This is a genomic window from Nonomuraea bangladeshensis (assembly GCF_039529455.1).
GTDB lineage: Bacteria > Actinomycetota > Actinomycetes > Streptosporangiales > Streptosporangiaceae > Nonomuraea > Nonomuraea bangladeshensis.
Genome location: NZ_BAAAMV010000011.1, coordinates 342,220 through 457,562, shown reverse-complemented (window position 1 = coordinate 457,562; position 115,343 = coordinate 342,220). Strand labels below are relative to the sequence as shown.

Here is a 115,343-nt window from a genome sequence, read left to right as displayed (position 1 = left end):
ACCGCGTAGGATCGCGTGGGCACACGTGTTCGGGGAACGGGCCGTGTGATCGGCAGGCACAGCAGTGACGGGAGTGGGCAGTGCGACCAAGGGTCGAGGAGGTCCGCATCCAGGGGCTCGGCGTCATCGACGAGGCCGTCCTAGAGCTCAGCCCGGGCTTCAACGTGGTGACCGGTGAGACCGGCGCGGGCAAGACGATGGTCGTGACCGGGCTCGGGCTGCTGTTCGGCGGCCGGGCCGACCCGTCCAGGATCCGGCCGGGGGCCGAGCGGGCCAGGGTCGAGGGCACGCTCGTCGTCGAGCCAGGCGGCCGGGTGGCCCAGCAGGTCGAGGACACCGGCGGCGATGTCGAGGGCGGCGAGCTCATCATCTCGCGCACCGTCTCGGCGGAGGGCCGCTCCAGGGCCTGGCTGGGCGGGCGCACGGTGCCCGTGGGCACTCTGACGTACCTCGCCGACGACCTCGTGGCCGTGCACGGGCAGATGGACCAGCAGCGGCTGCTCCAGCCCGCCAGGCAGCGCGCCGCGCTCGACCGCTATGCCGGTGAGGAGCTGGTCAAGCCGTTGCGGGCGTACACGCAGGCGTACAAACGGCACAAGCAGGTCGCCGTGCAGCTGGAGGAGCTGACCACCCGCGCCAGGGAGCGGACCCAAGAGGCCGACCTGCTCCGCTTCGGCCTGGAGGAGATCGAGAAGGTCGACCCCAAGCCGGGCGAGGACGTCGAGCTGCGCGAGGAGGAGGAGCGGCTCTCGCACGCCGACGCGCTGCGCAGCGCCGCCACCACGTCCCACACCGCGCTGCTCGGCGACCCCATGGAGGCCGCGGGCGGCGCCCACGACGTGATCTCCCTGCTCGGCGAGGCCCGCGCGGCCGTCGAGGCGGTACGCGACTTCGACCCCCAGCTCGCCGGGGTCGCCGACCGGCTCGCCGAGGCCGGCTACCTCATCTCCGACGTCGCCACCGACCTCGCCTCCTACGCCGAGTCGATCGAGGCCGACCCGTCCCGGCTGGCGGTCGTGCAGGAGCGCCGCTCGGTGCTGTCCGGGCTCATCCGCAAATACGGCGAGCAGAGCGCCGACAGCGCCGGCGTCCTCGCCTGGGCGCAGCGCGCCGCCGCCCGCCTCGCCGAGTTGGAGGGCGACGACGAGCGCATCGACGAGCTGACCCGCGAGCACGACGAGCTGACCGACAAGCTCACCGATCTCGCCGCCGAGCTCACCCGGGTGCGCGAGGCCGCCGCCGAGCGGTTCGGCCAGGCCGTCACCGAGGAGCTGACCGCGCTCGCCATGCCGCACGCCCGGGTCGTGGTGCAGCTCACGCGGAGCGCCGAGTTCGGGCCGGAGGGCGTCGACGAGGTCGAGCTGCGGATGGCCGCCCATCCCGCCGCGCCGCCGCTGCCGCTCACCAAGGGCGCCTCCGGCGGCGAGCTGAGCCGCGTCATGCTCGCCATCGAGGTCGTCTTCGCGGGCGCCGATCCGGTGCCGACGTTCGTCTTCGACGAGGTGGACGCGGGGGTCGGTGGCAAGGCGGCGGTCGAGATCGGGCGCCGGCTGGCCCGCCTGGCCCGCACCGCGCAGGTGATAGTCGTCACACACCTGCCGCAGGTGGCGGCCTTCGCCGACCAGCATCTGGTGGTCGAGAAGGCCAGTGACGGCAGCGTGGTGCGCAGCGGCGTCACCACGCTCGACCACGAGGGCCGCGTACGCGAACTGTCGCGCATGCTGGCGGGTCTGGAGGATTCCGAGCTCGGCCGGGCGCACGCTGAGGAGCTGCTGGGGCTCGCCGCGGCAGACAGGTGATCGTGGGTGACATAGTGGACACGCCACGTGATGCGTGGCCTCTCCGCTGTTTCGCTCTGGCAGGATGGTCATGATGAAGGTTCCGGGAAGCAGATTGCCGGGCCTCCGCGGCAGGAAGGTCGGTGACCTTCCCGGCATCACGGCAGTGGCGAGGATCGACCGGCGCACCAAGAGGCTCACCAAGCGCCTCGGGCCCGGTGAAATCGCGATCATCGACCATGTCGACGTGGACCGGGTCAGCGCGGAGGCCCTGGTCGCATGCGGTGCCGCCGCCGTGGTCAACGTCGCGGCCGGCATCAGCGGCCGCTATCCCAACCTGGGGCCGCAGATCCTGCTCGAAGCCGGCGTGCCGTTCGTCGACAACGCCAGCCCGGAGTTGTTCGAGCGCATCAAGGACGGCGACGTCGTCCGGCTCTGCGACGGCGTCGTCCACCTGGACGACGACGTCGTCGGCAAGGGCGAGGAGCAGACCCTCGAAGCGGTCGAGGCGGCCATGGCCGAGGCGCGGGCGGGGCTTTCGGTGCAGATCGAGGCGTTCGCGGTCAACACCATGGAGTACGTCCGGGGCGAGGGCAAGCTGCTCATCGACGGCGTCGGCGTGCCCGAGATCCGCACGGAGATGGAGGGCAGGCACGTCCTCATCGTGGTGCGCGGATACCACTACAAGGAGGACATCGCCACCCTCCGCCCCTACATCCGCGAATACCGGCCCGTCCTGGTCGGCGTCGACGGCGGCGCCGACGCGCTCCTGGAGGCCGGCTACCTGCCCGACGTGATCGTGGGCGACTTCGACTCGGTCTCCACCAAGGCGCTGACCTGCGGCGCCGAGCTCGTCGTCCACGCTTACCGCGACGGCCGGGCCCCCGGCTTGGAGCGCGTCCACCAGCTCGGCCGCGAAGCGGTGATCTTCCCCGCCACCGGCACCAGCGAGGACATCGCGATGCTCCTCGCCGACGACAAGGGCGCCGAGCTGATCGTCGCCGTCGGCACGCACGGCACGCTGGAGGAGTTCCTCGACAAGGGGCGCTCCGGCATGGCCAGCACCTTCCTCACCCGGCTCATCATCGGCAGCAAGCTCATCGACGCCAAGGGCGTCAGCAGGCTCTACCGCAGCCGCATCTCCACCTCACAGCTGCTGCTCCTCGTGCTCACCGCGCTGTTCACGATGGGCGTCGCGCTGGTCTTCTCGCCGCTGGGCAAGACCTGGCTGAACGGCCTGCAAGACGTCTGGAACGCGTTCATCTTCTGGCTGGTCGGACTCTTCTCGTGATCGATTTCCGCTATCACCTCGTCTCCATCGTCGCGATCTTCCTGGCGCTGGCGGTGGGCATCATCCTGGGCACCACCCTGCTCCAGGACCCCGCGCTCGACCTGGCCAAGCGCACCAGCGACGAGCTGACCAGCGCCAACAACGGCCTGCGCGCCGACCTCGACGCGCTGCGCGGGCGGCAGGCCGGCAACGACGCGTTCATCGCCGCGCGCACCCCGCAGATGGTGGCCTCCGAGCTCGCCGGGCAGCGCGTGCTGCTCATCGAGGCGCCCGGCTCCAGCACGAGCGTGCGCGAGGCCGCCCAGCAGGTGCTCGACGAGGCCGGCGCCAAGGTCAGCGGGCGGGTCACGCTGACGGAGAAGTTCCTCGACCCCGAAAGCAAGGGCGTCATCGACGGGCTGGTCGATCAGCTCAAACCGGCCAACATGGTCTTCCCCGCCACCGCCACCAGCTACGACCGGGCCGCCTCGCTGCTGGCCGGCGCCCTCGTCACCAACGACTCCGCCCAGGCCGGCACCGCCAACACCGCCACCGCCGGCGTGCTCGACGCCTTCGAGACCGGCGGCCTGCTCAACGTCGAGGACAACCCGGCCGAACGGGCCACGCTCGCCGTCATGTTCGCGCCGGAGAAGCCGTTCGAGGGCGAGACCGCCGAGACCCTGGCCGGGGCGCTGGTCTCGGTCGCCGACGGGTTCGACACGGCGGGCGGCGGCACCGTGCTCGCCGGGACCGCCGCGAACATCGCGCTGCCCGGCGACCTCATCGGCGCCGTCCGCGACGACAGCGAGGTCGCCAAGCGCGTGTCCACCGTCGACACCGCCGACATGCCCGTGGGCCGCGTCGTCATGGTCTACGCTCTGCGGGAACAACTGGCCGGGCACGCCGGCCAGTACGGCATCGGCAAGGGCGCCACCGCGCCCCTGCCGGCGGCCGTCACCCCCAGCCCGACCCCATCCGCCCAGTCAGGGAGCTGACATGGCCCGAGGACTGCTCCACGCCTTCGCCGGCGCCGCCATCGGCGCCGTCGCGGCCCGCGCCGCCTACGCCGCCTTCACCCGCAACCGGCAGCCCGACGACCTGACCGGCCGCTGGACGCGCAAGAACCACCGCGGCGAGCCCATCACCCTCCTGGAGGGCCCCGCGTTCGTCGCGGGGGCGGGCGCGGCGGCCGCGCTCACGCCCGGCCTGCCCGGACGGCTGCGCCTGGCCGCCCTCGTCGCGGGCGCGGGCAGCGGTGCCCTCGGCGCCTACGACGACCTGTACGGCACGACGTCCTCCAAAGGCTTCAAAGGCCACCTGACCGCGCTGGCCCGCGGCGAGGTCACCAGCGGCGCGGTGAAGATCCTCGGCATCGGCGCCACCGGGCTCGGCGCCGCCGCGCTCGCCGGCGGCGGCCCGCTCGACGTGGCGGTCAACGGGGCCGCCATCGCCGGCGCCGCCAACCTCGCCAATCTCTTCGACCTGCGTCCCGGCCGTGCCATCAAGGTCGCCCTGCTGACCGGCGGGCCGCTGCTGGCCGCCTCGCTGCTGCGCGGCTCGCCCGCCGCCGCGGCGCTGGCCGCCGTGCCGCTCGGCGCCGCCGCCGCGCTGCTGCCCGACGACCTCGGCGAGCGTGCCATGCTCGGCGACGCCGGCGCCAACGCCCTGGGCGCGCTGCTCGGCCTGGCCGCCGTCACCCGGCTCGGCCGGCCCGGCCGCTACGCCCTGCTCGGCACCGTGGCGGCGCTCACCGCCGCCTCGGAGAAAGTCAGCTTCACCAAGGTCATCGCCGGGAACCCGGTGCTCAACCGCATCGACATGCTCGGCCGCCGGCCCGTCGCGCCCGCCTGACCCGGCCGGTCCCGCCTTATCCACAGGTGCCCCCTCCTGACGCGCGAGTGTCGGCGCGGCCTGCCAGGATGATGTCCGCGCGGAAAACCCGCGCGGGGGCGAGGGAGGCCGGATGGGAGTCGTGACGGCGCGGGGTGTGGCCGGCGGGGCCGTGCTCATCGGGGCCATCACCGTGCTCGCGCGCGTGGCGGGCTTCGCCAAGCAGTACGCCTTCGCCCAGACGGTCGGCACCAACTGCCTGGCCTCGGCCTACATGACGGCCAACCAGATCCCCAACATCGTCTTCGAGGTGGTCGTCGGCGGGGCGCTGGCCGGGATGGTCGTGCCGGTGCTGGCCCGGCACGCGGGCGGCGGCGAGGGCGACCGTGAGCGGGTCGGTCAGATCGGCTCGGCGCTGCTGACCTGGGTGGTCGTGGTGCTGGTGCCGCTGGCGGTGCTCACCGCCGTGTTCGCCGGGCCGGTCATCGGGCTGTTCTTCGGGTCGCAGCTCAAGGGGGGGTGCGACGTCGGGGCGGTCACGGCCGTGGCGGCGCGGATGCTCGCCGTGTTCGCGCCGCAGATCCCGCTGTACGGTGTCGCCGTCGTGCTCTACGGCGTGCTGCAGGCGCACAACCGGTTCGCCGGGCCGGCGGTGGCGCCGCTCGTGTCGAGCATCGTGGTGATCGTGGCGTACCTGATGTTCGTGCCGCTCAGCGGAGGCGACAGCAATCCGGCCACCGTGCCGGGGCCGGCTGAGCTGGCGCTGTCGATAGGCACCAGCCTGGGGGTGCTGTCGCTGGTGCTCACCGTGCTCGGGCCGACGGCGCGGCTGGGGCTGCGGTGGCGGCCGGTGCTGCGCTTCCCCGACGGGGTGGCCGGGCAGGTGCGCCGGCTCGCGCTCGCGGGCGTCGCGGCGCTGCTGGCGCAGCAGGCGGCCATGATCGTGGTGGTGCTGCTGGCCAACAAAGTGGTCGGCACCGGGGCGATCGCGGTCTACAACTACGCGTGGGCGATCTATCTGGTGCCGTACGCGGTGCTGGCCGTGCCCATCGCCACCAGCGCGTTCCCTCGGCTGTCCGCGCAGGCCGGGGAGCCCGAGGCGTTCGCGGGGCTGGCGGCGCGCACCACGCGGGCCGTGGTGCTGGTGTCGGGGCTGGCGGCCGGCGTGCTGGCGGCGGCCTCCGGGCCGGGGGCGGTGGTGTTCCTCGGGATGAAGAGCGAGGTGCCGGCGGTGGATCTGGCGCGGGCGGTCGCGCTGTTCGCGCCGGGGCTGGTGGGCTACGGGCTCATCGCGCAGCTCAGCCGGGTGCTGTACGCGGCCGGGCGCGGGCGCGAGGCGGCGGCCGGCACCGTGGCGGGGTGGGTCGTGACCATGGTCGCGCAGACCGCTCTCGCGCTGGCGCTGCCCAGAGGGTGGGAGATCGGCGGGATGGCGCTCGGCATGAGCGTCGGCATGACGGCGGGCGGGGCGCTGCTGCTGGCCGCCATCGTACGGGCTCGCGGCGGTGCTGCCGCGGCCGGGCTGGGACGGGCCCTGGGGGCGGCGGCTGGTGGCGGGGTGCTGGGCTACCTCGCCGGGGACGCCGTGGCCGGGTGGCTCGGGGCCGAGGGGATCTGGGCGAACGTCGGTGCCGCGGTGCTCGCCGCCGTGGTGGCGGCGGGCGTGGGCGGTGCGGTCGTGGCGGTGGTGGACCGGGCTGACGCCGGTGCGGTGATCGCGCTGCTGCGTCGCCGCCGAGGCTGACCTGCCGTCCCGATGGTGATGGGGGCTTTCGGGATGGAGGGCCGTCGGGATGGTGACGGGGGTCTTCGGGAAGGAGGGCCGTCGGGCTGAAGGCCTGCGAAATGGGAGGCCCGTCGGAGCTGACCGGCGCTCGGGAGACCTTTAGGGCGGTCGGGATTGACGGTCATCGGACTGGCTTGCCGTTGGAGCTGGAAGGCTGTTGGCGTGGGGCCGGTGGGCTGAGGGGTTGGAGCCGGCTGGTCACGGGTGAGTGTTGGAACTGAGGGAGGGGTGGGCGTGCGGGTGGCGTTCGTGCTGGGCACCACGTCCGGCGGTACGGGTCGGCATGTGCGGATGCTGGCCGAAGGGCTGACGCGGCGGGGGCATCAGGTGCTCGTGGCGGGGCCGCGCAGCGTGGAGGAGCAGTTCACGTACGGCGAGACAGGGGCGCGTTTCGTGGAGGTGGCCGTGGCGGACCGGCCTCGTCCGGTGGCCGACGTGCGCGCGGTGCTCGCGCTGCGGCGGGTGACTCGGGACGCCGACGTCGTGCACGCCCACGGGCTGCGCGCCGGGGCGCTGGCGGCGCTCGGCACATGGGGGCGGCGCCGGTCGCCGGTGGCGGCCGGCACATCGCGGCAGCGTCGGTCATTGGTGGCGCTCGGCGCATCGGGGCGGCGTCGGTCGTTGGTGGTGACGTTGCACAACGCGTTGACCGCGGGCGGGCTCGTCGGTTTCGTCTACGGGGTGTTGGAGCGGATCGTGGCCCGGCGGGCCGACCGGGTGCTGGTGGTCTCGCCCGACCTCGGCGAGCGCATGACGCGGCTCGGGGCGCGGGACGTCCGGGCGGCCCTGGTGCCCGCGCCGCCGCTGCGCCCGGCCAAGCGCACCCCGCGCGAGGTCGCGGACGAGCTGGGCGCGGGGGAGCGGCCCATCCTGCTGACGGTTGCGCGACTCGCCCAGCAGAAGGGCCTGGAGACCCTGCTCGATGTCGCCGCCGGGCCGTGGGAAGAGGCTCCGGCTGAGCTCGGCGTCGCGACTGGGCCACGGGGGGAGGCTCCGGCCGAGCTCGGCGTCGCTGCTGAGGCACGGGAGGACGCTCCGGCCGAACCCGACGTTGCTGCAGGGCCATGGGAGGAGGCCCCGGACGACGGCAAGGGCAGGGCGGGGCTAGGGAGGCCGTTGTTCGTTGTTGCTGGTGAAGGGCCGTTGCGTGGGGAGTTGGAGCGGCGGATCGCGGCCGAGGGGCTGCCGGTGATGTTGCTCGGTAATCGTGACGACGTGCCCGATCTGCTCGGTGCGGCGACCGCCGTGGTGACCGCCACTCGCTGGGAGGGTCAGCCGCTCAGCATCAGGGAGGCTCTCATGGCCGGGAAACCGGTGATAGCCACCGCTGTCGGGGGGATCCCGGAGATCGTGGGTGATGCCGGGATTCTCGTTCCCTATGGGGACGTTCCCGCGCTGCGCGCGGCCGTACGGATGTTGCTGGAGGAGCCGGGGACGGCGGAGCGGCTGGCGGCGGCGGCTGTGCGGCGCGGGCAGGAGATGCCGGACGGCGACGAAGCGGTGGAGAGTGTCCTGAATGTGTACGAAGCGCCCTAAATGCGGGCGAGACAGTGCGGATGCCACGGGGATGATTAGGCGGGGTTAAGGCGTTCTCGTATACTGCCTGGGTTAGGGAGGGGAGTATCCCTTCGCGACAGCCTCGTCATCACGGTGCAGCCCCGCTCCACGGGGCCCCCGGGGCTGCCGGTCCGCGATTCGCGGGCGGGAGAGACCTCCGGCAATGAGTCGTGCATGCCGGAGGGTTGAAACGTAATGGTACCCCTGTGGGCTTGGCTGGCCGTGATCGGCGGGCTCCTCGTCGTGCTCGCACTCGACCTGTGGATCGTGGACCGCGGAGAAGCGCGAGAGTTCTCCATGCGGCAGGCCGGTTACTGGGTGACGTTCTACGTCATTCTGGCCATCGCGTTCGGGGTGGGGCTGTGGGCCACACTCGGCGGCGACAAGGCCGGGGAGTTCTTCGCCGGCTACATCACCGAATACAGCCTGAGCGTCGACAACCTCTTCATCTTCTTCATCATCATGAGCAGGTTCGCGGTCCCGCGGGCCTACCAGCACAAGGTGCTGCTCGTCGGCATCCTGCTGGCGCTGGTCATGCGCGGCATCTTCATCGCGCTCGGGGCGGCGGCGCTGGAGCGCTTCAGCTGGCTGTTCTACGTCTTCGGCGCCTTCCTCGTCTACACCGCGATCAACATCGTCCGCCAGCACCTCAAGGACGAGGAGGAGGAGTTCAACGAGAACCTCCTGCTCCGCTGGGTGCGCAAGGCCTTCCCGACCACCGAGGGCTACGCGGGATCGAAGATCACCGTCAAGATCGACGGCCGGCGCATGGTCACCCCGATGCTCATCGTGATGATCGCCATCGGCACCACAGACCTGCTGTTCGCGCTCGACTCGATTCCGGCCATCTTCGGGCTCACGCAGGACCCCTACATCGTCTTCACGGCCAACGCGTTCGCCCTGATGGGGCTGCGTCAGCTGTACTTCCTCCTGGGCGGCCTGCTGCAGCGGCTGGTGTACATCAGCTACGGTTTGGCGTTCATCCTCGGGTTCATCGGGGTTAAGCTGGTATTGGAGGCGTTGCACTCCAGCAATGTCTCCTGGGCGCCCGAAATTCCCATCTGGGTCTCGCTCACGGTCATCGGCACCACCATGGTCATCACGACCGGGGCCAGCCTGATCAAGGCGCGGATCGACGCGCGGAGGGGCGAGCAGCCGCATCCTGAGCAGGTCTAGCGCGATGGGCTTCGAGGCGCTTTGCTTTGTGTAGCCGTGCCGTGTAATAGTTGCGAGTTCTGTAACATCATGGCAAAGCGCCCAGTCCAGTCACCACCAAAGGTTGTACGTGTCAGACGATTCTGCTAAGTCGAGCGGCATCCGGCTCGCACGCGGGGTCTCCCCGTGGCTTCTCCCGACGGCGGTCTCGGCGGCCGCCACCGCGCTGCTGACGCGCAAGGACCGGCGATGGGCGTTCGCGGCGGTGCCGTTGAGCGCGCTCACCGGGGGAATGCTCTGGTTTTTCCGCGACCCCGACCGGACCCTCGGGCAGGGGCGCGTCCTGTCGCCCGCCGACGGCGTGGTGCAGAGCATCGACCCCTGGCCCGACGGCCGCACCCGGGTCGCGATCTTCATGAGTCCGCTGAACGTCCACGTCAACCGCGCCCCTCTTGCGGGAAATGTCGCCTCCGTGCAGCATGTGGCAGGTGGGTTCCTGCCGGCGTTCAACAAGGACAGCGACCAGAACGAGCGTGTGGTGTGGCATTTCGAGACCGCGCTTGGTGACATCGAGATGGTGCAGATCGCGGGCGCGGTCGCGCGCAGGATCGTGCCCTACCTGACCTCGGGCGCGAAGGTCGCCCAGGGCGACCGGATCGGGCTCATCCGGTTCGGCTCGCGTGTCGACATCTACCTTCCCGAAGGGATCTCGCCCGCGGTGTCCGTGGGCGAGAAGACGGTTGCGGGGGTGACCAGAATTGACCGCGGCTGACGCCGGCAGCTGGCAGGCGAGCGAGGAAGAACCGCGGGGCCCGGTCGGCAAGGCCTTCCGCCTCTCCGCGGCGGACTCGCTCTCGCTCGGCAACGCGGTCTGCGGCTTCCTCGCCGTGTGCGTGCTCGCCTACTCCGCCATCCAGCAGCTCCAGGTCGCGGGTGGGCCCTTCAAGCCCGATCCGAGCTACTTCGCCACCGCGATCGTGCTGCTGCTCATCGGCGCCACGTGCGACCTGTTCGACGGCCTCGTGGCGCGGCGCTTCCGCGCCTCGGCGATGGGCGCCGAGCTCGACAACCTCGCCGACGTCATCAGCTTCGGGTTCGCCCCCGCGTTCATGGTGGTGATCTGGGGCGGGTTCACCGACCAGGTGCCGTTCGCGGCGGTGCTCGTGGCGGCGGCGTCCGTGCTGGTCGCCGGCGTCGTACGGCTGGCCAGGTTCGCCTGCGTCAAGACCAAGAGCGGCGACTTCATGGGGCTGCCCATCCCGATGGGCGCCATGACGGTGATCTCGATCGTGCTGCTGTTCCAGCCGAGCATCTGGACGCTGGTCGGCGTTCTCGGCGTGGCCTGGCTCATGGTCAGCCGGATCGAGTACCCCAAGCCGAAGGGGCAGCTCGCTGCGGTCGTCCTCGGCTGGATCATGGTCAACGTGGCCTTCCTCACCTTCTGGGTGGCCTGGCCCGAGGGTGGTGACCTGCCGATCAAGATCGGTGCGACCATGCAGATCGCGCTCGTGGCGGCGATCCCGCTGCGGATGATGTTCTACAAGCGGGAGCAGCGCCGGGTAGCCGAGCGAATCCACAACTAACGGGATTTTTCGGCATATTTCGGATTTTAGGCTCCAGGTCGGTGACCCGCCGCGAGCGCACCCGCGTACGCGGCATCTCGGCCGTACGCGGCATCCCGGCCGTACGCGGCATCCCGGCGAGCCGGCCATGGAGCTGGAGCAGCGTGCGGGCTGACGGCGACGCTCCGCGCGTGCCCGCCCGCCGCTGACCTGACCTGACCTGACCTCGGAGCCTGCGGGACTACCAGCCCCGGGCCTTCCACTCCGGCAGGGAGGGGCGCTCGGCGCCGAGAGTGGTGTCCTTGCCGTGGCCCGGGTAGACCCAGGTCTCGTCCGGCAGCCGGTCGAAGACGCGGGTGACCACGTCGTCGTAGAGCTGGTTGAAGCGCTCGGCGTCCTTCCACGTGTTGCCGACGCCGCCAGGGAACAGCGAGTCGCCGGTGAACAGGTGGGGGCCCGCCTCACCGCCGTCGTACAGCAGGGCGATGGAGCCGGGCGTGTGACCGCGCAGGTGGATGACCTCCAGCGAGACGTGGCCCAGCGGGATCGTCTCGCCGTGCTCGACCGTGCGGCCGGCCGGCACCGGGAGCGCGGGGGCGTCGAGCGGGTGCGCGATCACCTGGGCGCCCGTCACCTTGGCCACCTGCTCCAGCGCCTGCCAGTGGTCGCCGTGCTGGTGCGTCGTGACGATCGCGCCGAGCGGCTGGTCGCCGATCAGCGCGAGCAGGCGGTCGGGCTCGGCGGCGGCGTCGATGAGCAGGCCCTCGCCGGTCTCCGTACAGCGCAGCAGATAGGCGTTGTTGTCGAACGGGCCGACGGCGAGCTTGGAGACGGTCAGCGCGGGCAGCTCGCGCACGTCGGCGGGACCGCCGACCTGGACGTCACCTGTGTAGGTCATGAACAGTCCTTCGGGGGCGTCGCGGGCAGATCAGCGGGGGCCGGCATCGTCAGCCACGACGGCGGCGGGAAGACCATCCCGCGCGGCCGGGCAGGAACGTCCGCCCCACGAGCACCAGCCTAACGCCTCGCCCTCGGATCTCCCCGAGTGCCGGACCGGCATGTCGGCAGGCGGCCCGCCCGTGCCTTACCAGGGCATAAAACCCCAGGTCAAGGCGTTCACATCAGAAGGCATCCTGCCGAGCCGGCAGATGGCCGTAATCTGAGAGGGACGGGTTTTCGGAGGACGCACTGCGGGCCGCCGAAATTGTCGGAGCCCCCGTCTACCATCCCCCGTGGACCTATCCGCCTTTCGACTACCGGGATCGCCGTGGCCGACCGCCTGATCGTGCGTGGTGCACGAGAACACAACCTCAAGGACGTCTCGCTCGATCTGCCGCGAGACTCGCTGATCGTCTTCACCGGCCTATCCGGCTCGGGCAAGTCGAGCCTGGCCTTCGACACGATCTTCGCTGAGGGCCAGCGGCGCTATGTCGAGTCGCTGTCGGCGTACGCCCGCCAGTTCCTCGGCCAGATGGACAAGCCCGACGTCGACTTCATCGAGGGCCTGTCGCCCGCGGTGTCGATCGACCAGAAGTCCACCAGCAAGAACCCCCGTTCGACCGTCGGCACCATCACCGAGGTCTACGACTACCTCCGCCTGCTGTGGGCCCGCATCGGCAAGCCGCACTGCCCCGTGTGCCGGCGGCCCATCGCCCGCCAGACGCCGCAGCAGATCGTCGACCGCGTGATGGACCTCGACGAGGGCACCCGCTTCCAGGTGCTCGCGCCGGTCGTGCGCGGGCGCAAGGGCGAATACGCCGAGCTGTTCCGCGAGCTGCAGACCAAGGGCTTCGCGCGGGCCAGGGTCGACGGCACGGTCGTGCGGCTGGAGGAGCCGCCGACACTGAAGAAGTACGAGAAGCACGACATCGAGGTCATCGTCGACCGCCTGTCGGTCAAGGAGTCGGCGCGCCGCCGGCTCAACGACTCGGTCGAGACCGCGCTGCAGCTGTCCGGCGGCACGATCACCCTCGACTTCGTCGATCTGCCCGAGGACGACCCGGGCCGTGAGCGGTTCTACTCCGAGCACCTCTACTGCCCCTACGACGACCTGTCGTTCGAGGAGCTGGAGCCGCGCTCGTTCTCCTTCAACTCCCCGTTCGGCGCCTGCCCCGAGTGCACCGGCCTCGGCACCAAGATGGAGGTCGACCCCGACCTGGTGGTGCCCGACCCGGAGCGCACGCTGCGCGACGGCGCGCTCCACCCGTGGTCCGGCGGCCACACCAGCGAATACTTCGTACGGATGATCGAGGCCCTGGGCAACACCATGGGCTTCGGCCTCGACACCCCGTGGGAGCAACTGCCGAAGAAGGCGCAGAAGGCCCTGCTCCACGGCTACGACGAGCAGGTCCACGTCCGCTACAGCAACCGCTACGGCCGTCAGCGCTCTTACTACACCGACTACACCGGCGTCATCACCTGGGTGCAGCGCCGCCACGCCGAGGCGGAGAGCGACTCGAGCCGCGAGCGGTTCGAGGGCTACATGCGCGAGATCCCGTGCCCGGCCTGCAAGGGCGCCCGGCTCAAGCCGGTCACCCTGGCCGTCACGGTGGCCGAGAGGTCGATCGCCGACGTCGCGTCGATGTCCATCGGCGAGTGCGCCCAGTTCCTGGCCGAGCTCAAGCTGTCCGACCGCGACATGCACATCGCGGAGCGGGTGGTCAAGGAGATCAACGCGCGCCTCGGGTTCCTGCTCGACGTGGGCCTCGACTACCTCACCATGGACCGCGCCGCGGCCACCCTGGCCGGCGGCGAGGCGCAGCGCATCCGGCTGGCCACGCAGATCGGCTCCGGCCTGGTCGGCGTCCTCTACGTGCTGGACGAGCCCTCCATCGGCCTGCACCAGCGCGACAACCTGCGGCTGCTCGACACGCTCGTCAGGCTGCGCGACATGGGCAACACGCTGATCGTGGTCGAGCACGACGAGGACACCATCGCGGCCGCCGACTGGGTGGTCGACATCGGTCCGGGCGCGGGCGAGCACGGTGGCCAGGTCGTCGTGTCCGGCACCGTACAGGACCTGCTGAGCAGCGAGGAGTCGCTGACCGGGCAATACCTGTCGGGGCGGCGGAGCATCGAGGTGCCGTCCGGCCGGCGCAAGCGCGACAAGAAGCGGCAGATCACCGTCAAGGGCGCGCGCGAGCACAACCTCAAGGGCGTCGACATCGACTTCCCGCTCGGCCTGTTCACCGCCGTCACCGGCGTGTCGGGGTCGGGCAAGTCGACGCTGGTCAACGACATCCTCTACAACGCGCTGGCCAAGGAGCTCAACGGGGCGCGTACGGTGCCGGGGCGGCACTCGCGGATCAACGGCATGGATCTCGTGGACAAGGTCGTCCACGTCGACCAGTCGCCGATCGGGCGCACCCCGCGCTCCAACCCGGCCACCTACACCGGCGTCTTCGACCACATCCGCAAGCTGTTCGCGGCCACGACGGAGGCCAAGGTGCGCGGCTACCAGCCCGGGCGCTTCAGCTTCAACGTCAAGGGCGGCCGCTGCGAGGCGTGCGCGGGCGACGGCACCATCAAGATCGAGATGAACTTCCTGCCGGACGTCTACGTCCCCTGCGAGGTCTGCCACGGCGCCCGCTACAACCGGGAGACGCTGGAGGTCCACTACAAGGGCAGGACGATCGCCGAGGTGCTCGACATGCCGATCGAGGAGGCGCTCGGCTTCTTCGACGCCATCCCGGCGATCCGGCGTCACCTGCAGACCCTGCACGACGTGGGTCTCGGCTACGTACGGCTCGGGCAGCCGGCCACCACGCTCTCCGGCGGCGAGGCGCAGCGCGTCAAGCTCGCCTCCGAGCTGCAGCGGCGGCAGACCGGCCGGACGATCTACGTGCTCGACGAGCCCACCACCGGTCTGCACTTCGAGGACATCCGCAGGCTGCTGGGCGTGCTCGGACGGCTGGTCGACGGGGGCAACACCGTCATCGTCATCGAGCACAACCTCGACGTCATCAAGACGGCCGACTGGATCATCGACATGGGACCCGAGGGCGGCTCGCGGGGCGGCACGCTGGTCGCCAACGGCACGCCCGAGGAGGTCGCGCTGGTCGAGGAGAGCCACACGGGGCGGTTCCTGCGCAAGATCCTGTCCGTCTGAGCGCCTTGAGAGCTGGTTGAGCCGACGCCGGTCCCGCCCCGGAAGCGGGACCGGCGGGGTGCGGCAATACAGTTGTGGCACGGGTAACGGCCTGACCTGCAGGGGGTCAGCGGCGACGCGAAGGGTCGAGGCGATCATGACAGCTACGGAGCGGGGCGGAGCCATGCCTGGAGACGGGCGGCCGGAGGGCGCGACGGCGCGGGGCGACGTCACCGTACGGGAGTCTGGACGGGAGTCCGGACGGGAGTCCGGGGGCGTGCCCGGGCGGCGTGAGGTGCTCGGGGTGGCCGGGGTGGCGGCGTGCGGCGTGGCGCTCGCCGCCTGCGGCACGGGCGGCGCCCAGGCGCGGCCCAGCCTGAAGGGGCAGGTCATCGCCAAGACGGCCGACGTGCCCGTGGGCGGCGGCAAGCTCATCGGCGATCTGAAGCTCGTCGTGACGCAGCCGCAGCAGGGGGTCTACAAGGCGTTCAGCGCGGCCTGCACGCACAAGGGCTGCACCGTCAGCACGCCGAAGGACAACATCATCAGGTGCGCCTGCCACGGCAGTGAGTTCGCCGCCGACAGCGGCGCCCCCAACAAGGGGCCGGCCACCGCGCCGCTGACCGCCATCGCCGTCAAGGTGGAGGGCGACGGCATCGTGATGGCCTGAGCAGGTATTTCTACGTGGTCCCCCGGATTGGGTTCGGGCACGCTGAACCGGCGCGCGGGCGCTGCCCGTACCTGAAGGAGAAGCAACCTGGGAGGACGCACCATGACGGATACGACGCGCCGGACGATGATGCTGGGCGCGGGAGGCGCCGGGCTCGCGGCGTTCCTGACGGCGTGCGCGAGCTACGGCACGCCGACGACCGACGCCAGCGCGGCGCCCGAGGAGGAGCCGGCCGACGAGGCGTCGTCCGCGGCGCCGAAGAAGAAGCCGGCCAAGAAGGCGCTGGCCGACGCCTCCGACATCGAGGTGGGCGGCGGCAAGGTCTTCGAGGCGCAGAAGATCGTGGTCACGCAGCCGGTGGAGGGCGACTTCAAGGCGTTCTCGGCGGTCTGCACGCACGCGGGCTGCACGGTCGCCACCGTACAGAACAAGACGATCAACTGCCCCTGCCACGGCAGCAAGTTCAGCATCGAGGACGGCTCCGTGACCGACGGGCCCGCGCCCGAGCCGCTCAAGGAGAAGAAGATCACGGTGGACGGCGGCAAGATCCGCCTGGCTTAGCGGACCGGTGGGCGTCTCTCATGCAGGTCTCATGAATTTCTCACCTGGCTGCGGTTGGGTGATCCGCATGGGAGATGACCTTCGAAGCCGACGGGCAGTGATAGCGGGCGTCGGCGCGGGTGGCCTCACGCTGGCCCTCGCGGCCTGTGGCGGCACCGACACGGCGACCGGCACCGATGCAGCGACCAGCGGCGACGCAACCGGCTCCGCCGCACCTACCGCGGCCGCCACTGAGTCCAGCGCGCCGCAGGCCGGCGGCGCCGCACTGGCCAAGACGGCCGACATCCCCGTGGGGGGCGGCACGATCCTCAAGGACCAGAAGATCGTGGTCGTGCAGCCCACCGAGGGGCAGTTCAAGGCGTTCAGCGCGGTCTGCACGCACAAGGGGTGCGTGGTGGGCAGCGTCGACGGTGGCAACATCGTCTGCCCGTGCCACAACAGCACGTTCAACATCGCCGACGGGGCTGTGACGGGCGGGCCCGCCCAGGGGCCGCTGCCGGAGCAGGCGATCAAGGTCGAGGGTGACCAGATCACCCTGGCCTGATCGACGGTGGCCTGATCGACGGTGGCCTGATCGACGGTGACCTGATTGACGGTGATGAGGGCGCGAGGACGCGGGTCCGCCACGGCGCGAGGCGGGCCCGCGTCCTCGTGTCCGGTGCCGTCCGCATCCCGTGCCGGTGCCGGTGCCGATGGTGGGCGGATGAGTCTGTCGGTGGGGGCTACTAGGCTTCAAATGTGGCGAGATCTGCGCGCAGTCCTGTGAGTTTCCGGCCGAAGCCGGGTTCGATCCCCGAGTCCCCGGGGGTCTACCGGTTCAGGGACGCCCACGGCCGGGTGATCTACGTCGGCAAGGCCAAGAGCCTGCGCCAGCGGCTCAACTCGTACTTCGCCGACTTCTCCGCGCTGCACCCGCGCACGCAGTCGATGCTGACCACCGCCGCCGACGTGGACTGGACCGTCGTCGGCACCGAGGTCGAGGCGCTGCAGCTCGAATACTCCTGGATCAAGGAGTACGACCCGCGCTTCAACGTGAAATACCGCGACGACAAGTCCTACCCCTACCTCGCGGTCACGATGGGAGAGGACTTCCCGCGCGTGCAGGTCATGCGCGGCGCCAAGCGCAAGGGCACCCGCTACTTCGGCCCCTACTCGCACGCCTGGGCCATCCGCGAGACCGTCGACCTGCTGCTGCGCGTCTTCCCCGTACGCACGTGCAGCGCCGGGGTGTTCAAACGCGCCGGGCAGATCGGCCGTCCCTGCCTGCTCGGCTACATCGACAAGTGCTCCGCGCCGTGCGTCGGCCGGGTCACCCCCGACGAGCACCGCGAGCTGGCGGAGGACTTCTGCGACTTTATGGCGGGCAACACCAGCCGCTTCATCAAGCGGCTGGAGAAGGAGATGCGCGCCGCCGCCGCCGAGCAGGAGTACGAGCGCGCCGCCCGGCTCAGGGACGACGTCCAGGCGCTGCAGCGCGCGCTGGAGAAGCAGGCGGTCGTGCTCGGCGAGGGCACCGACGCCGACGTCATCGCCCTGGCCGAGGACCCGCTCGAAGCCGCCGTCATGGTCTTCTACGTGCGCGGCGGGCGCATCCGCGGACAGCGCGGTTGGGTGGTCGACAAGGTCGAGGAGACCACGCCGGGCGAGCTGGTCGAGCAGTTCCTGCTGCAGATGTACGCCGAGGCCGGGGCCGAGTCGATGCCGCGTGAGGTGCTCGTACCCGCTCTGCCGCCCGACAGCGAGGCGGTCGCCGAGCTGCTGAGCGAGCAGCGCCGGGCCCGGGTGGAAGTCCGCGTGCCGCAGCGTGGCGACAAGCGCACGCTCATGGAGACCGTCGCGCGCAACGCCAAGGAGTCGCTCGCCCAGCACAAGATCCGGCGCGCCAGCGACCTCACCACCCGCAGCAAGGCGCTGCAGGAGATCGCCGACGCGCTCGACCTCGACCAGGCGCCGCTGCGCATCGAGTGCTACGACGTCTCCCACCTGCAGGGCGAGAACGTCGTCGCGTCCATGGTGGTCTTCGAGGACGGTCTCGCGCGCAAGAGCGAATACCGGCGCTTCTCGGTCAAGACCAAGGAGGGCGACGTCGCCTCGATCCACGAGGTGATCCTCCGCCGGTTCCGCCGTTACCTGCAGGAGCGGTCCGACACCGGCGAGCTGGTCCCCGACGAGTACGACGAGGACGGCGGGCGCGGCGAGGAGGGCGCGCACGGCCCGATCGACCCCGAGACGGGCCGGCCGCGCAAGTTCGCCTATCCGCCCAATCTGGTCGTGGTCGACGGCGCCGGCCCTCAGGCGGCCGCCGCCCAGCGCGCGCTCGACGAGCTCGGCATCGACGACGTGGCGGTGTGCGGGCTGGCCAAGCGGCTGGAGGAGGTCTGGGTGCCGGGGGACGACCAGCCGGTGATCATGCCCCGGTCCAGCGAAGGGCTCTACCTGTTGCAGCGGGTGCGTGACGAGGCGCACCGCTTCGCCATCACCTACCACCGGTCGAAGCGGTCGCGCAGCGTCAAGGAGAGCGCGCTCGACGGCGTCCCGGGGCTCGGGCCGGCGCGGCGGCAGGCGCTGCTCAAGCACTTCGGGTCGGTGAAGAAGCTGCGCGAGGCGAGCGCGGCCGAGATCTGCGAGGTGCCGGGGATCGGACGGGCCACCGCCGAGGTCATCGTCGCCACCCTGGCAGGCGGGTCGCCTCGGCCCGCGTCCGCGGCGGAAGCCAGCATGACGGGGAACGCTGCGACAGCGCCAAGGACACGGCTGTGATGGCGGCGGGTTCTGAAGGCGGGGCTGAGGCGGTGCGTTCTGGGGACGTGGCTGCGGTGATGCGTCCCCGCCATGGGGCTGAGGCGGTGGGTTCCCGAGGCGGGGCTGAGGCGGGTTCTGAGGACGGGGCTGAGGTCGTGCGTTCCCGAGACAGGGCTGAGGCGGTCAGTTCCGGGGACGGGGCTGGGGTGGCGGGCTCTGTGGGCGGGGATGGAGCCGGGGAGGTCGCCCCTCGGGAAGAGGGAGGGCGGTGACAGGGCGACGGCGTGCAGGGGTTGCGTCGCGCTCTGCGATCGCCGCCGTCCGCTATGGTGGATGGCGTGCCGCGATGACCGGGCCGGGCGTGCCGGACGGCCGCCGTGCGGAATGCGCCGGGTCGCTGGGCCGGCAGGCGATGTCGGCCGGGAAGGGCTTTGACATGGACAGCCGTGAGGGCAGTGCCGGTGACCGGGCTGACGGGCGGAAAGAGCAGATGAGCGCCGACCCGGCGTTCGTCATCGTGACCGGCATGTCCGGGGCGGGCCGCAGCACGGCGGCCAAGGCCCTGGAGGATCTGGGCTGGTTCGTCATCGACAACCTGCCGCCGGGCCTGCTGTTCGCCATGGCCGAGGAGGCGGGCAAGGTCAAGCTGGCCGCCGACAAGGTGGCTGCCGTGGTCGACGTGCGCAGCCTGGCCTTCACCACCGACCTCAACGCGGCCATCGAAGAGCTGGAGGCCCGCGGGGTCCGGGTGCGGGTGGTGTTCCTGGAGGCCAGCGACGAGGAGCTGGTGCGCCGGTTCGAGAACGTCCGCAGGCCCCACCCCTTGCAGGGCGAGGGACGGCTGGTCGACGGCATCACCCGCGAGCGGGGCATCCTGCGCGAGGTGCGGGCCAACGCCGACCTGGTGATCGACACCTCCTCGCACAACGTCCACGACCTGCGCAACAAGATCGTCGCGTACTTCGGCGGGGAGGACCGGCCGGGGCTGCGGCTCAACGTGGTGTCCTTCGGCTTCAAGTACGGCCTGCCGGTCGACGCCGACCTCGTCGTGGACTGCCGGTTCCTGCCCAACCCGCACTGGGTGCCGGAGCTGCGGCCCATGAACGGCCTCGACGCCTCCGTCAGCGAGTACGTGCTCGGGCAGCCGGGCGCCAAGGAGTTCCTCGACGCGTACGAGGAGGTCCTGAAGGTGGTCGCGGCCGGCTACGCGCGCGAGGGCAAGAGCTACGCGACGCTCGCGGTTGGCTGCACGGGCGGCAAGCACCGCAGCGTGGCCATGGCCGAGCAGGTCGCCGCCCGGCTGCGTGACCGCGGCATGGAGGTCCAGGTGAGCCATCGGGATGTGGGGCGGGAGTGACCGATGACGGCGTCGCGGCATCGGCGGACACGCGCGCTGACGACGACCCGCCCGCCGTCGGCAGAGGGCCGCGGGTGGTGGCGCTCGGGGGCGGGCACGGGCTGTTCGCGTCCCTGTCGGCATTACGGATGGTCACCGACGAGCTGACCGCGGTCGTGACCGTCGCCGACGACGGCGGCTCCAGCGGCCGGTTGCGTCGTGAGCTGGGCGTGCTCCCGCCCGGCGACCTGCGTATGGCGCTGGCGGCGCTGTGCGGCGACGACGAGTGGGGCAGCACCTGGAGCGAGGTGGTGCAGCACCGCTTCCGCAGCGAGGGCGACCTGCACGGGCACGCCGTCGGCAACCTGCTGATCGTGGCCCTGTGGGAGCTGCTGGGCGATCCGGTGGCCGGGCTCGACTGGGTCGGGCGGCTGCTGGGCGCGCACGGCCGCGTGCTGCCGATGGCGTCCGTGCCGCTCGACATCGTCGCCGAGGTGGAGCTCGACGGTGTCATCTCGACCGTACGCGGTCAGGTGGCGTGCGCCCTCACCCCCGGCCGCGTCCAGGCCATCTCCCTGGTGCCCGAGGACCCGCCCGCGCGGCCCGAGGCCGTCGCGGCGGTGTCCGAGGCCGACTGGGTGGTGTTCGGGCCCGGATCGTGGTTCACCAGCGTGCTGCCGCACCTCAAGGTGCCCGAGCTGGCGCGCGCCCTGCACGCCACCCGGGCCCGCCGGCTCGTCACGCTCAACCTGGCCCCGCAGGCCGGCGAGACCGACGACTTCTCCCCCCAGCAGCACCTGGAGGTGCTCAGGCAGCACGCGCCGGACCTGTCGATCGACGTCGTCCTCGCCGACACCGGCGTGGTCGACGACCCCGACGCCCTGGAGAAGGCCGCCGCCGCGCTCGGCGCCCGGCTCGTCATGGCGGACGTGGCGGCCGGCGACGGCTCGCCCCGGCACGACCCACGACGTCTTGCCTCCGTCCTGGACGAGATTTTCCTCCGGAAGCGTTGATCCTGGTCGGCGTGGCGCGAAGGTGCGAGAGACTGGCGTGAGCCGGTCTGAATGGGGGAGAGGACTAAACGCTTATGGCGATGACAGGTGTGGTGAAAGACGAACTGAGCCGCCTGCCGGTGCTGAAGCCCTGCTGCCGCAAGGCCGAGGTTTCCACGCTGCTGCGGTTCGCCAGCGGCCTGCACCTGGTGGGCGGGCGGATCGTGATCGAGGCGGAGCTCGACACCAACGCCACCGCGCGGCGCCTGATCAAGGACATCGGTGAGGTGTTCGGCCACAAGGCGGAGGTGCTCGTGCTGGCCCCCGCCGGCCTGCGCAAGGGCTCCCGCTACGTGGTGCGCGTCTACCGCGACGGCGAGGCGCTCGCCCGCCAGACGGGGCTGATCGACAACCACGGGCGTCCCGTGCGCGGCCTGCCGCGCCAGGTGGTGGCCGGCGCGGCGTGCGACGCCGAGGCGGCCTGGCGTGGCGCGTTCCTGGCGCACGGCTCGCTCACCGAGCCGGGGCGGTCGATGTCGCTGGAGGTCACCTGCCCGGGGCCCGAGGCGGCCCTCGCGCTCGTGGGCTCGGCGCGGCGGCTGAAGATCCACGCGAAGGCGCGCGAGGTGCGCGGCGTGGACCGCGTCGTCGTACGCGACGGCGACGCCATCAGCGCGCTGCTCACCCGGCTGGGGGCGCACGACAGCGTGCTGGCCTGGGAAGAGCGGCGGATGCGGCGCGAGGTGCGGGCCACCGCCAACCGGCTGGCCAACTTCGACGACGCCAACCTGCGGCGTTCGGCCAGGGCCGCGGTCGCCGCCGGGGCGCGGGTGCAGCGGGCGCTGGAGATCCTCGGTGACGAGGCGCCCGAGCACCTCGTGGTGGCCGGGCGGCTGCGGGTGGAGCACAAGCAGGCGTCCCTGGAGGAGCTGGGGCAGATCGCCGACCCGCCGCTGACCAAGGACGCGATCGCCGGGCGGATCAGGCGGCTGCTGGCGATGGCGGACAAGCGGGCGTCCGATCTCGGCATCCCCAACACCGAGGCCAACCTCACCGTTGACATGCTTGCTCCCTGACAGATCCACCCTTCACGGCAGGGCCAGGTGGGCCGCACGCGCCGACGTGGGTGGCCGTCCGTCATGGCCGGTCGTGAAGGCTCACGGGCTGCTCGCCGTGACGAGCGCACGCTTGGCCGGGTTCCGTGGTTCATGGCGACCGGTGCGCGACCGATTCCGACCGGATGCCGTCCGTGACCTGCATGGGGTGGCTCTGACCGAGTGCTGTCCGCGACCTGCGCGGTGGCTCCCACCCGGGTGCCGCCAGAGACCACCGGAAGTGAGCCGTCTCTCGCTACGGGGAGCGAGGCGCCCCTGGCACCCGGAAGCACGTTGCTCCTCCTCACCGGGAGCGGTACCGGAGGGACGGGGTGGTGGCTGGTGGGCGGGTCAGTCGCGGGCGGGTTTGCGGGGGGCGAACAGGTCCGTGGTGGGCTGGTGGGTCGGGGGCTGGGCGGGTTCGAAGGGGGCGCGGTACTCCGACTCCTCCTGGCTCTCCGCCTCGGACTCCGTCCGGCGCTGGGCGCGGCGGACGCCCAGCACGCGCAGGGTGACCAGCAGGAGGGCGGCCAGCGCGGCGACGGCGAGGTAGAGCCAGGCGGCCCAGGTCTCCGCGATCGGGTCACGGTAGAGGTTGGGCGCGTACGGGAGGCCGGCGGTGAAGTTGTCCCATGTGATGTCCGAGACCGTGACGTGTTCAGCGGGCGGGGTGCGGAGGGCGGCGCCGGTCATGATCGAGGAGCCGAGCACCTGCCCGGCGGCCATGGCGGCCCCGGCGTACAGCGCGGACACGGGGATCAGCGTCAGGGCGCGCGGGCGCGCCGCGCCGGCCCCCAGCGCGACCAGGAGCGCGACCAGCAGGGACGAGACCAGCGAAAGGGGGTGCCCGTTGCCGAACGACGTGACGCCGGCGGGCAGGCGGTTCTGGAACAGCACGGCCGCCCCCAGCGCGGCGGCGGCGACGAGCGCCGCCACCAGGCCCAGCACTAGTCCGGGAAGTAGACCCGACCGGTTATGTGACATCTCAGCCCCCAGAGAATGCACGAATTTACTCTAATGAGTCGGGCACTTTACTCGAAGGTCGCAAAAAGTGTGTGTAGCACCCGCATGCGCAGGGCGGGGGTCGCAGTGGTCTAAACCAATTTAGGTCCGATAGGCTTCGTGGCTGAGGTTTCAGCCCGCCATCTGTTCGAGGAGATCGCGTGAGCATCCGCGTAGGCGTCAACGGCTTCGGCCGCATCGGCCGCAACTTCTGGCGCGCTGTCGCCGCCAGCGGCAAGGACATCGAGATCGTCGCGGTCAACGACCTGACCGACAATGCGACGCTCGCCCACCTTCTGAAGTACGACAGCATCCTGGGCCGCCTGCCCTACGAGGTGAAGGCCACCAGCGACGAGATCACCGTCGACGGCAAGGCGATCAAGGTCTTCGAGGAGCGCGACCCGGCCAAGCTGCCCTGGGGCGACCTCGGCGTGGACGTCGTCCTCGAGTCCACCGGCCTGTTCACCGACGCCAACAAGGCCAGGGCGCACGCCGACAACGGCGCGAAGAAGGTCATCATCTCCGCTCCGGCGAAGAACGAGGACGTCACCATCGTCATGGGCGTCAACGACTCCTCCTACGACCCGGCCAAGCACACGATCGTCTCCAACGCGTCCTGCACCACCAACTGCCTGGCGCCGATGGCCAAGGTCATCCACGACACCTTCACCATCGAGAAGGGTCTGATGACCACCATCCACGCCTACACGCAGGACCAGAACCTGCAGGACGGCCCGCACAAGGACCTGCGTCGCGCCCGCGCCGCCGCCCTCAACGTGGTGCCCACCTCCACCGGCGCCGCCAAGGCCATCGGCCTGGTGCTGCCGGAGCTCAAGGGCAAGCTCGACGGCTTCGCGATGCGCGTGCCGATCCCCACCGGCTCGGCCACCGACCTCACCGTCGAGGTCGGCCGCGACGTCACGGTCGACGAGGTCAACGCCGCGGTCAAGGCCGCCGCCGACGGCCCGCTCAAGGGCATCCTCACCTACACCGAGGACCAGATCGTCTCCTCCGACATCGTCACCGACCCGGCCTCCTGCATCTTCGACGCCGGCCTCACCAAGGTCATCGGCAACCAGGTCAAGGTCGTCGGCTGGTACGACAACGAGTGGGGCTACTCCAACCGCCTCGTCGACCTGATCGAGCTGGTCGGCCGCGGTCTCTGACCCGGCTGACCCCGCCGGCCCCGGCCGGCCACGACCATGTGCCGGGGCGCGCGCCGCGCGCGCCCCGCGGGAACAGGAGCATGAGAGCATGCGCACGCTCGACGATCTCGACGTGAAGGGGCGGCGCGTGCTGGTGCGCGCCGACCTCAACGTCCCCCTCGACGGGGAGACGATCACCGACGACGGCCGCATCCGCGCGTCGGTGCCGACGATCAAGGCGCTGGCCGGCCGCGGCGCCAGGGTCGTCGTCTGCGCCCACCTGGGCAGGCCCAAGGGCCAGGTCAACCCGAAGTACTCGCTGCGTCCCGTCGCCGCCCGCCTGGGCGAGCTGCTGGGCCAGGACGTCGCCTTCGCCACCGACGTGGTGGGCGACAGCGCCCGCGCGACGGTCGAGGCGCTCCAGGACGGCCAGGTGGCGCTGCTGGAGAACCTGCGCTTCGAGCCGGGCGAGGACTCCAAGGACGACGCCGCGCGCGGCGCGTTCGCCGAGAAGCTGGCCGGCCTCGCCGAGCTCTACGTGGGCGACGGCTTCGGCGCGGTGCACCGCAAGCACGCCAGCGTCTACGACGTGCCGCGGATCCTGCCGCACGCGGCGGGCGGGCTGATCACGGCCGAGGTCGAGGTGCTGCGCAAGCTCACCGAGCAGCCCGCGCGCCCGTACGTCGTGGTGCTGGGCGGGGCCAAGGTCTCCGACAAGCTCGGCGTCATCGCCAACCTGCTCACCAAGGTCGACCGGCTGCTCATCGGCGGCGGCATGGCCTACACCTTCCTCAAGGCCCAGGGCCACGAGGTCGGGAAGTCGCTGCTCCAGGAGGACCAGCTCGACCAGGTGCGCGGCTTCCTCGCCGAGGCCGCCGAGCGCGGCGTGGAGCTCGTGCTGCCGGTCGACGTGCTGGCCGCCACCGAGTTCGCCGCCGACGCCGAGCACGAGGCGGTCGAGGCGACCGCGATCCCGGCCGACCGCGAGGGGCTCGACATCGGGCCGAAGACCCGCGAGCTGTTCGCCGCCAAGCTGGCCGACGCCAAGACCGTCTTCTGGAACGGCCCGATGGGCGTGTTCGAGTTCGACGCGTTCTCCGGCGGCACCAGGGCCGTGGCCGAGGCGCTCATCGCCTCCGGCGCCTTCACCGTGGTGGGCGGCGGCGACTCCGCGGCCGCCGTGCGCAGGCTCGGCCTCCCCGAGGACGGCTTCTCGCACATCTCCACAGGTGGCGGCGCCAGTCTCGAATATCTTGAGGGGAAGACCCTTCCCGGACTCGCCGCTCTGGAGGAGTAGGTGTCGCAGCGCAAGCCGCTCATGGCGGGCAACTGGAAGATGAACCTCAACCACCTTGAGGCCATCGCGCTGGTCCAGAAGCTGGCCTTCGCTCTCAACGACAAGGACTTCGACCGCACCGAGGTCGCCGTCCTGCCGCCGTTCACCGACCTGCGCAGCGTCCAGACCCTGGTCGACGGCGACAAGCTCAGGATCGTCTACGGCGCCCAGGACCTCTCCGCGCACGACGGCGGCGCCTACACCGGCGAGGTGTCCGGCCCCATGCTGGCGAAGCTGGGCTGCACCTACGTCGTCATCGGCCACTCCGAGCGGCGCCAGTACCACGGCGAGGACGACGACGTCGTCAACGCCAAGGTGCAGGCGGCCTACCGGCACTCGCTCACGCCCATCCTGTGCGTGGGGGAGGGCCTGGCGGTGCGCCAAAAGGGCGGTCACATCGCGCACAGTCTCGGCCAACTCGACGGCGCTCTGCGCAAGATCTCGGCCGAGCAGGCAAAATCGATAGTGGTGGCCTACGAACCGGTGTGGGCGATCGGCACCGGCGAGGTGGCCACCCCCGACGACGCCCAGGAGGTGTGCGGAGCATTGCGAATCAGACTCGCTGAGCTCTACGACGCCGAAGTGGCCTCGGCGGTCCGTATCCTTTACGGAGGATCGGTCAAGTCAGGAAATGTCGCAGGAATCATGGCGCAACCGGATGTCGATGGCGCGCTCGTGGGCGGTGCCAGCATCGACGCCGGGGAGTTCGCCAAGATCTGCCGATTCTCCGACATGCCTGGCTGACTGAGCCGTTCGGGGGGTGCGACTTGACAGTACGTCGTACCCTCAGAAGGCAAGTTTGAATCGTCACGCGTAACAGAGCATTGAAGGAACAGGCATACCGTGGAACTCGGAATCTCCATCGCCCTCATCCTGGCGAGCCTTCTCATGATCCTGCTCGTCCTGCTTCACAAGGGCAAGGGTGGTGGCCTGTCTGACATGTTCGGCGGCGGTTTCTCGTCGAACTTCGGCGGTTCCTCCGTGGTGGAGCGCAACCTCGACCGGCTGACCGTGATCACGGGCACCATCTGGTTCGTCTGCATCATCGCTCTCGGGCTGCTTGTGAAGCCCTGAGCAACAAGTTCAACGCGTGACAGTGATTCTCCCCCCGTGTTCGCGCGCGGGGCGATCGAGCGAGGAGTTCATCCGTGGGTAGTGGCAACGCGATCCGTGGCAGCCGAGTCGGCGCCGGCCCTATGGGGGAGGCCGAGCGCGGCGAGGCAGCTCCGAGAGTGCGGGTCTCGTTCTGGTGCGCCAACATGCACGAGACGCGCCCCAGTTTCGCCAGTGACGCGGCCGTCCCCGAGCTGTGGGACTGCCCCCGTTGCGGCCTCCCTGCCGGACAGGACGAGTCGAACCCCCCTGCCCCGCCGAGGAACGAGCCGTACAAGACGCACCTCGCTTACGTGAAGGAGCGCAGGAGCGACAAGGACGGCAAGGCGATCCTGGAGGAAGCACTGGAGCGCCTGCGCGCCAACAAGTCCCCCTGGTAAGACCGGCGTCACGACGAACCCCCGCCCGTGAGGGCGGGGGTTCGCGCGTGTCCGGGGCCCCTACTGGTGGACCGGCTCGCCGTCGACGAACGTCATCCGCACGCGGGTGGTCCAGATCTCCTCGGGCGGCAGCGCGAACGGGTCGCGGTCCAGCACCACCAGGTCCGCCGGGCGGCCGGGCTCGACCAGGCCGGCGGGGGAGCGGTTGATCCAGGCCGAGCCCGAGGTGTAGGCGGCCATCGCCGTGGCCAGGTCGAGCCGCTGGCCCGGCAGGAACGGCGTGCGCGCCGTCGGATAGCCCGCGTGCACCGAGCCGCCGGGCTCGGTGCGGTTGACCGCCACGTGCATGCCCTGGATCGGGTCGGCGTCCGACACCGGCCAGTCGCTGCCCGCGCACAGGCGGGTGCCGTGCTCCAGCAGGTCCTTGAAGGGGTACTGCCACGACGAGCGCGGCTCGCCCAGGTACGGCAGCGTCAGCTCGTCCATCTGGGCGTGATGGGTGGCCCACAGCGGCTGGAGGTTGGCCGTGACGCCGAGCGCCGCGAAGCGCGGCACGTCCGACGGCTCGATGATCTGCAGGTGCGCGATGTGGTGGCGGTTGGCCGGGTCGGTGCCCTCGAAACTGTCCAGCGCCTCGCGGACCGCGCGCTCGCCGATCGCGTGGAAGTGCACCTGGAAACCGAGCCGGTCCAGCTCGGCGACGTACTCGCGGAGCTTGGCGGGGTCCACGTACGACAGGCCGGTGCCGCCGCACAGGCAGTACGGCTCCAGCGTCGCGGCCGTGAAGTTCTCCGTGATGCCGTCCTGCATGATCTTGACCGAGCCGGCCCGGAACCGGTCCAGGCCCTCCGCCTCGGCCCGGCGCGCCACCAGCTCGTCGATCTGCTCCGCGCCGCGGGTCCTGTCCCACCACAGGGCACCCGCCACGCGGGCCCTGAGCCGTCCCTGGCGGGCCGCGGACAGGTAGGTGGGCAACTGGTCGTCGGAGCCCGCGTACGAGCCCACGATGGCGTCCTGCCAGCCCGTGACGCCCAGCGAGAACAGGTGCCGCTGCGCGTCGTCCAGCGCCGCGTCCAGGTCGCGCGGGGTTGGCCGCGGGGTGAGCAGGCCGACGAGGTCCATCGCGCCCTCGTGCAGGACGCCCGACGGGGTCCCGTCGGGGTCGCGCTCGATGCGGCCGTCGGCCGGGTCGGGGGTGTCCCTGGTGATGCCGGCGCGCTCCAGGGCCCGGCCGTTGACCCAGGCGGCGTGGTGGTCGCGCTGGATCAGGTAGACCGGCCGGTCCAGGTGGTCGAGCTGGGAACGGTGGGGGAGGCCGCCGGGGAAGGCGGACATGTCCCAGCCGCCGCCGTCGATCCACTCCTTGTCCGGGTGGCGGCGGGCGTAGGCGTCGATCGCGGCGAGGTAGGCGTCCAGGCCGTAGACCTCCGACAGGTCGCACTTCGCGCGCTCCAGGCCCGCCTGGACCGGGTGGATGTGGGCGTCGGTGAAGCCCGGCGTCAGCAGGCCGCCGGCCAGGTCGACCGTCTCGTGCGACGGCGCGCGGCGGGCCAGCTCCCCCTCCGCGCCCACGGCGGCGATCCGGCCGCCGGACACCAGCACGGCCGTCTCCCGTACGCCGTCCGGCGTGAAGACGCGGCCGCCGCGGAAGAGGATGTCCATCTAGTCTCCTTCGTGATCTTTACGGTTCAGTGCCCTGTGATGAGGTCGGCGAAGCGGGCCAGGACCGAGGTGCGGGGCATCGTGCGCTCGCGCTCGTCGGCCACCCGGTACAGCCGGTACATCGCGTGCACGCCGATCCAGCGCAGCGGCTCGGGCTCCCACGCGCGGACCCTGCGGCCCACCCACGGCAGGGACGTGAGCTCGGTCTCCTCGCCGAGCACGAGGTCGCGCAGCGTCCGGCCGGCCAGGTTCGTGGTGGTGACGCCGTGGCCGGTGTAGCCGCCCGCCCAGCCGAGGCCGGTGGAGGGGTCCACGTGGACGGTCGAGCACCAGTCGCGCGGCACGCCGAGCACGCCCGACCAGGCGTGGGCGACCGAGGAGGAGCGGGCGGCGGGGAAGAACTCGGTCAGCAGGCTCCACAGCGCCTCGACCGTCCACTCGTGGGTGTGGCCGCGGGCGTCGATGCGGGAGCCGTACAGGTAGGGGCGGCCCCGGCCGCCGAAGGCGATGCGGTCGTCGGCGGTGCGCTGGGCGTACATGTAGTAGTGCGCCATGTCGCCGAGCAGCTCCGCGCCGCGCCAGCCGACCTCGTCCCAGAACGACTGCGGCAGGGGCTCGGTGACGATCATGGAGCTGTTCATCGGCAGCCACTGGCGGCGCAGGCCGCGCAGGCGGGAGGTGAAGCCCTCCGTGGCGCGGATGACGTGGCCGGCGGTCACGGTGCCGTACGGGGTGACCGCGCGGTGCGGGACGATCTCGGTGACCGGCGTGCGCTCGTAGATGGGCACGCCGAGGTCCCTGACCACCCTGGCGAGGCCCTGGGCGAGCTTGGCGGGCTGGATGCGGGCGCAGTGCGGGCTCCACGAGCCCTCGACGGCGCCGGCGACCCGCAGGTGGTCGTCGGGGTTCACCAGGCGCAGGTCGTCCTCGCCGATGCCCCAGGGGCGGGCCGACTCGACGCTCTCGCGCAGCCGGGAGGCCTGGGCGGGCGTGCGGGCCACGTTCAGCACGCCGCCCTTGACCAGGTCGCAGTCGATGCCCTCCTTCTCGCAGACGGCGATGACCTCGTCGATGGAGGTGTACATCTCGCGCTGCAGGCGGCGGGCGCCCTCGCCGTAGCGTTCGTGGGAGCCGGCCAGGTCGCCGGTCAGCCAGCCGCCGTTGCGGCCGGAGGCACCGAAGCCGGCGAACTCCTGCTCCAGCACGACCACGCGGAGGGACGGGCGGGCGCGTTTGAGATAGTACGCGGTCCACAGGCCCGTGTAGCCGGCGCCGACGATCGCCACGTCGGCATCGAGATCGCCGTCGAGACGGGGGCCGGGGGCGGGGACGCCCATGGACCGGTACCAGAAGGACACGTCGCCGTTCACGAACTCGGACGACAAGGGAACACGCACGCTCATGCCCCCTTATCCTGCTATATCCGGACACTGTGCCGCATCTCGCAACGAAATTCGTGATGGATCCTCAACGAGCCTGAGGTGCCCGAGAAGGCACTCCAGGTAGCCGGGGTCTGGTGGGGTGGCTGGGTCAGGCGGGGCCGGGTCGGCTGAGGCTGGGTCGGGCGGGGCCGGGTCGGGCGGGGCCGGGTCGGACGGGGCCGAGTCGGGTGAGGCGGGGTCGCCGCCTCCGACGCGGGCCGCCCCACCGAGAGGGTCCCACCGAAGGGTCCCACCGAGAGGGTCCCACCGCGAGGTGGTCGGCGCGAGGGGTTTGGCGGAAGCCCCGCGCTGGGGGCCTTATCGGGATAAATGGGTTCATTTCGCGATGAAACACGTCGTTAGCGGACGTGTAACACCGTCAAGGCATGCTCAACGCATGGGATTCTTGCGCATCCGCACCACGGTGGACGAGCGGCCCGGGCGGCTGGCCTCCCTCGCCTCGGCCCTGGCCGAGAGGGGCGGCAACATTCTCGGACTCAGCGTCCAGTCGGACACCGGCGGCACCGTTGACGAGTTCGTCGCCGACATCCCCGCCGGCCCCGAGGCCGTGCGCGAGGCTCTTGAGGCAGCCGGCGGCCGTGAGGTGCAGGTGGTCCCGGCCACGGCCCACGAGCTGACCGACGAGCCCACCCGCGTGCTCCTGCTGGCCTCCCGGCTGCGTACGATGCCGTGGCGGCTCCCCGAGCTGCTCGCGGAGCTGCTGCGCGCCGACGACGCCCGGTGGATCTATGGTGATGCCGTGAGTGATCTTCCAGACCCGACCAGGCTCGTCGTGCCCGTCGCCGCCAAGCGCGCGGTCCGGCTGCGCCGCGCCGAGCTCCCGTTCACGCTGACCGAGGCCGCCAGGGCCGCCGCCCTCGCCCGGCTCGCCCAGCCCGCCGCCGACCAGATGGGCGCCGAGCGCGGGGTCAAGCTGTCCGACGGCGTCGAGGTCACGGTGCGCCCGCTCACCTCCATCTACCGCGAGGCCGTACGCGACCTGCACGACAGGTGCTCGCCGGAGTCGCGCAGGTTCCGCTACTTCACCGCCATGCCCACGCTGCCGCCGCAGATGTTCGACCGGCTGTGCGACAAGAACCGGGGACACTCGCTGGTCGCGGGGCACGACGGGCAGGTCGTGGCGATGGCCAACCTGATGTTCACTCCGGACCCCGGCATCGCCGAGATGGCCTTCCTCGTCGAGGACCGCTGGCAGGGGCGCGGTCTGGGCGTGGCCATGGCGCGGATGCTGGTGCGCGCGGCCCGCGACCTGGGGTACGCCGAGGTCAGGGCGACCATGCTGTCCGACAACACGCGGATGCGCCGGCTGCTGGTCTCGCTGGGCGCCACGCTCGGCTACACCGAGGACCCCGGCGTGGTGGAGGCGCGGCTGCCGGTCGGCGCGATGGCGGCGGTCTGACAGCGGGTCTGACAGCGGGTCAGCCGACGCCCTCCTCGCCCTCGACCCCGCTCTCGCCCGCGCGCTCGTCCGGGGTGCCGGCGCGCGGGTGGATGCCGAGGTGGCGTTCGATGCGCTCCAGGCTCTCCTGGATCTGGGCGAGCCGTTCGTTCAGCGAGCCGGTGCCGGCGAAGAACATCTCCGAAGCGCGCTCCCTGGAGCCCCGCCCGACGCGGTCGAGCAGGCGCTGGCGCAGCCCGGCCAGGTCCGCGCCGGCGTCCACGAGCGCCTGGGCGGCCAGGCCCTCGCCCTCCCTGATCAGCCCGAGCAGGATGTGCTCGGTCCCGATGTAGTTGTGGCGCAGCTGCAGCGCCTCGCGCAGCGACAGCTCCAGCACCTTCTTGGCGCCTGGGGTGAACGGGATGTGCCCGCTCGGCGGCCTGCCGTCGTGCTCCGTCTCGCGCTCGACGAACGCGCGTACGCGGTCCTGCTCCACCCCGCTGCTCTCCAGGACCAGCGCGGCCAGTCCCTCGCCCTCGGCGATGAGGCCCAGCAGGATGTGTTCCGTGCCGATGTAGCCGTGGTTCATCGTCCGCGCCTCCTCCTGAGCGAGGACGACGACCCTGCGCGCTCGGTCGGTGAAGCGTTCGAACACCGGGGGCCTCCGTTCGGCTGGGGGGCTGCCTCCACTATGCGCTAGAAAACCCGCCGTGTGGGGTATTTGTCCTGTGTGGATCTTGACGAGGTGGCGGACCGCCTGTACGCGCTCCCGCCGCCGGAGTTCACCGCCGCGCGTACGGCCGAAGCCCGCGCGGCCAAGGACGCGGGCGAGGCCCGGCTCGCCCGCGAGATAGCGAAGCTGCGCAAGCCCACGGTGTCGGCGGCGGCCGTCAACCGGGTCGCCCGCGAGCACCCCGGCGAGGTGGCCGAGCTCCTGGAGGTGGGGGAGCGGCTGCGCGCCGCCTGGCAGGAGCAGGACCCCGACGCGCTCGCCGAGCTGACCCGGCGCCGCGGCGAGGTCACCGGCCGCCTCGGCCGGCTGGTGAGGCAGGAAAGCGAGCTGTCGGCCTCCGGCGCCGCCGAGGTGGAGCAGACCCTGGACGCCGCCGTCGTGGACGCGGACGCCGCCGAGCAGGTACGCCGAGGCCGGCTCGCCAGGCCCCTCGCCTACAGCGGCTTCGCCCCCGCGCCCACGCCCCGTGAACGGCCGGCCAAGAAGACGCGGCCGGAGCCCGGTCCGGGTGCGCCGGCGGGCGGGAAGAAGAAGCCCGCGCCCGAGCCGGGTCGGCGGGCGGGCGGGAAGAGGAGAGCCGCGCCCGAGGACGAGGCCGCCGCGGCTCGCGCCCGTGAGGAGGAAGAGGCCGCCGCGGCCCGTGCCCGCGAGGAGGAAGAGGCCAGGAAGGCCAGGGAGCGGGCCGAGGCGGAGGCCGCGCACCGGGAGTGGCAGGAGGCCCTGGAGAGCGCTCAGCGGGACTTCGACGACCGCGCGGCCAAGGTCGAACGGCTGGAGCGCAAGCTCGCCAAGGCCCGCCGCAGGCTGGACGACAGCGAGCACCGGCTGGAGGTCGCGCGACGGGAGGAGCGCCATGCCCGTCGCCGGCTGGATCAGTGAGCCCGCGGCTCAAGGTCGGCGGGCGCGGACCGGGAAGCCGTCGCGCGCGTGCGTGGCGGCTGCGTCGATGAGCTCGCGGCTCAGGGACGGCGGGCGTGGGCGATGTGGGGCGGCTCAGGGACGGCGGGCGTGGGCGATGTGGGCGCGGACCGGGAAGCCGTCACGCGCGTACGGCGCCGCCAGCCGCTCGTAGTGCGCCCGGACCCGGCCGGCCACCTCCGGCGGCTGCCGCCCGATCGCCCCGAACCTGGCCCCGCCCGCCCCCACGACGTCCGTCCACCAGGCGTCGAGGTCCACCCGGTGCCGCCAGCGCACGCTCTCCACCTCCGCGCCCGCGAACCCCGTCTCCGCCAGCAGCGCCGCGAACCGCTCTGGGCCGGCGTCGGCGGCGAAGGGCCGGGGCGGCGCCTCGGACGAAAGGCCCGCCGCCTCCATGGCGTCGGCGAGGACGGCGGTGGCGGTCATCTCCCCGGCCGCCCACCAGCTCAGGGCGAGCGTCCCGCCGGGACGCAGCACGCGGCGCAGCTCGCGCAGCGCCGCGCCGGTGTCGGGCACGTGGTTGATGACGAAATTTCCCGCGACGGCGTCGAACTCCCCGTCGCCGAACGGCAGCTCGGGCAGCGTGGCCCGCCGGACGGCCGCGCCGGGGAAGCGCCGCGCGGTCAGCTCCACCATGGCCGGGTCGGCGTCGACGGCGGACACCACGGCCCCCAGGGCGAGCGCCGCCTCCGTGACCACCCCGCTGCCGCAGCCCACGTCGAGCAGCCGGCGCGCGCTCCGGGAGCGGGTGAGAAGGGGCGCGACGGCGTGCCGGCTCAGCCGGGCGAACCCGCGGTCGTAGGCGTCGGCGTTCACCACGCCCCCACCCTAACCCAGCAGAAAACTCACATATCTACGTCAGATTCGCCTGATTTCCCTACCGGGACGCGAATCGCCGCGCTTAAGGTCATCGCCATGACCACGACAGAGACCACTCCCGGCCCCGCGCTCGACGCGTTCATCGCCGCGCTCCCCAAGGTCGAGCTGCACGTCCACCTGGTCGGCTCCGCCTCGGTCCCCACCGTCCTGGAGCTGGCCCGCCGCCACACCGGCGCCACCGAGGTCCCGCGCGAGGAGGAGGAGCTGCGCCGCTTCTACACCTTCCGCGACTTCCCGCACTTCGCCCGCGTCTACGGGGCGGTCAACCAGCTCGTCCGCGAGCCGGAGGACATCGCCACGCTCGTGCTCGGGCTGGCCCGCGACCTCGCCCCCCAAGGCGGCCGGTACGCGGAGCTGCAGGTCACCCCGTACGCCCACAACGTCGTCGGTCTCCCGATGCGCGCGGTCACCGAGGCGCTGGACCTCGCCGCCCGCCGCGCCGCCGCCGAGCACGGCGTGGAGATCGCCTACATCTTCGACATCCCCGGCGAGTACGGCGAGGAGGCCGCCAGGGTCACCCTCGACCACGCCCTCCAGGAACCTCCCGCCGCCTTGGTAGGTTTCGGCATCGGCGGCATCGAGCAGGAACGTCCCAAGTACCGCGACGCCTACCGGAACGCGTTCACCGCCGCCCGCGCCGCCGGACTGCACAGCGTCCCGCACGGCGGCGAGATGAGCGGGCCCGAGACGATCTGGGAGGTCATCGAGGGCTACGGCGCCGAGCGGATCGGCCACGGCATCAACTGCCTCGCCGACCCCCGCCTGGTGGCGCATCTGCGCGAGACCCGGCTGCCGCTGGACGTCTGCCCCACCTCCAACCTCCGCACCGGGCAGATCGCCCGCATCGAGGACCATCCGCTGCCCCGGATGCTGGAGGAAGGGCTGTACGTGACGCTGAACAGCGACGACCCGCCGATGTTCGCGACCACGCTGGCCGAGGAGTATCAGGTCGCCGCCCGGGTGTTCGGCCTCGGCCGCGCCGAGCTGGCGGAGCTGGCGGCGAACGGGGTGCGGGCGTCGTACCTGGCGGAGGAGCGCAAGCGGGCGCTCCTCGCCGAGATCGACGCGCTGACCGGCCCCACGGAGGGCCCAATGGATGGCCCAATGGATGGCCCAATGGATGGCCCAATGGATGGCAGGGCCGGCTGAGCGCGCGTCAGGGGGAGGCCAGGCGGCCCAGCCCCGGCGGGATCTTCCCGGCCGCCGCCCGGTCGAGCAGGAACAGCGTCCGCTGCCGCCCGCGCGCCCCGGCCGCCGGGACCTGGACGGGCCCGGACTCCGACAGGGCCAGGTGGACCGCCCCGGCCTTCTCCTCGCCGGCCGCGACCACCCACACCTCGCGGGCCGCCTGGATGGCCGGCAGCGTCAGCGAGATCCGGGTGGGCGGGGGCTTGGGCGAGCCGTGCACGGCCACCACGGGGCGGGTGTCGTACAGGGCGGGCAGGCCGGGGAACAGCGACGCCACGTGCGCGTCGGGCCCCATGCCGAGCAGCATCACGTCGAACCCGGGCACCGGCCCGTGGTCCTCCGGCCGGGCGGCGGCGCGCAGCTCGGCGGCGTAGGACTCGGCGGACTCCTCCGCCGTCATGCCCGAGTCGGGGCCGCGCATCACGTGCACCCGCGCGGGGTCCACGTCCACGTGGTCGAGCAGGGCCTCGCGGGCGCCGGTCTCGTTGCGCTCCTTGTCGCCCGACGGCAGGAAGCGCTCGTCGCCCCACCAGATGTCCAGCCGCCGCCAGTCGACCGCGTCGCGGGCCGGCGTGGCGGCGATCGCGGCCAGCGTGGCGATGCCCACCGTCCCGCCGGTGAGCACCAGCGAGGCCGAGCCCTTGGCCGACTGCGCGTCGACCAGGCGGGTGATGATCCGCGCCGCCACCGCTTTGGCCAGGACGTCGGCGTTGCGGTGGACGACGATGGCGGGGGCGCTCACAGACGCCTGTCTCGTGGTCACGGTCTCTCGTGTCATCCCTTGTACGTCCGCGCGAACCGCTTGACCGCGGCCTCGTAGATCTCGTCGCTGTCCAGCCTGCGCAGCTCCTCGGACATCAGCTCCGAGGTGGTGCGCCGGGCCAGGGCGACGTTCCTGTCGGGCTGGCCGGGACGGGAGAGCGTGGCCAGGCGGGCGTCGGCGCGCACCACGGCCAGCTCGCCGTCGCCGGTCTGCAGCCGCACCGCGGTCAGCCCCGGCCCTTCGGAGTCGGTCACCTTGATCGTCGCGCCCAGCCGCTCCGACAGCCACGCGGCCAGCAGCGGCGCGCTCGGGTGTCCGGCCGCGGCCTCCACCACGCCCTTGCGCACCTTGGCCACCGGCTGGTCGAACGCCGCCGCCAGCAGGCTCCGCCACGGCGTGAGCCGCGCCCACGACAGGTCGGTGTCGCCGGGGGCGTACCCCCTGGCCCGGGTCACCAGCGACTGCACGCCGCCGCCGTCGAAGCCCTTGGCGTCGGTGATGCGGCGCTGCGCCAGCGCGCCGATCGGGTCCTTGGAGGGCGACTCGGGCGCCCTGCCCGGCCACCACACCACCACCGGCGTGTCCGGCAGCAGCAGCGGGCTGACCACCGAGTCGGCGTGGTGGGTCAGCTCGCCGTACAGGCGCAGCACGACCACCTCGCCCGGGGTGTTCTCGCCGATGCGCAGCTCGGCGTCGAGCCTGATCGGCTCGTCCGGCTCGCGGGTGATGAGCACGATGATGCGCGAGGGGTGCTCGCGGGCCGCCTCGGTGGCGGCGCGCAGCGCGTCGTACTGGTGCCGCTCCTCGCAGACCACCACCAGCGTCAGCACCATGCCGATGGCGGGGGCGCCCATCTGGTGGCGCAGATGCGTGAACTGCGCGGAGATCTTGCCCGCCGTCGTGTCCGACAGCATGAACGTCGTCATCTAGAGTCTCCTCCACACCCGGCCGTCACGGGCCATCATCGCGTCGGCCGACTGCGGGCCCCACGAGCCCGACTCGTAGGGCTCGGGCTGGCCCTGCGTGGCCCAGAACTCCTCGATCGGGTCGAGGATCGTCCAGGACAGCTCCACCTCCCGCTGGTGCGGGAACAGCGGCGGGTCGCCGATCATCACGTCGAGCAGCAGCCGTTCGTACGCCTCCGGCGACGACTCCAGGAACGACTCGCCGTAGGCGAAGTCCATGGACACGTCGCGCACCTCCATGGCCGTCCCCGGCACCTTGGAGCCGAAGCGGACCGTGATGCCCTCGTCCGGCTGGACCCGTACGACGAGGGCGTTCTGGCCGAGGATCTCGGTGTCGGTCTTGCTGAACGGCAGGTGCGGCGCGCGCTGGAACACCACGGCGACCTCGGTCACCCGGCGGCCCAGCCGCTTGCCGGTGCGCAGGTAGAACGGCACCCCCGCCCAGCGCCTGTTGGCGATCTCCAGCTTGATCGCGGCGTAGGTCTCGGTGGTCGACTCGGCGGAGATGCCCTCCTCCTGCAGGTAGCCGACGACCTTCTGGCCGCCCTGCCAGCCCGCGGAGTACTGGCCGCGCGCGGTGTAGGCCTTGAGGTCGGCGGGCAGCCGCACCGCCCGCAGCACCTTCTCCTTCTCCCTGCGCAGGGCGGAGGCGTCGAACGAGGTCGGGTCCTCCATCGCCACCAGCGCGAGGAGCTGGAGCAGGTGGTTCTGGATCACGTCGCGGGCCGCGCCGATGCCGTCGTAGTAGCCGGCGCGCCCGCCGATGCCGATGTCCTCGGCCATCGTGATCTGCACGTGGTCGACGAAGCCGCGGTTCCAGATCGGCTCGTAGAGGTTGTTGGCGAACCTCAGCGCCATGATGTTCTGGACGGTCTCCTTGCCCAGGTAGTGGTCGATCCTGAAGATCGAGCTCTCCGGGAAGGCCGAGGTGGTGATCTCGTTCAGCTCGTGCGCCGACTGCAGGTCGTGCCCGAACGGCTTCTCGATGACCACCCGCCGCCACGACCCCTCGGGCGCGTCGGAGAGACCGGTCCGCTTGAGCTGCTCGACCACGACGGGGAAGAACTTGGGCGGAACCGACAGGTAGAAGGCGTAGTTGCCGCCGGTGCCGCGGGTCTGGTCGATCTCGTTCAGCGCCATCGCGAGGGCGTCGAAGGCGCCGTCGTCGGAGAACTCACCCGGGACGAAGTGGATGCCTTCGAGCAGCTGCTTCCAGACCTCCTCCCGGAACGGCGTCCGGGCGTGCGCCTTGACGGCGTCGTGCGTCAGCTGGGCGAAATCCTGGTCCTTCCAATCGCGCCGGGCGAAGCCGACCAGCGAGAAACCGGGCGGCAGCAGCCCCCGGTTGCCCAGGTCGTAGATCGCCGGCAACAGCTTGCGCTTGGCCAGGTCGCCCGTCACGCCGAACAACACCATCACGCAGGGCCCCGCCACCCGCGGCAGCCGCTTGTCGCGGGGGTCGCGCAGCGGGTTGGCGGCGGCGGCCTCGATCGTGGTGGCGGTGCCCGCGACGGCCGCCGCCACGGTCACGGACTCCTCCATGGGTGCTGCAGGCTCTGTCATCTCAAACCTCCTGTGCGGCTGCGAGCAGGTGCGCGACACCCGCCGCGCGGTCGGTCAAATGCAGGCGTACGGCGGGCCGCCCCCGCATCTCCAGCGCCTCCAGGTCGCCGAGTGCCTGGGCGAGCTGAAGGCGGCCCAGCGTGGTGTGGGACCGGCCGGGAACCGCGACGTCGTCGGCCACTGCCCCGGTGATCTGCAGGAACACCCCGTTCCTGGGCCCGCCCTTGTGATACTGCCCCGCGCCGTGCAGGTAGCGCGGCCCCCACCCGAACGTCACCGGACGGTCGGTACGCAGCGCCAGCAGCGCCCGCAGCGTGGCCGGGTCGGCCATCATCCAGGCGTCGGTCATCTGCTCGAAGTCGGCGCCTTCCAGCACCGGAGCGTCGAAGGCCGCCAGGCGGTCGAGGTAGGCCGTCACCGCCAGGTAGCCGTCTGGGGGGACGGCGTGCAGCAGCTCGGCGAACAGGCCCCGCAGGTCCTTGGCGCCGGTCGCGCCGTACACCTCGACCGGGCCGTCCGTCAGCGCGAGCGCACCGGTGGGCAGGTCGGGCAGGGTGAGCAGGGCGGCGGCCTGGCGTTCCTGCTCGGCCGTCTCGGGCCGGTCGTCGGGGTCCACGCCCAGCAGCAGCGCGGCGACGGCGGTGGCGTACTCCCAGACCAGGAACTGCGCGCCGAGCCGCCCGTCCACGCGGACGTCGCCGAGGTCGGTGTCGAGGCCGACGACAAGCTCGTCCGCGGCGGGCAGCGGGTCGGCGCCGACGACCGGCAGGATGCCGCGGCCCTGCTTGCCGGTCGCCGCGGTGACGAGCGCCTCGACCCAGTCGGGCAGTCCGGCGATGGGGGAGAGCCGGTCCTCCAGCAGCAGCTTGTCGCGCCCGGCGAGCGCCGCGCCGCCGAGCGCCGCGCCGAGGTCGAGGCCGGGGTTGCCGACGTCGCGCGACAGCAGGGGGGCCACCTCCTCGGCGTCGTCGAGCAGCCGGGCCACGTCGGCGCCCGCCAGCGCGGCCGGCAGCAGCGCGGCGGCCGACAGCGCGCCGCCCTCGCCGGCCGGCACGACGGCGTAGCCGCGCTCGCGGGCGTGCTCGGCCAGCGGCGTGCCGGGGTTCGCCACCGCCACCACGCGCCCGGCGGGCGCGAGGCCCGCCCGTTCGAACAGCTCCTCGTACAGGCGCAGGCAGGCGTCGCCCTCGGCGGTATCAGCGGCGGCGACCACCACCGTGGACTCCGGGCGGTCGGCCAGCGCCCGGCGCACCTGGCCGGGGTCGGCGGTGTCGAGCACGGTGAGCGGCACGTCGGCCGTGTCGCAGATCGCCTCGGCGGCCGGCGCGGCGCAGCCCGCGGCGATCAGCACGACATGCGGCCCCTCCCCGCCGGGCTCGACGGCGGCGCGCAGCCGCGCCGACACCGCGTCCAGCTCGGCGAGCAGCTCGCGGGGGACGCGGAAGGGCCGCCCGCCCTCCGTCTCCCCCTCGGCGTCCTCGTCCCACAGCGTGGGGTCGCCGGCGGCGAGCCGGGCCGGCACGCCGTCGGCGACGAGGCGCCCCGCGACGGAGGAGGCGGCCTCGGCCACCCCCTCCTCGCGGTAGTGCACCTCCATCACGGAACCAGGTTCTTGCTGACGCTCTCCAGAAGCTCGTTCCAGGACGCCTCGAACTTCTGCACGCCCTCCTCCTCCAGCAGGCGCACCACGTCGTCGTAGTCGACGCCGGCGTCCTTGAGCGCGGCCATGGTGTTCCAGGCCTGCTCGTAGAAGGGGCGGACGGTGTCACCGGTGATGTCGGCGTGGTCGGCGCTCGCGTCGAGCGTCTTCTCCGGCATCGTGTTGACGGTGCCGGGGGCGACCAGCTGGTCGACGTAGAGCGTGTCGCTGTAGTCGGGGTTCTTGACGCCGGTCGAGGCCCACAGCGGGCGCTGCGGGCGGGCGCCGGCCGAGCGCAGGCGCTGCCAGCGCTCGGAGTTCATGACCTCTTCGTACGCCGCGTACGCCAGCCGCGCGTTGGCCACGCCCGCCTTGCCCTTCAGCTCCGGCTTGCCGAGCTGGTCGAGGCGCTTGTCGATCTCGCTGTCGACGCGGCTGACGAAGAACGAGGCCACCGACTCGATGGAGGCCAGGTCGAGACCCTTGGCCTGCGCGGCCTCCAGGCCGGCCAGCCAGGCGTCCATGACCTTGCGGTAGCGCTCCAGCGAGAAGATCAGCGTGACGTTGACGCTGATGCCCTCGGAGATCGCCTGGGTGATCGCCGGCAGGCCCGCCATGGTCGCCGGGATCTTGATCATGAGGTTGGGCCGGTCGACCATCCACCACAGGGCGCGGGCCTCGGCCACCGTCTTGTCGCTCTCGTGCGCCAGGCGCGGGTCGACCTCCAGCGACACCCGGCCGTCCACGCCGCCGGTGGCGTCGAAGACCGGGCGCAGGACGTCGGCCGCCCAGCGGATGTCGTAGGTCGTGATCGCGCGCACCGCCTCCTCGACGGTGACGCCGCGCACGGCCAGGTCGTGCAGCTGCGCGTCGTAGGCGTCGCCCTTGCTGAGCGCGCCCGCGAAGATCGTCGGGTTGGACGTGACCCCGACGACGTTCTTCTCGCGGATCAGCTGCTCCAGGTTGCCGCTGCGCAGGCGCTCACGGCTGATGTCGTCGAGCCAGATGGCTACGCCCTGGCCGGACAGCTTGTTGAGGATCTCGCTCATCGTCTTGTCTCAGTTTCCCGTCGTCTCGCCCTTGTCCTGACCCAGCTTCGCCAGGCTCGCCCTGGCCGCCGCCGCGACGCGCTCCGCCGTCAGCCCGAACTGCTCGTACAGAGTCTTGTACGGGGCCGACGCGCCGAAGTGTTCGAGGCTGACCACCTCGCCGCACTCGCCGACGTACTCGTGCCAGCCGAGGGCGATGCCGGCCTCGACCGCGACCCGAGCCTTGATCGACGACGGCAGGACGGTCTGCCTGTAGGCGGAATCCTGCCCGTTGAACCACTCGACACACGGCATGGACACCACTCGCGTGGGAATGCCCTGCTCCTCCAGCAGCTCGCGGCCGCGTACGGCCAGCTCGACCTCGCTGCCGGTGGCGATGAGGATCACCCGGGGCTGGCCGTCGGACGCCTCGCGCAGGACGTAGCCGCCGCGGGCCACGCCGTCGGCGCTGGTGCCGTCGAAGACCGGCAGGTTCTGGCGGGTCAGCGCGAGGGCGGCGGGCCGGTCCTTGTGCTCCAGCACGGCCTTCCAGGCGTAGGCCGTCTCGTTGGCGTCGGCCGGGCGCACCACGTCGAGGCCGGGGATCGCGCGCAGCGACCACAGGTGCTCGATCGGCTGGTGGGTGGGGCCGTCCTCGCCGAGCCCGATGGAGTCGTGCGTCCAGATGTAGATGACCGGCAGCTTCATCAGCGCGGCCAGGCGCACCGACGGGCGCATGTAGTCGGAGAAGACCAGGAACGTGCCGCCGTAGGGGCGGGTGCCGCCGTGCAGCGCGATGCCGTTGAGAATGGCGCCCATCGCGTGCTCGCGGATGCCGAAGTGCAGCGTGCGGCCGTAGCGGTTCCCGGGGAACTCCTTGGTCTGGTATTCCTCCGGGATGAAGGACGGCTCGCCCTTCATCGTGGTGTTGTTGGACTCGGCGAGGTCGGCCGAGCCGCCCCACAGCTCCGGCAGCACCGGCGCGAGCGCGCTGAGCACCTCGCCGCTGGCCTTGCGGGTGGCCATCGAGCCGCCCTGCTCGAACGACGGCAGCGCCGCGGCCCAGCCGGCCGGCAGCTCGCGGTGCGAGATCCGGTCGAGCTCGGCGGCGCGCTCGGCGTTGGCCAGCCGCCATTCGGCGTAACGCTTGTCCCACTCGGACCGGGTGGCGCGGCCGCGCTGGACCACCTCGCGGGCGTGCGCGAGCACCGCGTCCGGCACGTCGAAGGTCTTGGCCGGGTCCATGCCCAGCACCTGCTTGGTGGCGGCCACCTCGGCCTCGCCCAGCGCCGAGCCGTGGATCTTGCCGGTGTTGCGCTTGTTGGGCGCGGGCCAGCCGATGATCGTGCGCAGCCGGATGAACGACGGCCGGCCGGTCTCCGCCTTCGCCGCCTCCAGCGCGTCGTAGAGCGCCTGGACGTCCTCGTGGTAGTCGTCGCCCGAGGTCCAGTCGACGCTCTCGGTGTGCCAGCCGTAGGCCTCGTAGCGCTTGACGACGTCCTCGGACTTCGCGATCAGCGTGTCGTCCTCGATGGAGATGTGGTTGTCGTCCCACACCACGATGAGGTTGCCCAGCTTCTGGTGGCCGGCGATGGCGCTGGCCTCGTGGCTGATGCCCTCCTCGATGTCGCCGTCGCTGACGAAGCACCAGATGTGGTGGTCGAACGGCGAGGCGCCGGCCTCGGCGTCGGGGTCGAACAGGCCGCGCTCGCGGCGGGCCGCCATCGCCATGCCGACCGCGTTGCCGAGGCCCTGGCCCAGCGGGCCCGTCGTGGTCTCGACGCCGGCCGTGTGGCCGTGCTCGGGGTGGCCGGGGGTGAGGCTGTCCCACTGGCGCAGCCGGCGCAGGTCGTCCAGCGTGAGGCCGTAGCCGGAAAGGTAGAGCTGGATGTAGAGCGTCAGGCTGCTGTGGCCGCACGACAGGACGAACCGGTCGCGACCCAGCCAGTTGGGGTCGGTCGGGTCGTGACGCATCACACGCTGGAACATCAGGTAGGCGGCGGGGGCCAGGCTCATGGCGGTGCCGGGATGACCCGAGCCCGCCTTCTCCACGGCGTCCATCGCCAGGGCTCGAACGACGTCGACCGCCTGGTCGTCCAGGTCGGTCCATTCAAGGGCTGGCACGAGTTCGCTGCTCAAGTGCTCGATCTCCGGATTCTCGATGTTTTGGCTGTGCCGGTTGGCTATCCCGCCCACAGGGACCCTAACCGAGTGGAGCAGGCGATCAATTCCAATCGACGCGTGCGTGTCCATGCATGGCGCAAAGCCCCCCATTGGCCGGACCGGCCGTCCCTGCGACTACAGTTTGTTTGTTCGCAGAGGCGTCACCGGCGCCCACCATGGATCCGCTCTAATCAGAGGTTACGCGTTGACCCCGCACAGGCTGGAAGCGCCTTGACGGTGCTCACCAACAGGCAGGCGACGGCCCGAACTCCGCAGGTGGAGGCGCCGCGCTCGATCGGCATGATCGTAAAGGCCTACATCGCGCTCACCAAACCGCGGATCATCGAGCTGCTGCTGATCACGACGCTGCCGGTGATGTTCCTCGCGGCCGGCGGCCTGCCGCCCCTGTGGACGTCGGTCGCCGTCATGGTGTTCGGCACCCTGTCGGCGGGCAGCGCCAACGCGCTCAACTGCTACGTCGACCGTGACATCGACCAGAAGATGCGCCGCACCCGCCGGCGCCCGCTCGCCCGGCACCAGGTGTCGCCGCGCGGCGCGCTGATCTTCGGGATCGTGCTCGGGATCGTGTCCACCGCCGGCCTGTGGGTCACCACCAACTGGCTGGCGGCGGTGCTCTCGCTCGCCGCGATCCTGTTCTACGTCCTGGTCTACTCGATGATCCTCAAGCGGCGCACGGCCCAGAACATCGTCTGGGGCGGCATCGCGGGCTGCATGCCGGTGATGATCGGCTGGGCGGGCATCACCGAGCGGCTCGACTGGGCCCCGCTGGTGCTCTTCGGCGTCGTGTTCTTCTGGACGCCGCCGCACACCTGGACCCTCGCCATGCGCTACAAGGAGGACTACGCGGCGGCCAAGGTGCCGATGCTGCCGGTGGTCGCCACCGAGCGGCGGGTCGTCCTGGAGTCCATCGCCTACACGTGGGCGACCGTGCTGTGCTCGCTGGCGCTCTGGCCGGTCGCGGGCACCACGCTGTTCTACCCGGCCGTGGCCGCCGTGCTGGGCGTCATGTGCCTGTGGGAGGTGCACCGCCTGCTGGCCAGGCTCAACGCCGGCAAGACGGGTGTCGACCTGCGGCCCATGCGTTTCTTCCACTGGTCCAACGCCTATCTGGCGCTGCTGTTCCTCGCCGTCGCCATCGACCCGCTGCTGGCCTGAGCCGGGCGTCGGGATCCGCGTGTCCGTACGGTGAGGAGTGGGTGTCCGGGGCGGCTCACCGGCACCGGCCCCGACACGCTGATCCGTTAAGGTCACCCTATGGCGAGCCGTGATCCACGCTGGGTGTTGAAGGACCGCCCGTCGACGACGTTGATCATCGGGCTGGTCCTGACCGGCATCTGCGCGCTGATCTCGTTCTCCTTCGACGTGCTCAACGGCGAGCCCGTGCAGTTCTTCATCGCGCTCGCGCTCGCCCTCGCGCCGGTCCCGCTGCTGCTCGCCGCCGTGCTCGCGCTCGACCGCATGGAGCCCGAGCCGCGCAGCAACCTCATCTTCGCCTTCGCCTGGGGCGCGGGCGTGGCGGTGCTGGTCGCCGGCGTGATCAACTCGCTCAACCTCCACTACTTCATGGACACCGTCAAGCTGTCGCAGGACAGCGCGCGCAACATCGCGGCCACCTTCGGCGCTCCCGTGGTCGAGGAGACGATGAAGGGCCTGGTGCTGCTGGGCCTGCTCAGGTTCCGCCGGGCCGAGCTCGACGGGCCCACCGACGGCGTCATCTACGCCAGCATGGTCGGCCTCGGCTTCGCCATGAGCGAGAACGTCAGCTACTACCTGGCGGCCCTGTCCACCTCGGGCGTCAAGGGCCTCGCGGTCACCGTGGTGCTGCGCGGCATCCTGTCGCCGCTGGCCCATCCGCTGTTCAGCTCGATGATCGGCGTGGCCGTGGCGTACGCCGCGCAGCGCGGCTCCGAGCGGGTGTTCCTCATCCTGGCCGGCTGGTCGGGGGCGATGATCCTGCACGGCCTGTGGAACGGCCTGGCCTCCTACGGCGGCTTCCCCGGTCTCGTGGTGGCCTATCTCACGCTGCTGGTGGTGCTGGTGGTGCTCATCGGCGTGGTCTTCCGCGACCGGCGGCGGATCGTGGCGCTGATCCAGCGCTACCTGCCGGCGTACGAGCCGACCAAGCTCGTCAACGAGGCCGACATCTTCATGCTGTCGGCCTTCTCCCGCCGCCGCCAGGCCCGGCAGTGGGCCAAGGCGTACGGCGGCAAGCGCGGGCTGCGCGCGATGGCCGACTACCAGCTCGCGGCCACCGAGCTGGGGCTGCTGCACGAGCGGGCGGCCCGTCACATGGTGGACGAGCAGACCTTCCACGAGGAGCAGCGGGCGCTGCTGGAGTGCATGAGCACCGCGCGCGGGCAGTTCCCCGTGCCGTCCGCGCACGCCCGCTCGGTCGCGGGCGGCACGCCCCCGCCCGGCTACGCGCCGGGCGCGCCCGGCTGACCGGCGTCAGGGGCGCGGTTCTGCGAGCGCGCGGGCGAGCGAGGTCTCCCGCGGCCCCGGGAAGACCGGGTCGGCGTCGAGGACCTTCGCGTCGGCGAACGCCTTGGCCGTGGCGAACAGCTCGCGGGCGGCGTAGACGTAGGTGATCCCGGCCCAGCGGCGGGAGGAGTCGTCGCCCGCCCCGAACGCCTCCAGCCCGGCCGTGCGGCACAGCGTCACCGCGCGCGGCACGTGGAACTCCTGGGTGACGACGGTGACGCTGCGGGCCCCGAAGACCTGCCTGGCCCGTACGCACGAGTCCCAGGTGTCGAAGCCGGCGTAGTCGAGCACCATCGCCGCGTCCGGCACGCCCTCGGCGCGCAGGTAGTCGCGCATCGCGGTCGGCTCGTCGTACTCCTCGCGGCTGTTGTCGCCGGACAGCAGCAGCGCCCGCACCTTGCCGGAGTGGTAGAGCTCGGCGGCGATGTCGAGCCGGCGGGCCAGCATCGGCGAGGGCCGCCCGGCGTACAGGCCGGCGCCGAGCACCAGCGCCGCCTCCGCCGGCGGCACCGGGGCCGTCCAGCCCGCGCCCTCGGCCGTCACGCGGTGACCCGAGCTGCTCAGCCAGGCCCAGGTCATGGGCGCGAGCGCGAGCACGCTCAGCAGCACCGCTCCTTGGTACGCGCGCCGCAGCGCCTTCCGGGAGGGGTGCACCTTTCCCCACATATCGCACCCCTTCCGGGCCGGGGGAGTGGCGGACATCTCACCACACACCCTGGCATAACCGATCACACGGTGGCGGCCACTTCGGCGGGGGAGGGGCCGGCGGGAGCGGCGGGCAGCGGGTCGCGGGAACGCAGCGAGGTGACCACCCGCAGCGCGGCGATCCAGACCAGGGTCGAGCCGAGCACGTGCAGCAGCACCAGCGCGGCGGGCACCGCCAGGAAGTACTGGGTGTAGCCGATCACGCCCTGCGCCAGCTCCACCACGAGCAGCGCGAGCGCCGCCCTCCGGGCCGCCAGGGGCGCCCCAGACACGCGCAGCCCGAACAGCAGCGCGAACGTCAGCCCCACGACGACGTAGGCCACGTCGGCGTGGAAGCGCGCCACGGCCTCGATGTCGAGGTCGAACCGGGAGGCGATCTCGTCGCCCGAGTGCGGGCCGGTGCCGCTCACCACCACGCCGACCACCAGCAGCACGAACGCCGCTCCCAGCAGCACGTGACCGAGGACGCGCAGGTCCCGGTGGACGACGGACCTGACCGGGCCGTCGCCCTCGCCCGCGCGGGCGTACAGCAGCCAGCAGGCCGCGATGAGGCCGGTGGACAGCAGGTAGTGCATGCCCACGGTGAACGGGTTGAGCGCGCTGCGCACCACCAGGCCGCCCCACAGCGCCTGGGCCAGCACGCCGACCGGCTGCAGCAGGGCCAGCCGCATCAGCGCCCGGCGGCGCGGCAGGAGCCGCCAGGCCGCGAGCACGCAGGCCGCGCCCACGGCCAGCACCAGGAAGGTCAGCAGCCGGTTGCCGAACTCGACGAGCATGTTGAGCATCGACACCTCGGGGTGCGCCACCGGGACGAAGCTGTCGGGTGTGCACCGGGGCCAGGTGGGGCAGCCGAGCCCAGAGGCGGTCACGCGCACGCCGGCGCCGGTCACCGTGATGCCCGCGTTGGCCACCACCGAGGCCAGCGCCCAGGCGCGCATCGACCGTGGGGTCGGGGCCCAGAACGAGGCCAATCCGCGCACGAAAAGGTTGGGGTGGTCAGTGGAGAGCTTCACGTCATCGATGGTACGGGCCGTGGCGGGCGGTCCCGGAACCGGCAAGGGGGCTTCTCAGCCTCAAGAGTATGTGACATATTACTGCCGTAAGCGGTGCCCCCACCCCTGGAGGAATCCCTGATGGCCCTGGCGGAACGCAAGCCCTGGCGCGGCGTCATGGTCGCCACCGCGCTGCCCCTGCGCGACGACCTGTCCGTCGACCTCGACGGCTACGCCGACCACTGCCGCTGGCTCGTCGACAACGGCTGCGACGGCGTCGTGGTCAACGGCTCGCTCGGCGAGTACCAGACGCTCACCCCCGAGGAGCGGGCCGCGGTCGTCGAGACCGCGGTCGCCGCCGTCGGCGGCGCCAACGTCATGGCCGGAGCCGGCGCGTACGGCGCCGCCGAGTCCCGCCGCTGGGCCGAGCAGGCCCGCGAGGCCGGCTGCGGCTCGGTGCTCCTGCTGCCCCCCAACGCCTACCGCGCCGACGAGCGGGCCGTACTCGCCCACTACCGCGAGGTGGCCGCGGCCGGACTGCCGGTCGTGGCCTACAACAACCCCTACGACACCAAGGTCGACCTCACCCCCGCGCTGCTGGCCAGGCTGCACGAGGAGGGCCTGATCGTGGCGGTCAAGGAGTTCAGCGGGGACGTGCGGCGGGCGTACGAGCTGGCCGAGCTGGCCCCCGGCCTGGACCTGCTGATCGGCGCCGACGACGTGCTGCTGGAGCTGGCCGTGGCCGGCGCGACCGGCTGGGTGGCCGGCTACCCCAACGCCCTGCCCGCCTCCACCTCCACCCTCTACCGGGCCGCCGTCGCGGGCGACCTCGCCACCGCGCTGCCCCTGTACCGTACGCTGCACCCGCTGCTGCGCTGGGACTCCAAGACCGAGTTCGTCCAGGCGATCAAGCTGTCCATGGACCTGGCCGGCCGGCGCGGCGGCCCCTGCCGCCAGCCCAGGCAGCCGCTGACCGGCGAGCAGGAGGCGGCCGTCCGGGCCGCCACGGAGAAGGTGCTCGCGGAAGGGCTGAGGTGAGGATTCCGGCATGAGAACCACGCGCGTGCTCCACGCCGTCGACTCGCACACCGAGGGCATGCCGACCCGCGTCATCACCGGCGGCGTCGGCGTCGTCCCTGGCGCCACCATGGCCGAGCGGCGCATCTACTTCCGCGACCACCTCGACCACATCCGCAAGTTGCTCATGAACGAGCCCCGCGGCCACGCCGCGATGAGCGGCGCCATCCTCCAGCCGCCCACCCGGCCGGACGCCGACTTCGGCGTGCTGTTCATCGAGGTGTCGGGGCTGCTGCCGATGTGCGGCCACGGCACCATCGGCGTGGCCACCGTGCTCGTCGAGACCGGCATGGTCGAGGTGACCGAGCCGGTCACCACCGTCCGCCTGGAGGTCCCCGCCGGGCTCGTCGAGGTGGACGTGGCCGTCGAGGACGGCATGGCCAAGTCGGTGACCCTGCGCAACGTGCCCTCCTACTGCGACCGGCTCGACGCCGTCGTCACCGTGCCGGGCTTCGGCGAGATCCCGTACGACCTCGCCTACGGCGGCAACTTCTACGCCGTCGTCGACCTCGGCGCCTACGGCCTGCCCTTCGACCGCAAGGCCAAGAACGAGATCATCGCCGCCGGCCTGGCCACCATGGAGGCCATCAACGCCGCCGACCGGCCCGTGCACCGCGAGGACCCGCGCATCCAGGGCTGCCACCACGTCTACTTCGCCGCCCCCGGCTCCGACGCCCACCATTCCCGGCACGCCATGGCCATCCACCCCGGCTGGTTCGACCGCTCCCCGTGCGGCACCGGCACCAGCGCCCGGATGGCCCAGCTGCACGCGCGCGGCGAGCTGCCCCTGGAGCGGGACTTCGTCAACGAGTCCTTCATCGGCACGCGCTTCGTCGGGCGGCTGCTGGGGGAGAGCACCGTGGGCGGCGCGCCCGCCGTCCTGCCGTCGATCACCGGCCGGGCCTGGGTCACCGGCACCGCCCAGTACTTCCTCGACCCGCGCGACCCCTTCCCGGAGGGCTTCGAACTGTGATCACCACCGTCGACTACCACACCGGTGGCGAGCCGTTCCGCATCGTCACCGGCGGCGGGCCCGACCTCCCCGGCGAGGACGTGCCCGCCCGCCGGATCGCCGCCATGGAGCAGGCCGACGACCTGCGCCGGCTGCTCTGCCACGAGCCGCGCGGCCACGCCGACATGTACGGCTGCTTCCTGGTCCCGCCGAACGACCCCGGCGCGCACCTCGGGGCGCTGTTCTGGCACAAGGACGGGTTCTCCACCGCCTGCGGCCACGGCACGATCGCGCTCGGCGCGTACGCGGTGCACGAGGGCCTGGTGGCGGCCCCGCGGGACGGCGTGACCGACGTGGTGATCGACGTGCCGTCCGGGCGGGTCACCGCCCGGGTGCGCACCTCAGGCGGGCGGGTGCGGGCGGTCACGTTCGTGAACGTGCCGTCGTACGTGCTCGCGCGGGACGTCCAGGCGGACGGCGTCCGGGTGGACCTGGCCTACGGGGGCGCGATCTACGCCTCGCTGCCGGCCGCCGCCGTGGGCCTGTCCGTGGAGCCCCGGCACCTGACGGCGCTCGTCGAGCACGCCCGGCGCATCAAGGCCTCGCTGGCCGGGCATCCGGCCACCGAGCACCCCGGCGACGACCGGCTGTCCGGCGTCTACGGCGTGATCTTCCACGACGAGCTGCCGGACGTGGACGGGGCGGCGCACCAGCGCAACGTCACCGTCTTCGCCGACGGCGAGGTGGACCGCTCGCCGTGCGGCTCCGGCACCGCCGCCCGGCTGGCCCTGCTGCACGACGACGGGCTGCGCGGCACGCTGGTGCACCACAGTGTCGTCGGCAGCTCGTTCGTCGCGCGGGTGGCCGAGGTCGTCGAGGAGGGGATCGTGCCGGAGATCGAGGGCATGGCGTACCGGACCGGGCGGCACGTCTTCGAGCTGGATCCCGAGGACCCGATCGGAACGGGGTTCGTGCTGCGATGAGCGATCTGCCGTACCTGGACGCCGCCACGGTCGAGCGGCTGGTGCCGATGGGCCGGGCCGTGCGGGTCCTGGAGGACGCGCTGCGCGACGGGCTCGACCCGGAGGCCACTCCGCAGCGGCCGATCGTGGCCGTGCCCGCCGGGCAGCTCCTGCTCATGCCCGCGGCCACCGCCCGCTACGTCGGCGTCAAGGCCGTCTCCATCGCGCCCGCCAACCCGGAGCGGGGGCTGCCCCGGATCCAGGGGACGTACCTGCTGCTCGACGGCGCGACCCTGGCCCCGCTGGCCGCGCTGGACGGCATCGCGCTCACCTCGCTGCGCACCCCGGCGGTCTCGGCGCTGGCCGTCCGCCACCTGGCCCGGCCCGAGGGCGGCCGGCTCGTCGTCTTCGGCAGCGGGCCGCAGGCATGGGGGCACGTCCTCGCCCTGCGCGAGGTCCGCCCGATCACCGGGGTCACGGTCGTCGGCCGCGACCCCGCCCGCGCCGCCGCCCTGGCCGAGCGCTGCCGGGCCGCCGGCCTGCCCGCCCGCGCCCACGGCCCCGACGAGGCCGCCGCCGCCGTGGCGGAGGCGGACCTGATCGCCTGCTGCACGACCGCCAGGGAACCGCTGTTCCCCGGTAAGCTCGCCCGCGACGGCGTCACCGTCGTCGCGGTCGGCTCCCACGAGCCCGACGCCCGCGAGCTCGACGGCGACCTCGTCGCCCGCGCCACCGTGGTCGTCGAGGCACGCTCGGCGGCGCTGGAAGAGGCCGGCGATGTGATCGTTCCGATCCGCCACGGTACGATCACCTCTGGTCATCTCGCGGGCAACCTCGCCGAGCTGGTCGCGGGAGCGGTGCCGGTGGGCGCCGGGCCGCGGGTGTTCAAGAGCACCGGCATGGCGTGGGAGGACCTCGTGGTGGCCGCCGCCGCCTACGAGGCGTGGGCGGGCGGCGAAACCGGCGAGGGAGCGTAGACAGGGAGGGCGGATGGCTGCCGCAGACCGGCTCGACCTGCCGGCGGTGGGGGAGCGCCAGAGCCTGCGCGAGCAGGTGGCGCAGGCGTTGCGCGCCGCGCTGATCGCCGGCGAGATGCGGCCCGGCGTGGTCTACTCCGCCCCGGTGCTGGCCGCCCAGTTCGGCGTCTCCGCCACCCCCGTCCGCGAGGCCATGCTCGACCTGGCCAAGGAGGGCCTGGTCGAGGCGGTCCGCAACAAGGGCTTCCGGGTGACCGAGCTGTCCGACCGCGACCTCGACGAGCTGACCGAGCTGCGCCGTCTCATCGAGGTGCCGACGGTGGCGAGGCTCGCCGGCACCCTGGAGGCCGCCGCGTTCGAGCGGCTGCGGCCCATCGCCGAGGAGATCGTCGTCGCCGGCGAGGCCGGCGACCTGCTCGCCTACGTCGACGCCGACCTGCGCTTCCACGTCGAGCTGCTGGCGCTGTCCGGCAACGCGCGCCTGGTGTCCGTGGTGCGCGACCTGCGCAACCGGGCCAGGCTCTACGGCCTGTCCCAGCTCTCCGAACGCGACGCGCTCGGCGACTCCGCCCGCGAGCACCTGGCGCTGCTCGACGCGCTCGCCGGCGGCGACGGCGAGGCCGTGGCCCGGCTCATGGACGAGCACATCGGCCACGTCCGCGGCATCTGGGCCGCCCACGCCGAGCCCTGAGCCCGGACCGCCGGCTCCCGGGGACGAGTTTGCACATTCGGGGATCGAGCTTTCACCGCGCGAGGTAATCTCGATGCGAGCCCGCCGGAAGACCCGACAGGGCTCACCCCCACCGCCCCCGCGGCCCGGCCGGGCCGCGCTCCCCGTCGCGAGGAGCAGGGCGGCACTCCACGAACTCGGTCACGCGGAACCCGCCCTCCGCTGGCCTTCCTCGGGCTCGGCACCACCCCGCCCATAGACGCCGAGCCCTCCGCCGCGCGCCCACGAGTTTCCCGTCCCGGGGCGCGCGGCGGACCCCTCCTCCCGTCTAGGCCTTGCCGCGCCTGGTCGAGCCCAGGCTGGCGGCGACCACGCAGACGATGGCCACCCAGTGCTGCGCGTTCAGGATCTCGCCCAGCAGCAGCACGCCGATCAGGGCCGCCACGGCCGGCTCCAGGCTCATCAGGATGCCGAACACCTGCGGCGGCATGCGCCGCAGCGCCTGCAGCTCCAGCGAGTACGGGATCACCGACGACAGCAGCCCCACGCCCACCCCGATGAGCAGCAGGTGCGGCTGCAGCAGGTCGGCCCCGCCGGTGGTGACCCCGACCGGGGCGATCACCACGGCCGACACCATCATCGCGAACGCCAGCCCGCTCGTCCCGGGGAACCGCCGCCCGGCCGCCGCCGACAGCAGGATGTAGCCCGCCCAGCAGGCCCCCGCCACCAGCGCGAAGCCGATGCCGGCCCAGCTCGCCGAGGCCGAATCGCCCCAGGGCGCGAGCAGCGCCACCCCGGTGCCCGCCAGCGTCACCCACAGCAGGTCGATCCGCCGCCGCGAGGCCGCGACGGCCACCCCCAGCGGCCCCAGGAACTCGATCGCCACGGCGATGCCCATCGGCAGCCGGGCCAGCGCCTCGTAGAACGACAGGTTCATCAGCGCCAGCGTCAGGCCGAACCCGACGCCGACCGCCCAGTCCCGCCAGGTCAGCCCCTTCAGCCGCGGCCGGACGAAGGCCCCCATGATGAGCGCGCCGGCCGCGATGCGCAGGAACACCACCGCGCTCGGCGGCAGCACCGCGAACAGCTCCTTGGCCAGGCCCGCGCCGAGCTGCACCGAGAAGATCGCGAGCAGCACCAGCGAGGACGGCGGGATCGAGTCGGCCGCCGCGCGCAGCAGGTTGCCCGGCCGCGGCAGGCCGGAGCCGCGCTCGAACGGATCGTCCAGGGCGAAGGCGGTCACGGACGTGACTCCTCATGGGAAAGGGAAGGGGAGCGGACCGGTAGAGCTTACTCGGGATGCCCGGCATTTCCGCATTTAGGGGCGCGTTTAAGGTGGTACGTCATGGACGCCGCCCCCGCCCCCGCCGTCAGCCTCTCCGCTCCTCCGCTGGGCGTGTCCGCCGCGTCGTTCGTCAGCAGCTTCGACCGCTTCGCCGTCAGCCCCATGCTCGTCGTCATCGCCACCGACCTCGGCGTGCCGCTGTCGGCGTCGGTCACCGCGGCCAGCGGCTACTACCTGGCCTACGGCCTCACCCAGCCGCTGTGGGGCGTGCTGTCCGACCGGTTCGGGCGGGTGCGGGTCATGCGCGGCGCGCTGGTGGGCGCGGCCGTGGCGGGGCTGGTCTCGGCGCTCATGCCCGCGCTCTGGGCGCTGGTGGCCGCCCGGGTGGTGACCGGCGCCTGCTTCGGCGCGGTGATCCCGACCGGGCTCACGTACGTGGGCGACACGGTACGGCCCGCGCTGCGCCAGCGGGCGCTCACCGACCTCATGAGCGCGACCGCGCTCGGCACGGCCCTCGCCACCGGGCTCGGCGGCGCGCTCGCCGGGCTGGTGAGCTGGCGGGCCGCCTTCACCGTGCCCGCCGCCTGCGCCCTGGCCTGCGCGCTGGCCCTGCGCTCGCTGCCCGAGCCGGCCCGCGACGGCGCCCCCGCGGGCGTGCGGCGTTTCCTCGGCATGGTGCTCGGGCAGCGCTGGGCGCTGCTGGTCTTCGCGCTCGCCTTCACCGAGGGCGCGATCATGCTGGGCGTGATGCCGTTCCTCGCCCCGGCGCTGGAGCACTCCGGCGTCGCGGCCGCCCTCGCGGGGCTCGGCATCACCGCGTACGGGATCGGGCTCTGGGCGCAGGCGAAGCTGGTCAAGCGGCTGTCGGGACACTGGCCCGCGCCGCTGCTGATGACGGTGGGCGGGGCGCAGCTCGTGGCGGGCTTCGCGCTGGCCGCGGCGACGGTGAACCTCGTCACCGTGGCCGTCACCGCGCTGCTGCTCGGCGGCGGCTGGTCGTTCCTGCACTCGTCGCTGCAGACCTGGGCGACGTCGGTCGTGCCGCAGGCCCGGGGCACCACGATCGCGTTCTTCGCCGCCGCGCTCTTCGTCGGCAGCGCCGTCTCCTCGTGGGCGGCCGGGCCGCTGGCCGAGGCGGGCCGCTATCCGCTGCTGTTCGGGCTGGCCGCCGTCGCGGCGGCGCCGCTGACCGCCGTGGCCGCGCTCACCCGCCGCCGCTACGGCGGGGTGCGGGCGGGCTGACGGCTCACTCCCAGCGGAACGTGCGCGACACCAGCCCCAGCGACAGCACCGCCCAGGCCGCCAGCACGCCCAGGGGGACCAGCGGCAGCGCCGCCCCCTCGGCGAGCACCGCGCGCAGCCCGCCGGTCAGCGCCGAGATCGGCAGCACCTCCAGCGCCGGCCGCACGTTCTCGGGGAACTTCGCCAGCGGGAAGATCACCCCGCCGGCCCCGAGCAGCACCAGGTAGACGAGGTTGGCGGCGGCCAGCGTCGCCTCGGCGCGCAGCGTGCCCGCCATGAGCAGGCCGAGCCCGCTGAAGGCCGCCGTGCCGGCGACGATCAGCAGCGCGGCGGCCAGGAACGACCCCTGCGGCCGCCAGCCCAGCGCCAGCCCGACGGCCACGATCACCGCCGCCTGGATGACCTCCACGGCCAGCACCGCCACGGTCTTGGCCAGCATGAGCCCGGCCCGCGACAGCGGGGTCGCGCCGAGCCGCTTGAGCACGCCGTAGCGGCGCTCGAAGCCGGTCGCGATGGCCTGCCCGGTGAAGGCGGTGGACATCACCGCGAGCGCCAGCACGCCGGGGACCAGGAAGTCGACGCGCCGCACGCCGCCCAGCTCGATCAGCGGGGCCAGCGAGAAGCCCACCAGCAGCAGCACCGGGATGATCAGGGTGAGCAGGAGCTGCTCGCCGTTGCGCAGGGTGGCGCGCAGCTCCGCGCCGGCCTGCGCCAGCACCATGCGCGGGAACGGCGCAGCGCCCGGCGCGGGGGTGAGGTCCAGCGTGCCCGTGGCTCGCTCGTACGCGCTCAACGCAGCTCCCTGCCGGTCAGCTCCAGGAAGACGTCCTCAAGGGTGCGCCGCTCGATGCGCAGGTCGTCGGCCGTGACACCCTCGGCGGCGCACCACGCGGTCACGGTGGCCAGTAGCTCGGGGCCGACCTGGCCCTCGATGATGTAGTGGCCGGCCGGCGACTCCTTGGCCGCGCTGCCCGCGGGGAGCGCGTTGAGCAGCTCCTCCAGCGCCAGCCCCGGCCGCGCCCGGAACCTGAGCTGCCGCTCGGCCCCGGTCAGCGAGGCGGGCGTGCCCTCGGCCACCACCCGCCCCCGGTCGATGATCACCACGTGGTCGGCCAGGCGTTCGGCCTCGTCCATGTGGTGCGTGGTGAGCACCACCGACACCCCGGCCGAGCGCAGCTCGCCCACCAGCTCCCAGCAGGCGTGCCTGGCCTGCGGGTCGAGCCCGGCGGTCGGCTCGTCGAGGAAGACCAGCTCGGGACGGCCGATGACGGCGGCGGCCAGCGACAGCCGCTGCTGCTGCCCGCCCGACATGCGCCGGTAGGGGGTGCGGGCGTGCCCGGCGAGCCCGAGCCGCGCCAGCAGCGCGGCCGGGTCGAGCGGCCGGGCGTGGAAACGCGCGACCAGGCGCAGCCACTCGCCGCAGCGCACCGCCGGCGGCACCCCGCCGGACTGCAGCATGACCCCGACCCGGGCGCGCAGCTCGGGCCGCTCGGGGGTCAGCCCCAGCACCCGCACGGTGCCCGCGTCGGCGGTGCGGAACCCCTCGCAGATCTCGACCGTGGTCGTCTTGCCCGCCCCGTTGGGCCCGAGGACGGCCGTGACCGCGCCGCGCTCCGCGCGCAGGGCGAGGCCGTCGAGCGCGGTGCCCGCGCCGTAACGTTTGACCAGGTCGAGGATCTCGACGGCTGGGGATTCCATGACGACGAGTCTAGGGACTGCGCGGGGCGGTCCGGGCCTCAGGTGAGCGCGTGGGCGCGGGCTCTCCATGGAAAATCACGGAAATATCTGATAACTGGGAATTAGGAGGACCGGACAGCCGTTGCCGTACCTCGGCCCTCGTGGGCCACCCGGGTTCGCGAGGAGAGGGGTTTGCATGTCCGTGGCCGCAGCCACGTCCACCGCCGTACGAGCTGAACGGAAGTCCGAGAAGAAGGAACGCAGGGCGCTGCTCCTGGTGCTCCTCGGCGCGCTCTCGGCCATCGGGCCGCTCTCCATCGACATGTACCTCCCGGCGCTGCCCGCCATCACCTCCGAGATGCTGAGCGGCCCCGCCCAGGTCCAGCTCACGCTCACCGCCTGCCTCATCGGCGTGTCGGTCGGGCAGGTCATCGCCGGCCCGTTCAGCGACATGCGCGGGCGGCGGATGCCGCTGATCGTGGGCGTGGCCGGGTTCATGGCCGCCTCGCTGCTGTGCGCGTTCGCGCAGTCGGTGCCGATGCTCATCGCCTTCCGCCTGCTGCAGGGCATGCTCGGCGGCGCGGCCCTGGTCATCGTGCGCGCCGTGGTGCGCGACCTGTACGAGGGCGCCGCCATCGCCCGCATCTTCGCCACGCTCATGCTGGTCAGCGGCCTGGCGCCGATCCTCGCCCCGATCGCGGGGGCGCAGCTGCTGGCGTTCACCTCGTGGCGGGGCGTCTTCGTGGCGCTCAGCCTGGCCGGCGTCGTGCTGCTGGTCGCGGTGCTCGCCGGGGTGCGCGAGACGCTGCCGGCAGGGAGCCGCGAGAGCGGCGGGCTCAGGCACACCGTCCGCACCTTCTGGCAGTTGCTGCGCGACCGCTCGTTCATGGGGTACGCGCTCACCGGCGGCCTCGCCTTCGCCGCGATGTTCGGCTACATCTCCGGCTCGCCGTTCGTGCTGCAGGAGGTCTACGGCGCCACCCCGACGCAGTACTCCCTCATCTTCGGGCTCAACGCCCTCGCCCTCACCGTCATGGCCCAGGTCGGCGGCCGGCTGTCGGGGCGGGTGTCCCCGGCGGCCATCGTGGTGGCGGGCCTGGCCACCAGCCTGGCGGGCGCGGCCCTGCTCATGGCGGCCGCGCTCACCGGCCTCGGCCTGTGGGGCATCGTGGCCGGCCTGGTCGTCATCATGCTCGGCCAGGGCCTGACGCTGCCCGGCACCAGCGCGCTGGCGCTGGGCTCGCAGCCCGCCCAGGTGGCCGGCAGCGCGGCGGCGCTGATGGGCGTGCTGCAGTTCGCGCTGGGCGCTGTGTCGGCGCCGCTGGTCGGGGTCGTCGGCGCGGGCACCGCCGTGCCGATGGCCTCCGTGATGCTCGGGCTCATCGTCTGCGCCGTCCTCGCCTACGCCGTCCTGGGCCGTACCCGGGCGTCGAGCAGGAGTTAGGTAAGGCTGCCCTGCGTGACAAATTCCATTGCCGAGCTGCCCCGATCCGTTTGTGAGACGGGAAGGATTTACGGCACACTGATGTTGTGAAAAACATGCCCACGATCGAGCCCGGTAGCGAGCGCGGCACGCGTGCCCGCGTCGCCCGGCTGATCCTTGAGCATGGTCCCGTCGCGGCCGCCGCCCTCGGCGAGCGGCTCGGGCTCACACCCGCGGCCGTCCGGCGTCACCTCGACGCCCTGCTGGCCGACGGGATGATCGAGCCCCGCACGGTGCGCCCGCGCGGGCAGCGCGGGCGGGGGCGGCCGGCCAAGCTGTTCGCCATCACCGACGCGGGGCGCAGTGCTTTCGAGCACGCCTATGACGACCTGGCCGGCAGCGCGCTGCGCTACCTGGCCGATCGCATGGGGCAGGACGCTGTGGCCGACTTCGCCCGCTCGCAGGTCTCCGGCCTGCTCAAGCGGCTGGAGCCGGTCATGCGGGCGGTGCCGGCCGAGCAGCGCGTACACGTGCTGGCGCAGGCGCTGTCGGCGGAGGGTTACGCCGCCTCGGCCAGCAAGGCCAAGTCAGGCGGCGACCAGCTCTGCCAGCATCACTGCCCGGTGGCCCACGCGGCAGCCGAGTTCCCTCAGCTCTGCGAGGCCGAGACGGAGGCGTTCGCGCAGCTGCTCGGCACACCGGTGCAGCGCCTGGCCACGATCGCGCACGGCGACGGGGTCTGCACGACGCACGTGAGCCCGCAGACGCTGGGCGAATCCGCACACAAGGACAAGAGTCCTCACGATACGAGCAAGGAGACCGGAAGGTGACTGTCACCGACCGCCCGGAGCTGGAAGGCCTCGGGAATTACAAGTTCGGCTGGGCCGACCCGGACATCGCCGGGGCGACGGCCAGGCGCGGCCTGTCCGAAGAGGTCGTCCGCGAGATCTCCGCGCTGAAGAACGAGCCGGAGTGGATGCTCGACCTGCGCCTCAAGGGTCTCCGGCTGTTCGACAAGAAGCCGTTGCCGACCTGGGGCGCCGACCTCACCGACATCGACTTCGACAACATCAAGTACTTCGTGCGCTCGACGGAGAAGCAGGCCGCCTCCTGGGACGAGCTGCCCGCCGACATCAAGAACACCTACGACAAGCTCGGCATCCCCGAGGCGGAGAAGCAGCGCCTCATCGCCGGCGTCGCGGCCCAGTACGAGTCGGAGGTCGTCTACCACAAGATCCGTGAGGACCTTGAGGAGAAGGGCGTCATCTTCGTCGACACCGACACGGGCCTGAAGGAGCACGAGGAGCTCTTCAAGGAGTACTTCGGCTCGGTGATCCCGGTCGGCGACAACAAGTTCGCCGCGCTCAACACCTCCGTGTGGTCCGGTGGCTCGTTCATCTACGTGCCGCCGAACGTCGAGGTCGAGATCCCGCTGCAGGCCTACTTCCGGATCAACACCGAGAACATGGGCCAGTTCGAGCGGACCCTCATCATCGTCGACGAGAACAGCTACGTGCACTACGTCGAGGGCTGCACCGCGCCGATCTACTCCAGCGACTCGCTGCACAGCGCCGTCGTCGAGATCATCGTGAAGAAGAACGCCCGCTGCCGTTACACGACCATCCAGAACTGGTCGAACAACGTCTACAACCTGGTCACCAAGCGCGCCGTCGCCTACGAGGGCGCGACCATGGAGTGGATCGACGGCAACATCGGCTCCAAGGTCACGATGAAGTACCCGGCCGTCTACCTCATGGGCGAGCACGCCAAGGGCGAGACCCTGAGCGTCGCCTTCGCCGGCGAGGGCCAGCACCAGGACGCCGGCTCCAAGATGGTGCACCTGGCGCCCAACACCAGCTCCAGCGTCATCTCCAAGTCGGTGGCGCGCGGCGGCGGCCGCACCTCCTACCGCGGTCTCGTGCAGATCGAGGAGGGCGCCCACGGCAGCGCCAGCACCGTCAAGTGCGACGCGCTGCTGGTCGACCAGATCAGCCGCTCCGACACCTACCCCTACGTCGACGTCCGCGAGGACGACGTCTCGATGGGCCACGAGGCCACGGTCTCCAAGGTCAGCGAGGACCAGCTGTTCTACCTCATGAGCCGCGGGCTCGACGAGGACGAGGCGATGGCGATGATCGTGCGCGGCTTCGTGGAGCCGATCGCGCGTGAGCTGCCCATGGAGTACGCGCTCGAGCTCAACCGGCTGATCGAGCTGCAGATGGAAGGAGCCGTCGGCTGATGGGCCTGAACGAGAAGCCCCTGTCGACCCTGCACGAGAAGGCGTCCTACGACCTGGGCGACTTCGAGGTCCCGACCGGCCGCGAGGAGGCCTGGCGGTTCACGCCGCTCACGCGGCTGAAGGGCCTGCACAACGGCAAGGCCGAGGCGGCCGGTCACGTCCGCCTCGACGTGGACGCCGCCCCCGAGGTCACCGTCGAGACGGTCGGCCGCGACGACGCCCGCGTCGGCAAGGCGTTCACGCCCACCGACCGGGTGAGCGCCCAGGCGTGGAACAGCTTCGAGAAGGCCACCGTCATCACGGTGCCGCGCGAGGCCGTCGCCTCCAAGCCGACCGTGCTCACCCTCACCGGTGAGGGCGACGGCGCCGCCTACGGCCACCTCGTGGTCAAGGTGGAGCCGCTGGCCGAGGCCGTGGTCGTGCTCGACCACAAGGGCAGCGCCGTCTACGCCGACAACATCGAGTTCGTCGTCGGCGAGGGCGCCAACCTCAAGGTCGTCAGCCTCCAGGACTGGGACGACGACGCCGTCCACGTCTCGCACCACCACGCCCAGCTCGCCAAGGACGCGACCTTCCGCAGCTTCGTGGTGACGCTCGGCGGCGACCTGGTGCGCCTGTCGCCCAGCGTGGCCTACACCGCGCCGGGCGGCGACGCCGACCTGTCGGGCGTCTACTTCGTGGACGCCGGGCAGCACCTGGAGCACCGCCTGCTGGTCGACCACTCGCAGCCCAACTGCAAGAGCAACGTCGACTACCGCGGCGCGCTGCAGGGCGACCGGGCGCACGCCGTCTGGATCGGCGACGTGATCATCAGGGTCGAGGCCGAGGGCACCGACACCTACGAGCTCAACCGCAACCTCATCCTCACCGACGGCGCCCGCGCCGACTCGGTGCCCAACCTGGAGATCCTCACCGGCGAGGTCGCCGGCGCGGGGCACGCCTCCGCGTCCGGCCGTCTCGACGACGAGCACATCTTCTACCTCCAGGCCCGCGGCATCCCCCACGACGAGGCACGCCGCCTGGTGGTGCGGGGCTTCCTCGGCCAGCTCATCGAGAAGATCCAGATCGAGGAGCTGCGCGAGCGCGTCATGAGCGCCGTCGAGGCGGAGCTCGCGCGATGAGCGACGCCGGCAGCTTCGAGAAGGTGTGCGCGCTCGCCGACATCCCCGACGGGGGAGTCATCGGCGTCGAGGTGGGGGAGACCCCGGTGGCGCTGGTGCGCAAGGGCGAGCAGGTGTACGCCCTGCACGACGTCTGCTCGCACGCCGAGGTCAAGCTCAGCGAGGGCGAGGTCTACGACGACACGCTGGAGTGCTGGCTGCACGGCTCGTGCTTCGACGTGCACACCGGCAAGCCGACCGGCCCGCCCGCCATCAAGCCCGTGAACGTCTACACAGTCAAGATCGACGGCGACGACGTCCTCGTCTCGCTCTCGAAGGAGTCATAAGCAACCATGTCCACCCTTGAGATCCGCGACCTGCACGTCGCCGTCGAGGACAAGGAAATCCTGCGCGGCGTCAACCTCACGGTGAACTCCGGCCAGACGCACGCCATCATGGGCCCCAACGGCTCGGGCAAGTCGACGCTGGCCTACGCGATCGCCGGCCACCCCAAGTACACCGTCACCGGCGGGCAGGTCCTGCTCGACGGCGTCGACCTGCTGGAGCTGTCGGTCGACGAACGCGCCCGCGCTGGCCTGTTCCTGGCCATGCAGTACCCGGTCGAGGTCCCCGGCGTGTCGGTCTCGAACTTCCTGCGCTCGGCCGTCACCGCCGTCCGCGGCGAGGCGCCCAAGCTGCGCGAGTTCGCCAAGGACCTGAAGGGCGGCATGGACGCGCTGTCCATCGACCCCGCCTTCGCCCAGCGCAACCTCAACGAGGGCTTCTCCGGCGGCGAGAAGAAGCGCCACGAGATCCTCCAGATGGAGCTGCTGAAGCCGAAGATCGCCGTCCTCGACGAGACCGACTCCGGCCTCGACGTCGACGCGCTGCGCGTGGTGTCCGAGGGCATCAACCGCTTCCGCGCGAGCGGCGACACCGGCGTGCTGCTGATCACGCACTACACCCGGATCCTGCGCTACGTGAAGCCCGACTTCGTGCACGTCTTCGCCGGCGGGCGCATCGTCGAGGCGGGCGGGCCGGAGCTGGCCGACAAGCTCGAGGCCGAGGGCTACGAGCAGTACACGAAGGCGTCTGCATGACTTCCACCAGCTTGGACGTGGAGCGGATCAGGAAGGACTTCCCGGTCTTCTCCCGCGAGCTGCCCGACGGGCGACCGCTCGTCTACCTCGACTCGGGCAACTCCTCGCAGAAGCCCAACCTGGTCATCGAGACCATGCGCGAGCACCTGGCCCTGCACTACAGCAATGTGGGGCGGGCCATGCACGTGCTCGGCGCGGAGTCCACGGAGGCGTACGAGGGCGCCCGCGACAAGGTCGCGGCGTTCGTCGGCGCGGCGCGCGACGAGGTGGTCTTCACCAAGAACGCCTCCGAGGCGCTCAACCTCGTCGCCTACTCCTTCGGCAACCCCGCCAACACCGACCCCCGCTTCACCCTCGGGCCCGGCGACGAGATCGTCGTCACCGAGATGGAGCACCACTCCAACATCGTGCCGTGGCAGATGCTCGCGCAGCGCACCGGCGCCACGCTGAAGTGGTTCGGGGTCACCGACGAGGGCCGGCTCGACCTGGCCGACGGCGTCATCACCGAGCGGACGAAGATCGTCTCGGTGGCCCACCAGTCCAACGTGCTCGGCACCGTCAACCCGGTGGCCGAGCTGGCCAGGCGGGCCCACGAGGCGGGGGCGCTCATCCTGCTGGACGCCTCCCAGTCCGTGCCGCACCACCCGGTGGACGTCGCCGCGCTGGACGCCGACTTCGTGGCCTTCACCGGCCACAAGATGGTCGGCCCCTCCGGCATCGGCGTGCTGTGGGCGCGGGCCGAGCTGCTCGACGCCATGCCCCCGTTCCTCGGCGGCGGCGAGATGATCGAGGCGGTCTGGATGGACCGCTCGACCTACGCCCCGGCCCCGCACAAGTTCGAGGCCGGCACGCCGCCGATCGTCGAGGCCATCGGTCTCGGCGCCGCCGTCGACTACCTCACCGGGGTCGGCCTGGAGGCGATCGAGGCGCACGAGCGCGAGCTGACCCGCTACGCGCTGGAGGCGCTGCGCGAGGTGCCGAGGCTGCGCGTCATCGGGCCCGAGACGCTGGAGGCGCGGGGCGGCACGGTGTCGTTCACGCTGGAGGGCATCCACCCGCACGACGTCGGACAGATCCTCGACGACCAGTTCGGCGTCGCGGTGCGCGTCGGGCACCACTGTGCCCGCCCGCTGCACCTGCGGTTCGGAATACCCGCGACCACGCGGGCGTCGTTCTACCTGTACAACACCACGGGCGAGATCGACGCCCTGGTTCGCGGCCTGCATCACGTTCAGAAGGTGTTCGCATAGCCATGATCGGCGAGTCGATGTACCAGGAGCTGATCCTGGAGCACTACAAGCACCCGCAGGGGCGCGGGCTGCGCGAGCCGTACGACGCCGAGGTCCACCACGTCAACCCGACCTGCGGCGACGAGATCACGCTCAGGGTCAAGGTGGACGGCGACCAGGTGCTCGACGTCTCCTACGACGGGCAGGGCTGCTCGATCAGCCAGGCCGCCGCCTCGGTGCTGCACGAGCTGACCACCGGCTCGTCGGTCGCGGAGTCGCTGTCGGTCGTCGACGAGTTCACCCGGCTCATGCAGGGCAGGGGCCAGGTGGAGGCCGACGAGGACGTGCTCGGCGACGCGGTCGCCTTCGCGGGCGTGGCGAAGTTCCCCGCCCGTGTGAAGTGCGCGTTGCTGTCCTGGATGGCCTACAAGGACGCAGTGGTGAGGAGTGCCGCCCAATGAGCAAGCCAACCGAGACCCCGACGACCGAGTTCGACGGTGAGATCACCGTCGACGAGGTCATGGAGGCGCTCAAGGACGTCGTCGACCCCGAGCTGGGCATCAACGTCGTCGACCTGGGCCTGATCTACGGCCTCAACCTCGACGCGGCCGGCGGCGGCAAGCCCGTGGCCACCATCGACATGACGCTGACCAGCGCGGCCTGCCCGCTGACCGACGTCATCGAGGACCAGGCGCACTCGGCGCTCGACGGCATGGTCTCCGACGTGAAGATCAACTGGGTCTGGCTGCCGCCGTGGGGCCCGGACAAGATCACCGACGAGGGCCGAGAGCAGCTTCGTATGCTAGGCTTCAACGTCTGACCTCTGTTCGCTGTACGGCTGGCGTCCGACGTCAGCCGTTTCAGCGTGTCATCAGGGTTTTCGGAAGGTCCGAACCCGGCCGGGAAATATCCGATAACATCCCGGCGTTGGATCAGATGCACCCCGACGCCTCATCGCGCGTCTCAGCATCGCCTGCGGCCGGTGCGCCGGTGCATCCTCCCCCTCTTTTTCTGACTGGTACGGCGTGTGCCGTACATCTTGGCTCGTCCTTTCGCAGAAGTGACGTGCCACTTCGACGGAAAGGCACGACTTTCGTGACCATGCTTGACGCTGTCATGCCCGCGCTCGACGAGAGCATCTCCGGCGCGACCTCCGCGGCCGCCCCGGAAGCGGGTCCGTCCGAGTTCGAGCTCCTGGGGCTGCCCAGGCCGCTCGTCACCGGACTGGCCAGACAGGGCATCGAGAGCCCCTTCCCGATCCAGAGCGCGACCATCCCCGACGTGCTCGCCGGCAACGACGTGCTCGGCCGTGGCCAGACCGGCTCCGGCAAGACCCTCGCCTTCGGCCTGCCGACCATGGCCCGGCTCGCCGGGGTCAGGCCCGTTCCCGGGCGGCCCCGCGCGATGATCCTCGTCCCGACCCGTGAGCTCGCCCTCCAGGTCCACGACGCCCTCGAACCTCTCGGCCGCGGCCTCGGGCTGCGCATGAAGGTCGTCGTCGGCGGCATGTCCATGGGCAAGCAGATCGAGGCGCTGCGGCGCGGCGTCGACCTCGTCATCGCCACCCCCGGACGTCTCGGCGACCTCATCCGGCAGGGCGAGTGCTCGCTCGCCGACGTCGAGGTGAGCGTCCTCGACGAGGCCGACCACATGTGCGACCTCGGCTTCTTCCCCGTCGTCACCGAGCTGCTCGCGCAGACCCCGGCCGACGGGCAGCGGCTGCTGTTCTCCGCCACCCTCGACGGCGACGTCGACAAGCTGGTGCAGCGCTTCCTCAAGAACCCGATCACGCACTCCGTGGCTCCCGCGACCTCGCCGGTCGACACCATGGAGCACCACGTGATGCAGGTCACCCGCGACGACAAGTTCGACGTGGCGGCCGAGATCGCCAACCGCGAGGGCCGCACCATCATCTTCGTGCGCACCCAGCACGGCGTGGACCGGTTGTGCAAGCAGCTCGCCCGCGTCGGCGTGAAGGCCGGCGGCCTGCACGGCGGCAAGCGCCAGAACCAGCGCACCCGCATCCTCGCCGAGTTCCGCGAGGGCTCGGTCAACGTGCTGGTCTGCACCGACGTCGCGGCGCGCGGCATCCACGTGGACAACATCTCGCTGGTGCTGCACGTCGACCCGCCCCAGGACCACAAGAGCTACCTGCACCGCGGCGGGCGTACCGCGCGGGCCGGCGAGAAGGGCACCGTCGTCACGCTGGTGCTGCCGAACGAGCGGCGCTCCACCGACGCGCTCACCCGCCGGGCCGGCATCCACCCGTTCCGCCTCAAGGCCACCCCGGGGCACCCGAGGGTCGCCGAGGTGACCGGCGCCCGCATCCCGAGCGGCGAGGCCATCCCCGTGTGGGAGCCCGACGTGCGCAAGCCGCTGCGGCCGCGCCGTGACGGCGGCGGTGCCGGCGGTTCCGAGCGCCGCAACCGCCGTCCGCGCCGCGACTTCGACGGCGAGCGCCGCCCGCGCCGCCACGAGGACGGCGAGCGTCCCTTCGGGGGCGACCGGCGTCCGCGCCGGCACGGCGACGAGTCGCGCACCGTGGGCGAGGGCCGCGACCGCGGCTATCAGCCGAGGCGCGGCTTCCGCGAGGGCGACCGGCCCGTCCGCGAGGGCGAGCGTCCGGCCCGCGAGGGCGGCCGTGACGGCTACCGCGGCGGCTCCCGCGACGACCGTGGCTTCTCGGGCGACCGTGGCTCCAACGGCGCCCGCGGCTACAACGGTGACCGTGGCTACAACGGCGACCGCGGCTCCTCCGGGGAGCGCGGTTTCTCCGGCGACCGTGGTTTCTCCGGTGACCGCGGCTACTCGAGCGACCGTGGCTCCCGCGACGACCGTGGCTACAACGGCGACCGTGGTTTCTCGGGCGACCGTGGCTACAACGGCGACCGGGGCTCCTCCGGTGACCGCGGCTTCTCGAACGACCGTGGTTTCTCGGGCGGTGACCGTGGTTTCTCGGGCGGCGACCGGCGCGGTGGTTTCCGCGGCGAGCGTGGCTACCGCGGCGACGACCGTGGCGGCCGCGCCGGCCAGGACCGCGGGTCGCGCGGCGACTGGCGCGGCTCCGACGACCGCGGCCAGCGCCCCCGCCCGTTCTCCTCGGACCGCCGCCACGCGCGCTGACCGGCCCCGCTGAAGCGAACCCCACCGCCCGCCACACCCCCGAGGTGTGGCGGGCGGCGGCGTTCCCGGGGGTGGGTCAGCCTTTCAGGCCGCTCAGGGCGATGCCCCGGGTGAAGTACTTCTGGAAGATCAGGAAGAACACGATGGTCGGGACCGAGGCGATGAACCCGCCCGCCATGATGGCGCCCTGGTGGTCCGGCGCCCCGAAGTACGAGTTGAGCCGGGCCAGCGCGACCGGCAGGTTCGCCATCTCGTCGCTCTGCACGATCACCAGCGGCCACAGGAAGTTGTTCCATTCGGCCAGCACGATGAAGATCGACATCGCGGCGAGCGCCGGCCGCAGCAGCGGCAGCACGATCTGCCACCAGATCCGCCACTCCCCGGCGCCGTCCACGCGGGCCGCCTGGATGAGCTCGTTCGGCACCGACTGCAGGAACTGCACGAGGAAGAACAGCACGAACGCCTTGGCCAGCCCCGGCACGATGTACGCCGTGTAGGTGTCCAGCCAGCCCAGATTGCGCATGATGACGTAGTTTGGGATGAGCGTCGTCTGCCAGGGCACCATCATCGACGCGATGATCATCAGGAAGATGACCCGGCGGCCCCTGATCTGGTGCTTGGCGATCACGTACGCCGCCAGCGAGCAGACCAGCAGCGCTCCCACCGTGATCGCCGTGGTGATGACGACGCTGTTGAACAGGAACCGCCAGAACCCGAACTCCACCTGGAACCGCTGGAACACCCCCTGCAGATGCCCCGGGTTGACCCGTTCCGCCGACCACTCGGGGTCGTAGAAGTTCACGGTCGACGGCGAGCGCGGCACGAACGACGGCGGGATCCTGGACAGCTCCGTCGGCGGCTTCAGCACCGTGATGATCAGCCAGTAGAACGGCACGACCATCGTCAGCGACAGCAGGTAGAACGGCAGGCGCAGCAGGTGCCCGTTCAGCCGGGCCCGGCCGCCCGCGCGCGGCTGCTCGTGCCGGGCCCGCCGTGCCGGGGCGAGCCGGTCCATCGGGGCGACGGCCATCACAGCTCCTTCATCGCGCGCCCGACGCGCAGGTTGACGAGGCTCAGCACGAAGATGATCAGGAACAGCACCCAGGCGACGGCCGAGGCGTAGCCCAGCTTGAAGTGGGTGAACCCCTGGTCGTAGAGGTAGGGCACGATCATCAGCGCCGAGTCGAGCACGCCGCCGATGTTGTTGGTGCCGCGGAAGACGATGTAGACCGCCTCGAACACCTGGAACGCCCCGATCAGCCCGGTCACCACCACGTACGTGGTGACCGGCCGCAGCAGCGGCAGCGTGATGTGACGGAAGCGCTGCCAGGTCGAGGCGCCGTCGATCCTGGCCGCCTCGTAGTACTCCTCGGGGATGGAGCCGAGGCCGGCGACGTACAGCACCATGCCGTAGCCCATGCCGCCCCACACCGACATCAGCACCAGGATCGGGATGGTGAGCCCCGGCGTGGCCAGCCAGGGCACGGTGGAGCCGCCGAGCCAGTGGACGACCGTGTTGGCCAGGCCGACCTCGCTCGGGAACAGCACCCACTTCCACATGATCATAAGCGCGATGGAGGAGGTCACCGACGGCAGGAAGAACAGCGTGCGCATGACGCGGTGCGGCCAGCTCGGGCCGTTGAAGGCCAGCGCCAGCCCCAGCGACAGCAGGGTGCCGAGCACGACCGAGGCCACCACGTAGAGCGCGGTGTTGCCGAGCGCGTGCCGGAAGCGGGCGTCGCCGGCGAGTTCGGCGAAGTTGTCCAGGCCGGTGAAGACGGCCGGGTTGACCCCGTCGAACGAGGTGAAGCTGAGGTAGAGCGAGTTGGCCAGCGGCCAGAGCAGGAACGCCGCGAACAGCGCGAGGAACGGCAGCAGCATCGCGTACGAGGTGCCGTAGCGGCGCAGCCGCTCGACGGGGACGCGGCGCAGCCGGCCGCCGATGGGGACGGGACCCGCCATGGTCGGCCTCCTAACCGGCGTTGCGCTCCATGACCTTGGCCGCCTCGGCGAGCGCGGTCTTCGCGTCCGACTTGCCGAGGATGGCCGACTGGAGCTGCTTGGCCACGTCGGAGGCGCTCTCGTCCCAGCCGGGGCAGCCGGGGGCCGCCTTGCCCGTGCCGATCGCCTGCGCGAAGACCTGCGCCTGCTCGGGCGTGAACGTCGAGCCGCCCACGATCTGGTCGGGACGCGGCGGGATGTAGGAGATGTTGCGCTTCCTGGCCTCGCCGGCGACGGCGGCGATGGCCTCGTCGGTGTACATGAACTTCACGAAGTCCGCGCCGGTCTGGGCGTACTTGCTGAAGGAGGTGACGCCGATCGCCCGGCCGCCGATGAACGTGGTCGGCCCGGCGGGCCCGGCGGGCAGCGGCGCCATCGCCCACTTGCCCTTCAGCTTGGGCTTGTTGGTGTCGAGGCCCTTGGCGATCCAGTTGCCGGCCACCACCATCGCGGTGCCGGTGTCGAGGGCGTCGGAGCCCTCGACGGTGGCGGTGGGCGCGCCGTGCTCGCGGTAGAGGTCCACCCAGTACGTCAGCGCCCGCTCGGCCTGCGGGGTGTCGAGCGAGGGCTTGCAGTCGGGGGTGTAGAAGGCGCCGCCGGCCTGGTAGAGGTAGTTGAAGTAGCCGATCCAGTCGAGGTTGCCCCAGTCCTGGCTGTAGGGCTTCTTCACCCCGGCCGCCTTGAGCGTGGCGATGTCCTCGACGAGCTCCTCCCACGTCTTGGGCGGGGCGTCGATCCCGGCCTTCTCCAGCAGGTCGGTGCGGTAGTAGAGGGCCAGGGTGGACATGTCGAGCGGCACCCCGTACACCGAGCCGTCGGGGGAGACGGCCGACTCCCACTGGGCGGGCTGCGCCTGTCCCTTGAGCGCGTCGATACCGTGCCCCCGCAGGTCCACCATGGCGCCGCGGGCGCCGAACTGGATGGTCCAGGTCATGCCGCCGGAGAGGATGTCGGGGCCGGTGCGGCTGGTCGCGGCGGCGAGGAGCTTGGCGTAGGCGTCGTCCCAGGACAGGGTCTGCACCTTGACCGTCACGTTCGGGTGCTTCTGGTGGTAGAGGTCGGCGGCCTTCTGGAAGGTCGCCGTCTCGTCGTCGCCTCCGGTGGACCAGAAGGACAGGGTCATGGGGGCGTTCTGGTCGGCCTGCTCCGTCCGGGTCTGGCCGCTCGTGGCGCAGGCCGTGCTCAGGGCGGCCACGAGGATCGTGCTGCACGCTGCCATGGTTCGTCGCATGGGGCCATCCGATCTCTCCGTCGGATGGGCGCCGGACTTGCGCCGGCGGACGTGCGGATGTGCCTGCGGGTCCCTTGGCCGGCGCCCACTTACTGGTGCGGAGCGGATTTCATCACTTAAGCGGGTAAGCCACAATAGGAAGTTTTTCGAGAGAGCGCGTTCCCCGGCTCTCGTGACGGCGATGACCTTCGGTTACGGCTGCAGCGGAAATTTTCCGTCACGATGAAAACGGAGCGGTGCTCCCTCTCGGCAGCAGGCGCGCGGGCGGCTCCGGGGCGCCGTCCGGCCGCTCGCCGGCGATCACCCGGAGCAGGGTGCGCGCGGCGTGCGCGCCGTAGGCGGGGACGTCACGGGTCACGGCGGTCAGCGGCGGCCGGACCACCTGCGCGAGCGGGGAGTCGTCCCACGCCACGATCGACAGCCCGGCGGGGACGGCCAGGCCCATCTCCTGGGCGACCGACAGGCCCGCCACCGCCATGATGTCGTTGTCGTAGACGATCGCCGTGGGCCGGGGACGCGCGCTGAGCAGCAGCCTCGTCGCCCGCGCGCCTTCCTCGCCGGTGTAGTCGGTGTGCGCGACCGGGTGCCCGCCGAGGCCGGCCGCCGCGCAGCCCCGCGCGAACGCCTCGTCCCTGATCCTGGTGTGCAGCAGCGCCGGCAGCCCCGCCACCCTGGCCACCCGCCGGTGGCCGAGCGCCGCGAGGTAGCCGATGACCTCGCCCATCACGGCGGCCTCGTCCGACCACACGGCGGGCAGCGGGCCCGCGCCCGACGGATGCCCGGCCACCACGGCGGGCATGCCGAGCCGCTCCACCTCCGCCACGCGGGGGTCGGCGGCGCACAGGTCCACCAGGATCGCGCCGTCCACCCGGCCCTCGCCCCACCAGCGCCGGTACACCGCGATCTCGGCCTGACGGTCCGGCACCACCTGCAGCATCAGCGCGCACGAGCTGGCCGCCAGCTCGTCCTCGACGCCGCTCACCAGCTCCATGAAGAACGGCTCCACCCCGAGGAAGCGGGCCGGCCGGGAGAGCACCAGGCCGATCGCGTCGGCGCGGGCGCCGCTCAGCGAGCGGGCGGCCACGTTGGGGCGCCAGCCGACCTCCTGGGCGATGGCTCTGATGCGCGCCCGCGTCTCCTCCGAGACGCCGGGGCGGCCGTTCAGCGCGTACGACACCGCCCCCTTGGACACGCCGGCCCGCCGCGCGATGTCGGCGATCGTCGGCCTCTTCACGCCTGCTCCCTCCCGCGCCCCTGCGGTCCCGATAAACCGCTGAACCGTATCAGCGACATTGACAATCTCCGCTCCGATCCGGGCACAACGCTTTTCCGGTTCATAAACCGGAAACGGGTCCATGTACAGTCCTTCGGGTTCCCGGGCGGTCATCGGATCTGCCGTGCGCCGATCGGGGCGTCTCGCGTGGCGGACGGAGGGCGGTGTCACCTCGTCCCGCAGACTAGGCTTGTCAGGCACGCCATCGACGACGAGAGAGACCATGAAGACCTTCGAAGAGCTGTTCGCCGAGCTGTCCGAGAAGGCCCGCACCCGGCCCGCGGGGTCCGGCACCGTGGCCGCGCTCGACGCCGGCGTCCATGCCATCGGCAAGAAGGTCGTCGAGGAGGCCGCCGAGAGCTGGATGGCGGCCGAGCACGAGTCGGACGACCGGGCGGCCGAGGAGATCTCCCAGCTCCTCTACCACGTGCAGGTGCTCATGATCGCCAAGGGCATCGGGCTCGACCAGGTCTACAAGCATCTCTAGGGCGCGCCCGCGCCCGCCGCCGCACCCGACCTGGAGAATTCGAGAGACCGAACGAGGACCTGACATGCTGCGTCTGGCAGTACCGAACAAGGGCGCGCTCAGCGAGGCCGCCCAGGCCATGCTCAAGGAAGCCGGCTACCGCTCCCGCAGGGACAGCAAGGAGCTGGTCGTGGTCGACGAGGACAACGGCTGCGAGCTGTTCTTCCTGCGTCCCCGCGACATCGCCGTCTACGTCGGCGAGGGCACCCTCGACGTCGGCATCACCGGCCGCGACATGCTCGTCGACTCCGGCGCGCCGGTCGAGGAGATCATGCCGCTCGGCTTCGGCGGCTCCACCTTCCGCCTGGCCGGCACGGCCGGCGCGATGACCTCGGTGCACGACCTGCAGGGCAGGCGCATCGCCACCTCCTACGCGGGGCTGCTGGAGAAATACCTCTCCGACCAGGGCGTGGACGCCCGGGTGATCAAGCTGGACGGCGCGGTGGAGACCGCGATCAGGCTCGGCGTGGCCGACGCCATCGCCGACGTCGTCGAGACCGGCACCACGCTGCGCAACGTCGGCCTGGAGGTCTTCGGCGAGCCGATCATGCGCTCCGAGGCGGTGCTCATCAAGCGGCAGGGCGCGGCGGAGACGCCCGGCGCGGGCCAGTTCGTCCGCCGCTTCCAGGGCGTCGTGCACGCCCGCGACTTCGTGATGATGGACTACGACATCCGCGCCGAGCGCATCGAGGAGGCCATCGCCCTCACGCCCGGCATGGAGGGCCCCACCGTCTCGCCGCTGCACCGCGAGGGCTGGGTGGCGGTGCGCGCGATGGTCCGCCGCAAGGGCCACCAGCAGGTGATGGACCAGCTCTGGGACATCGGCGCGCGGGCGATCCTGGTCACCGACATCTACGCCTGCCGCCTCTGACACCCGGAGGTTGCGTCTGACAAATGTCACGGCCGAACCCGGAAGGATCACACTGCCCGGGTCCCGGCCGTGACCTTACGTTCGACGCATGAACGCCATCACGTTCGATCACGTCAGCAAGCGCTACGGGGACGTGCTCGCCGTCGACGACCTCTCCCTCGCCATCGAACCCGGCTCGACCGTGGCCCTCCTCGGCCCCAACGGCGCCGGCAAGTCCACCTCCATCAACCTGCTGCTCGGCCTGCTGCGCCCGAGCTCCGGCCAGGTCGCCGTGCACGGCCGCCCGCCGGACGCGGCCGTGAAGGACGGCGAGATGGGCGCGATGCTCCAGCACGGCACGCTCATCCCCGAGCTGACCGTGAAGGAGCTCGTGGACCTCGTCCGCCGGCTCTACCCGCGCCCGCTGCCCCTCGACGACATCCTGCGCCTGGCCGACCTGACCGAGCTGGCCGGCCGCCGGGCGAACAAGCTGTCCGGCGGCCAGTCCCAGCGCGTGCGCTTCGCCCTGGCCGTCGCCGGCGCGCCGAAGATCCTGCTGCTGGACGAGCCGACCGCGGCGATGGACGTGGAGTCCCGGCTGCGCTTCTGGGCCGCCATGCACGACTACGCCGCAGGCGGGCGTACGGTGCTGTTCGCCACCCACTACCTGGAGGAGGCCGACGCCCACGCCGACCGGGTGGTCGTCATCGCCCGCGGCCGGCTGGCCGCCGACGGCACCGCCGCCGAGATCAAGGCCGGGGCGGGCGGTCAGATCGTCCGCTTCGCCCTCGGCTCGCAGCCCGCGGCCGGCCTCGACCGGCTGCCCGGCGTGACCTCCGTCGAGATCGCCGACGGCGAGGTCATCCTGCACACCGGCGATCCCGACGCCACCCTGGACGGGCTGTACCGAGGCACCACGCTCGACGTGCGGCAGGTCCGGCTGTCCGGCGCCGACCTCGAAGCCGCCTTCCTCGCCCTCACCCGGGAGCCCTGATGCTCTACTACGCCAGGACAGAGACGCTGCGCATGCTGCGCAACCGGCGCTACCTCATCTTCGTGGTGATCTTCCCCGTCCTCCTCTACCTGATCAACGCCAACATCTACGGCGAGCAGACCGACGCAGGCGGCGTCAGCTACGCGGTGATCCTCATGGTGTCGATGGCGGCCTACGGGGGCCTGGCATCGTCCATGATGAGCTCGGCCGTGCCCTGGGCCACCGAGCGGCAGTCGGGCTGGCTGCGTCAGCTCCAGATCACCCCGCTGCCCAGCTGGGCGATCATCGTCACCAAGCTGGCGACCGCGCTGCTGCTCGTGCTGCCGTCGCTGCTGCTGGTCAGCGTCGTCGCCATCGTGCAGCAGGGGGTGTCGATGCCGCCCGCGCGGTGGGCGGGGCTGTTGCTGGCGATGTGGCTGGGCACGATCCCGTTCATCGCGCTCGGGCTGGCCATCGGCTCGGCGCTGTCGCCCGACGCCGCCCAGCCGGCCGCCATGATCTGCATGTTCGCCCTGGCCATCGCGGGCGGGCTGTGGTTCCCTCCGGAGATCTTCGGCACCACGATGAAGGCCGTCGCCGAGGTCACGCCGTCCTACCACTACGCGGCACTCGGCTGGAGCGTGGCGGGCGGCCACGGGCTCGGGCTGGCCGACGTCCTGGTCGTCGCCGCCTGGGGAGTGGTGCTCGGCCTCGGCGCGGCCTTCCTCTACCGCCGGGCTACAGTGCGGGCATGAGCTTCGCCGAGCGGATCAGCTTCGGCGGGGAGGACGACCGGCCCTCGCTCCGGCGGCGGCTGCTCGGCCTGTCCGTCGGGCTGGTCTACCTGGTCTTCCCCGTCGCGGAGATCGCGACCGGCGCGATCACCGGTGTGCGCGCGGTCTGGGCGGGGGCGTTGCTGGCCGCGTTCATCGTGCTGTTCCTGGCGACGGTGGTGAGCGCCAGGAGCTTCCTGGAACGGGGGCGGTGGACGTACCCGCTGCTCGCGCTCACCACCTCGGTGGGGGTCACCGGCGCGCTGGTCTTCGGCGGCTCCTTCCTCAGCATGCCGGTCTACAGCGTCGTGCTGTGCGGGTTCACGCTGCCGGCCGCGGCGGCGCTGCTCGCCATGCTCGCCAACCTGGGCCTGCTGGTGGGCGGCGGCCTGATCCACCACAGCTCGCCCGAGACCATCATCATCCTCGGGCTGCAGGTGGTGACGCTCGGCGTGCTGTTCATCAGCGTGCGCAACACCCGGGCGCTGACCGTCAAGCTGCACCGGGCGCAGGGCGAGGTGGCCCGGCTGGCGGCCACCGAGGAGCGGCTGCGCATCGCCCGCGACCTGCACGACCTGCTCGGCCACAGCCTGTCGCTGATCGCGCTCAAGAGCGAGCTGGCCGGGCGGCTCGCCGAGGGCACGCCCGAGGTGCAGCGGGAGGTCAGGGACATCGAGTCGGTCGCCAGGAAGGCCCTGTCGGAGGTGCGCGAGGCCGTCACCGGCTACCGGCGGCGCGGCCTGGCCGAGGAGCTCGACAACGCCAGGTCCGTGCTGGCGGCGGCCGGCGTGCGGGCCCGCGTGCAGGTGTCGGGCACGCCCCTGCCGGAGCCGGTCGAGGGCCTGCTGGCCTGGGCGGTGCGCGAGGGCACCACGAACGTCGTGCGCCACGCGCGGGCCGGCCGCTGCGAGATCAGGGTGACGTACGAGGACGGGCTGGCCGTCCTGGAGGTCGCCGACGACGGGCGCGGCCGGGAGCCCATCCTGATGGGCAGCGGGCTGTCGGGGCTGAGCGAGCGGGCCGTCGCCGCGGGCGGCGCGATGGCGGCGGGACCGGGCCCGCGCGGGTTCCGGCTGAGGGTGGAGGTGCCGGCGTGATCCGCGTGGTCCTGGCCGAGGACCAGGGCATGGTACGGGGCGCGCTTGCGTCCCTGCTCAACCTGGAGCCCGACATCGAGGTGGTGGGCGAGGCCGCCGACGGCGCGGAGGCGGCCGAGGTCGTCGCCCGCGCCCTGCCCGACATCGTGCTGCTCGACATCGAGATGCCCGGCACCGACGGCCTGGCCGCCGCCGCGGCGATCAGACGGCGCACGCCCGGCTGCCGGGTGATGATCCTGACCACGTTCGGGCGTCCGGGCTATCTGCGCACCGCGATGGAGGCGGGCGCGGTCGCCTTCCTCGTCAAGGACAGTCCGGCCAGGGAGCTGGCGGCGGCGATCCGGCGGGTGCACGCGGGGGAGCGGGTCATCGATCCCGGCCTGGCCGCGGCGGCGCTCAGCGCGGGGCCCAACCCGCTGTCGGCGCGCGAGCGCGACGTGCTGTCCGCCTCGGTGGACGGCTCCACCATCGGCGACATCGCCGAGCGGCTGCACCTGTCGGAGGGCACCGTGCGCAACTACCTGTCCTCGGCCATCCAGAAGACCCACGCCCGCAACCGGATCGAGGCCGTGCAACGGGCCCGTACGCAGGGCTGGCTCTGACGCGGTCGAGGTGCGGGAGCGCGGACGGGCCGTGCCCCGTCCCCGGCCTCCGGCGGTCTTCCGAGTTGACAACGGGCACGGGCGTCCACACTATTTCACTATTCGAATAGTGAAAGAGGGTTTTGGTGTGATCCAGTTCCATCTGGACCGCGGCTCAGGGGTCTCGACCTACCTGCAGCTCGTTCACCAGGTCAAGCAGGCACTCCGGCTCGGCACGTTGCGGCCCGGCGACCAGTTGCCGACCGCCCGCGAGGTGGTCGAGGTCCTGGCCATCAACCCCAACACCGTGCTCAAGGCGTACCGGGAGCTGGAGCGCGAAGGGCTGGTCGAGGGGCGGCCGGGGATGGGGACGTTCGTGCGGCAGGGGGTCGCGGGCCCGACGCTCGCCGAGCACACGCGGCTGCGGCGCGATCTGGAGGCGTGGGTGCGCGCCGCCCGCGCGGCCGGGCTCGACCGGGAGGACCTGCAGGCGCTGTTCACCGTGGTCCTGGCCGACGCCGCCAAGGAGGGCGTGGCATGAGTTCCGCGATGGAGGCGACCGGGCTGGGGGTCCGCTATCGCCGTACATGGGCGCTGCGTGACTGCTCGCTGTCCGTGCCCGCCGGACGTGTGGCAGCGCTGGTCGGGCCCAACGGCGCGGGCAAGACCACGCTCATGCACGCGGCTGTCGGCCTGCTGAGGCCCGTTAGGGGGAGCGTCCGCGTGGCCGGCAAGGCGGCGTTCGTGGCGCAGGACAAGCCGCTGTACGAGAGCTTCACCGTCGCCGAGATGCTCACCTTCGGTCACCGCATGAACACCTGCTGGGACGCCGCCGCGGCTGCCGATCGCCTGGCGGGGCTCGGCATCCCGCTGGAGCGCAAGGTGGGCAGGCTGTCGGGCGGGCAGCAGGCGCAGGTGGCGATCACTCTGGCGCTGGCCTGCGGGCCCGACCTGCTCGTGCTGGACGAACCCCTGGCCAACCTCGATCCTCTCGCCCGCCACGACGTGATGCGTTCGATCATGGCGGAGGTCGCCGGACGGGAACTGACCGTGCTGCTGTCCTCGCACGTCGTCTCCGACCTGGAGGAGACCTGCGACTGGCTGGTCGTGCTGAACGAGGGCCGGCTGCAGGTCAGCGGCGACATCGAGGATCTGCTCGACCGGCACCTCGTGCTCACCGGCCCGGACGGGGCGTCAGCGGCGGGGACCCAGGTGGTGGGCGCGAGCCGTACCGGCAGGCAGGTCAGCATGCTGACGCGAGGCGGGCGCCCGCTCGATCCGCGCTGGCAGGCGCGCCGCCCCGGGCTGGAGGAGCTCGTCATGGGCTATCTGCGCAGTCCCGAGTCGGCGGTCCTGCCGGGGCTGACGGGAGTGGGCGCGTGATCTGGGTGACATGGCGCCAGCACCGGGCCCAGATCCTCGTGACGGCCGGATTTCTGGCGCTGCTGGGGGCACTGCTGCTGGGCTCGGCGGTGGAGGCCGGCTGGTACGTGGCCGAGCACGCCCCGCCCGGCTGCCCGGGGCCAGCCGTGGCGTGCGGAGAGCTGGTGGTGGCGCTGGCGCAGCGCTACGACGCGGTCTACTCGGTGTTCGGCTGGATGCCGCTGGTGGCGCCCGCGCTGATCGGGGCGTTCTGGGGCGCGCCGCTGCTCGGCCGCGAGTACGAGCGCGGCACCCACCGCCTCGCCTGGACCCAGTCCGTGCCCGTGTGGCGGTGGCTGGCGGTCAAGCTGTCGGTGCTGGGCGCGGCGGTCGTGGCGGGCGGGCTGCTGCTGTCGCTCATGGTGAGCCTGTGGCGGCCGGTGTTCAGGGAGGGGGTCGACTCCACGTTCGGCAACATCGGCGTGTTCAACATGGTCGGGGTGGCGCCGGCGGCGTGGTGGCTGTACGCGTTCGCGCTGGGCACGGCGGCCGGCACCCTGTTCCGGCGTACGCTGCCCGCGATGGCGCTGGTCGTGGCCGGGGTGGCGGTGACGATGTTCACGCTGTTCCAGGTGAGCGACCACTACGCCGAACCGGCGCGCACCGAGCTGTCCGGCGCCGTGGTGCTGGACGACCCCGACGCCCGGCTGGTCGGCGCCGCCTGGGTGGAGCCGTCGGGGAGAGAGGTCGCCGAGCCGGTCGGCAGCGGCTGCCCGCGCCGGGTGGACGTGGGGCAGAGCGACAGGAACGCCACGGCGTGGCAGGCGTGCCTGTTCGGCAAGGGCTACCGGTACGCGGTGTACTACCACCCGCCGTCCCGGTTCTGGCGCTTTCAGTGGACCGAGGCGGGGATCCTGGCGCTCGGGTCGGCGGCACTCGGCGGGCTGGCGGTGCGCCGGACCCTCCGTCGCCCCGGCTGACCGGCTGCCACCACCGCCCCCGGCTGGCCGGCTGGACGGGCGGGGTATGGCTTTGGCGCGAGCCGGTGATCATGCCCGCCGCACCGCGACGGGGTGCGGGCAGCGGGGCACCGCAACGGCGTGCGGGCAGCGGGGCACCGCGACGGCGTGCGGACGGCGCGATCCGGCGCCGGCGCAAGCAGCCGGCCGCGGTGACCTCGGCCGGCGGGTCGGCTAGCCTCGGGGCATGAGCGGGCGTCCGGCCAAGGGTGGCGGCCGGTGGGTCGTGGTGCCGCCGGGGCGGGTGCATCCGTGGATCGACGGGTTCGCCGAGCGGCACGGGCCCTTCACGGCGAGCGGCGACGGGCGGATGGTCCGGCTGTCGGCCCGCGACGGCGCCCTGGCCGAGCTGCATGTGCCGTTCCCGCCCATGACCGCCGGGCCGCCGCACGTCAGCGGGCTGGTCGCGCACGTACGCGCCGAGCGCCGGGTGGGGGTGTTCCTCGTCCGGCTCGGCGGGTACGCGGCCGGCGTCTTCCACGGCGACGCGCTGCTGGCCTCGAAGGTCGGCTCGCGGCTGGTGCAAGGGCGTACGGCGGCCGGGGGCTGGTCGCAGCAGCGCTTCGCCCGGCGGCGGCGCAACCAGGCGAGCCAGGTCTACGACGAGGCCGTGGAGACGGCGGTGCGGGTGCTGTCGCCGCACCTGGGGGAGCTGGAGGCCGTCGTGCTCGGCGGCGACCGGCGGGCCATGGACGCGCTGCGCCGGGACCGGCGGCTCGCGCCCGTGCTGGCGCTGGAGGCCGAGCCGTTCCTCGTAGTGCCCGACCCACGCCTGACCGTGCTCCGCGACACCCCGTCCACCTTCCGCGCCGTCCGCGTCCGCGTGCTGGACCCCGAACCCCCGCCCGCCTGAGTCGGCCGCCCAGCCTGGGCAGGCCGCTCGGTTCACCCGCCCCCAGCCCGCCCGCGTGAGTCAGCCGCCCAGCGTGGGCAGGCCGCTCGGTTCACCCGCCCCCAGCCCGCCTGCGTGCGTCAGGTCGCCCAGCGTGGGCAGGCCGCTCGGTTCACCCCCCGCCCGCCTGCGTGCGTCAGGTCGCCCGGCCTGGGCAGGCCGCTCGGTTCACCCCCCGCCCGCCTGCGTGCGTCAGGTCGCCCGGCCTGGGCAGGCCGCTCGGTTCACCCCCCGCCCGCCTGCGTGCGTCAGGTCGCCCGGCCTGGGCAGGCCGCTTGGTTCACCCGCCCCCGGCCCGCCTGCGGCGTCAGGCCGTCGCGAAGGTTGTCAGGTGGTCGGTGAGGAAGTCGTCCAGGGTGCGCGGTGGCCGGCCGGTGATGTCCTCGACCTCGGTCGTGGTCGTCGCCCAGCGGCCGTCGCCCGTCTCGGCCATCAGCGCGGCCAGGTCCGCGGCGAACGGCGCCGGCATGCCCTGCCGCTCCAGGTGGGCGGCCATCTCGGGCACCGGGAGGTCCACGTACCGGACGGGACGGCCGAGTGCCGCGCCGACGCGCTCGGCGATCCGCTCGTGCGGCAGCGACTCGGGCCCGGTGAGCACGTGGTCGCTCCCCGGCCCGGCCGGGCGGGTGAGCAGCGCGGCGGCCACGTCGGCGATGTCCCTGGCGTCGATGTAGTTGACCGGTCCCGGCCCGTACGAGCCGTACATGCGCCCGTCCCGCACCTCGCCCGGCAGGTTCTGCATGAACCCGGTCGGCTGCAGGATCGCGTACGGCACGCCGGACGCCCGCAGCTCCTCGTCCACCTCGCCGTGCATGCCGCCGCCGAGCCGCCCGCCGGGACGGGCGCCCCGGACGGAGACCGTGACCACCTGGGCGACTCCCGCCCGCGCCGCGAGGTCGATGACGGCCCGGTGCGCCGCGGCGAAGCCGGGCCAGAGCGAGCTGTTGAGGAACAGCCGGTCGCCGGGCGACAGCAGCGCGCCGATCGTCTCGGGCCGCTCGAGGTCGGCGAGCGCGTACGGGCACGGCAGGTCGGCGGGCCGGCGGACGGCGGCGAGCACGTCGTGCCCGCGCAGCCGCCCGGCCAGCGCCCGCCCGATGGTGCCCGTGGCCCCGGTGATGACGATCATGAAGTCTCCTAAGCGGACGATCGGATTCCGGTTGGCCGCACGGTACACTAACCGGAATCCGATCGTCCACTTGCAGGAAGAGGAGACGCCGGTGCGCGCGGACGCGAGACGGAACCTCGGCAGGATCGTCGAGGCGGCGGCCGAGGTCCTGGCCGAGCGTGGCGTCAACGCGCCCATGGAGGTCATCGCCCGGCGCGCGGGGGTCGGCGTGGGCACCCTCTACCGCCGCTTCCCCGATCGCCAGGCCCTGCTGGCCGCCGTCGGCGACCATTACGTGCACAGCATGGCCGAGGCCCTCGACCGGGCCGCGGACGAGGCGGCCGACGCCTGGAGCGCGATCCGCGCCTTCGTCTCCTGGGCGGCGGACCCCGGCCGCGCCGCGCTCGCGACCGCCCTGGCCGCGCTGCCCGACGAGGCGTACACCGGCAGGGACGGGTTCGCGCGGACGCGGGACGGCTGGCTGGAGCGGTTCGGCGGGCTGGTGGGCCGCGCGCAGGAGGACGGCGCGATGCGCCGCGACGTCGGCGTCGAGGACCTGGTCCACCTGCTGAACGTCTTCACCTGTCACCCCGACCGGCTTCCCGCCCCCGTCGCCGCCGACCCCGGCCGTTACCTGCGGCTCATGCTCGACGGCATGAGGGCGGAGGGGACGACCGTGCCCCTGTGACCGTTTCGACGTATTGAGACGATTCAAAAGAATCTTGATCACCGCTATGATGGGCCGAGTTCATCGTGGAGCTCCGTACGCGGACCACGTCAGAGCGGCGAATCATGCACCCGCAGCACGGCCTCGTGAGGATCGATGGCGACCAGGAACATCAAGGAGGTCGCGCAGCTGGCGCGCGTCTCCGTGGGGACGGTGAGCAACGTGCTCAACCGCCCGGAGATCGTGTCACCGGCCACCCGCGAACGCGTCTTCGACGCGATCAAGAAACTCGGGTTCGTCCGCAACGAGGTGGCCCGCCACCTGCGGGTGGGCCGTAGCAGGACGGTCGGCCTCGTCGTGCTCGACGTGGCCAACCCCTTCTTCGTGGACGTGGCCCAGGGCGCCGAGTCGGTCGCCGAGGACCACGACACGATGGTGGTGCTGTGCAACAGCGCAGGCGACCCGGGCCGCGAGCGCCGCCACCTCGACCAGCTCGAACAGCAGCGGGTGATGGGCATCCTCATCACCCCGGTCGAGGCGGAGAACCCCTGGCTGGAGGAGCTGGCCGCGCGCGGCACGCCGGTCGTGCTGGTCGACAGCCCGGCCACCGGGCTGCAGTGCTCGGTGGCGGTCGACGACCGGCTCGGCGGGCAGATCGCCGGCGCCCATCTCGTCGAGCGCGGGCACCGGCGCGTGCTGTTCGCCGGCGGGCCGATGTCGGTCAAACAGGTGGCCGACCGGCACGCGGGCGCCGAGGCGGCGATCGCCGCGACCGGCGGCGCCGTCGAGCTGCTGACCTGGACCGCGCCCGCGCTGACCGTGGCCGGCGGCCGGGCCATCGGGGAACAGGTGGCGGCGCTGCCGCCTGACGAGCGGCCCACCGCCGCCTTCTGCGCCAACGACATCATGGCACTCGGCTTCCTGCAGGCGATGGCCGCGCACGGGCTGCGCGTGCCCGAGGACCTCGCCATCATCGGCTACGACGACATCGACTTCGCCGCGGCGGCGGCCGTGCCGCTGTCGTCGGTCAGGCAGCCGCGCGAACTGCTCGGCCGCACCGCCGTCGACCTGCTGCTCGAAGAGGTCGCCGAGCCCGAGCAGCACCGGCACAGGCAGGTCATCTTCCAGCCGGACCTGGTGGTCAGGGAGTCGAGCGCGCTGCGCCGCGACCCCTGACGCCCGCCCCCGAGCACGGCCCTCCGCACGAGGCGGCGGGCCGTGCTCACGCATGCCCGGACGGCCTCCGGCACCCGCGGCGGGTCCGCGAATTCCCGCGCATCTCGTCATTGACTTTGAGTCGATTCAACACTAATTTCGCACCAACCGCCGTTCACTCCCGTGTAACCGGGCAGGAACGGCGGCGCAACAGCCCACCCCCGTCCGGGGCGGATGCCACGAGAAGGTGGTGCCGGATGTCTCGTCCCGCCATGTCATTCAGGATCCAAGCTGCCTGCTCAGAGGCCATCTGGGCGGCTCAGCTCAACCTGATGTGGCTCGTGTTCACCCTCGCCGGAGGCGTGGTTCTCGGGCTGGGGCCCGCCACCGTGGCCGCCTACACCCTGGCCCGGAGGCGCGTCCGATATGAAACGTTTCAGGCTTGGCGCGAATTCTGGACCGTCTACCGGCGGGAATTCGTCCGGGCCTCGCTGCTGGTCCTGCCCCTGGTGCTGACCGGCGTCCTGCTCGTCGGCAACTATCTGTACCTGTCCGCGCTCGGCCCCGGCATGGGGGCGATGCGGATCGCGACCCTCGTGGCGCTCGTCGCACTGGCCGGTGCGGGGGCCTACGTGGGCCCGCTCTACGCGCATCACGACCTGCCGCTGTGGGCGTACGTGCCCAAGGCGGTCCACCTGGCGCTCATGCGCCCGGCCTCGTCCGTGCTGCTGCTGCTCGTCCTCTCCGCCATCGCCTTCGCGACCTCGGCGGCGCCCGTCCTCGCCCCGGTGATCAGCTTCGGCGCGTGGATCCATCTCAACACGTGGCTCTGCCTGCGCTTCTTCGAGGAGAACGAGGCGCGCCTGCATTCGAAAGGGAACTCATGAGCGCATCCCGCCGCCGGCGGCTCCTTGCCGGCGTGTTAGCGATAACGGCTGCTCTCACCGCTTCGGCCTGCTCGGGCGGCGGGGAGGCGCCCCAGTCCGACCCGAACACGATCACGTTCATGTCGAAGCTGTTCGGCACCGCGCCCGACCCGAAGGGCGAGCTGCACCAGGCCGTCGAGAAGTTCCTCGGCAAGAAGCTGCAGATCACCTGGGTGCCCAACGCCGAGTACACCGACAAGCTCAACGTCACCCTGGCCTCGGACAACCTGCCGCAGGTCATGGTGGTCGACCCGCACCTGCCGGCGTTCGTCAAGTCCGCTCAGGCCGGGGCGTTCTGGGACCTGACCGACAAGCTCGACAAGTACCCGAACCTCAAGCCCGCCGACGAGCGGAGCGCGCTCAACTCCTCGATCAACGGCCGGATCTTCGGTCTCTACCGGATGCGGCCCCTGCTGCGCTCGGCGATCGTGATCCGCAAGGACTGGCTGGACAAGCTGGGACTGAAGCTGCCCGAGTCGGTCGACGACCTCTACGACGTCGCCAAGGCGTTCACCGAGAAGGACCCCGACGGCAACGGCAAGAACGACACCTACGGCCTCATCATCCCGAAGTGGCCCGGCAACTACGCCAGCGCCAGCCCGTACGACGTGATCGAGACCTGGTTCGGCGCCCCCAACGGCTGGGGCGAGCGCGACGGCAAGATCGTGCCCGGCTTCGACACCCCCGAGTTCCTCGAGGCCAACCGCTGGCTGAAGAAGATGGTGGACGGGGGCATGATCAACCCCGACTTCGCCACGCTCGACACCGCCAAGTGGAACGAGCCCTTCCACCAGGGCAAGGGCGGCATGATCATCGACGTCAACATCCGCTCCCGCCAGGTCCTCGACCTGTTCTACGAGGACGACAAGGAGAACTACGGCGACAAGGTCGCCATGGTCGGCAACCTCAAGCGTTCCGACGGCCAGAAGTTCTCCTACCCGTTCACCGGCTACGCCGACGTGCTCGCGATCTCCAAGCAGAGCGTGCGCACCGAGCAGGACCTCGACAACGTGCTGAAGACCCTGGACAAGCTGGCCACCAAGGAAGGCCAGAACCTGGTCACCAACGGCATCGAGGGCCGCAACTACAAGGTCGAGAACGGCGACACCGCCGCGCTCATCAACGAGGACGACCCCGCGGTCAAGGTCATCCAGGACAACGCGGACGACGCCTTCATCCAGCTCGGCACCAAGGGCACGGTCGACATCGGCGGCATCGCCTACCAGCGGGTGCCGTCGGGCAAGCCGTACCAGGACATGCTCACGCTGCAGAAGAAGCTCATGGAGGAGGACCTCAAGACGGCGGTGCACAACGTGGCGCTGCCCGTGGTCTCGGACACCGCCGTAGCGCGCGGCCCGCAGATCGACACGATCGTCCCCGACGCGCGGATCAAGTTCCTGTCGGGCGCGATCACCGAGGACCAGCTCAAGGGCGAGATCAAGCGCTGGTACGACAGCGGCGGCACCCAGGTGACGGCCGAGATCAACGACCTCGTCAAGAAGCTCGGCCAGTAACGGCCGCCCGACCCCGCCCGAGAGCCCGGGGGACCTGCCGCCCCCCGGGCTCTCCCACGAAAGGAGGCCGCTCGTGGCCACCCACCTGGCGGCGCCTCCCGAGAAGGCGGCGCCCAAGGAGAGCGGGAGAGGCGCCGCCAAGGTGCCGCTCCGCACGGCGGTAGGCCGCTACCGCTGGCTCTACCTGATGCTCGTCCCCGGCGTCGCGTACTTCGTGATCTTCAAGTACCTGCCGATGTACGGGCTGACGATCGCCTTCCAGGACTTCCTGCCCTTCCTCGGCTACTCCGGCAGCCCCTGGGTCGGGCTCAAGCACTTCGAGGAGCTGTTCGCCGGGCCCGACTTCGGCCGGCTGATGTTCAACACGCTCCTGCTGGCGCTGCTGCACATCGTGTTCGTCTTCCCCGCGCCGATCATCGTCGCCCTGCTGCTCAACGAGGTGCGGGTCGGCTTTCTCAAGCGCTCGGTGCAGTCGCTCATCTACATCCCGCACTTCCTGTCCTGGACGATCGTCGCGTCGCTGACGTACGTGCTGTTCGCGGCGGACTTCGGCGTGCTCGCCGGCTGGATGCGCGAGATCCTGGGCGACACCTCCAAGATCGACTACATGGCGCAGGAGGAGTGGTTCCGGCCGCTGATCATCCTCCAGCAGCTGTGGAAGCAGACCGGCTGGGGCACGATCATCTACCTGGCCGCGCTGGCCGGCGTGGACCCCAACCTGTACGAGGCCGCCCGCATGGACGGCGCGGGCCGCTTCCGCCAGCTCTGGCACGTCACGCTGCCCGCCATCCGCCCCACGGTCGTGGTCATGGCGATCCTCGCCTCCGGCAACCTGCTCGACTCGGGCTTCGAGCAGATCTGGCTGATGACCACCTCGCTGAACCGCTCGGTGGCCGACGTGTTCGACACCTACGTCTACTACGCCGGCATCACCCAGGGCGCGATCAGCTACTCCACCGCCGTCGGCCTGTTCAAGGGCGTGGCCGGCGTCATCCTGATCTTCGGCTCGAACTGGCTGGCCAAGCGCCTCGGCCAGCGTGGACTGTTCTGAGGAGCCCGGCATGGCCACCATCACCAAGACCAAGAAAGCCGGCCTCCCCGCGGGGAACGAGGCCGGGCTCGGCAGCCGGGTGTTCGACACGCTCAACGTGATCGTGCTCGTCGGCCTGGCGGCGATCACGGTGCTGCCGTTGCTGTACGTGCTGGCCGGCTCGTTCGCCGGCGAGGCGGAGATCTCCTCCCGGCCGTTCTTCCTGTGGCCGGAGAAGTTCGCCACCGAGTCCTACGAGTACATCTTCGCCACCCCCACCTTCCTGCGCGCGCTGCTGACCACCGTCGTCGTGACGGCGGTCGGCACGGTGGTGCAGCTGCTGCTGACCTTCACGATGGCGTACCCGCTGGCCAAGCGCTATCTGCCGGGCCGGGCGCTGGTGCTCAACCTGGTCATCTTCACGATGGTCTTCTCCGGCGGCATGATCCCCACCTACCTGGTGGTGCGCGACCTCGGGCTGCTCGACAGCTACTGGGCGCTGATCCTGCCGCTGGCGATCAACCCGTTCTACCTGATCATCGTCAAGAGCTTCTTCCAGGAGCTGCCGCAGGCGCTGGAGGAGGCGGCGCGCATCGACGGCTGCAACGAGATGGGCGTCTTCTTCAAGATCGTCCTGCCGCTGTCCAAGCCGATCATCGCCACGTTCTCGCTGTTCTACGCGGTCGGCATCTGGAACGACTACATGTCGCCGCTGCTCTACATCAACGACCCGAGCAAGTGGACGCTGCAGATCCTGGTGCGCCAGCTCACCAGCACCGACGCCGCCAACGCGCTCGCCCAGATGGACCGCACGTGGGTGCCGCCCGAGCAGGGGCTGAAGTTCGCCGTCGTGGTGATCGCGACGCTGCCGATCCTGCTGTTCTACCCGTTCCTGCAGAAGCACTTCGCCAAGGGCGTGCTGCTGGGAGGCGTCAAGGAGTGAGCGTCACCGTGCTGCTGGCGGGGGACTCGACGGTCGCCTCCTGCCCGGCCGCCGAGGCGCCGATGTCGGGGTGGGGCGCCCAGCTCGGCGCCCGCCTCGGCCTTCCGGTGCGCAACTTCGCCAAGGGCGGCGCCACCACGGCGAGCCACCGGGCCGAGGGGCTGTGGGCGGCGCTGCTGCGCGAGGTGGTCCCCGGTGATCTGGTCGTCCTGCAGTTCGGGCACAACGACCAGAAGGAGCCGGAGCTGCCGTACCGGGAGAACCTGCGCCGCTTCGTCGCGGAGGCGCGCGCCGCCGCGGCGCGGCCCGTGCTGTGCACGCCCGTCCAGCGCCGCCGCTGGGCGGACGGCCGGCTCGTCCCCACGCACGGCGGCCATCCGGACCAGGTCCGCGAGCTGGCCGCCGCCGAGGGCGTGCCGCTCATCGACCTGACCGCGGCCACCACCGCCCTGTACGAGCGGTACGGCCCCGAGGGCTCGAAGGCCCTGTTCACGCACTTCCCGCCCGGCGTCCACCCGCTCTACCCGGGCGGCGTCGCCGACGACACCCACTTCTGCTTCCGCGGCGCCGACGAGGTGGCCGCGATCGTCGCCGAGCGACTGAAGGAGATCGCATGACCGCGCTGCGCTGGCTGGACCGACCGGGCGACCAGGGGGTGACCTGGGGCGTGCCCTGGCCGCGGGGAGCGGTCGCGCCGGGGACGCCGTTCGCGCTGAGCGACGACGCCGGCCGCGAGGTGCCCGTGCAGAGCTGGGTGAGCGCGACCTGGCCGGACGGCTCGGTCAAGTGGTCCGCGCACGCCGCGGGCGCCGGCCCCGCCGCTCCGGAGTACCGCCTGGAGCCCGGCCGCGAGCCCGCCGCGCCGCCCACCCCCGTCACCGTCACCCGCGAGGCCGGCGCCCTGGTGGTCGCCACCGGCGTCGTCACCTGGACGGTCGGGGAGAGCGGCGCCACCCTCGCCCGCTCCATCGCCCGCGGCGGGCGCGAGATCGCCCGCGACGTCCGGCTGGTCAGCCTGCGCCAGGCCGGCCCCACCCCCGACGAGGGCGCCGCGCCGCCCCGCGAGCGGCGCACCGGCCTGGTCGAACGGGTCACGGTCGAGCAGGACGGCCCGGTGCGGGCGGTGCTCCGCCTGGACGGGCGGCACGGGGACTGGCTGCCGTTCACGGTCCGGCTGTACTTCCACGCCGGGGCCGAGGACGTGCGGATCACGCACACGTTCGTCTGGGACGGCGACCCGGAGCGGGACTTCCTGGCCGGGCTCGGCCTGAGCGCCGACGTCGTCATGCGCGACGAGCCGCACGACCGGCACGTACGCCTGGCCGGCCCCGACGGCTTCCTCACCGAGGCCGTACGCGGCCTGACCGGCCTGCGCCTCGACCCCGGCGAGCGGGTCCGCCGCGACCAGGTCGCCGGGCTGCCCTGCGGCGAGATCGCCCCCGAGGTCGCGAGCCGCCTGCACCTCGTCCCCGCCTGGAACGACTACACCCTCGACCAGTCCTCCGCCGACGGCTTCACGCTGCGCAAGCGCACCGGAGAGGGACACTCCTGGGTGACGATCCCGCCCGGCACCCGCTCGGCCGGCTACGGCTACGTCGGCGGCGTGAGCGGGGGCCTCGGCTTCGGGCTGCGCGACTTCTGGCGGCTGCACCCCACCCGGCTCGACGTCAGGAACGCGGCCACCGGCCTCGCCACGGCGACCGTCTGGCTGTGGTCGCCCTCCGCCCCCGCCATGGACCTGCGCTTCTACCACGACGGCATGGGCCAGGACACCTTCGAGGAGCAGCTCGAAGGGCTGGAGATCACCTACGAGGACTACGAGCCGGGCTTCGGCGATCCGCGGGGCATCGCGCGTACGCACGAGCTGACCCTGCGCGCCCTCGCCGCCACGCCGCCCGCCGCCGACCTGGCCGCCTTCGCCGCCGCCATGAACGAGCCCGCCCTGCTCACCGCCACGCCCGCGCGGCTGCGCGAGGCGGGCGTGTTCGGCGTCTGGGAGCTGCCCGACCGCTCCACGCCGGCCCGCGCCGAGATCGAGGACCGCCTCGACTTCCTGTTCGACCTGTACGTCCGCGAACGCGAGCAGCGCCGCTGGTACGGCTTCTGGGACTACGGCGACGTCATGCACACCTACGACCCAGACCGCCACACCTGGCGCTACGACGTGGGCGGCTACGCCTGGGACAACTCCGAGCTGTCGCCGGACCTGTGGCTGTGGCTGCAGTACCTGCGCACCGGCCGCGCCGACGTCTTCCGCTTCGCCGAGGCCATGACCCGCCACACCGGCGAGGTCGACGTCTACCACCTCGGCCGCTGGAAGGGCCTCGGCAGCCGGCACAACGTCCAGCACTGGGGGTGCAGCTGCAAGCAGGTGCGCATCTCCAACGCCGCCTACCGCCGCTTCCACCACTACCTGACCGCCGACGAGCGCTCCGGCGACCTCATGGACGAGCTGAGCGCGCCGGAGGAGACGTTCACGGCCGTCGATCCGCAGCGCAAGGTCCGCGAGGACGTCTACACGCCCGACCCGTCGGCGCTGTCGGTCGGGCTCGGCACCGACTGGGGCTCGCTCGCCGCCGCCTGGCTGACCCGCTGGGAGCGGCACGGCGACGAGCGGGCCAGGGACCGGCTGCTCGGCACGATGGCCGACATCGCGGCGATGCCGCGCGGGTTCCTGACCGGCGAGGCCAGGATGGACCTCGCCACCGGCCGCTTCGACACCTCTGTGGACAAGATCTCGATCTCGCACCTGTCGTCGCTGTTCGGCCTGCCGGAGATCTGCGCCGAGCTCATCGCCCTGGTGGACGTGCCCGGCTTCGAGGACGCCTGGCTGGAGTACTGCCGGCTCTACCTCGCCACCCCGGAGGAGCAGGAGGCCGAGGTCGGGCGGCGGCTCGGCGGGATCTCGCTGATCCAGGCGCACAGCCGGCTGACGGCGTACGCGGCGGCGCGCACCGGGGACGCCCGGCTGGCCGCCTGGGCGTGGCGCAAGTTCGGCCGCGACGAGGGCGACCAGCTCAACACCAACCCGTTGCAGCGGCAGGAGAAGTGGGAGCTGACGACGGTGGACGGCCCGTCGGTGCTCGCCCCCGTGCGGGAGGCGCCGTTCGTCAGCACCAACAGCGCGGCCCAGTACGCCCTGGCGGCCATCCACAACCTGGCCCTGATCGGGGAGCACCTGGACGGCGGGGAGCGGCGGGAAGAGGCGGGCCCCGTCGGGCGTTAGGGAACGGCGGAGCGTCAAACCAGAGGTGGGGCTCCAGCGGGGAGCCCTACACTGATCGTATGCACACTCCCGATTGATCAGGCGTAGCACGCCCAAACCCTCGTTTCCTAGCACGGGAGTGTTCCGCCATCATGATCATCGCCAATGATATCGAGCTGCGCGCCGGCGCGCGCCTGCTCATCGAGAAAGCGTCCTTCCGGGTCAACCCGGGCGACAAGATCGGGCTGGTCGGCCGCAACGGCGCCGGCAAGACGACCCTGACCAAGGTGCTGGCCGGCGAGGCGCTGCCGGCCGCCGGCACCGTCACCACCAGCGGCTCGGTCGGCTACCTGCCGCAGGACCCGCGCACCGGCGACCTGGAGGTGCTCGCCCGCGACCGCATCCTGTCCGCCAGGGGCCTCGACCAGGTGCTGCGCGAGCTGCGCGAGGCCGAGCTCGGCATGAGCTCGGCCGACGAGCGCACCCGTGAGCGCGCGGTGCGCCGCTACGGCCGCCTGGAGGACCAGATGCACGTGCTCGGCGGCTACGCCGCCGAGTCGGAGGCCGCCTCGATCGCCTCCAGTCTCGGGCTGCCCGACCGGGTGCTCACCCAGCCACTGAAAACGCTTTCTGGCGGTCAGCGCAGGCGCGTGGAATTGGCCCGAATTCTTTTCAGCGGAGCGGAAACTCTCCTTCTGGACGAGCCGACAAACCACCTAGATGCGGACTCAATCGGCTGGCTTCGCGATTTTTTGCGCAGCCATCAAGGTGGCTTGGTGATCATCAGCCACGATGTCGGGCTTCTTGAAGCGACGGTCAACAAGGTCCTGCACCTGGACGCCAACCGGTCCGTGATCGATCACTACAACGTCGGCTGGACCGCCTACCTCGCCCAGCGCGAGACCGACGAGAAGCGCAGGAAGCGCGAGCGCGCCAACGCCGAGAAGCAGGCGGGCGCGCTCCTGGCGCAGGCCGACAAGATGCGCGCCAAGGCCACCAAGGCCAAGGCCGCCCAGGACATGATGCGCCGGGCGCACCGCCTGCTCGCCGGCACCGAGGAGGAGCGCCAGAGCGACAAGGTGGCGCGGCTGCGCTTCCCCGACCCCAAGCCGTGCGGCCGCACCCCGCTCACGGCCCAGGGCCTGTCGAAGTCCTACGGCTCGCTCGAGGTCTTCACCGACGTGGACGTGGCCATCGACCGAGGTCACCGGGTCGTCATCCTCGGCCTCAACGGCGCGGGCAAGACCACCCTGCTGCGTCTGCTCGGCGGACTGGAGAAGCCCGACACCGGCGAGCTGCGGCCCGGCCACGGGCTCAAGGTCGGCTACTACGCCCAGGAGCACGAGACCCTCGACGCCGACCGCACGCTGCTGGAGAACATGCGCTCGGCCGGCGGCGAGTTCACCGACACCGAGCTGCGCAAGGTGCTGGGCTCGTTCCTCTTCACCGGCGACGACGTCGACAAGCCGGCCGGCGTCCTGTCCGGAGGCGAGAAGACCCGGCTGGCCCTGGCCATGCTGGTGCTCTCCAGCGCCAACGTCCTCCTTCTCGACGAGCCCACGAACAACCTCGATCCCGTCTCCCGCGAGCAGGTTCTCAACGCTCTGAGGTCGTATTCAGGAGCGATCGTCCTTGTGACCCATGACGAGGGTGCCGTTGACGCCCTGTCACCGGATAGGGTGATCTTGCTACCGGACGGAACTGAAGACGCGTGGAGCGCCGAATTTTCCGATCTTGTGGCACTTGCCTGATCTTAATTTGAGTGGGTACGGATCTTTTCCCGTGGAGTAGGTAGCCGATCCCGCTGAAATGACTGATCATGGCGGAGTAACGCTGCGGAAGTCCGGCACTACAGGAGGTACTCGTGGCCGAGACACTGAAGAAGGGCACCCGGGTCACCGGGGCCGACCGGGAGAAACTGGCCGGCGATCTCAAGAAACGCTACGCCGCGGGTGAGAGCATCCGCGCCCTGGCCGCTTCGACCGGTCGGTCCTACGGGTTCATCCACCGCATCCTGAGCGAGTCCGGTGTGACTCTGCGCGGGCGCGGCGGGGCGACTCGAGGCAAGTCCAAGCGCTGACGGCCGCCTCGGAACGTGCGACCGCAGCCGCCCGTCCCTAGTCAGCCAGCCGTCGCGCCCGAGCCAGAATCATATTCTGTAGGCTCGGGCGCGACGGACAGCACTTCGGACCGAAGGAGCGGGCGATGGCGGAAGCTCAGGCGCGACAGCGCGGGGGGCACACGGAAAGCGTCACGGAGGACGTCTCTGCCGAGCGGTTGGCGGAGAGCGGGCTCCGCTTCGAGGTGGACGGTGAGATAGCGACGATCACGCTCGACCGGCCGGACAAGCGCAACGCTCAGACGTTCGCCACCTGGTCCGCGCTGGCCGGCATCGGCGACAACCTGCCCGAGCAGGTGCGCGTCGTCGTCGTGAAAGGTGAGGGACCGTCCTTCTCGGCAGGCATCGACCTGCGGATGTTCACTCCTGAGGGGGTGCCGGGCCAGGGCTCGTTCAGCTCGGTGGCCAGGTCCGGTGACACGGATTTCGAGCACAACATCAGAAAGGCTCAAGCCGGGTTCCTGTGGCTGCGCAGGCCGGAGATCGTTTCCATCGCCGCGGTGCACGGGCACGCGATCGGCGCGGGGTTCCAGCTCGCGCTCTCCTGTGACCTGCGGATCGTCGCGGACGACGTCAAGTTCTGCATGAAGGAGCCGGCGCTCGGGCTGGTGCCCGACCTGACGGGGACCAAGCCCCTGGTCGAGCTCGTCGGCCTGGCCAAGGCGATCGACATCTGCCTGACCGCCAGGATGGTGCACGCGGAGGAGGCCGTGCGCATCGGCCTCGCCGAGCAGGTGGTCGCGCGGGACGACCTCGACCGGGCCGTGCGCGACAAGGCGGCGGAGCTGCTGTCCACCAACCGGGACGCGGCCGCCGCGACCAAGCGACTCCTCCAGGGGGCGCGGGCCCGCACCCTGGAGGAGCAGAGCGTCGCCGAAGGGCTGGAGCAGGCCGCGCGCATCAAGACGCTCTTCGGGGGCTGATCTTCGGGGCTGATCTTCGGCGTGAAGTCCCCTTCGTCCCCTCGTGGCACAATTTCGCGCTGAGCTGAGACGGGAATCGGCGGCGCCACCTGGGCGCTGTGTCCGGCGGAGGAGAGGGGATCCCCCGGATGGCGATGATGGGAGGGGGCTTCGGCCCTCACGTGTGGAGCTCGTTGCGCCGCGACGAGTCGGTGGTCAGGCAGCGCCTGCGCCCCGGGATCGCGCGGCGCATCGCCGGTTACGCGCGCCCCTACACCAGGCAGATCGCGGCGTTCCTGCTGCTGGTGGTGGCGGGCGCGGTGATCGTGGTCGCCAACCCGCTGCTGATGAAGGCGATCATCGACGACGGCATCCTGCCCAAGCGCACCGGCGTGGTGATCTGGCTGGCCGTCGCCATCGGCGCGCTCGCGCTGGTGGACGCCGGGCTGACGCTCGTGCAGCGCTGGTTCTCCGCGCGCATCGGCGAGGGGCTGATCTACGACCTGCGCACCGAGGTGTTCGACCACGTGCAGCGCATGCCGGTCGCGTTCTTCATGCGCGCCCAGACCGGCGCCCTGGTCAGCAGGCTCAACACCGACGTGATCGGCGCGCAGCGCGCGCTCACCAGCACCCTGTCGTCGGTCGTGTCCAACGTGGTGAGCCTGGTCCTGGTGCTGGGCGCCATGCTGGCGCTGTCGTGGCAGGTGACGCTGGTCGCCCTGGTGCTGCTGCCGATCTTCGTGATCCCCGCCAAATACGTGGGCCGCCGCATGTCCGCGCTGACCCGCGAGCAGATGCAGCTCGACGCCGAGATGAGCTCGGTCACGACCGAGCGCTTCAACGTCGCCGGCGCCATGGTCGCCAAGCTGTACGGCCGCCCCGAGGACGACGCCGAGGTGTTCGGCGCGCGGGCCGCGCGGGTGCGTGACGTCGGCGTCCGCGTCGGCATGTACGGCACCGTCTTCCGCGTCGCGCTCGGCCTGGTCGCCGCGCTCGCCACGGCCCTGGTCTACGGCATCGGCGGCGTCCTGTCGGTCACCGGCTACTTCGAGCTGGGCACGCTCGTGGCCCTGGCCGCGCTGCTGATGCGCCTCTACGGCCCGCTCACCTCGCTGTCCAACGTGCACGTGGACGTCATGACCGCGCTGGTCAGCTTCGACCGCGTCTTCGAGATCCTCGACCTCAAGCCCATGGTGGCCGAGCGCCGCGACGCCGTGCCGGTGCCGGAGGGGCCGGTGACGATCGAGTTCGACGACGTGCGCTTCCGCTACCCGGCCGCCGAGGAGGTCTCGCTCGCCAGCCTGGAGTCGGTGGCCAGGCAGGACACCGGCCCCTCCCACCCGGTGCTCAAGGGCGTGTCGTTCACCGCCCGCCCCGGGCAGCTCATCGCCCTGGTCGGCCACTCGGGCGCGGGCAAGACCACGATCACCTCGCTGGTCTCGCGCCTCTACGACGTCGACGCGGGCGCCGTCCGGCTCAACGGCCTCGACGTGCGCGAGGCCACCCTCGCCTCGCTCCGCGACACCGTGGGCGTGGTCATGCAGGACCCGCATCTCTACCACGACACGATCGGGGCCAACCTGCGCTACGCCAGGCCGGAGGCCACCGACGAGGAGATCTGGGCGGCGCTGAAGGCCGCGCAGATCGGCGACCTCGTCGAGTCCCTGCCCGAGGGGCTCGACACCGTGGTGGGCGACCGCGGCTACCGGCTGTCCGGCGGCGAGAAGCAGCGGCTCGCGCTGGCCCGGCTGCTGCTCAAGGCCCCCCGCGTGGTCGTGCTCGACGAGGCGACCGCGCACCTCGACTCCGAGTCGGAGGCGGCCGTGCAGGTGGCGCTGAAGACCGCGCTGGAAGGCCGCACGTCGCTGGTGATCGCGCACCGGCTCTCCACGATCAGGGAGGCCGACGAGATCCTCGTCGTGCACGAGGGCCGGGTCGCCGAGCGCGGCCGGCACGAGGAGCTGCTGGCGCGCGGCGGGCTGTACGCCGAGCTCTACCGCACCCAGTTCAGCTCGTCAGGTAGCCCAGCCGGGTGAGCTCCTTGCGCGCCACCCGCTCCACCAGCTCCACGTCCTGGGGGCGGAGCCGGGAGCGCCAGGCACCGGCCGCGGCCTCGTGGCCGTACAACGCGACCTTCGGCACCCGCGTCTCCAGGTGCTCGGCGAGAGTGGCCGCCGCCTGCGCGGGGGCGCGCACCAGGTCCTCGTAGCGCAGGGTCAGGAGCTGAGCGGCGGGCAGGGAGCGGCGCAGCTCGGCGCTCAGCCGCACGGCGCTGCGCCAGCGCAGGGCGCACTTGCCCGCCGCGGGCATCTCCTTCCAGTGTTCGAGGTGCTCGTCCTTGCTGACGCCGAGGAAGGCGTTGGGGAACTCGGTGCCGCCGCTCAGCATCGCCGGACGGAACCACGCCAGGCAGTCGGGATCGGCGAGCATGTCGGCGGCGACGTCGCGGCCGTCGCGGACGAGCTGCACGAACCGGGCGTCGGGGAAGGCCTGCAGCAGCACCGGCGCGCTGTAGATGAGGTCGGGGCCGCCCTCGCCGAAGCGCACGATGTCGCCGGTGGCCACGCACGGCCCCGCGCCGGTGACGCCGCCCGCCTCGCGGCACGGCGCCGCGCACTCCCCGCACGAGCCGGGCAGCACCTGCCACGACTCGGCGAGCGCGTCCCGCAGCACCCGCACGGCCCCGGAGGTGCGGGCGATGGACGGCTTGCGGGCGAAGGCGTACAGCACGTGCGCCACGCTCGCCCGGCCCATCGTCATGTGGAAGCCGGGTGAGCGCTTGAGGGCGCGGGCCAGCAGTGCGGCGCCGGAGTGCGGTGCGCCCAGCAGGAACACCGGGCGGCGGACCTTGACGCCGTTGACGACGAGGATGTGGGGCGGAAGTCGCATACGCGACACAAGTGTGACACCGTTTGCCTGGTGAACGAGCCAACCGCGCCGCGGGCCCATGTCCAGGAGTTGATCGATGCAGCAAGCTGACCTGCGGCCCGGTGACACGGTCGCGATCGTCGCGCCCTCCGGCCCGCCCCACGCGACCCTGCTCAGGCAGGGCGTGGCGCGGTTGGAAGGGCTCGGACTGAAGGTCGTCGTGGGCGCGCACGTGCTCGACCGGCAGGAGCTCGACTACCTGGCGGGCGCGGACGCGGTCCGCGCCGCCGACCTGCAGTCCGCCTGGTGCGACCCGGCGGTCAAGGCGGTGTTCTGCTGCCGGGGCGGCTACGGCGCGGGGCGGCTGCTCGGCCTGCTCGACTGGGACGCCATGCGTGCCGCCGGGCCCAAGGTGCTGCTCGGCTCCAGCGACATCACGGCGCTGCACAACGCCTTCGCGATCGAGCTGGGCGTGTCCACCCTGCACGGCCCGATGCCGGCCTGCGAGCTGCTGGGCGGGGAGAACGGTCCCGAGCCGCTCACCTGGGCGAGCCTCCAGGCGGCCCTGTCGGGCGCGCAGGAGAGCGTGTACGGCGATCGGGTGCTGGTGCCCGGCCGGGCCGAGGGCGAGCTGTCAGGGGGCAACCTGTCGCTGCTGGCGTCCATGTGCGGGACCCGGTGGCAGCCGTCGTTCGAGGGGCGTCTCGCCTTCCTGGAGGACGTGGGGGAGGAGCCGTACCGGATCGACCGGATGCTCACCCAGTTGCTGCAGGCCGGGGCGTTCGACGGGGTGCGCGGGATCGCGCTCGGGTCGTGGGTGGAGTGCGGCGATCCCTACCCGGTGCTGCGGGACCGGCTGGCGCCGCTCGGCGTGCCCGTCCTGGCCGGGCTTCCGGCGGGTCACGGGTCGCCGCAAATGAGCCTCTGGCTGGGAAGACTTGGAGTTATCGATACCGAATCGTGCTCCCTGTCTGGTCCGGAGCGCGATGGGGAGCAGGCAACCTAGGAGGGACGAATCCGGAAGAAAGGGACAGCGCGCGTGAGCTTTTTCAAGCGAGAGCGAGAGCCCGCGCGCCGGCCCGACGCGGACGCCGACCTCGACTCGCTGCTCGCGCTGGTCGCCGAGTCCCGCGGCTTCACCTGCGAGTTCGCCGCCGACGGCGGCTCGCTCACGCTGCGCGGCGAGCCCACCCTGACCGTCCGGCTCACCGGGTTGCGCCGCGAGGCGGGACGGCGGGCCAGGGAGGACTGGCCCGTGCTGGTCAGCGAGCACCTGGCGCACGCCGTGGCCACCGCGGGAGAGCCCGCGGACCTGTGCGACCTGGAGCAGGCCGCCCCGCTGCTGCGCACCCGCGTGGAGTCGGTGGACGAGCTGGCCGACCCGGCCAGGATCGTCGGCCGCCACCTCAACGCCGACCTGGTGGAGCTGCTGACCGCCCACGGCCGCCCGGTGCGGCCCGAGGAGGCCGGGTGCTGGCCCGTGCCCACGGCGCAGGCGCTCGACCTGGCCGTGGCGAACGTGCGCCGCGAGGAGCGGCTGCCGGTGGAGTCCATCGAGCTGTCCGGCACGCCGGTGCTCCGGCTCACCGGGACGGCGCCGTCGGCGGCCACTCACCTGCGGTGGCTGGCCGACTACCTGCCGGTGCCGGCGGACGGCGTGCTGGTGGTGCTGCCGGATCCGTACACGCTGCTCGTGCACCCGGTGGACGGGATCGGCGTGGTGCGCGCCATCGAGCGGCTGCGCGTGCACGCCGCCCGCACCGGCGGGCTGAGCCCGCAGGTGCACTGGTGGCACGGCGGGCGGCTGACCCTCATCAAGGCCGACATCGTCATGAGGGGCGGCCAGACCCGCCTGGTGGTGGCCCCGCCGCCGGAGTTCGCGCGAGTCCTCGCCCGCCTGGCGGTCTGAAGGCTCAGCCGGTCACGTACTGCCGCAGGTGGGTGGCGGTGAGCGTGTCGCCGTGCGCGACCAGCTCGGCCGGGGTGCCGGTGAAGACCACCCGGCCTCCGTCGTGACCCGCGCCGGGACCGAGGTCGATGATCCGGTCGGCGTGCGCCATCACGGCCTGGTGGTGCTCGATGACGATCACCGAGTTGCCGTCGTCGACCAGCCGGTCCAGCAGCCCGAGCAACTGGTCCACGTCGGCCAGGTGCAGGCCGGTCGTGGGCTCGTCCAGCACGTACGTCGTCCCGCCCCGCGCCATGTGGATGGCCAGCTTGAGCCGCTGCCGCTCGCCGCCGGACAGCGTGGTCAGCGGCTGCCCCAGCCCGAGGTAGCCGAGGCCCACGGCGGACATCCGCTCCAGGATGCCCTTGGCCTGCCCGGTGGTGAAGAACCCGGCGGCCTCGGCCACGGACATGCCGAGCACGTCGCTGATGTTCTTGCCGCGCAGCGTGTACGTCAGCACCTCCGGCGTGAAGCGCCGCCCCTCGCACTTCTCGCACACCGACGCGACCTCGGCCATCATCTGCAGGTCGGTGTAGATGAGGCCGATGCCCTTGCACGCCGGGCAGGCGCCCTCGGAGTTGGCGCTGAACAGGCCGGGCTTGACCCCGTTGGCCTTGGCGAAGGCGGCCCTGATCGGGTCGAGCAGGCCGGTGTAGGTGGCCGGGTTGCTGCGGCGCGAGCCGCGGATCGGCGACTGGTCGGCCACGACCACGCCCTCGCGGCCGGCGATGTAGCCGTGGATGAGCGAGCTCTTGCCCGACCCGGCCACCCCGGTGACCACGGTCAGCACGCCGAGCGGCACGTCCACCGTGACGTCGCGCAGGTTGTGCAGGCTCGCGCCCTCGATCCGCAGGTGGCCCGAGGGCGTGCGGGGCCGCTCGCGCAGCCGGGCCCGGTGGCCGAGGTAGCGGCCGGTGAGCGTGCCGGAGGCGCGCAGCCCGTCGAGGTCGCCCGCGTAGCAGACCTGCCCGCCGCCGCTGCCCGCGGCCGGGCCGAGGTCCACCACGTGGTCGGCGATGGCGATCGTCTCCGGCTTGTGCTCGACGACCAGCACCGTGTTGCCCTTGTCGCGCAGCCGCAGCAGCAGCTCGTTCATCCGCTGGACGTCGTGCGGGTGCAGCCCGGCGGTCGGCTCGTCGAAGACGTAGGTGACGTCGGTGAGGCTGGAGTTGAGGTGGCGCACCATCTTGACCCGCTGCGCCTCGCCGCCCGACAGGGTGGCCGACTCGCGGTCCAGGCTGAGGTAGCCGAGGCCGATGCCGGTCAGCGAGTCGAGCGTGGCGAGCAGGCCGTCGAGCACCGGGCCGACGGCCTCGGCGGACAGGCCGCGGACGAACTCGGCGAGGTCGTCGACCTGCATGGCCGAGCACTCGGCGATGTTGCGCCCGGCGATCCTGGCCGAGCGGGCCGCCTCGTTGAGCCGGGAGCCGCCGCAGTCGGGGCAGGTGGTGAGCTTGAGCGCCCGGTCGGCGAAGGCGCGGGCGGCCGGCTGCATCGACTCGCGGTCCTTGCCCAGGTAGCCGCGCCGGACCCGGACGGCGAGCCCTTCGTAGGTGAAGGTGTTGGAGCCGTACTTGATTTTGGTGGGCGGTTTGTGGAGCAGGTCGTCCCACTGCTGCGGGGTGAAGTCCTTCAGCTTCACGGCGGGGTCGTAGAGGCCGGAGCCGGCCAGGACCTGCCAGAGCCAGCTGTCCACCGCGTGGCCGGGGACCTTGACGGCGCCCTCGTTCAGCGACAGCTCCCTGTCGACCAGCGCGTCCACGTCGATCTCCATGGTCTTGCCGAGGCCCTCGCAGGCCGGGCACATGCCCTCGGCCAGGTTGAAGCTGAAGGCGGAGGCGGAGCCGACGTGGGGGACGCCGACGCGGCTGAAGATGATGCGCAGCATGGTGTGCGCGTCGGTGGCGGTGCCCACGGTGGAGCGGGCGTTGGCGCCCACGCGCTCCTGGTCGACGATGATGGCGGCGCTCAGGTTGTGCAGGGCGTCCACGTCGGGGCGGGCCTGGCTCGGCATGAAGCCCTGCACGAACGCGCTGTAGGTCTCGTCGATGAGCCGGCGCGACTCGGCGGCGATGGTGTCGAAGACGAGCGAGGACTTGCCCGAGCCGGACACTCCGGTGAAGACGGTGAGCCGGCGCTTGGGGATGTCGAGGGAGACGTCCTTGAGGTTGTTCTCCCGGGCGCCACGGACCTGGATCAGGTCGTGGCCGTCGGCGGCGGTGTGGTCGTGGCGGTGCGTGGGAACCACGGGACCCCTTTGTCGGCGAGATTGCTTAGGGCGTAAGGAGTTAGCCGGGACAGCGTACATCGTCCCGGGAGCTCCGTGTGCGGCGTACAATGTACCGTACGCCATACGCCCAAGCGCTCAGGCGGACAGGGGGTTCGCGTGCCGGTGGTGCAGGCCGATCACCGGGATCTCGTGCAGGCTGCCCGAGTACAGGAACTGGGTCATGCCGATGAGCAGCCGCCGCACGTCCTCCTGGGGGCGCACCACCAGGCGCAGGAACTGGCTGGTGGTGCCGAGCTTGTTGCCGCACTCGCGGACGTAGACGCCGTGCTCGGTCAGCAGGTGGTCGCGCAGCGGCACCCCGTCGTGCCCCGGCGGCAGCTTGACCAGCAGGAAGTTGCCCTGCGAGGCGTACACCGACAGCCCCGGCATGGTGCTGAGCTGCTGGAACATGGCCCGCCGGTCGCTCGACAGCCGCCGCAGGCTCTCCTGGTACTCGGCGCCGAACTGCTTCATCATGAACACCATGACCTCGGCGAAGGAGTTGAGGTTCCACTTGGGCAGCGCGTCGCGCACCCGCCCCGCCAGCGCCGGGTTGGCGACCATGTAGCCGAAGCGGACGCCGTGCAGGCCGAAGTTCTTGCCCAGGCTGCGCAGCACGATCACGTTGGGCCGCACCGCGGCCTCGGCCGCCACGCCCGGACAGGGCTCGGCGTCCACGAACTCGCCGAACGACTCGTCGATGATCACCAGGTCGAGGTCGATGAGCTCGTCCATCAGCCGGACGACCTCGTGCTTGGGCAGATAGCCGCCGTCGGGGTTGTTCGGGTTGCAGATCACCGCCACGCGCGAGCCGCGGGTGCGGACGAACGAGACGTAGTCGGCCACGTCGAGGGCGAAGTTGCGGCTCTCCAGCAGCGGGTACATGTCGACCCGCTTGCCCGTCTCCAGCGGCTGGTCGGTCCACCGGCCGAAGGTCGGGATCGGCACCGCCAGGCTCTCGCGCACCAGCAGGTGGTCGATCCAGGTGATCAGCTCCGTGGAGCCGTTGCCCATGGCGACCGTCTGGGGGTGCAGCCCCAGCGTGGCGCACAGCTCGGCGGTGATCGTGCCGGCGTCGCTCGGATAGAACTTGAGTATCGTCTCCAGATTCCTCCCGAGGTGCTCGAAGATCTCAGGCGTCGGGAAGTACGGGTTGCACGGTATGCAGAAGTCCACTGGTGCGCGCTCTCCGGCCGAGCCGCGCAGCAGTGAGAAGTACGACGGGCTGTGCGCCTGTGTACGCAGCAGGCTGAGCTCCACGACACCTCCATGGAACACCACGTGTCCGATGTGTGGAGATACGCGCTACTTGCCGCAGTGGTTCATGACGACGCGCGGGTCCTGGTCAGGGTCAGGATCGCGATGTCGTCGCGCGGTGGCGCGCCGGTGAAGCTGCGCACGTCCGCGCCGACGGTCTCGGCCAGGCGGCGGGGCGGATGCCTGGCCCACGTACGCAGCCGCGCCGCCAGCGGGTAGAACGCGCCCGCGCTGTCGCGGGCCTCGGTGACGCCGTCGGTGCACAGCAGCATGGTCGCCCCGGTGGGGAAGGCGAACCAGGCGACGGCACGCGGCCCGGGAGCCAGCCCGGCCAGGCCGAGCGGCACCGCGGGCTCGCCGAGCGCGGCCTGGTAGGCCCGCCCGTCGTGAATGATGTATGGGGCGATGTGCCCGCAGTTGACCGCCTCCACCACCGGGCCGCGGCGGATGTCCAGCACCAGGGCGGTCACCAGGCGCTCGGGCTCGCCACCACGGCCGGCGCCCAGGTTGTGCCGGGTCACCGCCGACTCCATCGCCTCCACCACCCCGATCAGGGTGGCCTCGCGGTAGGCGGCCTCGCGGAAGGCCCCGAGCACGGCGAGCGCGGTGCCGATCGCGGGCAGGCCCTTGCCCTGCACGTCGGCGATGAGCAGGCGGGTGCCGTGGGGGGAGGCGGCCACCTCGTACATGTCGCCGCCCACCATCGCGTCCTCCTCGACCGGCTGGTAGAGGCCGTCCACCAGGACGTCGCCGCTGCGCAGGGGGAGCGGGCGGACGATCTGCCGCTGGAGCGCCGCCGCGGCCGAGCGCAGCCGGTAGACCTCCTCCTCGCGGTGCACCCGGTAGCGGCAGCTGATCACGGCCGCCACGCCGAACAGCGCCGCGAACCCCGCGGCGAGCAGGTTGTCGTCCAGGTCGGCCCCGAGGTAGGCGAGCGTGCCGCCCATCACCAGCACCACCCACACGGACGCGAACGCGGTCTGGCGCACGTTGCCGAGCCCCGACACGATCGAGGGCAGGAAGACCAGGAGGGGCAGCAGGCGCACCGCCGTGCTGGTGAGCGAGTCGAGGGTGATCAGCGCCACGGTGACGCAGACGAGCACCGCCACGAACACCGGCATCGGCAGGGAGGGGCCCACGCGCCGCCGTTCACCGCCATTCGCCACGGCCGTCCCTCATTCCGCGCCGTCGTTCCTCCGTCCCGGTGGTCGTGCCCAGCTCGGCGGGTGCGGAAAACAGCGTGAGCGGTCCGGGCGCGAACAGCAGCCGCGCTATTACCCGCCATTCCTATAAGAAATTGTCCGCCGATCGCCCCGCCGTCATGGGCGGGTTGTGCAGCCCTGATATGCCCGCGACTACGGAAAGTAAACGTCTGTGACTCGCATGAGGCGACATGTCGGTTTTGATAAGGATTTATCAGGTGCAGAGGGTTAGCCGAGTGTGACGATTTCTCGTCACGGAACGCATTGACAGAAGTAAATGATCTTGTAAATATCTGTGTTACCGCATTCCGAAAAATAACCGCGAGAAAGGGGAACGTGTACATGGGCGAACCCGGCACGTTGCAAGACCGCGAGTGGACCCTGTTGCCGGCCGCGGTCGTCAGGACCGCCGGGTTCCCCTGGGAGCTCGTCCAATCCCTGGCCTGCCCCAGGGCCGCGGAGACCGCGGCCGCCGTCGCGCTGCTGGAGACGCGGGCCCTCGGCCTGCTCGCCGTCGCGCCCGCCCGCCGCGCGGCCCGTCCGTCCGGCCCGCACGCCGGCCGGACGGACGCCCCCCGGCTGCCGCGCGGGCTCCGCGGCCGCCTGCGCCGCCTGCGGCCCCTGCCGCCCGGCACCCCGGGCCCCGAGGACTGGCTCGCCGACTGGAACCACGTCACCGGCCTGCTGGAGGAGGCGAGGCTCGCCCTCGCCGAGGTGGTCGCCGCCGACACCGCGCTGACCAGGGCGGCCGTCGCCGGCGTCGCCTCCGACGAGCGCTTCCTCGACGCCCTGGTCTGCTCCGCCCCCGCCGCCTACCGCGAGCTGCGGCGCGGCCCCGCCGATCCCGCGAAGCTCGCCTCCCACGTGCAGCGGCTGGCCACCCGGGCCGCCCCGACCGGCTTCCACGCCCCCACCGGCGCCGCCCGCGTCGAGCCCGCCCTCCCCAGCGGCTACACCTGGGCCGGATACCGCGAGCTCGCCGGCCGCCACGCCTACCCCGCCGCCCGCGTCGGCGAGGCGCTCCAGCAGCGCCTCCTCGCCGACCCCGCCGTCGTCGCCGGGCTCGTGCCCCGACTGCGCGCCGGCGCGACGCCCCCGCGCGACGCCGCCGCCTTCGCCGCCCGCTGCGACGGCCGCCGCACCGTCGCCGAGATCGCCGCCGACTGCGGCATCAGCATGGAACGGGCCTCGGCCGCGCTCGCCGTCGCGGTGCGCCGCGGGCTGCTCACCCACGACCTGTGCCCGCCCGCCACCGTCCCCGACCCGGTCGGCTGGCTGCTGGCGCGGCTGCCCGGCGACGACGAGCCCGCCGTCCAGGAACACGGCCTCGTGGCCGCCCGCGGCGTGCCCGCCCAGGAGCGGCGGTGGCCGCTCGCCGGCCCCCGCGCCGCCGGCAGCGCCGACCTGCCCGTCGCGCGGCGCGTCCGCGAGATCGCCGGCCTGCTGGAGCACTACCCGGCCGCGGCGCCCGAGGTGAAGCTGGCCGTGCAGAGCCGCATCGAGGCCCTCGCCGGCGGCGGGCAGCGGGCCGGGCGCGACGAACGCCTCATCGTGCACGAGGCCGCCGCCGGCACCCTCCGCCTCACCGCCGGCGGGCCGCTCGCCGCCGACCTGCGCGAACGCGTGCCCGCCGCGCTCGCCCTGCTCGCGGAGGAGGCCGAGCTGACCCGGCTGCGCACCAACCGGCTGCTCGCCGCCCGGCTCGGCGCCGGGACCTTCCCACTGGCCGAGGCGCTGGGCGCGGCCGGCGACCTCGAGGTGTGCCACGGCGACCGGATCGCCGGGCTCGTCCGCGCCGCGCCGGCCGGCGCCGCCGTCCTCGACCTGGCCGAGGTGGCCGGCGAGCCCGTGCCGCCGGGGGCGCCCGTGCTCTGCGCGGCCGACGTCATGGTGGCGGCGGCGTCGCTGGAGGCGTACGAAGAGGGTGTCACCCCGCTGGTCATCGACGCGCTCCACGACGCGCCCAGGCTCGGCCCGTGGGAGCCGCCGCCCGTCCGCGACGGCGCCGCGCTCGTCGCCGAACGGGACGCCGCCGTGGCCCGCGTGCTCGACGGCTTCACCGCGCTCAACGTCGTCGCGCCGCGCGCCGACGGCCTGCTCCCGCTGGAGCTGCCCGGCCCCGTCCTGGAGCACGGCGGCGCGACGGCCGGTCCCCGGCGGCGCCGCCTCGGACTCGGCGAGCTCTACGTCCACAGCGACGGCCACCGGGCCGTGCTGCGCGCCAAGGGCACCGGCGAGACGCTGATGTTCCACAACGGCGGGCCGGGCCCGGGCAGCGCCCTGCGCATCGCGCTCGCGCTGCCGGGGCTCCGCCCTCCCGCCCTGCCCTGCCTGCCCGCCCTGCCCCGCATCACCTGGGGGAACGTCGTGCTCGCGCGGCGGCGCTGGCAGCTCGGGCGGGCCGCGTCCGAGCCGCTGCGGCACGCCTCGGGCTCGGGCGAGCGCGACCTGCTGCTCGCCATGGCCCGGCTGCGCGAGGCGCACGACCTGCCCCGCACCTTCTTCGCCGCCGCCGGCCGGCACCCCCTCTACGTCGACACCCGCGCTCCCTCGCTCATCGCCGAGCTGGCCGCCCTCGCCGAGGCCGCCGGCGACCGGCTCACGCTCACCGAGGCCCTGCCGGGACCCGACGACTGCTGGCTGCGCGAGGGCGGGCTGCGCTTCGCCGCCGTGCTCCGCTGCGTCTACCTGCGGCCCGCCCGGCGTCCCGGCGCCGGGCCGTGCCCGCGTCCCCGTCCCCACCCCTGTCCCGGGACGGAGGAACGCGCCTGATGGACGTGCTCGTCGTGCCTCCGCTGGCGGACTTCACCACCGTGGTGGCGCCGCCCCCAGGGATGGCGCTCCTCGACCTCAACGAGCACCTCGTCCGGCGGCTCGCCGACCCCGCCCGGCTCCGGGCCGCCGCCGACCGGCGTCCGGGAGGGCCACTCACCGCGCTGATCGGGCGGGCGGCGGCCGCCATCCTGGCGCGGGGGGCGTACGACGACGCCCACGTACGGGCCGTCGGCGCCGCGCTGGGCCTGGCCGCCGATCCGGCCGTCCAGCTCGCCGTGGACGGGCTGGAGCTCACCGAGGGCAGCGAGGAGAGCAGCCGCGACCTGCTCGGCGCCGCCCGCCGGTGCGAGCTGTTCGCGCCCGAGATCGAGCTGGCCAGGGAGGTGACACGCGGGCGGCGGGCGCACCTCGTGATCGACCGCGCCGACCAGCTCCCGGCCGCGTTCGCGCTGGTCGCCGCCCTGGGGGAGGGCATGACCCTGTGCGGCCGCCACGTCGCCGAGCACCGGGCGGCGCTGCGGCGGATCCCCGAGCTCGCCGGGGTGAGATGGGACGCCTGGTCTCCCGAGCACCTGATCAGACCGCCCTGGTGCGAAACCGCCCGCGCCGGCACGCGGGCCACCTCTCCGGACGAATGGGCCCTGCAGGCCGGCGGAGGGGAAACCGTCAGGTGGGGGCGCGGGGATGTGGGGGCCGCTTCTCCTGACAGGTGGGTCCTGCGGGCCGGCGGAGGGGAAGTCATCGGCTCGGGACGCGGGGGCGTCGAGCCGGTGCGGTGGGTCGTGGGGGAGCGGCCGGTGCCCGGGGGCGGGGGGCCGTGGGCGGGGCGGCTGGACGTGGCGCGGGCGGCGGCGCTCCCGGGGGAGGCGCTGGCCCGGTGCCGGGGGCTGACGCTGATGCTCACCCGGGTCGACTTCCTGGGCGTGGCCACCGGCCTCACCGGCGGGGTCGCCGACCTGCGCCGCCTGCGGGCCGCGCTCCCGCCGGGCGTGCCGGTGACGGGCGAGCTGGCCGTGGGCGCGCCCGGCGTCAGCGCCGAGGCGGCGGAGGAGTCGATGGAGCTGCTGGCGGGCGGGCTCGCGGGCGTACGGCCGGCGGGGGTCCGGCCGTACCGGATGGGGGTGCGCGCGCCCTGGACGGCGGGCGAGGTGCTGATGCGGCCGCCCCGCGCGGGCCACGACCTGGCCCGGTGGGCGGAGTTCGACGCGCCGGGCGGCATGTCGCCGGACGAGGTCGCGATCCTCCTGCGGCGGTGGGTGGAGCGGCTGCCGGGGTTGCCGGCCGGGCGGCTGGCGGCCTGCTCCGTCGCCGGGCCCGCCGCCCCCGGCCCGCCGGGGGCCGCCTGGGATCCCTGCACGGAGGTCGTCGCGGGCGCCGGCCCGGATGGGCTGGGGCCGGGGACGTTCGCCGTCAACCTGCGTTCCGGCCGCTCGATCCGGCTGCACCACCTCCTGGTCGCCCCGGTCAGCCGCCTGGCCGCCGACCCGCACGCCCTCGACCACCTGGCCGAGCCCGCCCGCCGCCGCCTGACGGCCGAACTCGCGGCGGCCGGCTTCCTGAGGTAGTGGGGAGGGTCTGACCGGGCGCGGCACCGCGTCGGGCCCTGCGGTCGCGGGGAGGGCGTGACCGGGCATGGCGCTGCGTCGGGCACTCCGGTAGTGAGGAGGGGGTGATCGGGCGCGGCGCCGTGTGGGGCGCTGCGGTAGCGGGTGGGGGTGACCGGGGGGCGGCAGTGCGTCGGGCGCCGCCGTAGGGGGAGGGGGTGACCGGGCATGGGGGTGCGTCGGGCACCATGGAAGGCGTGACACTAGGCAGCACCATGGAGGCGTCACCCGGTGGGCTCGACGAGCTCGACGAGCTGGTCGGCCGGGGCGGGGTGGCGGTGCTGAGCGGCGCCGGGCTGTCCACCGAGTCGGGCATCCCCGACTACCGGGGGCCGACCGGGCGGGCGCGGCAGGCTGAGCCGATGACCTACCAGCGGTTCGTGGCCAGCCAGGAGGCGAGACGGCGTTACTGGGCGCGCAGCCACGTCGGCTGGCGGCAGATCGGGCTGGCCAGGCCCAATGCCGGGCATCGGGCCGTGGCCGCGCTGGAGCGGCACGGCCTGGTCAGCGGCATCGTCACCCAGAACGTCGACGGCCTGCACCAGGCGGCCGGCGCGGACCGGGTGATCGAGCTGCACGGCGGCCTCGACCGGGTGATGTGCCTGAGTTGCCGCGAGCGCACCTCGCGCGCCGAGCTGGACCGCCGGCTGCGCGAGGCCAATCCCGGCTGGGCGGCCACCAGCGACGTGATCAACCCCGACGGCGACGCGGTGCTCACCGACGAGCAGGTCGCCGGGTTCCGCGTGGTCGACTGCACGGGGTGCGGCGGCCTGCTCAAGCCGGACGTGGTGTTCTTCGGCGAGAACGTCCCCCGCCCGCGCGTCGACGAGTGCTTCGCCGTCGTGGAGAGCGCCCGGGCGCTGCTCGTGCTCGGCTCCTCGCTGGCGATCAGGTCGGGGCTGCGGTTCGTGCAGCGGGCGGCGGCGCGCGGCGTCCCGATCGCGATCGTCAACCAGGGCCCGACCGGCGGCGACGCCGACGCGGCGCTGCTCGTGGACGCCCCGCTCGGCGCGACCCTGACCGCCCTGGCCCGCCGGCTGGGTGCACAATAGGGCGCATGCCCGCCCGACCGTGCCCCTGCGGCCTGCCCGCCCCCTACGACGACTGCTGCGGCAAGCTGCACCGCGGCGAGGCGGCGGCGGCCACCGCCGAGCAGCTCATGCGCTCGCGCTTCAGCGCGTTCGCCGTCGGCGACGCGGCCTACCTGCTGCGCACCTGGCACCCGGCGGGCCGCCCGGTCCGGCTCGACCTCGACCGGCGGCTGCGCTGGACCAGCCTGGAGATTCTCGGCACCACGGGCGGCAGCGTCGTGCACACCGAGGGCACGGTCCGCTTCCGCGCCCACTACGTGGAGCGCGGGCGGCCGGGCGACATGGAGGAGCACAGCCGGTTCGTACGGCTGGACGGTCGCTGAATCTACGCCGGGGCGCTCTGAGCCGTCAGAGCTCGGGCTTGCGGGCCACCCCGCCGACGAACGTGTGGTACGTGATGCCGGGCGTGGCGTGGTCGTCCTCGCCCGGCCGCCACTCCGGCAGCGGCACCAGGCCGGGCTCCAGCAGGTCCAGCCCGTCGAAGTAGGCGAGGATCTCCGCGCGGGTGCGCCACCGCCCGGTGCCCATCGTCTCGTTGAAGACCTTCTCCGCCGAGTACGCCTGCCGCGACACCTCGGGCAGCTCAGGCCCGGGGTTGTGGAAGTGGGAGACGGCGAGGTAGCTGCCCGGCACCAGGCGGTCCATCAGCCGGCGGGTGATGCCGCCGGGGTCCTCGTGGTCGGCCAGGTGGTGCAGGATGCCGAGCAGCAGCAGCGCCACCGGCCGGTCGAAGTCGATCAGCCGCCGGACCTCGGGGTTGTGCAGGATCGCCTCGGGGTCGAGCAGGTCGGCCTCGACCACGGTGGTGGTGTCGTCCACGGCCAGCAGGGCCCGGCCGTGGACGAGCACGATCGGGTCGTGGTCGACGTAGACGACGTGCGTGCCGGGCGCGACCGCCTGGGCGATCTCGTGCACGTTGCCCTGGGTGGGCAGGCCGGAGCCGATGTCGAGGAACTGCCGGATGCCGGCCTCTCCGGCGAGGAAGCGCACCACCCGGCCCAGGAACTCGCGGTTGGCCCGCGCCGCCTGGGGCGCGTCCGGCGCGACCTCCAGCGCCCGCCGCGCGGCCATCCGGTCGGCTTCGTAGTTGTCCTTGCCGCCGAGCATGAAGTCGTAGACCCGCGAGACGCTGGGTCTCGTCGTGTCGATCCCGCGCGGCGCGCGCTCCTGCTCGCTCTCGGACACCCTCGGCTCCTCCTGCCTGCGACGTCACGGGGGACGTTGCCGATGATCGTACGACGCCGGACCCCGGAAGATCCCGACTTTCTGCCATTTATCCCGATCAGGCGGACTCCCGTACCACCAGCTCGGTCGGCAGCACCACGGGCTCCACGGGGCCGGCCCCGTCCAGCAGGGCGAACAGCAGCCGCATCGTCTCCTGCGCCATCTTCGCGAGCGGCTGGCGGATCGTGGTCAGCGGCGGATGGGTCGAGACCGCCACCGCCGAGTCGTCGAACCCGCCCACCGCCACGTCGTCAGGCACCCGCCGCCCGGCCGCGCGCAGCGCCGCGAGGGCCCCGGCCGCCATCAGGTCAGAGGCCACGAAGACCGCGTCGAGGTCGGGGGAGCGCTCCAGCAGCTCGCGCATCGCCCGCTCGCCGCTCGCCTGCGTCCAGTCGCCGTGCGCGATGAGCCGCTGGGTGGCCTTGCGGCCCAGCACCTCGGCGAAGCCCTCCAGGCGCTGGATGCCGCCCGGCGTGTCCATCGGCCCGGTGATCATCGCGATCCTGCGGCGGCCCTGGCGGACGAAGTATTCCGTCATCTGCCGGGCGCCGAGGCGCTCGTCGGCGGCGGCGTACGGGATGACGTTCTCGTGGCCGATGACCGCGCCGACCGACACCGCGGGCGGCCCGCCGGAGCCCAGGGCCTCCACCAGCGGGTCGCCCGCGTGCGTGGAGACCAGCAGCACCCCGTCGGCGTGGCCGCCGCGCACGTAGCGGACCACGCGCTCGCGGTCGCCCTCGTCGCCGGCCATCATCATCACCAGCGACAGGTCCCGCTCGGCCAGCATCCTGATCGCGACCCGGATCAGCGTGCTGTAGTTGGGGTCCTCGAACAGTTTCTCGTGCGGCTCCGACAGCACCATCACCACCGAGCCGGTGCGCTGGGTGACCAGGCTCCTGGCGGCGCGGTTGACGACGTAGCCGGTCTCGGAGATCGCCCGCTCGATGGCCACGCGCGCCGCGGGGCTGACGTATTTGTCCCCGTTGAGCAGGCGGGAGACCGTGCCGCGGGACACGCCCGCGGCCGCGGCCACATCGTGGATCGTAGGGCGTTTCATTTCACGGCTCCGGAGGACAGATCGGTCCTCCAGTATCGCTGCATCGTGAGGAACAGCGCGATCAACGGCACGATCGACAGGAACGCCCCCGTGAGGATCAGGTTGTAGAGCGCGGGCTGGTTGGCCCCCGCCATGAGCAGCGTGTAGAGGCCGACGGTGAGCGGGAACTTGCCGTCGTCGCCCAGCATGATGAACGGCAGCAGGAAGTTGTTCCAGATCGCCACGAACTGGAACAGGAAGATCGTCACCATGCCGGGCACCATGAGCGGCATCGCCACCCGCGCCATCAGCCGGCCCTCGCCCGCCCCGTCGATCCGGCCCGCCTCCAGCAGCGAGTCGGGGATGGCCGCCGAGGCGTAGATGCGGGCCAGGTAGATGCTGTACGGGTGCAGGATCTGCGGCAGCAGCACCGCCCAGTACGTGTCCGCCAGCCCGAACTTGCTGAACAGCAGGTACTGCGGGATGGCCAGCACCACGGCGGGCACCAGGATGCCGCCGATGAGGATGTTGAAGATGGCGTTGCGGCCGGGGAAGCGGTATTTCGCCAGCGCGTACCCGGAGATCGCCGAGACCGCGGTGGACAGCAGCGCCCCGCCGCCCGCGTAGAGCAGCGTGTTGCCCGCCCACAGCCAGAACACGCCGTCGCGGTAGGCGAAGAGCTGCTCGACGTTGTCGAGGAAGCCCGTGCCGAACGCCAGCGTCGAGGTGCTGAACAGCTCGCCCGGGGACTTGGTGGCCGCGATGAACACCCAGAACACCGGGAACAGGCAGTAGATCGCCCCGAGGAGCAGCAGCGCGGTCGGCGCGATGCCCCACGGCCCGTGGACGCCCGCGCCGCGCGCGCGGCGGCGGTGCGAGGTGGCGGCGGTGACCCCGGCCATCAGCCCTCCCCGAAGGCGTGGTTGCGGACCACGCGCAGGAACCCGAACGACAGGACGAGCGAGACCGCCGCGATGACGATCGAGGTGGCGGCGGCCGAGTACAGGTCGCCGGTGACGAAGGCGTCCCGGTAGACCTTCATGAGCGGGCTCCAGGTGGAGCTGATCGTGTTGGTCAGCGGGCGCAGCGTGGTGGGCTCGGTGAACACCTGGATGGTGGCGATGATCGAGAACACCGTGGTGAGGATGATCGCCGGGGTCAGGATCGGGATCTTGACCCGGACGGCGATCTGGAGCTCCGACGCGCCGTCGAGCCGGGCGGCCTCGTACAGGTCGCGCGGGATGGCCCGGAGCGTGGTGTAGAGCACGAGCATGTTGAAGCCGGTGCCGCCCCACACCGCCACGTTCGCCATCGAGTACGTGACCGTGGTGGCCCCGAGCAGGTCGGCGTCGAGCACGGAGCGGATCGGGCTGAGCGAGGGCAGGTAGAGGAAGCCCCACAGCAGGGTGGCGGCCACCCCCGGCACCGCGTACGGCAGGAAGATCGCGATCCGGGAGAAGCGCGCCAGCCGGACCCGCGCCGAGTCCAGCAGCAGCGCGAACAGCAGCGCGAGGCCGAGCATGACGGCCAGCACCAGCGCGCCGTACCCGAGCACCCGCAGCCAGCCCTGCCACAGCTCGGCGTCGGCGAGCGCGGCCGAGAAGTTGTCGAAGCCGACGAACACCTCCCGCCGCGCCCCCTTCCCGAGCCCGAGCCCCGACACCTTGGTCCGGCGCATCGCCAGGTGGACCGTGTAGCCGATGGGCACGGCGAGGAAGAGCGTGAACAGCACGATCGCCGGGGTCAGGAAGAGGTACGGCCAGGCGTTCTTTCTTCTCTGGTTCATTGCGCGATCTGGAAGCCGGCCTTGCGCATGTCGGCGACCGTGGCGTCCTGCATGGACCGCACGGCCTCGGCGAAGGGCGACTTGTTCTGCACGGCCTTGTCGAAGGCGTCCTTGAAGGCGTTGTACGTCACGCCGACGTTCGGGCCGAAGGTGAAGCCGCGGGCGCCCGCGGAGACGGCGGCGGCCTGCTGCCAGAAGTCGGGCTGGTTGGCGAAGTATTCAGGAGCCTCGCCGAGCGACGACTGGGCCTTGGTGGCGGCCGGGTAGATCGCGGCCTCCTCCACGAGCAGCCTGATCGCCTCCGGGTCGGTGTTGAGCCAGGTGGCGAACCGCGCGGCGGCGGCCTTGTTCGGGGTCTTGGCCGACACGGCGGTGGACGAGCCGCCCCAGAAGCCGCTGACGTTCTCGCCGGCGTTCCACTGGGGGAGCGGGGCGGCGGCCCACTTGCCCTTGGCCTTGGGGGCGTTGCTCGACAGCACGCCCGGCGCCCACACCGCGGACGGCCAGGTGAGCAGCTTGCCGTCGTTGAGCGCCTTGTTCCACTCGGGGGTGAAGTACGGCATGTCGTCGATGGCGCCCTCCTTCACCAGGCCGCCCCAGTAGTCGGCGACCTTGGTGGTGGCCTCGTCGGCGATGTTCACCTTCCAGGACTCGCCCTCGATCGCCCACCATTGGGCGCCGGCCTGCTGGGCGTAGCCTGTGAACGCTCCCGGGTCCTTGCTGGAGAACGTGCCGAGGTGGACCTTCGGGTCCTTCTTGCGCACGGCGCGGGCCGCGTCGGCGTACTCCTGCCAGGTCTTCGGCACCTCGATGCCGTACTTGTCGAACAGGTCCTGGCGGTAGAAGAGCATCATCGGGCCGCTGTCCTGCGGGACGCCGTAGACGCCTTCGGTGCCGAGCGTGACCAGGCGCCACAGCCCTTCCGTGAACTCGCCCTGGACGGCGGCGGTCTCGGCCTTGATGTCGGCCACCGCGTCGGCGGCGATGAACGAGGGAAGGTGCTGGTACTCGGCCTGGACCAGGTCGGGCGGGTTGCCGGCCTTGGCGGCCGTGAGGTACTTCGCGGCCGCGTCGTCGCCGCCGGCCTGCTTGCTGACCGTGACCTGGATGTCGGGGTGCGCCTTGTTCCAGACCTCCACGATCTTGTCCATGTTGGGGGCCCAGGTCCAGTAGGTGAGCTTGACCGGTCCCTGGGCCGCGGGGGCGGAGCTTTGCGGCGCCGCGGAGCTCTGGGGGGCGGGCTCGCCGGACCCGCAGGCGGCGAGGGTGGCCGTGAGGGCGACGGCCAGCGCTGCTCCGAGACGGTTGGCGCGCATGCGTACCTCCGTAAGGTTCTGTGAACGTGCACAGAGTGGAGCAGCGCCGAAATGCCCGTCAAGAGGCGTTACGTTCTCGTTAACCCGTGGAAAACACCTGATCCGTCCCCGGCCTGTTCCCAACGGTGCGGAGAGGGATTACTGTGCACGTTCACAGAAGCTTTCCAAGGGGGATGGATGTATCCGGAGCGTCCTGCCGGCCTCGCCTTCGGCGGGGACTACAACCCAGAGCAGTGGCCGCGCGAGGTCCTGGAGGAGGACGCGGCCCTCATGCGGGAGGCCGGGGTCAACCTGGTCAGCCTGGGCATGTTCTCGTGGGCGCTGATGGAGCCGGCCGAGGGACGTTACGACTTCGGCTGGCTGGACGAGATCCTCGACCGGCTGCACGCGGCCGGGGTCGCCGTGGACCTCGCCACCCCGACGGCCGCGCCGCCCGCCTGGTTCGTCGCCGCGCACCCCGACGTGCTGCCGGTGACCAGGGAGGGCGTGCGGATCGGGTTCGGCGGGCGGCAGAGCGCCTGCTCCAGCGCGCCGGCCTTCCGCGAGGCCACCGCGCGGCTGGTGCGGGCGCTGGGCGAGCACTACCGCGACCATCCGGCCGTGGCCATGTGGCACGTGCACAACGAGTACGGGGCGCCGCTCGGCGAGTGCTACTGCGAGCACAGCGTGGCCGCCTGGCGGGGGTGGCTGCGGGCGACGTACCAGGACATTTCCGCGCTGAACGACGCCTGGGGGACCACCTTCTGGGGCCAGACCTACACCGACTGGTCGCAGATCGACGCCCCCCGCTTCAACCACACGGTGGTCAACCCCGCCCAGCGCCTGGACTACGCCCGTTTCAGCGACGGCCAGCACCGCGAGCACTACGCGCTCCAGCGCGACATCCTGCGCGAGCTCACCCCGCACCTTCCCGTCACCACGAACTTCGCCGGCACCGTCAACTGCAAGTCCACCGATCTCTGGCAGTGGGCCCGCGAGCTCGACGTCGTCGCCAACGACCACTATCTGCGCGCCGAGCAGCCCGACAACCACATCGACCTGGCGATGTCCGCCGACCTCGCCCGCTCGGTGGCGGGCGGCGCGCCCTGGATGCTCATGGAGCACTCGGCGGGGGCGGTCAACTGGCAGCCGCGCAACCTCGCCAAGCGGCCCGGCGAGATGCGCCGCAACAGCCTCGCCCACGTGGCGCGCGGCTCCGACAGCGTGCTGTTCTTCCAGTGGCGGGCCTCCAGGTTCGGGGCCGAGAAGTTCCACTCCGGGCTGGTTCCGCACGCCGGGACCGACTCCGGGCAGTGGCGCGAGGTGGTCCGGCTGGGCGCCGACCTGCGGCGGCTGGCCGGGGTGCGGGGGAGCCGGGTGCGGGCCGAGGTGGCGCTGGTCTGGGACTGGGAGTCGTACTGGGCGCTGGAGCTGGACTGGCGGCCCTCGGTGGACCTGTCCTTCCGCGAGCGGATGGACGCCTTCTACGAGGCGTTGTGGCGGGAGCACGTCACGGTGGACTTCGTCCACCCTTCCGCTGATATTTCGGGGTATCGGGTGGTGGTGGCGCCCAGCGCGTACCTGCTGACCGAGGCCGGCGCCAAGAACCTGCACCGCTACGTCGAGGCGGGCGGGCACCTGCTGGTGTCGTACTTCTCCGGCATCGTGGACGAGCACGACGCCATCCACCCCGGCCCCCACCCGGGCGCGCTGCGCGAACTGCTCGGCCTCTCGGTCGAGGAGTTCCACCCGCTGCGGCAGGACGAGACCGTCCCCCTGACCGCCGAGCCGGGGACGGAGGACCTGCGGGGGCGGATCTGGTCGGAGCGGGTGCGCCCGGCGGGGGCGGTCACCGTGCGTGCCTTCGCC

The 115,343-nt window shown here is 72.1% G+C and carries 103 protein-coding genes and 1 pseudogene (1 of these 104 running past the window's edge); 73 read left to right on the top strand and 31 right to left on the bottom strand.

Going from position 1 to position 115,343, the window contains the following annotated elements:
* Positions 1-80 precede the first annotated feature (80 nt).
* The 10 genes from recN to ABD292_RS37130 all read left to right on the top strand — a co-directional run bounded on the left by recN (position 81) and on the right by ABD292_RS37130 (position 11,147).
* Complete coding sequence (recN, locus tag ABD292_RS37175) at positions 81-1,799, top strand: DNA repair protein RecN (RefSeq protein WP_344215848.1); 1,719 nt, start codon at positions 81-83, stop codon at positions 1,797-1,799.
* Positions 1,800-1,872: 73 nt separating this feature from the next.
* Positions 1,873-3,069 carry a putative cytokinetic ring protein SteA gene (gene steA / locus ABD292_RS37170; RefSeq protein ID WP_344215906.1) on the top strand — a complete coding sequence of 399 codons (1,197 nt, stop codon included), beginning with the start codon at positions 1,873-1,875 and terminating at the stop codon, positions 3,067-3,069.
* Positions 3,066-4,043, top strand: coding sequence for a copper transporter (locus ABD292_RS37165; protein WP_344215847.1), 978 nt, complete (start codon positions 3,066-3,068; stop codon positions 4,041-4,043). Before steA ends, ABD292_RS37165 begins: the two co-directional genes overlap by 4 nt.
* A gap of 1 nt (position 4,044) precedes the next feature.
* The gene (locus ABD292_RS37160; RefSeq protein ID WP_344215845.1) at positions 4,045-4,899 is read left to right on the top strand and encodes a hypothetical protein; all 855 of its coding nucleotides are present in this window, start codon (positions 4,045-4,047) and stop codon (positions 4,897-4,899) included.
* A gap of 112 nt (positions 4,900-5,011) precedes the next feature.
* Positions 5,012-6,622, top strand: coding sequence for a murein biosynthesis integral membrane protein MurJ (murJ, locus tag ABD292_RS37155; RefSeq protein WP_344215843.1), 1,611 nt, complete (start codon positions 5,012-5,014; stop codon positions 6,620-6,622).
* Between the two features lie 276 nt (positions 6,623-6,898).
* Positions 6,899-8,200, top strand: coding sequence for a glycosyltransferase family 4 protein (locus tag ABD292_RS37150; RefSeq protein ID WP_344215841.1), 1,302 nt, complete (start codon positions 6,899-6,901; stop codon positions 8,198-8,200).
* Between the two features lie 216 nt (positions 8,201-8,416).
* Positions 8,417-9,397 (top strand): TerC family protein, encoded by a 981-nt coding sequence (locus ABD292_RS37145; RefSeq protein WP_344215839.1) that lies wholly within the window; start codon positions 8,417-8,419, stop codon positions 9,395-9,397.
* A gap of 109 nt (positions 9,398-9,506) precedes the next feature.
* Positions 9,507-10,148, top strand: coding sequence for a phosphatidylserine decarboxylase (locus tag ABD292_RS37140; RefSeq protein WP_344215904.1), 642 nt, complete (start codon positions 9,507-9,509; stop codon positions 10,146-10,148).
* On the top strand, positions 10,135-10,959 hold the full coding sequence (pssA, locus tag ABD292_RS37135) for a CDP-diacylglycerol--serine O-phosphatidyltransferase (RefSeq protein ID WP_344215837.1): 825 nt from the start codon (positions 10,135-10,137) through the stop codon (positions 10,957-10,959). Before ABD292_RS37140 ends, pssA begins: the two co-directional genes overlap by 14 nt.
* Positions 10,960-11,000: 41 nt before the next feature.
* On the top strand, positions 11,001-11,147 hold the full coding sequence (locus tag ABD292_RS37130) for a hypothetical protein (protein WP_344215835.1): 147 nt from the start codon (positions 11,001-11,003) through the stop codon (positions 11,145-11,147).
* 32 nt (positions 11,148-11,179) lie between these two features.
* Here ABD292_RS37130 and ABD292_RS37125 read toward each other — a convergent pair whose 3' ends face one another.
* On the bottom strand, positions 11,180-11,836 hold the full coding sequence (locus ABD292_RS37125) for an MBL fold metallo-hydrolase (RefSeq protein ID WP_344215833.1): 657 nt from the start codon (positions 11,834-11,836) through the stop codon (positions 11,180-11,182).
* A gap of 369 nt (positions 11,837-12,205) precedes the next feature.
* Here ABD292_RS37125 and uvrA point away from each other — a divergent pair, with 369 nt between their 5' ends.
* From uvrA to whiA, 8 genes are all read left to right on the top strand, one after another.
* Positions 12,206-15,046: an excinuclease ABC subunit UvrA gene (uvrA, locus tag ABD292_RS37120; protein ID WP_344215830.1), complete on the top strand. Its 2,841-nt coding sequence runs from the start codon at positions 12,206-12,208 to the stop codon at positions 15,044-15,046.
* 163 nt (positions 15,047-15,209) lie between these two features.
* Positions 15,210-15,695 carry a Rieske (2Fe-2S) protein gene (locus ABD292_RS37115; protein WP_344215828.1) on the top strand — a complete coding sequence of 162 codons (486 nt, stop codon included), beginning with the start codon at positions 15,210-15,212 and terminating at the stop codon, positions 15,693-15,695.
* Positions 15,696-15,797: 102 nt separating this feature from the next.
* On the top strand, positions 15,798-16,256 hold the full coding sequence (locus ABD292_RS37110) for a Rieske (2Fe-2S) protein (protein WP_344215826.1): 459 nt from the start codon (positions 15,798-15,800) through the stop codon (positions 16,254-16,256).
* A gap of 97 nt (positions 16,257-16,353) precedes the next feature.
* Entirely contained in the window at positions 16,354-16,800 is a 447-nt protein-coding gene (locus ABD292_RS37105) for a Rieske (2Fe-2S) protein (protein ID WP_344215824.1), read from the top strand.
* Positions 16,801-17,018: 218 nt separating this feature from the next.
* Positions 17,019-19,016, top strand: coding sequence for an excinuclease ABC subunit UvrC (gene uvrC, locus ABD292_RS37100; RefSeq protein ID WP_344215822.1), 1,998 nt, complete (start codon positions 17,019-17,021; stop codon positions 19,014-19,016).
* A 472-nt stretch (positions 19,017-19,488) separates the two neighbouring features.
* Positions 19,489-20,355: an RNase adapter RapZ gene (gene rapZ, locus ABD292_RS37095; protein ID WP_329575046.1), complete on the top strand. Its 867-nt coding sequence runs from the start codon at positions 19,489-19,491 to the stop codon at positions 20,353-20,355.
* Positions 20,356-20,429: 74 nt separating this feature from the next.
* Entirely contained in the window at positions 20,430-21,347 is a 918-nt protein-coding gene (locus ABD292_RS37090; protein ID WP_329592422.1) for a gluconeogenesis factor YvcK family protein, read from the top strand.
* Positions 21,348-21,421: 74 nt separating this feature from the next.
* On the top strand, positions 21,422-22,402 hold the full coding sequence (gene whiA, locus ABD292_RS37085; protein ID WP_026214667.1) for a DNA-binding protein WhiA: 981 nt from the start codon (positions 21,422-21,424) through the stop codon (positions 22,400-22,402).
* 369 nt (positions 22,403-22,771) lie between these two features.
* On the opposite strand, the gene ABD292_RS37080 is transcribed toward whiA, so the two are convergent.
* Positions 22,772-23,368, bottom strand: a complete 597-nt coding sequence (locus ABD292_RS37080; protein ID WP_344215820.1) for a hypothetical protein — start codon at positions 23,366-23,368, stop codon at positions 22,772-22,774.
* A gap of 215 nt (positions 23,369-23,583) precedes the next feature.
* Between ABD292_RS37080 and gap the strand changes: the two genes are divergently transcribed.
* The 5 genes from gap (at position 23,584) to ABD292_RS37055 (ending at position 27,396) form a co-directional block, all read left to right on the top strand.
* On the top strand, positions 23,584-24,588 hold the full coding sequence (gap, locus tag ABD292_RS37075) for a type I glyceraldehyde-3-phosphate dehydrogenase (RefSeq protein WP_344215818.1): 1,005 nt from the start codon (positions 23,584-23,586) through the stop codon (positions 24,586-24,588).
* A gap of 88 nt (positions 24,589-24,676) precedes the next feature.
* Positions 24,677-25,864, top strand: coding sequence for a phosphoglycerate kinase (locus tag ABD292_RS37070; protein ID WP_344215816.1), 1,188 nt, complete (start codon positions 24,677-24,679; stop codon positions 25,862-25,864).
* Complete coding sequence (gene tpiA / locus ABD292_RS37065; RefSeq protein WP_344215814.1) at positions 25,865-26,647, top strand: triose-phosphate isomerase; 783 nt, start codon at positions 25,865-25,867, stop codon at positions 26,645-26,647. It abuts the gene before it with no gap.
* Positions 26,648-26,746: 99 nt separating this feature from the next.
* Positions 26,747-26,977, top strand: a complete 231-nt coding sequence (secG, locus tag ABD292_RS37060; protein WP_020544771.1) for a preprotein translocase subunit SecG — start codon at positions 26,747-26,749, stop codon at positions 26,975-26,977.
* 74 nt (positions 26,978-27,051) lie between these two features.
* Positions 27,052-27,396, top strand: a complete 345-nt coding sequence (locus tag ABD292_RS37055) for an RNA polymerase-binding protein RbpA (protein ID WP_084685755.1) — start codon at positions 27,052-27,054, stop codon at positions 27,394-27,396.
* A gap of 60 nt (positions 27,397-27,456) precedes the next feature.
* On the opposite strand, the gene ABD292_RS37050 is transcribed toward ABD292_RS37055, so the two are convergent.
* Entirely contained in the window at positions 27,457-29,058 is a 1,602-nt protein-coding gene (locus ABD292_RS37050) for an amidohydrolase (protein WP_344215811.1), read from the bottom strand.
* A 26-nt stretch (positions 29,059-29,084) separates the two neighbouring features.
* Positions 29,085-30,461: an NAD(P)/FAD-dependent oxidoreductase gene (locus ABD292_RS37045; RefSeq protein WP_344215809.1), complete on the bottom strand. Its 1,377-nt coding sequence runs from the start codon at positions 30,459-30,461 to the stop codon at positions 29,085-29,087.
* A 415-nt stretch (positions 30,462-30,876) separates the two neighbouring features.
* Here ABD292_RS37045 and ABD292_RS37040 point away from each other — a divergent pair, with 415 nt between their 5' ends.
* On the top strand, positions 30,877-31,899 hold the full coding sequence (locus tag ABD292_RS37040; RefSeq protein WP_344215807.1) for a GNAT family N-acetyltransferase: 1,023 nt from the start codon (positions 30,877-30,879) through the stop codon (positions 31,897-31,899).
* A gap of 103 nt (positions 31,900-32,002) precedes the next feature.
* Here the strand turns inward: ABD292_RS37040 and ABD292_RS37035 are convergent.
* A pseudogene (locus tag ABD292_RS37035) lies at positions 32,003-32,533 on the bottom strand (Clp protease N-terminal domain-containing protein); the annotation flags it as partial.
* 75 nt (positions 32,534-32,608) lie between these two features.
* Between ABD292_RS37035 and ABD292_RS37030 the strand changes: the two are divergent.
* On the top strand, positions 32,609-33,490 hold the full coding sequence (locus ABD292_RS37030) for a hypothetical protein (protein WP_344215805.1): 882 nt from the start codon (positions 32,609-32,611) through the stop codon (positions 33,488-33,490).
* A 114-nt stretch (positions 33,491-33,604) separates the two neighbouring features.
* Here ABD292_RS37030 and ABD292_RS37025 read toward each other — a convergent pair whose 3' ends face one another.
* A complete protein-coding gene (locus ABD292_RS37025) occupies positions 33,605-34,348 on the bottom strand; it encodes a class I SAM-dependent methyltransferase (RefSeq protein ID WP_344215803.1) in 744 nt (247 codons plus the stop codon).
* Positions 34,349-34,444: 96 nt separating this feature from the next.
* On the opposite strand from ABD292_RS37025, the gene add reads away from it, so the two are divergent.
* Positions 34,445-35,557: an adenosine deaminase gene (gene add / locus ABD292_RS37020; protein ID WP_344215801.1), complete on the top strand. Its 1,113-nt coding sequence runs from the start codon at positions 34,445-34,447 to the stop codon at positions 35,555-35,557.
* A 7-nt stretch (positions 35,558-35,564) separates the two neighbouring features.
* Here the strand turns inward: add and pgl are convergent, their stop codons facing one another.
* The 6 genes from pgl to tkt are packed head-to-tail and all read right to left on the bottom strand — an operon-like array spanning position 35,565 to position 43,678.
* Positions 35,565-36,338, bottom strand: coding sequence for a 6-phosphogluconolactonase (pgl, locus tag ABD292_RS37015; protein WP_344215799.1), 774 nt, complete (start codon positions 36,336-36,338; stop codon positions 35,565-35,567).
* Between the two features lie 32 nt (positions 36,339-36,370).
* Positions 36,371-37,285, bottom strand: a complete 915-nt coding sequence (locus tag ABD292_RS37010; RefSeq protein ID WP_344215797.1) for a glucose-6-phosphate dehydrogenase assembly protein OpcA — start codon at positions 37,283-37,285, stop codon at positions 36,371-36,373.
* A complete protein-coding gene (gene zwf, locus ABD292_RS37005) occupies positions 37,286-38,866 on the bottom strand; it encodes a glucose-6-phosphate dehydrogenase (protein ID WP_371247565.1) in 1,581 nt (526 codons plus the stop codon).
* A 22-nt stretch (positions 38,867-38,888) separates the two neighbouring features.
* Positions 38,889-40,484: a glucose-6-phosphate isomerase gene (locus ABD292_RS37000; protein ID WP_344215901.1), complete on the bottom strand. Its 1,596-nt coding sequence runs from the start codon at positions 40,482-40,484 to the stop codon at positions 38,889-38,891.
* Positions 40,484-41,575 (bottom strand): transaldolase, encoded by a 1,092-nt coding sequence (gene tal / locus ABD292_RS36995; protein ID WP_344215793.1) that lies wholly within the window; start codon positions 41,573-41,575, stop codon positions 40,484-40,486. The genes ABD292_RS37000 and tal overlap by 1 nt, the downstream gene beginning before the upstream one ends.
* A 9-nt stretch (positions 41,576-41,584) precedes the next feature.
* Positions 41,585-43,678: a transketolase gene (tkt, locus tag ABD292_RS36990; RefSeq protein ID WP_344215791.1), complete on the bottom strand. Its 2,094-nt coding sequence runs from the start codon at positions 43,676-43,678 to the stop codon at positions 41,585-41,587.
* Positions 43,679-43,948: 270 nt separating this feature from the next.
* Here tkt and ABD292_RS36985 point away from each other — a divergent pair, with 270 nt between their 5' ends.
* The gene (locus ABD292_RS36985; RefSeq protein ID WP_344215789.1) at positions 43,949-44,893 is read left to right on the top strand and encodes a heme o synthase; all 945 of its coding nucleotides are present in this window, start codon (positions 43,949-43,951) and stop codon (positions 44,891-44,893) included.
* Positions 44,894-44,992: 99 nt separating this feature from the next.
* The gene (locus ABD292_RS36980; RefSeq protein WP_344215787.1) at positions 44,993-46,180 is read left to right on the top strand and encodes a PrsW family intramembrane metalloprotease; all 1,188 of its coding nucleotides are present in this window, start codon (positions 44,993-44,995) and stop codon (positions 46,178-46,180) included.
* A 6-nt stretch (positions 46,181-46,186) separates the two neighbouring features.
* On the opposite strand, the gene ABD292_RS36975 is transcribed toward ABD292_RS36980, so the two are convergent.
* A complete protein-coding gene (locus tag ABD292_RS36975; protein WP_344215785.1) occupies positions 46,187-46,873 on the bottom strand; it encodes a SanA/YdcF family protein in 687 nt (228 codons plus the stop codon).
* A gap of 74 nt (positions 46,874-46,947) precedes the next feature.
* Positions 46,948-47,937 carry a COX15/CtaA family protein gene (locus tag ABD292_RS36970; RefSeq protein WP_344215783.1) on the bottom strand — a complete coding sequence of 330 codons (990 nt, stop codon included), beginning with the start codon at positions 47,935-47,937 and terminating at the stop codon, positions 46,948-46,950.
* A 120-nt stretch (positions 47,938-48,057) separates the two neighbouring features.
* On the opposite strand from ABD292_RS36970, the gene ABD292_RS36965 reads away from it, so the two are divergent.
* From ABD292_RS36965 to ABD292_RS36945, 5 genes are read left to right on the top strand one after another with little or no spacing between them, the layout of a single operon-like run.
* Positions 48,058-48,954, top strand: a complete 897-nt coding sequence (locus tag ABD292_RS36965) for a dihydrodipicolinate synthase family protein (protein WP_344215781.1) — start codon at positions 48,058-48,060, stop codon at positions 48,952-48,954.
* A gap of 10 nt (positions 48,955-48,964) precedes the next feature.
* Positions 48,965-49,966: a proline racemase family protein gene (locus ABD292_RS36960; RefSeq protein WP_344215779.1), complete on the top strand. Its 1,002-nt coding sequence runs from the start codon at positions 48,965-48,967 to the stop codon at positions 49,964-49,966.
* The gene (locus ABD292_RS36955; RefSeq protein WP_344215777.1) at positions 49,963-50,928 is read left to right on the top strand and encodes a proline racemase family protein; all 966 of its coding nucleotides are present in this window, start codon (positions 49,963-49,965) and stop codon (positions 50,926-50,928) included. Before ABD292_RS36960 ends, ABD292_RS36955 begins: the two co-directional genes overlap by 4 nt.
* Positions 50,925-51,884, top strand: coding sequence for an ornithine cyclodeaminase family protein (locus ABD292_RS36950; RefSeq protein ID WP_344215775.1), 960 nt, complete (start codon positions 50,925-50,927; stop codon positions 51,882-51,884). The genes ABD292_RS36955 and ABD292_RS36950 overlap by 4 nt, the downstream gene beginning before the upstream one ends.
* A 13-nt stretch (positions 51,885-51,897) precedes the next feature.
* Positions 51,898-52,575, top strand: coding sequence for a GntR family transcriptional regulator (locus ABD292_RS36945; protein WP_329575119.1), 678 nt, complete (start codon positions 51,898-51,900; stop codon positions 52,573-52,575).
* Between the two features lie 307 nt (positions 52,576-52,882).
* Here the strand turns inward: ABD292_RS36945 and ABD292_RS36940 are convergent, their stop codons facing one another.
* The gene (locus tag ABD292_RS36940; protein WP_344215772.1) at positions 52,883-53,797 is read right to left on the bottom strand and encodes an EamA family transporter; all 915 of its coding nucleotides are present in this window, start codon (positions 53,795-53,797) and stop codon (positions 52,883-52,885) included.
* A 102-nt stretch (positions 53,798-53,899) separates the two neighbouring features.
* On the opposite strand from ABD292_RS36940, the gene ABD292_RS36935 reads away from it, so the two are divergent.
* A complete protein-coding gene (locus ABD292_RS36935; protein ID WP_344215770.1) occupies positions 53,900-55,081 on the top strand; it encodes an MFS transporter in 1,182 nt (393 codons plus the stop codon).
* A 4-nt stretch (positions 55,082-55,085) separates the two neighbouring features.
* Here the strand turns inward: ABD292_RS36935 and ABD292_RS36930 are convergent, their stop codons facing one another.
* Together ABD292_RS36930 and ABD292_RS36925 are read right to left on the bottom strand one after the other, a co-directional pair.
* Entirely contained in the window at positions 55,086-55,874 is a 789-nt protein-coding gene (locus ABD292_RS36930) for an ABC transporter permease (RefSeq protein WP_425565230.1), read from the bottom strand.
* Positions 55,871-56,779 (bottom strand): ABC transporter ATP-binding protein, encoded by a 909-nt coding sequence (locus ABD292_RS36925; RefSeq protein WP_344215768.1) that lies wholly within the window; start codon positions 56,777-56,779, stop codon positions 55,871-55,873. The genes ABD292_RS36930 and ABD292_RS36925 overlap by 4 nt, the downstream gene beginning before the upstream one ends.
* Before the next feature lie 175 nt (positions 56,780-56,954).
* On the opposite strand from ABD292_RS36925, the gene ABD292_RS36920 reads away from it, so the two are divergent.
* From ABD292_RS36920 to ABD292_RS36875, 10 genes are all read left to right on the top strand, one after another.
* Positions 56,955-58,202 carry a multidrug effflux MFS transporter gene (locus tag ABD292_RS36920; protein ID WP_344215766.1) on the top strand — a complete coding sequence of 416 codons (1,248 nt, stop codon included), beginning with the start codon at positions 56,955-56,957 and terminating at the stop codon, positions 58,200-58,202.
* A gap of 95 nt (positions 58,203-58,297) precedes the next feature.
* Positions 58,298-59,011 carry a helix-turn-helix transcriptional regulator gene (locus ABD292_RS36915; RefSeq protein ID WP_344215764.1) on the top strand — a complete coding sequence of 238 codons (714 nt, stop codon included), beginning with the start codon at positions 58,298-58,300 and terminating at the stop codon, positions 59,009-59,011.
* The gene (gene sufB, locus ABD292_RS36910) at positions 59,008-60,420 is read left to right on the top strand and encodes a Fe-S cluster assembly protein SufB (protein WP_344215762.1); all 1,413 of its coding nucleotides are present in this window, start codon (positions 59,008-59,010) and stop codon (positions 60,418-60,420) included. The genes ABD292_RS36915 and sufB overlap by 4 nt, the downstream gene beginning before the upstream one ends.
* On the top strand, positions 60,420-61,541 hold the full coding sequence (sufD, locus tag ABD292_RS36905; protein ID WP_344215760.1) for a Fe-S cluster assembly protein SufD: 1,122 nt from the start codon (positions 60,420-60,422) through the stop codon (positions 61,539-61,541). Before sufB ends, sufD begins: the two co-directional genes overlap by 1 nt.
* On the top strand, positions 61,538-61,867 hold the full coding sequence (locus ABD292_RS36900) for a non-heme iron oxygenase ferredoxin subunit (RefSeq protein WP_344215758.1): 330 nt from the start codon (positions 61,538-61,540) through the stop codon (positions 61,865-61,867). The genes sufD and ABD292_RS36900 overlap by 4 nt, the downstream gene beginning before the upstream one ends.
* 6 nt (positions 61,868-61,873) lie before the next feature.
* Positions 61,874-62,620, top strand: a complete 747-nt coding sequence (gene sufC / locus ABD292_RS36895) for a Fe-S cluster assembly ATPase SufC (protein WP_329575142.1) — start codon at positions 61,874-61,876, stop codon at positions 62,618-62,620.
* Complete coding sequence (locus tag ABD292_RS36890) at positions 62,617-63,870, top strand: cysteine desulfurase (RefSeq protein ID WP_344215756.1); 1,254 nt, start codon at positions 62,617-62,619, stop codon at positions 63,868-63,870. The genes sufC and ABD292_RS36890 overlap by 4 nt, the downstream gene beginning before the upstream one ends.
* Before the next feature lie 2 nt (positions 63,871-63,872).
* Positions 63,873-64,310 carry a Fe-S cluster assembly sulfur transfer protein SufU gene (gene sufU / locus ABD292_RS36885; protein WP_329575147.1) on the top strand — a complete coding sequence of 146 codons (438 nt, stop codon included), beginning with the start codon at positions 63,873-63,875 and terminating at the stop codon, positions 64,308-64,310.
* Positions 64,307-64,669, top strand: coding sequence for a metal-sulfur cluster assembly factor (locus ABD292_RS36880; protein WP_329575148.1), 363 nt, complete (start codon positions 64,307-64,309; stop codon positions 64,667-64,669). Before sufU ends, ABD292_RS36880 begins: the two co-directional genes overlap by 4 nt.
* A gap of 281 nt (positions 64,670-64,950) precedes the next feature.
* Positions 64,951-66,972: a DEAD/DEAH box helicase gene (locus ABD292_RS36875; protein ID WP_344215752.1), complete on the top strand. Its 2,022-nt coding sequence runs from the start codon at positions 64,951-64,953 to the stop codon at positions 66,970-66,972.
* 76 nt (positions 66,973-67,048) lie between these two features.
* On the opposite strand, the gene ABD292_RS36870 is transcribed toward ABD292_RS36875, so the two are convergent.
* From ABD292_RS36870 to ABD292_RS36855, 4 genes are all read right to left on the bottom strand, one after another.
* Positions 67,049-68,002 carry a carbohydrate ABC transporter permease gene (locus ABD292_RS36870; protein WP_344215750.1) on the bottom strand — a complete coding sequence of 318 codons (954 nt, stop codon included), beginning with the start codon at positions 68,000-68,002 and terminating at the stop codon, positions 67,049-67,051.
* Positions 68,002-68,934 (bottom strand): carbohydrate ABC transporter permease, encoded by a 933-nt coding sequence (locus tag ABD292_RS36865; protein ID WP_344215748.1) that lies wholly within the window; start codon positions 68,932-68,934, stop codon positions 68,002-68,004. Before ABD292_RS36865 ends, ABD292_RS36870 begins: the two co-directional genes overlap by 1 nt.
* A gap of 10 nt (positions 68,935-68,944) precedes the next feature.
* Positions 68,945-70,204 carry an extracellular solute-binding protein gene (locus ABD292_RS36860; protein WP_344215745.1) on the bottom strand — a complete coding sequence of 420 codons (1,260 nt, stop codon included), beginning with the start codon at positions 70,202-70,204 and terminating at the stop codon, positions 68,945-68,947.
* Between the two features lie 217 nt (positions 70,205-70,421).
* A complete protein-coding gene (locus ABD292_RS36855; RefSeq protein WP_344215743.1) occupies positions 70,422-71,438 on the bottom strand; it encodes a LacI family DNA-binding transcriptional regulator in 1,017 nt (338 codons plus the stop codon).
* 262 nt (positions 71,439-71,700) lie between these two features.
* On the opposite strand from ABD292_RS36855, the gene ABD292_RS36850 reads away from it, so the two are divergent.
* The 10 genes from ABD292_RS36850 to ABD292_RS36805 all read left to right on the top strand — a co-directional run bounded on the left by ABD292_RS36850 (position 71,701) and on the right by ABD292_RS36805 (position 79,511).
* Positions 71,701-71,964, top strand: coding sequence for a phosphoribosyl-ATP diphosphatase (locus ABD292_RS36850; protein WP_020547470.1), 264 nt, complete (start codon positions 71,701-71,703; stop codon positions 71,962-71,964).
* A gap of 64 nt (positions 71,965-72,028) precedes the next feature.
* On the top strand, positions 72,029-72,874 hold the full coding sequence (gene hisG / locus ABD292_RS36845; protein ID WP_344215740.1) for an ATP phosphoribosyltransferase: 846 nt from the start codon (positions 72,029-72,031) through the stop codon (positions 72,872-72,874).
* An 88-nt stretch (positions 72,875-72,962) separates the two neighbouring features.
* Positions 72,963-73,847 carry an ABC transporter ATP-binding protein gene (locus tag ABD292_RS36840; RefSeq protein ID WP_344215738.1) on the top strand — a complete coding sequence of 295 codons (885 nt, stop codon included), beginning with the start codon at positions 72,963-72,965 and terminating at the stop codon, positions 73,845-73,847.
* Positions 73,847-74,581 (top strand): ABC transporter permease, encoded by a 735-nt coding sequence (locus ABD292_RS36835; RefSeq protein ID WP_344215736.1) that lies wholly within the window; start codon positions 73,847-73,849, stop codon positions 74,579-74,581. Before ABD292_RS36840 ends, ABD292_RS36835 begins: the two co-directional genes overlap by 1 nt.
* Positions 74,578-75,696 (top strand): sensor histidine kinase, encoded by a 1,119-nt coding sequence (locus tag ABD292_RS36830; protein ID WP_344215734.1) that lies wholly within the window; start codon positions 74,578-74,580, stop codon positions 75,694-75,696. The genes ABD292_RS36835 and ABD292_RS36830 overlap by 4 nt, the downstream gene beginning before the upstream one ends.
* Positions 75,693-76,298 carry a response regulator transcription factor gene (locus ABD292_RS36825; RefSeq protein WP_344215732.1) on the top strand — a complete coding sequence of 202 codons (606 nt, stop codon included), beginning with the start codon at positions 75,693-75,695 and terminating at the stop codon, positions 76,296-76,298. The genes ABD292_RS36830 and ABD292_RS36825 overlap by 4 nt, the downstream gene beginning before the upstream one ends.
* A 127-nt stretch (positions 76,299-76,425) precedes the next feature.
* Positions 76,426-76,818 (top strand): GntR family transcriptional regulator, encoded by a 393-nt coding sequence (locus ABD292_RS36820; RefSeq protein WP_344215730.1) that lies wholly within the window; start codon positions 76,426-76,428, stop codon positions 76,816-76,818.
* Positions 76,815-77,660, top strand: coding sequence for an ABC transporter ATP-binding protein (locus ABD292_RS36815; RefSeq protein ID WP_344215728.1), 846 nt, complete (start codon positions 76,815-76,817; stop codon positions 77,658-77,660). Before ABD292_RS36820 ends, ABD292_RS36815 begins: the two co-directional genes overlap by 4 nt.
* Positions 77,657-78,619: an ABC transporter permease gene (locus ABD292_RS36810; protein ID WP_344215726.1), complete on the top strand. Its 963-nt coding sequence runs from the start codon at positions 77,657-77,659 to the stop codon at positions 78,617-78,619. The genes ABD292_RS36815 and ABD292_RS36810 overlap by 4 nt, the downstream gene beginning before the upstream one ends.
* 226 nt (positions 78,620-78,845) lie before the next feature.
* Positions 78,846-79,511 carry an acVLRF1 family peptidyl-tRNA hydrolase gene (locus tag ABD292_RS36805; RefSeq protein WP_344215724.1) on the top strand — a complete coding sequence of 222 codons (666 nt, stop codon included), beginning with the start codon at positions 78,846-78,848 and terminating at the stop codon, positions 79,509-79,511.
* A gap of 346 nt (positions 79,512-79,857) precedes the next feature.
* Here ABD292_RS36805 and ABD292_RS36800 read toward each other — a convergent pair whose 3' ends face one another.
* Entirely contained in the window at positions 79,858-80,679 is an 822-nt protein-coding gene (locus ABD292_RS36800) for an NAD(P)H-binding protein (RefSeq protein WP_344215722.1), read from the bottom strand.
* Positions 80,680-80,770: 91 nt separating this feature from the next.
* Here ABD292_RS36800 and ABD292_RS36795 point away from each other — a divergent pair, with 91 nt between their 5' ends.
* The 12 genes from ABD292_RS36795 to ABD292_RS36740 all read left to right on the top strand — a co-directional run bounded on the left by ABD292_RS36795 (position 80,771) and on the right by ABD292_RS36740 (position 95,155).
* Positions 80,771-81,346 (top strand): TetR/AcrR family transcriptional regulator, encoded by a 576-nt coding sequence (locus ABD292_RS36795; protein ID WP_344215719.1) that lies wholly within the window; start codon positions 80,771-80,773, stop codon positions 81,344-81,346.
* Between the two features lie 135 nt (positions 81,347-81,481).
* Complete coding sequence (locus ABD292_RS36790; RefSeq protein WP_344215717.1) at positions 81,482-82,501, top strand: LacI family DNA-binding transcriptional regulator; 1,020 nt, start codon at positions 81,482-81,484, stop codon at positions 82,499-82,501.
* 251 nt (positions 82,502-82,752) lie between these two features.
* On the top strand, positions 82,753-83,367 hold the full coding sequence (locus ABD292_RS36785) for a YesL family protein (protein WP_344215715.1): 615 nt from the start codon (positions 82,753-82,755) through the stop codon (positions 83,365-83,367).
* A 119-nt stretch (positions 83,368-83,486) separates the two neighbouring features.
* A complete protein-coding gene (locus ABD292_RS36780) occupies positions 83,487-84,920 on the top strand; it encodes an extracellular solute-binding protein (protein WP_344215713.1) in 1,434 nt (477 codons plus the stop codon).
* Positions 84,921-84,993: 73 nt separating this feature from the next.
* Positions 84,994-85,971 (top strand): ABC transporter permease, encoded by a 978-nt coding sequence (locus ABD292_RS36775; protein WP_344215711.1) that lies wholly within the window; start codon positions 84,994-84,996, stop codon positions 85,969-85,971.
* 10 nt (positions 85,972-85,981) lie between these two features.
* Entirely contained in the window at positions 85,982-86,893 is a 912-nt protein-coding gene (locus tag ABD292_RS36770) for a carbohydrate ABC transporter permease (protein WP_344215709.1), read from the top strand.
* On the top strand, positions 86,890-87,510 hold the full coding sequence (locus tag ABD292_RS36765) for a rhamnogalacturonan acetylesterase (RefSeq protein WP_344215707.1): 621 nt from the start codon (positions 86,890-86,892) through the stop codon (positions 87,508-87,510). The genes ABD292_RS36770 and ABD292_RS36765 overlap by 4 nt, the downstream gene beginning before the upstream one ends.
* Positions 87,507-90,119, top strand: a complete 2,613-nt coding sequence (locus tag ABD292_RS36760; protein ID WP_344215705.1) for an exo-rhamnogalacturonan lyase family protein — start codon at positions 87,507-87,509, stop codon at positions 90,117-90,119. The genes ABD292_RS36765 and ABD292_RS36760 overlap by 4 nt, the downstream gene beginning before the upstream one ends.
* 131 nt (positions 90,120-90,250) lie before the next feature.
* Complete coding sequence (locus ABD292_RS36755; protein ID WP_344215703.1) at positions 90,251-91,849, top strand: ABC-F family ATP-binding cassette domain-containing protein; 1,599 nt, start codon at positions 90,251-90,253, stop codon at positions 91,847-91,849.
* Between the two features lie 113 nt (positions 91,850-91,962).
* Entirely contained in the window at positions 91,963-92,178 is a 216-nt protein-coding gene (locus ABD292_RS36750) for a helix-turn-helix domain-containing protein (RefSeq protein ID WP_020547488.1), read from the top strand.
* A 125-nt stretch (positions 92,179-92,303) separates the two neighbouring features.
* Entirely contained in the window at positions 92,304-93,140 is an 837-nt protein-coding gene (locus ABD292_RS36745; protein ID WP_425565229.1) for an enoyl-CoA hydratase/isomerase family protein, read from the top strand.
* 128 nt (positions 93,141-93,268) lie between these two features.
* The gene (locus ABD292_RS36740; RefSeq protein ID WP_344215700.1) at positions 93,269-95,155 is read left to right on the top strand and encodes an ABC transporter ATP-binding protein; all 1,887 of its coding nucleotides are present in this window, start codon (positions 93,269-93,271) and stop codon (positions 95,153-95,155) included.
* Here ABD292_RS36740 and ABD292_RS36735 read toward each other — a convergent pair.
* Positions 95,127-96,008: a sulfotransferase gene (locus ABD292_RS36735; protein WP_344215698.1), complete on the bottom strand. Its 882-nt coding sequence runs from the start codon at positions 96,006-96,008 to the stop codon at positions 95,127-95,129. The two genes, ABD292_RS36740 and ABD292_RS36735, sit on opposite strands and share 29 nt — an antisense overlap.
* Positions 96,009-96,084: 76 nt before the next feature.
* On the opposite strand from ABD292_RS36735, the gene ABD292_RS36730 reads away from it, so the two are divergent.
* Both ABD292_RS36730 and ABD292_RS36725 read left to right on the top strand, forming a co-directional pair.
* Positions 96,085-96,993 (top strand): S66 peptidase family protein, encoded by a 909-nt coding sequence (locus ABD292_RS36730; protein WP_344215696.1) that lies wholly within the window; start codon positions 96,085-96,087, stop codon positions 96,991-96,993.
* Positions 96,994-97,026: 33 nt separating this feature from the next.
* Positions 97,027-97,896: a hypothetical protein gene (locus tag ABD292_RS36725; RefSeq protein WP_344215694.1), complete on the top strand. Its 870-nt coding sequence runs from the start codon at positions 97,027-97,029 to the stop codon at positions 97,894-97,896.
* A gap of 4 nt (positions 97,897-97,900) precedes the next feature.
* Here ABD292_RS36725 and ABD292_RS36720 read toward each other — a convergent pair whose 3' ends face one another.
* The 3 genes from ABD292_RS36720 to ABD292_RS36710 all read right to left on the bottom strand — a co-directional run bounded on the left by ABD292_RS36720 (position 97,901) and on the right by ABD292_RS36710 (position 102,627).
* The gene (locus ABD292_RS36720; protein WP_344215692.1) at positions 97,901-100,183 is read right to left on the bottom strand and encodes an ATP-binding cassette domain-containing protein; all 2,283 of its coding nucleotides are present in this window, start codon (positions 100,181-100,183) and stop codon (positions 97,901-97,903) included.
* A gap of 117 nt (positions 100,184-100,300) precedes the next feature.
* On the bottom strand, positions 100,301-101,464 hold the full coding sequence (locus ABD292_RS36715) for a pyridoxal phosphate-dependent aminotransferase (protein ID WP_344215690.1): 1,164 nt from the start codon (positions 101,462-101,464) through the stop codon (positions 100,301-100,303).
* 62 nt (positions 101,465-101,526) lie between these two features.
* Positions 101,527-102,627: a PP2C family protein-serine/threonine phosphatase gene (locus tag ABD292_RS36710; protein WP_344215688.1), complete on the bottom strand. Its 1,101-nt coding sequence runs from the start codon at positions 102,625-102,627 to the stop codon at positions 101,527-101,529.
* Between the two features lie 378 nt (positions 102,628-103,005).
* Between ABD292_RS36710 and ABD292_RS36705 the strand changes: the two genes are divergently transcribed.
* From ABD292_RS36705 to ABD292_RS36690, 4 genes are all read left to right on the top strand, one after another.
* Entirely contained in the window at positions 103,006-105,435 is a 2,430-nt protein-coding gene (locus tag ABD292_RS36705) for a lantibiotic dehydratase (RefSeq protein WP_344215686.1), read from the top strand.
* Positions 105,435-107,003 (top strand): hypothetical protein, encoded by a 1,569-nt coding sequence (locus tag ABD292_RS36700; RefSeq protein WP_344215684.1) that lies wholly within the window; start codon positions 105,435-105,437, stop codon positions 107,001-107,003. Before ABD292_RS36705 ends, ABD292_RS36700 begins: the two co-directional genes overlap by 1 nt.
* A gap of 227 nt (positions 107,004-107,230) precedes the next feature.
* Positions 107,231-108,094 carry an NAD-dependent protein deacetylase gene (locus ABD292_RS36695; RefSeq protein WP_423448894.1) on the top strand — a complete coding sequence of 288 codons (864 nt, stop codon included), beginning with the start codon at positions 107,231-107,233 and terminating at the stop codon, positions 108,092-108,094.
* Positions 108,095-108,099: 5 nt separating this feature from the next.
* Positions 108,100-108,456, top strand: coding sequence for a YchJ family protein (locus ABD292_RS36690; protein ID WP_344215680.1), 357 nt, complete (start codon positions 108,100-108,102; stop codon positions 108,454-108,456).
* 25 nt (positions 108,457-108,481) lie between these two features.
* Here the strand turns inward: ABD292_RS36690 and ABD292_RS36685 are convergent, their stop codons facing one another.
* From ABD292_RS36685 to ABD292_RS36665, 5 genes are all read right to left on the bottom strand, one after another.
* On the bottom strand, positions 108,482-109,318 hold the full coding sequence (locus tag ABD292_RS36685) for an SAM-dependent methyltransferase (protein ID WP_344215678.1): 837 nt from the start codon (positions 109,316-109,318) through the stop codon (positions 108,482-108,484).
* Positions 109,319-109,415: 97 nt separating this feature from the next.
* A complete protein-coding gene (locus ABD292_RS36680) occupies positions 109,416-110,390 on the bottom strand; it encodes a LacI family DNA-binding transcriptional regulator (RefSeq protein WP_344215676.1) in 975 nt (324 codons plus the stop codon).
* 20 nt (positions 110,391-110,410) lie between these two features.
* A complete protein-coding gene (locus ABD292_RS36675) occupies positions 110,411-111,295 on the bottom strand; it encodes a carbohydrate ABC transporter permease (RefSeq protein WP_344215674.1) in 885 nt (294 codons plus the stop codon).
* Positions 111,295-112,179 carry a carbohydrate ABC transporter permease gene (locus ABD292_RS36670; RefSeq protein ID WP_344215672.1) on the bottom strand — a complete coding sequence of 295 codons (885 nt, stop codon included), beginning with the start codon at positions 112,177-112,179 and terminating at the stop codon, positions 111,295-111,297. The genes ABD292_RS36675 and ABD292_RS36670 overlap by 1 nt, the downstream gene beginning before the upstream one ends.
* On the bottom strand, positions 112,176-113,495 hold the full coding sequence (locus tag ABD292_RS36665; RefSeq protein ID WP_344215670.1) for an ABC transporter substrate-binding protein: 1,320 nt from the start codon (positions 113,493-113,495) through the stop codon (positions 112,176-112,178). The genes ABD292_RS36670 and ABD292_RS36665 overlap by 4 nt, the downstream gene beginning before the upstream one ends.
* Before the next feature lie 177 nt (positions 113,496-113,672).
* On the opposite strand from ABD292_RS36665, the gene ABD292_RS36660 reads away from it, so the two are divergent.
* Positions 113,673-115,343 carry the 5' portion of a beta-galactosidase gene (locus ABD292_RS36660; RefSeq protein ID WP_344215668.1) on the top strand. Its footprint extends 351 nt past the window's final position, so the window shows 1,671 of its 2,022 coding nt (coding positions 1-1,671); the start codon lies at positions 113,673-113,675; the stop codon falls past the right edge of the window.

Coding starts and splice junctions, on each gene's coding strand:
- steA (WP_344215906.1), top strand. CDS start 1,873: ATGAAGGTTCCGGGAAGCAGATTGCCGGGCCTCCGCGGCAGGAAGGTC.
- ABD292_RS37160 (WP_344215845.1), top strand. CDS start 4,045: ATGGCCCGAGGACTGCTCCACGCCTTCGCCGGCGCCGCCATCGGCGCC.
- murJ (WP_344215843.1), top strand. CDS start 5,012: ATGGGAGTCGTGACGGCGCGGGGTGTGGCCGGCGGGGCCGTGCTCATC.
- ABD292_RS37145 (WP_344215839.1), top strand. CDS start 8,417: ATGGTACCCCTGTGGGCTTGGCTGGCCGTGATCGGCGGGCTCCTCGTC.
- ABD292_RS37125 (WP_344215833.1), bottom strand. CDS start 11,836: ATGACCTACACAGGTGACGTCCAGGTCGGCGGTCCCGCCGACGTGCGC.
- ABD292_RS37115 (WP_344215828.1), top strand. CDS start 15,210: ATGCCTGGAGACGGGCGGCCGGAGGGCGCGACGGCGCGGGGCGACGTC.
- ABD292_RS37110 (WP_344215826.1), top strand. CDS start 15,798: ATGACGGATACGACGCGCCGGACGATGATGCTGGGCGCGGGAGGCGCC.
- rapZ (WP_329575046.1), top strand. CDS start 19,489: ATGAGCGCCGACCCGGCGTTCGTCATCGTGACCGGCATGTCCGGGGCG.
- whiA (WP_026214667.1), top strand. CDS start 21,422: ATGGCGATGACAGGTGTGGTGAAAGACGAACTGAGCCGCCTGCCGGTG.
- ABD292_RS37070 (WP_344215816.1), top strand. CDS start 24,677: ATGCGCACGCTCGACGATCTCGACGTGAAGGGGCGGCGCGTGCTGGTG.
- ABD292_RS37050 (WP_344215811.1), bottom strand. CDS start 29,058: ATGGACATCCTCTTCCGCGGCGGCCGCGTCTTCACGCCGGACGGCGTA.
- ABD292_RS37045 (WP_344215809.1), bottom strand. CDS start 30,461: ATGAGCGTGCGTGTTCCCTTGTCGTCCGAGTTCGTGAACGGCGACGTG.
- ABD292_RS37040 (WP_344215807.1), top strand. CDS start 30,877: ATGGGATTCTTGCGCATCCGCACCACGGTGGACGAGCGGCCCGGGCGG.
- add (WP_344215801.1), top strand. CDS start 34,445: ATGACCACGACAGAGACCACTCCCGGCCCCGCGCTCGACGCGTTCATC.
- ABD292_RS37010 (WP_344215797.1), bottom strand. CDS start 37,285: ATGACGACGTTCATGCTGTCGGACACGACGGCGGGCAAGATCTCCGCG.
- zwf (WP_371247565.1), bottom strand. CDS start 38,866: ATGGAGGAGTCCGTGACCGTGGCGGCGGCCGTCGCGGGCACCGCCACC.
- ABD292_RS37000 (WP_344215901.1), bottom strand. CDS start 40,484: ATGGAGGTGCACTACCGCGAGGAGGGGGTGGCCGAGGCCGCCTCCTCC.
- tal (WP_344215793.1), bottom strand. CDS start 41,575: ATGAGCGAGATCCTCAACAAGCTGTCCGGCCAGGGCGTAGCCATCTGG.
- ABD292_RS36980 (WP_344215787.1), top strand. CDS start 44,993: ATGGCGAGCCGTGATCCACGCTGGGTGTTGAAGGACCGCCCGTCGACG.
- ABD292_RS36965 (WP_344215781.1), top strand. CDS start 48,058: ATGGCCCTGGCGGAACGCAAGCCCTGGCGCGGCGTCATGGTCGCCACC.
- ABD292_RS36960 (WP_344215779.1), top strand. CDS start 48,965: ATGAGAACCACGCGCGTGCTCCACGCCGTCGACTCGCACACCGAGGGC.
- ABD292_RS36950 (WP_344215775.1), top strand. CDS start 50,925: ATGAGCGATCTGCCGTACCTGGACGCCGCCACGGTCGAGCGGCTGGTG.
- ABD292_RS36945 (WP_329575119.1), top strand. CDS start 51,898: ATGGCTGCCGCAGACCGGCTCGACCTGCCGGCGGTGGGGGAGCGCCAG.
- ABD292_RS36935 (WP_344215770.1), top strand. CDS start 53,900: ATGGACGCCGCCCCCGCCCCCGCCGTCAGCCTCTCCGCTCCTCCGCTG.
- ABD292_RS36925 (WP_344215768.1), bottom strand. CDS start 56,779: ATGGAATCCCCAGCCGTCGAGATCCTCGACCTGGTCAAACGTTACGGC.
- ABD292_RS36920 (WP_344215766.1), top strand. CDS start 56,955: ATGTCCGTGGCCGCAGCCACGTCCACCGCCGTACGAGCTGAACGGAAG.
- ABD292_RS36915 (WP_344215764.1), top strand. CDS start 58,298: ATGCCCACGATCGAGCCCGGTAGCGAGCGCGGCACGCGTGCCCGCGTC.
- sufD (WP_344215760.1), top strand. CDS start 60,420: ATGGGCCTGAACGAGAAGCCCCTGTCGACCCTGCACGAGAAGGCGTCC.
- ABD292_RS36900 (WP_344215758.1), top strand. CDS start 61,538: ATGAGCGACGCCGGCAGCTTCGAGAAGGTGTGCGCGCTCGCCGACATC.
- sufC (WP_329575142.1), top strand. CDS start 61,874: ATGTCCACCCTTGAGATCCGCGACCTGCACGTCGCCGTCGAGGACAAG.
- ABD292_RS36890 (WP_344215756.1), top strand. CDS start 62,617: ATGACTTCCACCAGCTTGGACGTGGAGCGGATCAGGAAGGACTTCCCG.
- sufU (WP_329575147.1), top strand. CDS start 63,873: ATGATCGGCGAGTCGATGTACCAGGAGCTGATCCTGGAGCACTACAAG.
- ABD292_RS36880 (WP_329575148.1), top strand. CDS start 64,307: ATGAGCAAGCCAACCGAGACCCCGACGACCGAGTTCGACGGTGAGATC.
- ABD292_RS36875 (WP_344215752.1), top strand. CDS start 64,951: ATGCTTGACGCTGTCATGCCCGCGCTCGACGAGAGCATCTCCGGCGCG.
- ABD292_RS36870 (WP_344215750.1), bottom strand. CDS start 68,002: ATGGCCGTCGCCCCGATGGACCGGCTCGCCCCGGCACGGCGGGCCCGG.
- ABD292_RS36865 (WP_344215748.1), bottom strand. CDS start 68,934: ATGGCGGGTCCCGTCCCCATCGGCGGCCGGCTGCGCCGCGTCCCCGTC.
- ABD292_RS36860 (WP_344215745.1), bottom strand. CDS start 70,204: ATGCGACGAACCATGGCAGCGTGCAGCACGATCCTCGTGGCCGCCCTG.
- ABD292_RS36850 (WP_020547470.1), top strand. CDS start 71,701: ATGAAGACCTTCGAAGAGCTGTTCGCCGAGCTGTCCGAGAAGGCCCGC.
- hisG (WP_344215740.1), top strand. CDS start 72,029: ATGCTGCGTCTGGCAGTACCGAACAAGGGCGCGCTCAGCGAGGCCGCC.
- ABD292_RS36840 (WP_344215738.1), top strand. CDS start 72,963: ATGAACGCCATCACGTTCGATCACGTCAGCAAGCGCTACGGGGACGTG.
- ABD292_RS36835 (WP_344215736.1), top strand. CDS start 73,847: ATGCTCTACTACGCCAGGACAGAGACGCTGCGCATGCTGCGCAACCGG.
- ABD292_RS36830 (WP_344215734.1), top strand. CDS start 74,578: ATGAGCTTCGCCGAGCGGATCAGCTTCGGCGGGGAGGACGACCGGCCC.
- ABD292_RS36815 (WP_344215728.1), top strand. CDS start 76,815: ATGAGTTCCGCGATGGAGGCGACCGGGCTGGGGGTCCGCTATCGCCGT.
- ABD292_RS36805 (WP_344215724.1), top strand. CDS start 78,846: ATGAGCGGGCGTCCGGCCAAGGGTGGCGGCCGGTGGGTCGTGGTGCCG.
- ABD292_RS36800 (WP_344215722.1), bottom strand. CDS start 80,679: ATGATCGTCATCACCGGGGCCACGGGCACCATCGGGCGGGCGCTGGCC.
- ABD292_RS36790 (WP_344215717.1), top strand. CDS start 81,482: ATGGCGACCAGGAACATCAAGGAGGTCGCGCAGCTGGCGCGCGTCTCC.
- ABD292_RS36785 (WP_344215715.1), top strand. CDS start 82,753: ATGTCATTCAGGATCCAAGCTGCCTGCTCAGAGGCCATCTGGGCGGCT.
- ABD292_RS36780 (WP_344215713.1), top strand. CDS start 83,487: ATGTCGAAGCTGTTCGGCACCGCGCCCGACCCGAAGGGCGAGCTGCAC.
- ABD292_RS36770 (WP_344215709.1), top strand. CDS start 85,982: ATGGCCACCATCACCAAGACCAAGAAAGCCGGCCTCCCCGCGGGGAAC.
- ABD292_RS36760 (WP_344215705.1), top strand. CDS start 87,507: ATGACCGCGCTGCGCTGGCTGGACCGACCGGGCGACCAGGGGGTGACC.
- ABD292_RS36755 (WP_344215703.1), top strand. CDS start 90,251: ATGATCATCGCCAATGATATCGAGCTGCGCGCCGGCGCGCGCCTGCTC.
- ABD292_RS36745 (WP_425565229.1), top strand. CDS start 92,304: ATGGCGGAAGCTCAGGCGCGACAGCGCGGGGGGCACACGGAAAGCGTC.
- ABD292_RS36740 (WP_344215700.1), top strand. CDS start 93,269: ATGGCGATGATGGGAGGGGGCTTCGGCCCTCACGTGTGGAGCTCGTTG.
- ABD292_RS36735 (WP_344215698.1), bottom strand. CDS start 96,008: ATGCGACTTCCGCCCCACATCCTCGTCGTCAACGGCGTCAAGGTCCGC.
- ABD292_RS36730 (WP_344215696.1), top strand. CDS start 96,085: ATGCAGCAAGCTGACCTGCGGCCCGGTGACACGGTCGCGATCGTCGCG.
- ABD292_RS36705 (WP_344215686.1), top strand. CDS start 103,006: ATGGGCGAACCCGGCACGTTGCAAGACCGCGAGTGGACCCTGTTGCCG.
- ABD292_RS36700 (WP_344215684.1), top strand. CDS start 105,435: ATGGACGTGCTCGTCGTGCCTCCGCTGGCGGACTTCACCACCGTGGTG.
- ABD292_RS36695 (WP_423448894.1), top strand. CDS start 107,231: ATGGAAGGCGTGACACTAGGCAGCACCATGGAGGCGTCACCCGGTGGG.
- ABD292_RS36690 (WP_344215680.1), top strand. CDS start 108,100: ATGCCCGCCCGACCGTGCCCCTGCGGCCTGCCCGCCCCCTACGACGAC.
- ABD292_RS36675 (WP_344215674.1), bottom strand. CDS start 111,295: ATGGCCGGGGTCACCGCCGCCACCTCGCACCGCCGCCGCGCGCGCGGC.
- ABD292_RS36670 (WP_344215672.1), bottom strand. CDS start 112,179: ATGAACCAGAGAAGAAAGAACGCCTGGCCGTACCTCTTCCTGACCCCG.
- ABD292_RS36665 (WP_344215670.1), bottom strand. CDS start 113,495: ATGCGCGCCAACCGTCTCGGAGCAGCGCTGGCCGTCGCCCTCACGGCC.